The following is a 115,343-nucleotide window of genomic DNA, read 5'->3' as shown; positions in this document are numbered from 1 at the left end:
GCAGTTACAACAACGCCCGCCGTCACTGATGTGCCTGCCGAAAAGATCGCTGCAGGCACGCGTTTGGTACAGCTTGGTGCCTTTGACAGTGCCGACGTTGCGCGCGCGGAGTGGGATAAACTCTCCGTCCGGTTCGAAGAGTATCTTGGTGACAAGTCTCGCGTTATTCAAAAGGCGCAGTCCAGCGGCAAGACGTTTTACCGCCTGCGTGCGATGGGATTTGCCGATCTTGCGGACGCGCGACGTTTCTGTTCGGTCCTGATGGCGGCGAAAGCGGCCTGTATTCCTGTTGTGACCCGCTAGCGATGTCGGGGCAGGGCGCTTATATCTTCGGATGCGCGGGGCCCGGGCTTCTTCCGGCAGAACGGGATTTCTTTGAACGTGCGCAGCCGTGGGGCTTCATTTTGTTTGCGCGCAATGTCGAAGACCCGGATCAACTTCGTGCCCTGACGGCGCAGCTGCGCGGGTCTGTTGGGCGCGACGTGCCAATTTTCATTGATCAGGAAGGTGGCCGCGTTGCGCGCATGACTGCCCCGCATTGGCGCGAATGGCTGCCTGCGTTGGATCAGGTTGCCCAGAACAAACGCCATGCTTTGCGGGCGTTATATCTGCGCTACCGCCTTATTGCTGACGAGTTGCTCGCGGTGGGTATCGACGGCAACTGTGCACCATTGGCTGATATTGCCAATGTAGACACCCATGCAATTTTGCGAAATCGCTGTCTGGGCGAGGACGTGGTGCTTGTGGCCGAACGTGCGGGCACAGTGGCGCAAGCCCTCTTGGAGGGCGGCGTTTTGCCGGTGGTCAAGCATATCCCGGGACAGGGGCGCGCCAATCTGGACAGCCATAAGGAATTGCCCCGGGTTTCGGCGAAGGCGAAAGAGCTTTCGCGTACAGATTTCATGGCCTTCGAACCTCTGGCGGGCCTGCCATTGGCGATGACAGCCCATATCGTTTACGAGGAGTTGGACCCAGACCACCCCGCAACGCAAAGTCAGATCATGGTCAATCTAATCCGAGAAAAGATCGGTTTTGGTGGCCTTTTGATGACCGATGATCTTTCGATGGAGGCGCTTGACGGCCCATTGTCGCTGCGCGCGCGCCGTTCATTGCAGGCCGGCTGCGACATGATCCTGCATTGCAACGGAGTGTTGGAGCAGATGGAGGAGGTCGCGGATGCCTCGGGCGAGCTTGAAGGCCTAGCACTTCAGCGCGCAGATGCGGCCCTGACATGGCGGCGCAGCCCCGATCCTGTTGACATTTCCGCGCTTGACGCCGAGTTTCAAAGCTTGATGACAGGCCAAGGATCTGAACAGGCGTTGGATGAGCGAGACTGAGGAATTTGAAAGCGACGCGGTGTCTGTCACGGAACGCTTGGCGGCCGAGGCGCTTATCGTGGATGTCGAGGGGTTCGAGGGCCCGCTTGACCTGCTGTTGACGCTAAGCCGCACTCAAAAAGTCGACCTTCGCAAAATCTCGGTACTGGAACTGGCAGAGCAATATCTGGGCTTTGTCGAAAAGGCGCGCCATTTGCGGATCGAGCTGGCGGCTGACTATCTGGTTATGGCGGCGTGGCTTGCCTTTCTGAAGTCACGCCTGTTGTTGCCACCAGATCCCAGCGAAGAAGGCCCCTCGGGCGAAGAGCTTGCCGCGCATCTGGCGTTTCAGTTGGAGCGATTGCAGGGCATGCGCGATGTGGCCGCGAAGCTTATGGCACGCGATCAGCTAGGGCGCGATTTCTTTGCGCGCGGTATCCCAGAAGACGTCACCCGTGTGCGCCGCGTCACCTATACCGCGACCCTTTTGGACCTGATGCAGGGCTATGCACGCATTCGCACCAAAGACGAGTTTCGTCCGCTCGTGATGAACCGCGATGCGGTGATGACGATGGAACAGGCGCTGGACCGTATGCGCGGATTGATCGGATATGCGGGCGACTGGACGGATTTGACATCCTACCTGCCCGAAGGCTGGGAAGCTGATCCGGCCCGCCGCCGCTCTGCCACTGCCGCCAATTTCGCCGCCACGCTGGAACTTGCCAAACGCGGCGCAGTTGAACTTAGACAGGGGGATGTTTTCTCTCCCATTCAAATCCGCAGGATCGATAATGACGGATGATGTAACCCGTGACGAAGTAACACCCGAGGGCGACACCAAAGCGCCCAATGACAGCCTGTTCGAGGCCCCTCCGATGGGTGAACAGGAACGCATGGTCGAGGCTGTCCTGTTTGCCTCAGCAGAGCCGGTGACGGTGAAGGACCTTGAGGGTCGCATGCCGCATGGATGCGACGCAGCTGAGGCCATCGTACACTTGCGCAAGCGTTATGAAGGGCGCGGCGTTGCTGTGGTGAAGGTCGGCGACGCATGGGCGATCCGGACTGCACCCGACCTTGGATATCTCATGCAAAAGGAAACGGTCGAGACGCGCAAGCTAAGCCGAGCCGCCATCGAGACCTTGGCCATTATCGCCTATCACCAGCCCGTCACCCGCGCCGAGATCGAGGAAATCCGCGGTGTATCGGTCAGCCGGGGGACAATCGATCAACTGATCGAAATGGAGTGGATCAGGTTTGGCCGCCGGCGTATGACACCAGGGCGACCGGTGACTTTCGTAGTGACATCAGAGTTCCTTGACCACTTCGGTCTGGAAAGCGCACGCGACCTGCCGGGCCTCAAGGAACTACGCTCGGCCGGGCTTTTGGAAAGCCGTCCACCGCCCGGTGCCATACCCGGTCCGGAAAGCGACGAAGAGGACGAAAGCCCAGAGGGCCAATCCGAACTTTTCGAGGATTAAGCGCGGCACATCCTGTGTCCACAAATCGCCCGATTTCATGCGTAGGATAGGGGCGCAGGCAAAGGAAACGAATATGAACGCCAACCAGATCATCAATATGATTGTCCGACGTGTTATGCATGTCTTGGTCAATAAGGGTGTGAATGCTGGGATCGACCTTGCCTCACGCCGTGGAAAATCACGTGACGAGATGACGGATGACGAACGCGCGCAAGCCGATACGCAGGCGCGCCAGGGAAAAGACATGGCGAAACGGGCGCGGCAAGCACGGCGGATTACGCGGCGGTTTTTTTAACTGTCCAAGGGTCCTGGCGATGGTTTAGATTTCTTATGCGAATGTCGGGGATGAGCCCAACTGCCGGATGCTGCGTCCGGTAGGAATGTCTGTTTTCGGTTGTTCGCGTTGATGTTGGTCCGAAATGCCTGAGATTAACTATCTTAGATGTACTGTTGAAACTCGCGTGTGCTTTGGCACATATAAACTCTATCGATAGGTATGCCGATCTTTGGGTAATCTGTTGAGAACTCCAAGGAGGCAACCATGTTGCGCAAATTGCTTATTTCGATCGCCGCCGGGCTTGGATCCGGCGCGCTGTTCCTGATCATGTCATCGATCATGGGCAGCAGCATACAAAGCTCGACAAGTGCCGCGACCACGTTGGCCGCGGTTGTTGCGGCCACCACGTTTGCTTTGATCACGTTTCGCGGAACCCGGTAGGACATGCGCCATTACCGCCACCAGCCTCGGAGAAGACCGTGAAGCCTAAGAAACTTGCGCCCGCCTTTTTGCTGCTTATTCTTGCGCCGTTGATTGCTGAATTCCTACTGGGGGACTTTAACGTACGGCAACTTAGCTATCTGGGTATCTTCATACCCCTTTATGGTGCGTTGGCGCTGTTCGTTCGTGAGTTGGTCCGACAGGCCGGGCTGGGTTGGAGCAGCATGCTGCTCATGGCATTGGCCTGCGGGCTGATTTACGAGGGCATTGTAAATCAAACGTTGTTCAACCCTCACTTTGCCGGGGCTGACTTGCTGAAATACGGCTATGTTGAATCCCTCGGTACCTCGTTCAACTACGCTGCCTTCATCCTTACGCTGCACACGGTCTGGAGCATAAGCACTCCGATTGCACTGGCCGAAGGTTTTGCGGGCGAACGCGCAAAAGAACCTTGGCTGAATCGCCCCCTGCTGATTGGTGCCGGACTACTTGCATTACTAGGGCTGGCAGGGACGACGGCTTCAACTATTCAACGCTTCAAGTTCGTCTCTTCTCCGTTGCAGTATGGGACAGTGGTGGTACTGATCCTAGTTTTGGCATTTCTGGCATTTCGTGTTCTGAGCAAACCTACTCAGAAAGCTATCGACACCGACGAGCGTCACGGGCCCTCAATCTGGCTCGTTACCGCCTTCGCTCTCGTTCTCTCGTCCGCCTTCATGCTCTGGTTCCACTATGCACCCGGACAAAAAATCAACCCTCACTTAGGGCTGGCGATTTTCCTGATAATTGACTTAATCGCCATCATCGTCTTCGCGCTTTGGTCCCGGTCCACAGGCTGGGGGCCAGTGCATATTGTTGCGGCCGCAACAGGTACAGTTCTGACATATGGCTGGTTTGGCCTGTGGCGACTTGTCGTGAATGGCAAAACTGCCCTGGGTGTTAAGACCGAACCCGCCGATATTGTGGGGCAGGTTTGTCTCTTGCTCGCGATTCTTGGGGTATGCTGGCTAGCGCATAAGAAGCAAGTTAGATTAAGAAATGGCTAGCCCAAAATGACCAACGACCCGAGCCCATTGGAAAACGGTATGGATATTCATAAAACTTCAGGACTGATCGTGCGAGGGCTCGCTTTGGTCCCTATATTGGCGATGTTCTGTACTTCTGCGGCACTAATGTTTTTTGCTGCGTTCAAGACGTTTGAACTTGTTTCAGGCTTCGCACAAGATGTGGGAAAACCGCATGATGCCTACCTGTTCAATGCGATTGAGATCGTCGATATCTTCCTGTTGGCCGTCGTTATTCAAGTGGTCTCGGTTGGCTTGTTTCAACTCTACATCAAAGAAGACACCAGCTTGCCACGTTTTCTGATTGTGGAGACGCTGGACGATCTGAAGTCAAAACTGGTGAGTGTGATCATCACTATGCTCGCCGTGACCTTCCTTCGTCATATATTGTCTTGGGAAGGTGGCTCAGACATCTTCTACTTCGGCGCTGCAATTGCCTTGGTGATCTATGCGCTAACGCAGTTCTTCAAGCAGCTTCAGTAATAGAATGGCGGCGAGAAGAACCAGCTTGCTGAAATTGGCAAAGCGGACGTTGGCTGTCTAATTGCGAAAGGCCGCATTGTCCCACGAAGCCCCCCAATCTCACCGAAAATGCTTCGACAGCTTCAGCCCTTGCCCCTGGTAGTTCGACTTGATGTCGGCCCCGTAAAGCGCTTGGGGGACTTCGCTCATCTTTTCATAGACCAGCCTGCCGACGACCTGTCCGTGCTCCAACACGAAAGGGGCTTCGTGGCAGCGGACTTCTAACACGCCGCGTGATCCGGTGCCGCCCGCTGCATCGTAGCCGAAGCCCGGGTCAAAGAACCCTGCATAGTGGACGCGGAACTCGCCCACCATCGCCAGATAGGGGGCCATTTCGGCCGCGCAATCTGGTGGGATGGCGATCGCTTCGCGGCTGACAAGAATATAGAAGGCACCGGGATCAAGGATGATGCGGCCTTCCGTCGTGCGCACCTCTTCCCAGTACTCGGCCGGGTCGTAGTGGGCGAGTTTCGATAGGTCCACGACGCCTGTGTGCCGTTTTGCGCGGTATCCGACGAGGTCGCCAGATGTTGGCTTCAGGTCGACAGAAAATCCCAGCCCGTCCGAAATCACCGGGTCTCCGGACACGATGGGGGTGCGTTTGTGAACCTCAAGCAGTTCATCATCGGACAGAATCGTTTTGCCGTGCCGAAAAATCACCTGATTAAGCAGCTGGCCGGGTTGCGCCACGACAGAAAAGCTTTGCGGGCACAATTCAGCGTATAGCGGGCCATCATACCCTTCGGGAACACGGTCAAACTCGATCCCTTGGTCAGTGATCACGCGTGTCATCAGGTCGACGCGGCCGATAGAGCTTTTGGCGCTGGCGGCAGCGGTCATGCCTTGGGGCAGGTGCAACCGCTCCATCAAGGGCACGACATAGACGCAACCTTTTTCAAGCACCGCACCGCCGGTCAGCGAGACCTCGTGCATGGTCAGCTCGTCCAATCGTTCGGATACTGTCGATGTCTTGCCCGGCAAGAAAGACGCGCGGACCCGGTAGGCGATGTCGCCCAGGCGAAGGTCCAGCGACGCCGGCTGAATTTGCTCGTTCAGGATCGGCGAGGACGCCGAGATACCACCTTCGGCAATCATCTGTCTGATTTGCCGATCTGCCAATACGCCGGTTTTCATCTGCGACCTCCCACGTCACCGCGATGCGGATACAAAAACACCCGCCCGAAAGACGGGCGGGCGGTTTTGAATTTGGTCGGGCTAGCAGGACTCGAACCTGCGACCTTCCGTCCCCCAGACGGACGCGCTACCAGGCTGCGCCATAGCCCGACTGGAGACCTTACATAGTGATTTTCACGAGCAGGGCAAGCAGGAAACGGCAGGAATTTCATCATTCCGTGTTCTGACGAGGCTTGGCTGCTCATGCGCCGTCCTAGGGTGTGTTTCCGGGCGTGTCGCCCATCTGTGCACCAAGGGATTCCAACCGATCGGCCAAGGCCTGCAAGGCGGCAATATGCGCATCTGTGCCGGACTGGCGTGCGGACCTAATGGCTGTCGCGATCAGACCGCCAGCCAAAACAGGAGCGTCGTCCGCCGGGTCTGCGGAGATATGCGATATGTCGATGTTCGATGCGGGCGATGAAGTTGGCTCCGGCTCAATTTGCTCATCCGCCGCATGAGCCAAATCACCGGCTGGATTTTCAATGTCGTCTGGCGTTTCAGCGGTCGTTCGGCCTGATCCAAAGAGCGGTGGCTGTTCGGATGTCGCGCTTTCCCCAGAATCCGCGTCCAGAGTGGTGACAGCCTGCGTGTCCGACATGTCATCGCCGCCGCTGATCTCTGGCGACATATCCGGTTCAGAGACGTGCGGTGTTTCCGAAGCATCGACTGTTGTGCTTTCGGCCGGGGTTTGCTCATCGGGCTGCATATGATCGGCTGGCGTTGCAGCGTCAGCCTCAATCCCCGTTTTATCGGAGGCTTCCTGCTCAGATGGGGGCGCATGCGCGGTTGGTTCTTCGTCAGAAGCGGATGTGACGCGTGCGATAATCTCTTCTACGGGCGTCTCAGCGTCTTGAGATGGCGCATCATCCTCGACTGCGGCAACCGGCGGCTCGGGTTCAACGGCTTTTGGGTCGATCGAAACAACATTGGAAGGTGTGACATCCCGCATTTCGTCGCTGTCCAAGGGCGGAGACATTGCCGCAACATGTTTGACCCCTTCTTCGCGCAACAGTTTCTGCACCCCGCGAATGGTCATTCCGTCGTCGTGCAACAATTTGCGAATTCCCCCCAGCAACTCCATGTCAGTGGGACGATAGTAGCGACGACCGCCTGCGCGTTTTACAGGTTTAACTTGGCTAAACCGGCTTTCCCAAAACCGCAGAACATGGGTTGGCACACCCAGCCAATCGGCGACCTCGCTTATGGTACGGAAGGCGTCGGGGGACTTTTTATCCATGTCCAGACCTGTCTGTTCTGCTCTATATCATTGGTGTGGGCACAGGGCCCAACTGGGTAGCATTATGGCAACGGACGGTTAGCAGTGCCTTAACGCTTGTTACCTTCGTCAACCCGGTCCTTCATCAAGTGAGAGGGGCGGAAGGTTAGGACGCGGCGGGGTGGGATCGGCGCTTCTTCGCCGGTTTTGGGATTTCTGCCGACACGAGCGGCTTTGTCACGGACTGAAAACGTCCCGAACGACGAAATTTTTACGCTTTGACCGGACACCAACGCGTCCGAGATATGGCCCAGCACATTTTCAACCAATTGCGCGCTTTCATTGCGTGATAGACCTACTTCGCGGAATACCGCTTCGCTTAGATCCATCCGGGTCAATGTCTTTTCACTCATGTCGTCCCCCTGAACTATTTTCAGGAAGCATGGGTGGTTTAAATTTCCGAGTCAATATCAACGGCTTGCGAAATGCCCTTCGCGCGGGCCTTAGGGCAGGATTCGGCGGTTTACCAGCGCAATACCACCGCCCCCCAAGCCAAACCGCCGCCAATGGCCTCGGTCACAAGCAGGTCGCCGGTCTTGATCTTGCCCTCAGCACGGCCAACGGACAGGGCCAGCGGGATAGACGCGGCCGAGGTGTTGCCATGGTCCTGAACCGTGACAACAACCCGATCCATCGACACGCCCATCTTTTTGGCAGTGCCCTGAATGATGCGGATATTGGCTTGGTGAGGCACGATCCAATCAATGTCATCATCGGTCAGGCCAACTTTGGCCAAGGCGGTTTCGGCAGTTTTGGTCAGTTTGCCGACCGCTTGCTTGAACAAGGGATTACCTTGCATCCGCAAATGGCCAGACGTCTGCGTGGTCGAGACACCGCCGTCAACATAAAGCATATCGCGCATACGTCCGTCAGAATTGAGGTCTGCGGCCAATATTCCCCGGTCTTCATTCTCCCCGGTCCCGTCTTCGGCCTCTAGCACCAACGCACCGGCACCATCGCCAAACAGCACACACGTCGCCCGATCGGTCATGTCCAGAATGCGCGAGAACGTTTCGGCACCGATGACCAAAACGCGGTCGGCTTGGCCAGACAGGATCAGCGCATTTGCGTTTGTCAGGGCAAACACAAAGCCTGCACAGACGGCCTGCACGTCGAACCCAAAGCCCCGGCTCATGCCCAGCTCGCTTTGCACCATGGTAGCGACAGACGGGAAGGTAAGGTCAGGGGTCGAGGTGGCGACGACGATGGCGTCCATGTCATCGACCTCAAGCCCGGCATCTTTTAATGCAGAGCGGGCGGCGTGGGCGGCCATTTGTGAGGTCGTTTCACCATCTGCCGCGAAATGGCGACGTTCGATCCCAGAACGGGTGCGAATCCACTCGTCCGAGGTATCCACAATGTCTTCAAAATAGGAGTTCGGGACCACGCGTTCGGGCAAATAATGCCCGACGCCTTTGACCACGGCGCGTCTTATCATTCTTGCTGCTCACCTTGCCGGCTTTCCGTTGCGACATCTTGGCGTGATGCGTCACCGGATGCAACCCGAGCGGCGAGCTTTTGATTGAAACCGCTTTTGGCGAGTTCGAATGCAAGCTTGACGGCGGCCGAGATACCTGTGGCATCCGCCGATCCGTGGCTTTTGACGACCGTGCCGTTCAGCCCAAGAAACACGCCGCCATTGTTGCGGCGCGGGTCCATGCGTTTGCTCAGGCGACGCAGGGATGTCATGGCCAGAAGGGCAGCAATCTTTGACAGGGGCGTTGCGTTAAACGCCTGACGTAGCTGGCCTGAAACCAAGTTTGCGGTCCCTTCGCCGGTCTTCAGGGCCACGTTGCCAGTAAACCCGTCCGTAACGATCACATCGACGCGGTCTGACGGGATGTCTCCACCTTCGATGAACCCAACAAAGTCAATATCTGCGCCATCAGCGACGCTGGTGATCAGCTCATGGGCGTTTTTAAGCTCAGTCCGGCCCTTGTGTTCCTCGGTGCCGACATTCAGCAGGCCGATCCGAGGGCGTTTGATCCCCAGACCATTGCGCGCATAAGAGGCACCCATCAAAGCATATTGCAGCAGGTCCTTGTCGTCGGCGCGAATATCTGCGCCGACATCCAACATCACGTTGAACCCCCCGGGATTGTCAGAAGGCCACAGGCAGGCGATGGCAGGGCGATTCACGCCAGGCAACTTACGCAGGCGGACCATGGACAGGACCATCAACGCACCCGTGTTGCCGCAGCTGACGGCCACGTCGGCTTCGTGATTGCGCACCGCATCTATGGCCGACCACATTGAGGTCTTTTGACCGTTGCGCATCACCTGACTGGGTTTGTCATCCATCGTGACAACTTCGTCCGCGTGACGAATTTCGCAAACGTCCGACAGGTTTCGCTTACGCGCGACCAGTTTTTCTAGCTTGGGCTTGTCGCCATGCAGGATGAACCCGATGTCGGGATTCTTGTCCGCAGACAGCGCAAGACCGGCAACGACGGCTGCCGGTCCCAGATCTCCGCCCATGGCGTCGACCGATACGATTGTGCGTTTGGCGGCGTCCATTGTCATCTTTTATCCCTTGTTCGGGGATTTTCTGACACGACCGCCCGCCACGGGCAAGGGGCTTACGCCGCGTCCTCGTCGTCGAAGTCAACTTCGTCGGCGATTGCGACGACTTCGCGGTCGTCATAATGGCCGCAAGACGGGCAAACGTGGTGAGGGCGCTTCAGCTCGCCGCAGTTCGAACATTCGTTCGGGTTTGCAGCAACCAGGGCGTCATGTGCGCGGCGGTTGTTGCGGCGCGACTTGGATACTTTATTCTGTTGGACAGCCATGGTCTCAACCTTCGATTTCGGGGGCGCAGATGCCCGGTTATTTCTGGGGCAAGATCGCCCGGTGTTCTCAAATCATTCCTGAGTCTCGGCGCCTCATACGCGGTTTGCGGTGCGCTGTCCAACCCATCTTGTGGAAGAAGCCGGGAAAATACTGTGATTCTTATTTCGTGCAAGGGGGGAAATGCGCTGATTTCGGGTAATTCGGTCAGTATTCACCGGATATTCACCAGTTTTCCCCGACCACCCAGCCAGATCGGCATCACTCGCCCCTATCTGACAACTTATCTCGCAGCGCTGATAGGCCCGCAAACGGCTTTGCATCATCATCGCTCATGGGTTTTGATCCGGGTTCTGTGAACACCTGATTTGCCACCTCAGCGCCTTCTGCTCTGGGGTAAAGGGGCAGGGCGATGGCGAGGGCTTCGATCATTACCTGTCCAAGGTCAATCATGTCGGTGAGGGGATCAGAGTTGTCATCTTCGGACATCTCGATCTCTTGATCAGCTTCGTCTGCGGATTCAAACTCGCTGAGATGTTTTAGCCAGCGCCGTTCCACCTTGTCGTCGATCCGGGTTGTCACAGGTTCAAGCGTTACAACGCAGTTCTGGACGACGGTTGCGCCAAGCTCAGCGTTCATTTGCCAATCCTGTTTTCCCAGAGGTTTCAGAGAACCGGTGAATCGCAGTTTCCTCAGAGCGGGGATGCTCAAGTCTTTTGCGATGGCATCACAGGCCGCCTGATCGGGTAGCAGCTCGAATGGCGTCGCGCGCCCCGTTGCCAAATCCGCCACGCGGACCAGGTGGGAAAAAGGCGGGTTAGCCGATGGGGATGTGTCGTTCATGTCGCATCTTTACTGGTTGCAGGCCTGTGAAGGACCGGGCTTCGAACAGGATTATAATGGCTCTGCACCAACATAGCGGGTGATCGTTTCTTGAACCATGCGCAATCCTACGCTAAGCCGATACCCAAGACAGAGTGGCGAACGCAAGGGGGGCGGTATGTCTTATCTGCGCCAAACGAGCAGAAATATTGGCAAGATCATTGGTGCAGTGCTGGTTGTGGCCCTGGTCGCCAGCTGTTCCGCAACTTATCGGAATCACGGCTATATGCCGCCGAAAGAAGATGTAGATCTGATCACGGTTGGTCAGGACACGCGCAACAGTGTGGCGACTTCGATCGGACAACCGGGCACATCAGGGCTTTTGGCGGATAGCGGTTATTACTATGTTCGCTCGCGGTTCAAATCCTATCTCTATAACGCCCCGGTCGAAATTGACCGCGAAGTTCTGGCGATCACCTTTGACGATAAAGGTGTGGTCCGTAACGTCGAGCGGTTCGGGCTGGAGAACGGTCGCGTCATTGCGCTGGAACGCCGCGTGACGGATAGCAACATTCAGGGGGTGAGCTTCCTGAAACAGCTGTTTGGTTCATTTGGCCGCATCGATATTGCTGAGCAATTTGGTGGCTAGGTCCTAACCCAAAGCGACAAGAGGGCGCGGGGCTGCAAAGCCGCCGCGCTTTTTTATACGCGACCATAAGATCGTCGCGATCCGTCACATCTTGTTGATCTTCCCCGGCGTATACATATGTCAAAGATACGCCGCGCAGTATTTGAGACGCATCCGGGTCGGAGGTCCGCCATGCCACAGCTCATACAGGGTCGCTTTGGTGCCAGACTGGGCACTGGTGAAGCAGATCTGACCGCCGCCCAAACACTACGACACAAGTGTTTTCGTGGATCTGAAGGTGTCGACGCAGATACCTATGACCAAAAATGTCAGCATGTCTTGATCGAAGATCGCACAACTGGCGCTTTGGTTGGTTGCTTCCGGCTCATGCCGCTAGAGAATGGCAGCCGCATTTCGGATTGTTATTCCGCGCAGTATTACGAACTCTCTGCACTCAAATCATATGACGCTCCCATGGTCGAGATGGGGCGCTTTTGTCTGGATCCTGATGCGCAAGACAGTCATGCGGACATTCTGCGGATCGCGTGGGGGGCGATGACCAAATATGTGGATGATAACGGGGTCGGGATGCTGTTTGGATGTTCCTCATTCAAAGGTACGGATGCGCAGGTCTATCTGGACAGCTTCGCGATGTTGCGTGATCGCCATCTTGCCCCGAAACGCTGGTTGCCTCGGGTCAAGGCACCGAAGGTGTTCCAGTTTGCTGAACGCCTGAGGCGTAAGCCTGATGCAAAACAGGCCATGCGCACGATGCCACCGCTGTTGCGCACATATCTTCTGATGGGCGGCTGGGTGTCTGATCATGCGGTTGTTGACCACGATTTGGGCACTCTGCACGTCTTTACCGGGCTGGAAATCAGCGCGGTCCCCCCAGCCCGGGCGCGGCTTCTTCGGGCCATTGCCGGCTAGGGTTGGTTGACCTACCCGGCGCGATTGCCTAACCCGGCCCCATGGCACGTATACCTCTTTTACAAATGTCCGATATCTCGCTGACCTTTGGCGGTGATCCGGTCTTCGATAACCTTGACCTGGTTATTCAGCCCTCTGACCGCGTGGCCCTTGTGGGACGTAATGGATCCGGCAAGTCCACTCTGATGAAGGTTATGGCGGGGCTGGTCGAGGCAGATCGCGGCACGCGGGTTTTGTCGCCCGGCGTTTCGGTCGGGTATATGGAGCAACACCCTGATTTATCTGCATATAAGACGCTGGGGGACTTCGCCGTATCGGGGCTGGAACCGGGCCAGGACTACCTTGTCGAACGGGTGGCCGAGGGCTTGAAGTTGAAGCTTGATGCGCCGGTCGGCACGGCCTCTGGCGGCGAGCGACGGCGTGCGGCACTCGCCAAGTTGTTGGCCGAGGCCCCAGACCTGATGCTGCTCGACGAGCCCACCAACCACTTGGATATTCAGGCCATCGAGTGGCTCGAGGCTGAATTGAAACAAACCCGTGCAGGGTTTGTCCTAATCAGTCACGACCGCGCCTTCCTGCGCGCTTTGACCCGCGCAACGCTTTGGGTGGACAGGGGGCAGGTGCGCCGACAGGAACGGGGTTTCGAGAATTTTGAAGCGTGGCGCGACAAGGTCTGGGAAGAAGAAGATCAGAACCGCCACAAGCTCAATCGCAAGATCAAGGCTGAAGCCCGCTGGGCCGTTGAGGGTATCAGTGCGCGCCGCAAGCGTAACCAAGGTCGCCTGCGTGCTCTAGGGGACTTGAAAGACGAACGCGCAGCCCAGATCAAACGGCAAGGTGCCGCCGAAATGGCCTTGGATGCAGGGCCTAAATCTGGTCGCAAGGTGATCGAGGCCAAAGGCATCTCAAAATCCTATGATGATCGGGTGATCCTGCGTGATTTTGATCTGCGGGTGATGCGGGGCGAAACACTGGCCCTGGTTGGTCCCAATGGTACAGGAAAAACCACGCTGTTGAACATGCTCGTGGGCAAGGAAACCCCCGATACCGGCAGCGTTAGCTTTGGGACGGGGCTTGAAATGGCTGTGTTTGACCAAAACCGAACAGGGTTGGTCGAAGATGACAGCTTGTGGGAAAACCTGACCGGTGATCCCGAAATGCGGGTGTCGGGTAAGGCTGATCAGATCATGGTTCGCGGCCACCCAAAACATGTCGTGGGCTATCTGAAGGAATTCCTGTTCTCAGACGCCCAGGCCCGTGCACCTGTGCGCTCGCTCTCGGGCGGTGAGAAGGCGCGGCTGATCCTCGCCAAGATCATGGCGCGCCAATCGAACCTGCTGGTGATGGACGAACCCACCAATGATCTCGATGTAGAAACACTCGATCTGCTGCAAGAGCTGATATCGGCCTATGATGGCACAGTTTTGGTCGTCAGCCATGATCGTGATTTTCTTGACCGTGTTGCCGAACGCACCATCGCGATGGAAGGCAACGGACATGCCACGATCTATCCCGGCGGTTGGTCTGACTATCAGGCGCAACGTGAAGATCATTCTCCAAAGGATTTGAAGAAAAAAGAGAAATCTAGACCGGCGACATCCAACACCAAGCAGAAGACATCCGACAACGCAGCAGGTTTGTCCTTTACGGAGCGCCACCGACTAGAGGCGTTACCCTCTGAGATTGATCGCCTGGCCGCCGAGATCTCCAAGCTTGAAGATTTTCTGATGAACCCGGATTTGTTCCACAAAGAGCCGGTGAAGTTCAAAAAAGCATCTGAGGGGTTGGCTGAACGCCAAAAGAGCCTCGCCGCAGCGGAAGAGGAGTGGCTGTTGTTGGAAGAGAAAGCTGAGACTGGGAACGGGTGACGCGGAGCCAATAGCTCCGCGCAGTTTTGATCAAGCTGGAAGGTGAATGTTGAAAGCCTGACGAATGGCTGCATCCAAGGCTGGATCAAGCCGTGCGCTTGCACGCTGTGCTAAGATTTCTTCCTTGCGCGCCGTGGCGGCGTCAAGCAGTTCGGGTTTGCCAACTTCTGCCCATTCTTTAGGCGAAATACGATCTCCAAGTGTGGGGTAGACATATTCCGACTGCATCAAGGTTAAAGTGTCGTCTTCACCAAGATAATGTCCCGGACCATCAAGGCAGACCGAACGCATCATCTCAATGCTAACGGCATCTTCCGTGACTTCAATTCCACGTACGCATCGCAAAGCTTGGCCGATGATATCATCGCCAAGGATCAGGCTTTCATGGCAGAATCCAAGAAGCGAGGCATGCATGCCCGCTGCCTCGTAAACCATGTTTAATCCCGACAAACCCGCCATGACGTTTGAACACATCTGTTCCCATCCGGCTTGCATATTTGGCAGTTTGGAATCGGAAATTCCAGCAGCTGCCCCTCCGGGAAGGCCATAGAAATGGTGCATCTGCGCACAGCCCGCTGTCAGCAATGCCTGTTCACCCGATCCGCCCGACATCGCTCCCGAGCGCAGATCGACGACGAAGGGCCAAGTGCCAAATATGGCTGGATGGCCGGGCGCAATCGAGTTGACATAGACAACACCAGCCAAGCATTCCGCCACGGCTTGCACCAATGTGCCTGCCAAAGTAGGAGGCGCGGTGGCAGTTGCCATGCCTGCCGAGAGCAATAGCACCGGCATTCCTGCGGCGATCACCTTTTCCATCGCTTCGCAGCTTTCGGTGGCAAACTTCATCGGCGGGACGACGAAACAGTTGGTGTTCGACACAAAGGGACGGGCCCGCCATGCCTCTTCTCCGCCCGCGATCATGTGTAAAAGCCTGATCCCATCCTCTACGAAATCCGGTTCGGAAAAGGACACGCCGATATGCTTGGTCGTTCCCGCCACGCAGGCATAGATCGAATTCATGTCCATCTCGCGATTGTCGAGGATGTCACGGCACACCATTGGGCGCTGCAAAAAGTGGATGTTGTCGAGCTGATCCACGATCCGCGCGGCATCATGCAGGTCCTGAACCGTAGAATCGCGGTATTCCTTGCCGTGGATATCGACCATATGCACGGCTGCCCCGGCAGTTCCGTAGTGAACTCGATTGCCGCTGAGGTTCAGATCATGCTGCGGGTCACGTCCGTAAAGAGTGATCGCTTTCGCCGCTCTTGCCAACATGTCTTCGACCAATGCACGGGGAAACCGCAAACGCCCATCACCGCCAAGAACGGCACCTGCTCGGGTCATGTACTCAACACCCGATGGCGGCGCGTCGGCCAAACCAATTTGCTCAAGCGCATCAAGGGCAGCTTGGTGGATGCGTTCCATCCCTTCTGGAGTCAATGGTTTATACGTTCCGCCTTCCAATCCCGCACGAACGGGGCGATCTTCTTTGGCAATTGGGGCGGCTCTCAGGGCTTTGCGGGCCGTACGTCCGCCCGCGCGGCGCGATGTTTTGGTTGTCATTTAGGGGACCTGTTGCTGAGCGATTTTTCTGTGTGATTGTTGTTCGTTACCTATGATCAAACAATCAGTACGGCCGTCCACGGGCCGCACGCCCACGCTCCGCACCAATGGTGCGAACTACAATTGAGACAAGCCAATCAAGCCGATCCATACGCGTCCTCCTGTTACAAGCCTAGGAGGGCGGAATACGACAGGTCTAGTCCATTCGCGTCATCGCACGCAGGATATTTGGCCTTAAGTGCCTGCAACCATCACAACAGCGGCATAATGTGCAGCCGCGCCAAGCAGCACATGAATGTGCCAGATCGCTCGGTTGAAGGGCAGATGTTCGCCAAGATGGAAAAATATACCCAGTGTGAACATCACCCCGCCACCAACCAAAAGCACCAGCACAATAGGGCTGAACGATGCGATCAGTGGTCCGATCATCAGCACAGCCATCCAACCTTGCATAAGTGTCAGCATGAAGCTGAGGCGCTGAAACCTTCGGAAGTAAAATATCTTCAGCGCGACACCGATAATGGCCAGAGTCCAAGCCGCCGCAACCAGCGCCATTCCCGTGGTACCGCCAATTCCGATCAGGGCTATCGGTGTGTAAGTACCTGCGATCATGATGTAAATTGCAGCATGATCAAATCGGCGCAATACGCGTCTTGCCGATCGGTGAAGTGTCATGTTGTACGCCGCGGACAGTGTGAAACTGGCAATCAATCCAGCCCCATAAATCACCATTGGGGGTAAGTGCCCCATCGGTGCGTCACCCATGGCCCAGTAAATTAGCGAGGCCGCGCCAAGCAGAGCGGCGAACACTCCAAAGCCGTGAACGACGCCATCGGCGACGTACTCGCGATATGTAAAGTCCTTCCCGAACTCCATTTGATTTCCCCTTTCGCCTATCTAATAGATAAAGACCAAAACGGGCGCCGGCATGCCGAAATGCGGTAAATAAAATGTCAGCCGCAAGTGACATGACCCGCTACCAGTTTATACGCTGGCACAGAAATGTAAAGATTTCCTGATCTTAGAGGTCTTGCGATAGCTCGCGGAGCACTTTGGGGATCATCATCACATCGTCTCGCGTGCTGGTGAATTGTCCTACGGCGACACGAATGACGTAAGCTCCGTCGTGATTGGTTTGTGTCAGATAGATACGGCCATCTCGGTTCACACGCTCAAGTAATTTCGCCGTTTTCGCATCGTCCTGATAGCGAAACGAAAAGAGCGAGAGGATAGGGGGTGTGGTGATCTCAAACCCCGGTAAGGCCGCGATTTCATCCGCAACTTCTGCTGTCCAGTTTACATGGTTTCGAATGCGATCACGCAGGCCTGAAAGACCTTCAGAGCGCAACAGGAACCACAATTTCAGCGCGCGGAAACGACGGCCAAGGGGCAGGGTCCATTCGTTGTAATTGACGATCTCGTCATCGCCTTGGGTCTTCAAATACTCAGGCCGCAGTCCCATCGCACCGATCTGAGGCGCGGGATCGCGCAGGAATTGCACAGCACAATCAAACTGCGCCCCCAGCCACTTGTGCGGATTGAAAATGACGCTATCGGCATTCTCGACCCCGGCCCAAAGCGTGCGGTACTCCTCGCATATCATCGCTGATCCGGCCCATGCTGCGTCGACATGGACGGTCAGGCCATGCCCGTGTGCCACGTCGATGCAAGCCGCGATGTCGTCGCACGCCCCGATGGAGGTGCCGCCGACACACAAGACAACGCCCGCAGGCTTCAGTCCTGCCGCCAGATCGGTCTTGATCAATGCGTCCAGCGCGTTTGGGTCCATTGACCATGTCGGGTGGCCGCGGATTATCGGTACTTTGACCAGATTATTTTGCCCGATGCCCGACAGGCGCACCGCTTTGTCGACGCTTGAATGGGTCTGTGCGCTGGCGTAGATGCGCAATGTGGGCGCGCCAGCCAAGCCCTTGGTGATACCTTCGTGCCCCAAGGCCAGCTCGCGCATCGTGGTGACGGCCGAGAATGTCGCAGTGGTCGCGCTGTCGTGAATTGTTCCGGTGAAATCATCGGGCAAGCCCATCCCATCGCGCAGCCAACGGATGACAAGTTCTTCCATTTCGTTGGCGGCAGGGGCGGTTTGCCACAGCATGGCTTGTGCGGAGATCGCGTTGGCCAATTGCTCTGCCAACATCGATGCCGGGGCGGCGTTGGCCGGGAAATACGCAAAGAACCTTGGATGCTGCCAGTGTGTCATGGCATCCGGCACCAGCCGCGTGAAATCATCAAAGATCGCCTCGATCGGCTCCGGCGTTTCGGGCACAGGGGCTTCGATCTTGGCCAGAAACTCTCCTGGCGCAATGTTTGGGCGCACTGGCCGATCCCGCAATCCAGCGTGATAGTCCCGTGCCCAATCGGCCGCACGGTTTTGCCAGTCTGCCAACTCTGAGAAATCCATCCTGCGCTCCTCCTTAATATAGTTGACTTGTTAACTACTATTGGGCGCAGGTCAAGCCACTCTCAGGCGTTCTCAAGTGCAGTGATGATCGGGGAAAAGTCCGAGGCCTTCAGGCTCGCACCGCCCACCAACGCGCCGTCGACGTTGGACACAGCAAAAATCTCTGCTGCATTGGACGGTTTTACGGACCCGCCATAGAGAATGCGGATCGAACGGCCCACGCCTTCGCCAAATCGGCGCTCTAATCGGGTGCGGACAAAATCGTGTACGTCTCCGATCTGATCCAGCGTCGGCACTTTGCCAGTGCCAATCGCCCAAATCGGCTCATAGGCAACCACAAGGTTTTCGCCTGTCACAACATCGGGAATAGATCCTGCCATCTGGCCGCCGATGATATCGAGTGTGTTGTTCGCCTCACGCTCGGCCAGGCTTTCGCCCACACAGACCACAACTTTAAGACCTGCTGCCAATGCACTAACCACTTTGTCACGCACGTCACGGTCGGACTCATCGTGATCTTCACGGCGTTCTGAATGCCCCAAGATGACATGGCTGGCACCGGCATCGACCAGCATGCCAGCAGAAATGTCGCCCGTATGCGCGCCAGACGTCGCGGCGTGGCAATCCTGACCACCGATAGAGATCTGTTGTGACGCCGCCTTGACCGCACGCGACACAAGGGTCGATGGCGGGCAGATCAGTATTTCGCATCCGGGGGCGGGATGCGCGTTTGCCAGCGCCTCCAACTCGGCAAGGCTTGCACCGGTTCCGTTCATCTTCCAATTGCCTGCTGCCAGTTTGCGCCGCATGTCTGATCACTCCTTATGGGTTGCTTTGTTTGTCTGACGCATGGCTTGGGCCGTCAAGCCCCATGCAAGTGGTCAATTGTCCTTGCGCGCTTGTCGTCTGTTGCTAAAACGCGTGTGACACCTTGTGTAGAAAAGGCCGATGTGATGATCCCCAGACTGGATGCAGCCAAGATAGCTGCACGTGATCCCGAAACGATGTCGGCTTTGCGCCACGGTGTCGAGGAAGTCGGCTTTCTGACAATCCACAACACTGCGATCAACCCTGATCAGATTTCCAGTGTGATTGACGCCTATCGCCGTTTCTTCGACCAGCCTGATCAGGAAAAATCCGCCGTTGATATGGCAAAAACCGGTGCCAATCGGGGCTGGGGGGCTGCTGGGGGCGAACAAGTCGATCCCGATGCCAATCCTGACTACAAACAGGTTTTTGATTGTGGGTTTCAGTTGGATGCCGACGATCCGCTGCGCGCGCAGAACCTGTCGGTCTACGGTGACAACCAGTGGCCCGCTCTGCCTGGATTTCACGAGGCTGTTCGCGGCTATTACCTACAGGCCTTGGACGTAGCTATGGACCTTTTGCGCGGTATTGCAGCCGCGATCGGCGAGGATGAGAGCCATTTTGATGCGGCCTTCACCCGGCCCATGGCGCTTTTGCGTGGCAACTACTATCCGCCGCGCCCGGATTGGGCAGGGAAGAAGGATTTCGGGATTGCCGCCCATACGGATTATGGGTGCTTGACGCTTTTGGCATCAGACGGTGTTGCCGGGTTGGAGGTGATGGGGGCTGATGGAAGCTGGATCAAAGTCAACGCACCGGTGGGCGAGTTCGTGATCAATTTCGGCGAGATGTTAGAAATGTGGACCGGTGGCCGGGTTAAAGCGACGCTACATCGCGTTGTCGGTACGGGAAAGGAGCGGATTTCGGTGCCAATGTTCTTTAACCCGAACCACGATACAAACGTCGCTCCGGTTGGGGCTGACCATGTGATCTTGGCCGGGGATCATATGAAGAAACGGTTTGATGAAACCTATCTGCACCTGATGCAGAAACGAAAAGCCGACGCACTTTAGGCGAGTGCTGCCAAGGCGCGACGGGCCCACTCGCAGGCCAGGTCGGGGTCGTCCAACGCGGCCTCTGGCATGGTCCAATACCCCATGGTTTTGCCATCCATGCCAAAGATGCGGCTGCCTTCTGCCTCCATGGCTTCGGCGAATGCGCCCTTGGCTTTCAAGAAAATCTCGCCGTCGCTGGACAGGATCGCGAAGACCTGCCCCTCGCTATAAAACGTGGCCCCGCCCATCATATTGCGATGGGTCAGCGGGCCAAGCCCTTCCAGCAGCTCTTTGACAAAGGCGATATCGCTGTCGGTGACCGACATCAGGGCCTTGCTGTATCAGCGGTCAGATCGTCGTCGAATTTAATGGATTCTCCGCAGCCGCAGGCTTCGCTGACATTCGGGTTCTTGAACTTGAAGCCCGCCTCAAGCAGCGAGACTTCGTAATCAATCTCGGTTCCGAACAGAAACATTTGGGCCATAGGGGCGATCAGGATGCGCGCGTCACCTTGTTCGACAACCTCATCATGGGCTTCGACATCATCAACATAGTCCATGGTATATTCCATGCCCGCGCAGCCGCCTTTCTTGACGCCAATGCGCAATCCCTGATGCCCACCCGAGGTCATCAGCTTCGCGATTTGCGCCTCAGCGGCGGCCGTCATGGTGATCGGCGATTTGCCGGGTATGCCAAACATCGAATTCTCCTTCATCCTTAAGCTAAGCGCTCAAAGGCGCGTGCTCAAGGTCTGCCCGGGGCAGGGTGTGCGTTCGGACTACATGAATCCCAGTTCAAGCCGGGCTTCATCGGACATCATTTCCATGCCCCAGGGCGGATCCCAAGTCATGTCAACATTTACCTGTTTTACACCTGCGACGGGCTCGATCGCTTCGATCAGCCAACCGGGCATCTCACCGGCGACCGGGCAACCCGGAGCCGTCAGGGTCATGATCAGATCAACTTCGTTTTCCGCGTTGATTTCGATCGTGTAAACAAGACCGAGATCATAGATATTCACCGGAATTTCAGGGTCATAGACCGTCCGGCATGCCTCGACCACACTATCGTAGAGCGGATGCTCCACCGACGAGGGTTTGATCAGCGGTTCGCCTTCGATCTTGTCATGGGTGTTCATGGTCATCGTGCTATTGTCCTAATCCTGAGTTTTCATATAGGGATTACGATTGCCAAGGTCCATAGGTCCTGTGCACGGAACGCAAGCGGTGTTGGCAACGCGCGACGCAGCACGATGTAGTGAATTGGTCGCCATCACACGATGAATGAGCCGCAATGTCTCGTTTTTCGCGCCTCTAGTTTGGGCGCTAACAGAGATAGGAAATTGCGCCCCAAGCTGTGTTCTTGATCACAACCCTTTGATGCGTAATCGCCTATAATTCGCCACAAAATGGACGTGTTCGCCAAAGAGTTTTTACCAATGATTACGCCGCAGGTTACGCCAAGTGGCGCTCGCATATTCTCAGCCAGGAGCCTGACAAGTGATATCGACGGAAGATAGGAACAATGAAGCGCAAACCTGTGCAGGCCAATTGGATCAGGCGGCGCGCATGGTGCAGGATGTTGCCTATGCGTTGGCCAGTCGTGTGGACAATACCACATTAACGGAATTGATGCTGGTCAGCCGCAAACTGGAAAGGCTAACCGAGCGGTTGAACACCGACGGACTTGGGGACACAAAACTGGGCGGTGGCGACCCCGTTTGATCTGAAATTGGTGTAAACCTGTTAAAAACACAGCGTGCAAGGGTGAAATTGCTTGGCAATCGCGTCCCTATGGGCCAAATGCACCGTCATGCAAAACCAAAACCCAACCCGCTTCAAGTTTTCCCTGAATGCCACAGACGGCAAAGCCCGCACCGGGGTGATCGACACCCCGCGCGGCCAAATTCGTACGCCGGCGTTTATGCCGGTTGGAACGGCCGCAACTGTGAAGGCCATGATGCCGGAAAGTGTCGCGGCGACGGGTGCGGATATTCTGCTGGGCAACACCTATCACCTGATGCTGCGCCCCACTGCCGAGCGCGTTGATCGGCTGGGCGGCCTACATAAGTTCATGAACTGGGACAAACCCATTCTGACCGACTCGGGTGGGTTTCAGGTGATGAGCCTTGCGGGGTTGCGCAAGTTGACTGAAAAGGGTGTGACATTCAAATCCCACATCGACGGGTCAAAACACGAATTGACGCCTGAGCGCTCGATGGAGATCCAGAAGCTGCTGGGTTCCGACATCGTGATGTGTTTTGACGAGTGCCCTGCGCTGCCCGCTGACCGGGATCGGATCGCTGAAAGCATGCGTCTGTCGATGCGCTGGGCAGAGCGGTCGCGTGATGCGTTCGGGGACCGTCCGGGGCATGCGCTTTTCGGCATTATGCAGGGCGGGCTGGAGCGTGATTTTCGCGAGGAAAGCGCCGAGGCGCTAAAGGACATCGGGTTCGAAGGCTATGCGGTCGGCGGATTGGCAGTAGGCGAGGGGCAGGAGGCGATGTTTGATTGCCTCGACTTCGCACCCGATATGCTGCCGACGGACAAACCGCGTTATCTTATGGGGGTTGGCAAGCCCGACGACATTGTGGGCGCTGTGAAACGCGGCATCGACATGATGGATTGCGTGCTGCCGTCACGGTCTGGGCGCACCGGGCAGGTTTTCACCCGTCACGGTGTTCTGAACATCAAAAACGCGCGTCACCAAGACGATCCACGGCCCTTGGATGAAAACTGCGCCTGTCCGGCGTGCCAGAGCTATTCCCGTGCCTATTTACACCATGTGTTCCGCTCGCAAGAGATGATCTCGGGCATGCTGCTGACATGGCACAATCTGCACTACTTCCAAGATATCATGCAGGGAATGCGTGACGCGATCACGGCCGGTACGTTCGCCCAATGGGAAGCCGATTTCCACGCGGGCCGCGCTGCCGGCGATATCGAGCCGATTTAAAGCTTTCTCAACCTGATCATGCTTAATTCAGGCGCGCTTTCCCCTTGTCGTCGCCCCGCGGCAGGGGCAAAGTGTGCGGGCATGACGGGTTGACGTTGGGCGGCACGGCCCCCATCTGAATACTCCGAAAGAGGAGGCGCCCCAGCTGCCTGATGTTAGGGGCAGGGCGCTTTGCCAAGAATAAGGAAAACCTATGAGTGAGCAACTGAGCCAATCCTTCCCAGTCCTGCCCCTGCGCGACATCGTGGTCTTTCCCCACATGATCGTGCCGCTTTTCGTTGGACGCGAAAAATCCGTGCGGGCGCTGGAAGAGGTGATGGCAGACGACAAGCAAATCCTTCTGTCCAGCCAGATTGACCCGTCGATTGATGAACCCGACGTCGAAGGCATCTATGACGTAGGTGTGTTGGCCAATGTGCTGCAATTGCTGAAACTGCCCGACGGCACTGTAAAAGTGCTGGTCGAAGGTCAGTCGCGCGTGCGCATCACAGATTACGTCGACAATGCAGATTACTTTGAAGCGTTTGCTGAGATCATCGAAGAACGTCCTGGCGACCCGAACGAGGTCGAAGCGCTTTTGCGTTCGGTCGGCGATGAGTTTGAGCGTTACGCCAAAATCAAAAAGAACATCCCCGAAGAGGCGCTGGCTGCCGTGTCTGAGACGCGCGCACCTGACAAACTTGCCGACCTCGTGGCCGGTCATCTGGGCGTCGAAGTCGATCAGAAACAAGAGCTTCTGGAAACCTTCACCGTCTCGGAACGGCTTGAGAAGGTCTATGGCCTGATGCAGGGCGAAATGTCCGTTCTGAAGGTCGAGAAAAAGATCAAAACCCGCGTCAAAAGCCAGATGGAGCGCACCCAGCGCGAATATTATCTGAATGAGCAGATGAAGGCCATTCAGCAAGAGCTTGGCGATGGCGAAGAAGGCCAGAACGAGCTGACCGAGCTGGAAGAAAAGATCGAAGAAACCAAGCTGTCGGATGAAGCGCGCGAAAAGGCGGATGCCGAGCTGAAAAAGCTCAAAAACATGTCGCCCATGTCAGCGGAAGCCACCGTTGTGCGCAACTATCTGGATTGGATGCTCGGTCTGCCATGGGGCAAGAAAAGCCGCGTGAAGAAAGACCTGAACAACGCGCAAAAAGTGCTCGATGCCGATCACTACGGGCTTGAGAAGGTCAAGGAACGCATTGTCGAATATCTGGCTGTGCAGCAACGCTCGAAAAAGCTCAAGGGTCCGATCATGTGCCTTGTGGGCCCTCCCGGTGTGGGTAAAACCTCGCTCGGGAAATCGGTTGCCAAGGCGACGGGGCGCGAGTTCATTCGCATCTCGTTGGGTGGTGTGCGTGATGAAAGTGAAATCCGTGGCCACCGCCGGACCTATATCGGCTCCATGCCCGGTAAGATCATTCAGGCGCTGAAAAAAGCCAAAACCACGAACCCGCTGATCTTGCTCGATGAGATTGACAAGATGGGGCAGGATTTCCGTGGCGATCCCGCATCTGCAATGCTGGAAGTGCTTGATCCGGAACAGAACTCGACCTTCGTCGACCACTATCTTGAGGTCGAATATGACCTGTCGAACGTGATGTTCCTGACCACAGCGAACTCCTATAACATGCCGGGCCCGCTTCTGGACCGGATGGAGATCATCACGCTGGCCGGCTACACCGAAGACGAAAAGCGCGAGATCGCCTCGCGTCACCTTCTGCCTGATACGATTAAGGATCACGGTCTGAAAAAGGGCGAGTTCTCGGTCAGTGAAGGCGCGCTGACAGATATGATCCGTTACTACACCCGCGAAGCGGGCGTGCGGAACCTGAAGCGCGAGCTTGCCAAGCTGGCCCGTAAGGCCGTGACCAAGCTGGTGAAGAAAGAGGTCGAAGCGGTCGAAGTGACGCCCGAGCTTCTCGACGACTATCTGGGCGTGCGCAAGCATCGTTTTGGACTGGCAGAGCAGGAAGATCAGGTGGGCGTTGTCACAGGTCTGGCATGGACCAGCGTTGGCGGTGACCTTCTATCGATTGAAGCCCTGCGCCTTCCGGGTAAGGGTCGGATGAAGACCACCGGGAAACTTGGCGACGTCATGAAGGAATCAATTGATGCGGCCAGCTCCTATGTCCGCTCGATTGCACCACAAATCGGCGTGAAACCTCCGATGTTCGAAAAATGGGACATCCACGTGCACGTTCCAGAAGGGGCGACGCCCAAGGACGGCCCGTCGGCTGGTCTGGCGATGGTGACATCTATCGTGTCCGTCCTGACCGGCATTCCAGTGAAGAAAGACATCGCTATGACTGGCGAGGTTACGCTTCGCGGCAACGCGCTGGCAATCGGCGGCTTGAAAGAGAAGCTGCTGGCGGCATTGCGCGGTGGCGTCAAAACAGTGCTTATCCCGCAGGAAAACGAAAAAGACCTGCGCGAGATCCCGGACAACGTGAAAGAGGGGCTGACCATTATTCCCGTGAGCCACGTGTCCGAGGTTTTGGAGCACGCTTTGGTGCGTAAACCGGAAGCTGTCGATTGGGACGAAGCGGCCGAAGAGGCTGCAGCAAAGGCGCTGGCAACTCAGCATGCAGGCGCGGCACCTGTCGCGCACTGACGTTGGTTTTGTATGACATGAAAGGTGCGGGTTAATCCCCGCACCTTTTTGTTTGTCGCAATGTCAGGCGTGCCACGGTTGGAGTGTGCCACTTCAGCCTATCAGTGGTCACTGAAATGTCTGATAATCGCCTTCGCGCCTCACCAAAGTCGAGACAGCGAGTTTGCGACGAGCCGTAAGTGCCGGTGCTAGGTAAGACTGTTAACCTTGCCCAGTTGAGAACTTATGGGGCGACATGCCAAAGGCTTCACGAAAGCACTTTGAGAAATAGGCGCCAGAATCAAATCCGCAGGCTGTCGCCACATCAACCACCGCCATATCCGTTTCCGCCAACAAGATTCGCGCGCGTTGTAAGCGCATGTTTTGCAGATACTTCTTCGGCGTTGTGCTGAGATATTGACGAAACAGGCGCTCCATTTGGCGGCGCGACATACCAAGCTTTTCGGTGATCTCATCTAGGTTGATCGAATCTTCGAGATGCGCCTCGAAATGGGCGATGATCCGCACCAGTTTGTCATTGCGCACCCCGAGAGAGGCCGACGTCGAGCTTTGTTGCCGGTCGGTTTCGGATCGCTGCACGGTGTGAAGGCACATGTTCAACACCGCTTGCGCCAGAACCGGGCCATGAGTGTCATAGATCAGCTTGAAAAACAGGTCGGTTGCCGCTGATCCACCCCCGCAGGTGAGTATTCGTTTGTCCATTGTGTAGAGCTGTTCAACCGGCGTCAGGTCCGGGTAATGCTCGCGGAACGGGGCAATATTCTCCCAGTGCAGGGTGAATTTATGACCCTCCAGTATCCCAGCCCGCACGAGCGTATAAGCGCCCGTGCAAAGTGCGCCTACGGTACGCCCCAGACGCCACTGCTTGCGGGTCCAATCTGCGATCTTGGTGCTGACAGGCAATTCGGGCTGCACACCTGAACAGATAAAAATGCGGCAATTGGCAGGCGTGTCGTCCAGCGGGCAGTCGATCCCAATCTCGATACCGTTCGAACACCTCACATTGTCGCCATCTTCCGACATGGTCATCCAACGATACAGGCTTTGCCCCGTCAGTTGGTTTGCAATGCGCAATGGCTCGATGGCGGATGTGAAGGCCAACATTGACAGGTTGGGAACCAGCACAAAAACGATGGGCTCCGGCGCGTCGGGTGCGTCGATATCTACATGGGCGACGCCCTTGGGTACAACAGAAGCCGACATGATTGGGGTCCCGGGATATGAGCGTTTCCGCCATACCATACGCCTGGGCGGTTAAACTTCAACACCAACCGTTTGCTGTCTGCCCGGTGTGGGCCTCCTATCCGGCTTTGAAACAGGTCGATGAAGATCCTGCGAAAAAATTTTTCAATCTTTGGCAAAACCCCTCTTGCAATCCCCGGATTGGGAAGGCTATTAGCTGCCCATCGGGTCGTTAGCTCAGTTGGTAGAGCGCTTCGTTTACACCGAAGATGTCGGGAGTTCGAGCCTCTCACGACCCACCATCCCTCTTTCGCATTCTTTGATTGTCTGGCGCGGGATTTGCGTTAGCTTGGCGTTCTTACACTTGAGGGCGCACGATGACCAATTCCTATCCAGAGCTTTTCGTCATTCGACATGGTCAGACCGAATGGAATGTCGCCCGCCGCCATCAAGGGCGGTTGGATTCGCCTCTCACTGAAAAAGGGGTGCAGCAGGCCCATGATATGGGGCAAATGCTGGTGCGGACGTTCGGGCCGCGCACCGATTTGGTGGCGTATAGTTCGCCGCAAGGGCGGGCATTGCGTACGGCGAACCTGGCGCTGGAGCCCCTAGGCTGGTCCGTAACCCAGGATGCCCGGCTTCGCGAGATATCGTTTGGCGCGTGGGAGGGGCTTACACAAGCCGAGGTCGACGCCGGTTGGCCGGATCAAGCGACCTATGCCGAGCAAAACCCGATCGAATGGCATTTTTCGTCGCCCGGCGGTGAGGGGCTGCATGACCTGCAGGCCCGTGCTGACAGTTTTTTGCAGGACCTAACCGGGCCGACTGTTGTCTTCACGCACGGCATCCTGTCGCGTGTGCTACGGGCACGGTGGATGGGGCTGAACGAGCATGAAATGTTGGATCTTCCGGGCGGGCAGGGGATCATCTTTCACCTGTCCCCGACGCAGGGACATCAAACGATCGAAAAATAATCTACAAAATCTGCAATGGCCGCTTGACGGCCCCGGACGTGCAGCCTAGAACGCCCGAACAAGCCGAAAGGCTGGCAGTGAGCGGTTGTAGCTCAGTTGGTTAGAGTACCGGCCTGTCACGCCGGGGGTCGCGGGTTCGAGCCCCGTCAACCGCGCCACCACTGCCCGAAAGAAGCCCCGCCTTTGGCGGGGTTTTTTCGTTACTGGCGGGCTTTGGGTCTGGTGTTGAGCCTGCAAAAATCCCATCGATCAGAAGTGTCATCTTATGCATCCCAAATTCCGATGGCGGCTGTGTTTTTCCATTGACGCCCCCCAGAGCGCCCGCTATTCACGCCGCCACGCGCGGTTGTAGCTCAGTTGGTTAGAGTACCGGCCTGTCACGCCGGGGGTCGCGGGTTCGAGCCCCGTCAACCGCGCCATTTCTTCCCTGATCAATCCCAGCAATGTGCAACGATCGATCTGTGCTGTGAAACGGTTCAAATTTGCGCCGTTCCTCTATTCGTGCGCCTGCCAGTCTGAGGCGAAATTCATCACCACGACGGCGCGATGGGTGGCTTCGGTCGGGTTATCGTTGCTATCTTATCCTTGTTTTCGTTTTATTGATTTTCAAAGCGGAAATGGAACTTCGCTGAGTTGTGTAAAAAGGATCAGGGACATGGCGTTTGAAGTTTTTGCGATCACAACCGCCTTTGTGTTGGGTCTTTTGGCGCGCCAGATTGCGCTGCCTCCACTGGTTGGATTCCTTGTCGCTGGCTTTACCATCAATGCCATCGGGCCAAGCTTTGGGCTTCCGCTTGAAACCGGCCCCATTCTTGAACATCTTGCCCATCTTGGTGTGCTTCTATTGCTGTTTACTGTCGGCCTGAAGCTCAAGCTCAAACAGATCGGAGAGCTGCATGTCCTTGGTGGATCGTTGCTCCATTTTCTTGGCTCAATAATCGTCTTCACCCCGATCATGCGCTTTTTATTCACCGACACTTGGATGACAGCGCTTGTTTTGGCGATCGCGCTTGGGTTTTCCTCGACGGTTTTGGCGGCGAAGATTCTTGAATCAAAGCGAGAGATGGGAAATTTCCACGGGCGCGCCGCGATCGGTATTCTGATTATTCAGGACATCATCGCGCTTGTTGTGCTGGCGATATTCTCGGGCAAAGTGCCGGGGCCGTGGGCGCTTTTGATTTTTGCAACGCCATTGCTGCGGCCATTGCTTTACAAGGTTCTTGATCTCGCTGGGCATGACGAGGTTCTGGTGCTTTGCGGAATGCTCTTAAGCCTTGTGGTCGGCGGCGTCGGGTTCGAACTGATCGGATTGAAAGGCGAGATTGGCGCCCTTGTGATGGGTCTGCTGTTGTCCGGTCATACAAAGGCGAGCGAGCTGTCTAAATCCCTTTGGGCACTGAAAGAAGTATTCTTGGTCGGCTTTTTCCTGTCGATTGGCATGTCGGGTATGCCCGATTGGGGGGCTGTTTGGTTCGCGGTCATGCTGGGCCTGCTGTTGCCGCTGAAAGGCATTATGTTCTTCTTTCTGCTTCTCGCCTTCAAACTGCGCGCGCGCACATCGTTCCTAACTGCCTTGTCGTTGACCGCCTATAGCGAGTTTGGCCTTATTGTAGCTGCGGGCATTCCTGCGGCGGAATCGTTCCTTGTGCCCTTGGCAATCGCCGTATCGGTGTCATTTGTTGTCGCGGCCCCTTTGAACAGAATGGCGCATCCGCTTTTTGAAAGATTTGAGACCCAATTGACGCGCTTTGAGCGGAAGACGCGCCATCCGGACGAACAGCCGAAGAATCTTGGGGACGCGGATGTCATCATCTTTGGGATGGGGCGTACGGGTACGGCGGCATATCTTGAAGTGGAACAAAACGGCTATAAGCCCGTGGGGCTGGATGCGGACGCCTATGCAATGGAACGACACATAGAGGTTGGTCGCAATGTCATCTTCGCCGATGCCGAGGACAGCAGCTTTTGGTCAGCGGTATCACTGGACCAGGTTAAGGCGGCCATTCTTGCGATGGATGACCTAGAGGCCAAGGTGATCGCTGCGAGGATGTTACGAAAGAAAGGTTTCAATGGCCCGATTGTGAGCCACACTCTTTATGTTGAACAAGCAGAAGCGATTGCAGAAGCAGGGGCCGACCAGACATTGCTTACTATGCAAGAGGCGGGTCGAAGCCTTGCAGGCCATGCAATCGGTGTGATCTCTGAAGAACAGGAAACAGCCTAGACCCAGTCGCCACCTAGCCAAACAAACGCCACGTCGTTCATAAACTGGATCGATCAACTCAATGCTTCTGGGGCGAGTACACTTAAGTAGCCGCCCCAGTTTCTTATGACAGTTCAGCCAAAATACGCGCCCAGCTGCGGATGCCTTTATGAAAGCTCTCAAGATCGTATTTCTCGTTCGGGCTGTGGATATTGTCGTCATCCTTGCCGAACCCGATTAGCATCGCGTCAACGCCAAGGATGTCTTTGAAATAGCCCGCGATTGGGATTGAACCGCCGCATCCGGCGAAGGCTGCCGGGATGCCCCATTCGTCGCCAAGCGCTTTGCGGGCCTGTTCGAACAAAGGGTTGTCGGTCGAGACTTGCGCCGCTGGCGAGCCTTTCTCGGTCCGGTATTCGACGGTGAAGCCTTCCGGCAGGTTGTCTTCCAGATAGGTGCGGAAGCTTCTGCGGACCGCCTCGGGGTCTTGTTTGCTGACCAGCCGGAAGCTGATCTTGGCCGAGGCTTGGCTGGGAAGCACGGTTTTGAAACCATCGCCTGTGTAGCCGCCCCAGATGCCGTTCACGTCGCAGGTTGGGCGCGACCAGATCATCTCGATCGGCATGCGATCCTGCTCGCCCGCCGGGTGTTTCAGGCCGACGTCACCCAGGAAGGTTGCGTGATCGAAGCCAAGCCCTTGCCACTGCGCGCGCATCTCATCCGACAGCTCTTCCACGCCGTCATAGAAGCCGGGCAGGGTGATGCGGCCCGTGTCGTCGTGCAGATCGGCCAAAATGCGCGTCAGCACCCGGATTGGGTTCATCGCGACGCCGCCATACATGCCGGAATGCAGGTCACGGTCAGGGCCGGTGATGGTGAAATCCTCGCACGACATGCCGCGCAGTTGCGTGATGATGGCGGGGGTCTTTGATTCGAATAGTCCGGTGTCGCAAATGAGGGCGACGTCCGTGGTCAGCTCGTCTTTGTTCGCTTCCATGAATGGGATCAGGGACGGGGAGCCTGATTCCTCCTCACCTTCAAAGAAGAGAGAAATGCGGGCAGGCAGGCTGCCGTGAACGGCGATCCAAGCCCGGCAAGCCTCGACAAATGTCATCAGCTGCCCTTTGTCGTCCGATGACCCACGCCCGCGGATCACTTTGCCCGCTGGGGTGTTCTCTAATGCCGGTTCAAACGGCGGCGTGTCCCAAAGATCAAGCGGGTCGACGGGTTGCACGTCGTAGTGCCCGTAAAACATAAGATGCGGCGTATCAGCGGGCCCGTCGGCGTGGGCTACAACCATCGGGTGGCCTGGGGTCGGGCGTTTATCCGCTTGAAATCCAATCGTTTTCAGGTCTTCAACCAGCCAATCGGCAGCGGCTTGACAGTCGTCGGCATAAGCTGGGTCGGTTGACACAGAAGGGATGCGCAACAGCTCCAACAGGCGATCAATCGCGTCCGGCAGGTCCGCGTCGATACGGTCCAATACAGGGGTGAGCGACATGGGTAGGCTCCTCATTCGGGGAAATTTTGCCTGACCCTATCAGCCCCTACGGCACTGTCCAGCCCGAGGTCGGCCAACCACCGTTTGGGCGTAGTGTCGCGGATGAAGCAAAAAAGGTTTCGTTTGAGATGGATCAATGTCAAACCCTGCCCGAAACCGTTAACACGTCAATAAGCGACGCACAGGGCAATATATTCCTTTTTGAATATGTTGAAATGGTGATACCCTGTACATCGTGGGAACGAACAGGATCAGACCGCCGTCGGAGGTTACATTGGACTACAGCAACCAACTCGATGCAGCGCTTGAGCGCTTGCACGATGAAGGCCGCTATCGCACGTTTATCGAGATTGAGCGTCGTCAGGGCCAATTCCCACATGCCACCTGGAACAAACCAGATGGAACCGAAATGCCCGTCACTGTTTGGTGCGGCAACGATTATCTTGGCATGGGCCAGCACTCTGCTGTGCGTGACGCCATGCACGAGGCAATCGAGGCAACAGGCGCCGGGTCGGGGGGCACACGCAACATTTCGGGTACGACCGTGTACCACAAACGGTTAGAGGCCGAGATCGCGGATCTTCACCAGAAAGAAGACGCGCTGATCTTTACATCTGCCTACATCGCCAATGATGCGACCCTGTCGACATTGCCAAAGCTTTTTCCGGGACTGATCATCTATTCAGATGCGCTGAACCATGCGTCGATGATTGAAGGTGTACGCCGCAACGGTGGGGCCAAACGGATTTTCCGGCACAATGATCTGGATCACCTTCGTGAACTGCTAGAAGCCGACGACCCGGCCGCGCCCAAACTCATCGCATTCGAAAGCGTCTATTCGATGGACGGAGATTTCGGACCCATTGAAGCGATTTGCGACCTTGCCGATGAGTTCGGTGCGCTGACGTATATCGACGAAGTACATGCGGTCGGCATGTATGGCCCGCGTGGGGCAGGGGTGTCAGAACGTGACGGCCTTGCGCATCGTATCGACATTATTAATGGCACCTTAGCCAAGGCTTATGGCGTCATGGGTGGCTATATCGCGGCGTCAGCCAAAATGTGCGACGCGATCCGGTCATATGCGCCGGGCTTTATCTTCACCACCTCTCTGCCGCCCGCTGTGGCGGCCGGAGCAGCAGCGTCGGTCAAGCATTTGAAGACGGATCAAGGGTTGCGCGACGCCCATCAGACGCAGGCGAGCATCCTAAAGACCCGCCTGAAGGCTTTGGGATTGCCGATCATCGACCACGGGTCGCATATTGTTCCAGTGATTGTTGGTGATCCGGTTCATACCAAGCAGCTTTCCGATATGTTATTGGAAACATTCGGTATTTATGTCCAGCCAATCAACTTCCCGACTGTCCCGCGCGGCACTGAACGGCTGCGGTTCACGCCGTCTCCGGTACATGGCCCCAAGGAAATGGATGCGCTTGTCAGCGCGCTTGACAAACTTTGGTCCCATTGTGAGCTAAATCGCGCCGAGCTTTCTGCCTAACATAAATCGCGGACTGCACATTTCACAGGAATGTGTTAGGTTCCGTGTAGGGAAGGCAATGACGACGAATCGTTGGCTTCATTCGGGACATGTGAGGCACTAGGAGCAGTAGTATGATCGGGCGTTGGACCACGTCTCGGGTCGAGGAAGACGAGAAGCCATCCGGCTTTGACTCGTATGATCTTCGACTGGGGGACGTTATGCGCGGGGAACGCGCGACGCTCGGCAAATCGCTTCTTGATGTCCAACGCGAACTCAAGATCAAAGCCCCTTATATCGCAGCCATTGAAAATGCGGATGCCGATGCGTTTGATACGCAGGGGTTCATTGCTGGCTATGTCCGCTCTTACGCACGTTATCTTGGTATGGATCCCGAGTGGGCCTACGGACAGTTCTGTGCCGAAAGCGGCTTTACAACGGCGCATGGTTTGGCACCCGGCGCATCAAGCCTGTCGGAAAAACCGGCTAAGGTGACAAGGCGTGCTGATCACAGCGGGGACCCTCTGGCCAATCCCAACGCCAATTGGGTACCGCAAACCGAAAGCGTATTCGCCGGGATCGAGCCAGGGGCAATCGGATCAATCGCGGTTCTGACAGCGTTGATCGGTGCACTGGGTTTTGGCGGTTGGTCTGTCCTGCAAGAAATTCAACGGGTTGATTTCGCTCCGGTGGAACAAACCCCCGGTGTCTTGGCGGAACTGCCAGACATTGGAACGGGTCCATCCGGACTTGAAGGCGTTGGCGGGACCGATATTGTTGCGCAAGCAGGCGCTGGTTTGCAACGCCCGCCCTCAGCCGAGGCACTGGATCGTCTCTATCGTCCGCAAGCGCTGGATGTGCCGGTATTGACCCACCGGGATGCGCCGATTTCGACCCTTGATCCTTCAAGCGTTGGGATTCTGGCGCAAGCAGCGTCGCCCGTTCCTGGTGTTGCACCTGGTTCCCTTGCGACACCCGGCGCAATCAATACCGAGGCTCTTCAACTTGCGGCAGCGGGACGTGGCGCCTCGACGACCGAGGGAACAGCGCCCGACGCGATCCCCGGTGCGGTTCAGGTGCTTGGGGCCGAAGCTGCCGAAGTTGCTGTTTTTGCGGTTCGGCCTTCATGGATTCGGATCAAATCAGCCGATGGTACTGTGATTTTTGAAAAGATCCTCGATTCCGGTGAGCATTATGTCTTGCCGAAGACCGAGCAGGCGCCCGTCATGCGGACCGGCAATGCTGGATCGGTTTACTTTGCCGTCAACGGCACCGCTTATGGCCCCACTGGCGAAGGGGCATCAGTCGTTAAAAACGTGACCTTGTCGCCGGATGCCTTGACCGAAAGCTTCGCTTTGGCCGATCTGGAAAGTGATGCTGACCTCGCCACCTACGTGGCCGAGCTGAATGTGGCCCAGTAACGCCTCCTCCTTTGCATTAGGAACACGACATTCGCTTGTCGCCATCTCTTGGGCAGGCTATCTCTTGCCTTGAAAACTCCGGCAAGAGGCTGACCCATGTCCCACAATCCGATCCGTCCTTGGCGAGACATTGAGCGCCGCAAATCCCGCCAGATCATGGTGGGCAATGTACCTGTGGGTGGGGATGCTCCGATCGCAGTCCAAACGATGACCAACACCGACAGCTCGGACGTCAAGGCAACGCTGGCGCAGGTGATGGCAGCGGCCGAGGCGGGGGCAGATATTGTTCGCATCTCTTGCCCGGATGTTGGGTCCACCGCCGCGTTGAAAGAGATCACCGCCGAAAGCCCGGTGCCCATCGTTGCAGACATCCACTTTCACTATAAACGCGCGATCGAGGCCGCCGAAGCGGGGGCAGCCTGCCTACGTATCAATCCGGGCAATATCGGTGATGAGAGCCGCGTACGCGAGGTTATCAACGCAGCCAAGGATCACGGCTGCTCAATCCGTATCGGTGTGAACGCCGGATCACTTGAACGCCATCTGCTTGAAAAATATGGGGAACCTTGCCCCGAAGCGATGGTGGAAAGTGGGTTGGAGCATATCCGTATCCTCGAAGACAATGATTTTCAGAACTACAAGATCAGTGTGAAAGCCTCTGACGTGTTTCTATCGGCTGCCGCGTATCACGGGATTGCGGACGCCACTGACGCCCCAATACATCTTGGTATCACCGAAGCAGGCGGATTTGTGTCGGGCACCATCAAAAGCGCCGTTGGGCTGGGCAATCTGCTGTGGGCCGGGATCGGCGATACGATCCGCGTCAGCCTGTCGGCGGACCCAGTTGAAGAAGTCAAAGTGGGTTTTGAAATCCTGAAGTCACTTGGCTTGCGCCACCGGGGGGTCAACATCATTTCCTGCCCGTCCTGCGCACGACAAGGTTTCGACGTGATCAAGACCGTGGCCACGCTGGAAGAGCGTCTGGCACATATCCACACACCCATGAGCCTTTCCATCATCGGCTGCGTTGTGAACGGCCCAGGTGAGGCTTTGATGACAGATGTGGGGTTCACTGGTGGCGGTGCTGGCTCTGGGATGGTCTATGTGGCTGGTAAGCAGGATCACAAGCTCGACAACGAGAAGATGGTCGACCATATCGTCGAGCTTGTCGAGAAACGCGCGACCGAGATCGAGACGCAAGCGGCGAATGACCAATAGGGGGCGTTGCCCCCGAGAGCCTGCGGCTCTCACCCCCAGGATACTTTAGGAAAGAAAATGAGGCGGCCTTTCGCCCCCCTCATCATGAGATGTGGAACGTCGCGCACCTTTGACTCGATCCATCCGTTATTCTGAATCCTATCAACGAGCCACGTCATCCAATATTAGCCCAAACGTCAAGCATTTCTGACTCAAACCTTCCGTTAGCTGCGCTGTGTACGAACTGGTAAGATGCGGGACAAACCCGCCTTTTGTTCGCGCCGCTATCGCTGATGCAGAAAACGCTCGCGCCTGCAGCATGTCACTTGTTGCACCACGTCTGATGTCCCGCAAAGCCGTCGTTGAGACTTCGAATCCAGCAATCCAACCTCCTTGTGATAATACCTCGTTCATATCTGCGATTAACGTTCTCGAAAAATTTGGCGCCGTCGTAATCACTCAGAGAGTTCCCCACCCTAGAGAACTTCATTGCCGTTATATTGGCTTAGTCTTCCAACATGACCGCTACACCGGTGCCAGTCCGGACACCCCAACTGAGGGCACCAATCTGAACCTCGCTGACTTTTGCATTGATGACGGCGTTTGCACCGATTGCTGCTGCTTCTTCCTTGAGTTTCGCAATGACCGCCTCTGGTGTCGGGTTCGGGTGGAAGGCAGTTGTTTTGTTAACGGTGACCTTCAAATCGCTTAATTTCTGGTAAGAGCGGCCAGCTAGATCGCCAGATGTAACTTGAACTTGGTCCGCTGAGATGGGAGCGGATCGAGTTTGTGGCGGATCTTGACGGACATTTGATGTTGTCCAGGTATTGCACCCCGCAAGGCTGAGCGCGGCGCAGGTCAGGAGGATCGTATGTTTCAACATTGGTTTTCGTTTCTTTGATTGAAGTGGAAATACTCGATGCGCCCCAAAGTAACCGTTTGATCGGCCCCATCATGTATTCCGCAGGGGCCGATCGTCAGGTGTCACACTGGGAGCGCGTTGATTAGTGCAGTGTTCTTCGCTGCGCTTTGCCCTTTTTACGCTGCATGGACTGCATGGCCTTTCTTTGCTGACGGTTCAAAGCCGGCTTCTGGTCTGTTGCAATCACACTTGATGGCGCGTCGCCTTGCATTGCCATCGGTTCATTGCGTGGCATTGCCTCGAACCTGTCGCCCGAAAACGGTTGAACCGGTCCGCCATCCACCACCAAAGGTGCCGGCATGGCAGGGCGCTGACTTTCCCATTCACCTGCACGATATATGTCCTCAAGCGTTGTTTGTGAGCGCGCCAGAACGAAGTCTTCAGGGTTGGGAAGCTTATCTGACAGAACCCAGGCGAACAGCGTGATAAGATCGTGCTTCTTCAGGTGGACATAGCCCGCTTTGGGACCATCTTTGACCAACTCGCACCCGATGCTGTCCATGTATTCACGCATGGAGAAGTGCTGGCCATTGGGCAGCATCCACCGCGTGCCAAGGCGGAGTTTTTTCTTGTCCCGAACGCGTTCCTTACCGTCGACCTCTTCAATCAGGAAGGCCCAGAATTCTTCGTCATCTGCCGAGCCGACTTCACAACCTGTCGTGGCGCGGATCTGTGTGCCGTTCTGGTGCTGGATGATGCCGTCATCGCGCAGAATGTCGATCAGAGGCTCAAACTTGGTCGCACGCTTGCTGTCGGGGCGGTAATACACGTGGCCGGGAGTTACAAATGTTCCGTGGAAATCCAGGATGATCTTGGCTTCGTTCTTGAACGTGCGTTTGACCCGACCGGGGACCAAATCGCCGGTCGTTTCATCAAGCGACAGCACCCAATCATCGGCTCTGATCTGCTCGATGGGCTTTTGGGAACCGTCGGCCATTGTGATTAGGGTGCCCGCGAGGAAGCATTGGTCGAATCCAGAGCGTTCTAAAAATGTTTCCAAAGCGCTGGCGCGTAGCAGGGCATTAGAGTCTTCTGGGTAAAGAGCATTGAAAACTTCAACGGCTGCCGATACGGATAAATCTGAAAGGCTATTGATGACTTCGGTGGCACTCCAGGTTGAAACCCCCTCCACACTTCCCAATATGAGGCCTTGAGAAAAACTAACTCTTGCACCTAGGAATGATGAAACCTCTCCATTCGACGCAGATTCAAAGAAAATCCCAGCTTGAATGGAACCCACCTGCCCAATGGTTATTCCTAATAGTTCGCCTTGCTTTCCCAAAATGGCATTAGCACCTGCAAACCCTTCAAACTCGCTTACGTGAATGTACCCCGTGTCTGGATTGTAAGTGCCTTTGGCGGAGATTTCACCGCCTAAAAAGCTATAAGCTACGTTTAAGTTTATGGAAAGCTCATCTGATCCGGGAGCATATGTCGCCGCTCCTTCAATTCCTATTGGACCACTACCATATGCAAATCCACCGCCGAGGCTGCTATGCAACTCCGACATGGTCAGACCATTTATCGCGAGTTCGTTTATGACAGCAGGCAAACCTATGTTCACATTAATATCTGAGGTAAGACTTCCCTGATCATCGAGTGTGAAGGTTTCAGACTGCCCTCCGGATACTAAAACACCCATTAGACAAACTCCCTATATTTTGTTGAGGCGTGCCATGCTGACTTTACCAATCAGAAAAGCAGCAAACGACCAAATTAGGTAAAAAACTAAGGTGACCAAGCCGGAATTCAATCTACTTGCTACAGCCATCCCGATTAAGAAAACTAAGAGCATAGTTGTCACGCAGAGAAATACTCTAATAAACGTCATGTGCTTACTCAATTCTTCCGATCTGAAGATAATACGGTCAACGGTCTTTTCGATATCAATCATGATCATCATCTATTACTTGTCTCTCTTCTTATTCGCAGACGCTCAACTTTGGGTTCTTCGCCAATAGGGACACAGAAAGGCGCTCCGAGCCAGACTTGGAACGACAATAGGGCAGGCCTTACCATTCGTTATAATACTTCGATCACAAAGTGTCACAGTTCGTATTCCTCACCCGCTCACTCCCTTCAAAAAGCTTTCATTTTCTTCGCTCATATCGATCCCCTTGACTTTCGCTCCAAAGAACTTGCGAATGCGCTTTGATCCATCTTTCGCTTCCAGATCTGGCGCGAACCCGACTTGGTTGGGGAACACATTCTTTTTTAGATCTTCAGCGATTTTCAGGGCATGGCCATATGGCGCAATGAAGTCGATGAACCAAAGATGTTCGCCGCTATTCCAGGTCGATATCTTGAAGTCAAAATCCCCGGCCATATAGCCGCGTGCATCCTCGTCTGACATATAGGCCCAACTGACCCAGCCGATGGGGCGCTGCTCGGTCCTATAGATGCGAAACTGGTTGAAGTGGACGGGCGGTAGAACGGTTGCGACAAGTTCACCGATCGTCGCTTCTCGATACCTGTCAGAGACCAGAAACAGGTCCAAAACCTCGCCCTTCAGCTGCGCGAGTTTTTCGGGCGGCATTTTGTGCAGTAAGCCATCATGGCTCAGGAGTGTTTGCAATTTACTGGTCATCAATCTTCCTTAAACGCGCGGTCAACGGCATCAAATATTGGCGACAGAAGATAGTCTGCCATGGTCCGTTCCCCGGCAATTAAAAACACATCAGCAGGCATACCTGGAGAAAGCGTGACATCTGCTGGAAGTGTCGCCAAGGCCTCTTCTTTCACGCGCAGTCGGGCAAGGAAATATCGCTCTCCTGACGCTTCATCGGTGATGATATCTCCCGAGATGGTTTCTACAATCGCATCCAGCTTGTCGACCTTTTTTGCTTTGAATGCGGACAGCTGCACCTGCGCTGACATGCCTGCGGACACCAGATCAACATCCGTTGGCTTCACCCGTGTCTGGACGATCAAATCATCTTCGTCCTGAACAATGTCCATGAGCGGCACACCAGGGGACACGACGGCCCCAATTGTATGGACCTGCATGCCCAGCACAACGCCAGAGACGGGTGCACGAATGACAGCCCTATTCTGGCGGTCTTGCAGGGTGCGCAATTCTTGCCGGATATTTTCCGCCGCGACCTGTGCTTCCTGCAACTCACCCAACATCACGGATGCACGTTCGTTTTGCATACGAAGAATTTCGACATCCTGATCAAGGATCGATTGCTCTGATTTCGCAATGGACGCGATCAGCGCCCCAATTTCACCTTCCAGGGCAATCTCGTTGCGAGCCAGAGCATTCATTTCAGCCTCGGTCACAAGGCCCTGTTCTAGCAGTTTTCTCTTGGCGTCCAGCTCATGCGAGACCAGTTCCACCTCGCGCCTCTTGGCGGAAAGCTGTGCATTCAGACCCTCGATCTCGCGCCGAATTTGAACCTTGCGAGAGCTGGCCAGGTCGCGCGCGGATGAGGCCGAACCCGTCAAATTACGGAAAACGCCGAGATGGGTTGATTTGAAACGCTCAACTGTTTCCGGATTTGCATCCAGCCCACGTGTCACATCCGAGAAGTTTGGCTCGGCAAGAACGTCACGTTCAGCGATCAACCGTGCAATCTGCGCGTTTGTGTTGACCAACTGGACAGTGAATGCCTCTTTCTGAGATTGTTCAATCAAGTCCTGCACAATAAGCAGGGGGTCATTGCTGGTAACCGCATCCCCCTCTTGGACAAAGATTCCAGACACCAACCCTCCCTCAAGGTGCTGAATGGTTTTCCGATCCGAACTCAATACGATTTCACCGGGCGCGATGGCAGCCGAGTTGAGCGGTGCTATTGCGGCCCAAGTACCGAATCCAAGCAGCAACGGGATCAATATGGTCAATCCCACAAACATAGGCCCGCGGCCTGCATGAGCACGGTCATACGCAAACACGCGCCAGCGTGACTGTGGTGTATTCGGTGCCGCCAAGCTCATCAACCTGCCCTATCGATTTTCAAAGGCTGAACAGATTGATTGTTCCCGGCCAGTTTTTCCAACACCCCTTTTGCCGGACCTTCCAGCGCAACTTCGCCCGCTTTTAGCACAACGATTCTGTCTACGTGGTGCAGAAGTGCAGGTCTGTGCGCCACGATGACGGTTGTGATGCCACGCGACTTTGCATTCATTAAAGACTGCACAAGTGCTTGCTCACCCTCTGTGTCGAGGTTGGAGTTGGGCTCATCCAAGACAAGAACTTTCGGGTTGCCGTAAAAACAACGTGCCAGCGCGATCCGTTGCCGTTGCCCTCCGGACAGCGCAGCCCCATTCGCACCAATATCAGTTTGATAACCGTCAGGTAGCCCCAAGATGAACTCATGGACTTCTGCCGATTTTGCAGCATCAACTATAGCTGCATCTTCAGCCTCTACATCCATGCGCGCTATATTCTCAGCCACGGTGCCTGAGAAGAGTTCGATATCTTGCGGAAGATATCCAATCGCTGTTGCCAATTGATCGGGACGCCATTGATCCAGTGAAGCTCCATCCAGTGCTGCCGTACCAGAAGTCGGCCGCCTCACGCCCACCAGAAGTCGAGCAAGTGTCGTCTTGCCACTACCGCTAGGGCCAATAACCCCAACCAAACTGCCGGCTGGAAACTCAAGAGAAATCCCCCTGAGCAACCATCGTTTTGATCCCATGTCCTGATAGGCTGCATTCCTTAGTGATATCGCCCCTTTGGGTTCGGGAAGTTCCAGTCTGGGTCCCGATTGATCTTCGAATTCAAACACAGCAGACAGGCGCTTGTGCGCCTTCTTGATGTTTGTCCAGCCCTGATAAATGGAAACCGAAGCATCAAAGGGCGCAAGCGCCTTGCCGGTCAGCATATTGACGGCAATGATAGCTCCCATCGACATCTTGCCGTTGATGACCAACCAGGCACCAAGCCCCGTGATCAGGATTTGCAGACCCATTCGGAACGTTTTGGTCGAGTTTGTAATGATCGTCCCGATATTGCCTGCACGGTATCCAGCGTCCAGTGTTCCATCATTCTGCTCTCGCCAAACCCTGGTAGCTGAGGCCGTCATACCCATTGCTCGGACCACCTCGGCGTTTCGAACGACGGATTCAAGAGCCTGCATGGACTTAACCTGTGCATCCCCAGAGGATGCCAGAAGTCTTGATGGTGCGCGTTGCGCCAAGATCGCCAGGCCAAGAAGAACGATTGCCGAGATCGTCACGACAACGCCAATGGTCGTGTTGATCAAATATAGAACTACAAAGAATATTATCGCCCAAGGAGCATCCAACATACTGCCCATAGTTGGCGAAGCGATGAAATTGCGCACGGTACCCAGATCACGCATGGGCTGGGTACCGATATTCGGTCGGCGCAGTGACAAGGCAATCATCTTGTGAACGATTTCGGTCGAAAGCTTGTCATCCAACCACCGAGAGATTTGGGTGAACACAACTGAGCGCAATCCAGTGATCAGACCAGAGAACACCACTGATGCGACCACAATGATCGTCAACATTATCAGCGTGTTTTTTGATCCGCTAGACAGGACACGATCCAACACCTGCATCGAGTAAATCGGCACAGCCAGGCTCAGGAGGTTGATCACAAGACTGAATACCAATGCACCAATGAAGAGCGGGCGACACTCCTTGAGTGCCGCCTTCACAGGATCATTTTGTTCAAACGCCATTCCTAATACTCACTAGAGCTGGAATTGGGTGGCAGTTAGGTCGTGATCGTCGCCCAAGATACGGAGCTTAAACTCTGTCCCTTCGACCGAGACTTCGGTCTCTCCATTAACAACAGCGATTTCCAGATCATCAAACACGATGTCGAAATCTGACAGATCAATGTTGTCTTCATTCCTGTCAAAATCTGCGATGACGTCGATCGATGAAGCAGTGCTTTCGGAAACGGCATCATAGTTGAACGTGTCCGCACCTGTGCCGCCATAAAGAAGGTCAGCACCTTCGCCGCCAACAACGATATCATCACCCGCACCACCAAACAGTCGGTCCGCATTGGCACCTCCGGAAAGTGTGTCACGACCTTCGCCACCTTCCAGCACATCGTTCTGATCGCCACCGGAAAGCAAATCATCGCCATCCCCACCTTTCAGAAGGTCTTTGCCGGTGCCGCCATAGAGCTGATCGTTCTCGGTGCCGCCTTCAATCAGGTCGTCACCCGCTCCGCCATAAAGCTCATCTTCACCCTGACCTCCAAGCAGATGATCATGACCATCGCCACCATCAATGATGTCGCCATTGGTTCCACCATCAATATAGTCGCTGCCAGCAAAACCGCCGATCAGATCGCTGCCTGAACCGCCGTAGATCAGATCGTTGTCGCCACCTCCGACCACAACATCAGCCCCAGCTCCACCATGGATAAAGTTGCGACCTGTCCCGCCGACGATCACGTCGTCACCAGCGCCACCATCAAGATAGTCATCGCCCGCTCCGCCATGCAGGAAATCGGACCCGTTTTCACCTTGGATAACGTCGCTGCCGTCGCCACCGAGGAGATGATCAGCGCCCTCGCCGCCATTAATTTGGTCGTTGCCTTGATCGCCAGAAATCCGATCGTTACCAACGCCGCCAGAGGCAATATCGTTTCCGTCGCCGCCAAGGAGCGTATCCGCGCCGGAATCACCGCTTAGGATGTCGTCCCCGACGCCGCCGAACAACAGGTCATTCCCATCACCGCCAAGCACCCGGTCATTCCCCTCATCCCCAGAAACCGTGTCATTGCCGGATTCTCCTCTAAGAAAGTCCATTCCTTCACCGCCATAGAGGACGTCATCGTCTGTTCCACCTCTGATGTTGTCGTCACCCGCCTCTCCATGAACAAAATCCATGCCGCTACCCGCAAACAAATAGTCATCGCCAGCGCCGCCTCTTAGATCATCTCTCCCTTCATTCCCATACACGTCATCGTTGCCGGTCCCACCATGCAGGGTATCATTACCGGTTGAGCCAATTAAAAGATCTTTTCCATCTCCCCCGACAATAAAGTCATCGCCGTTTCCACCGTTGAGATGGTCATCACCACTTTCTCCCCAAAGCAGGTCGTAGCCATCGTTACCCGCTAGAGTATCATTGCCTGTACCACCGTAGAGAGTGTCATTACCGGTTCCCCCGCTGAGCAGGTCTGCGCCACCACCTCCATACAAGTAATCCCTACCGGACTGCCCATACAGCTTGTCGTTGCCATCGCCGCCCCACAATCGGTCATTGTGGTCTCCGCCGCGCAGATCGTCGCTGCCGGTGCCGCCCCAAAGCTTATCATTACCGGTTTCGCCATAGAGCGTGTCATTCCCATTTTGTCCATGTAGAGCGTCATCGCCGCTTCCACCAAATAACCTATCGTTGCCATCGCCGCCCGTGACGTGATCATTGCCGGTGCCCGCATAAACAGTATCGTGTCCGCCGAGAGCATAAATGGCGTCGTCCCCACCAAACGATTTAATGGTCTCCCCCCAATATGCTCCATACATTTTGTCGTCGCCGGCACCTTGGTAAAACTCCGTAACCCAATTTGTCTCACCATCCTTACGGCCATCAGCGTAACGTCTTGAATACGTTGCAGAGAACTCAGCGGGTTTTTGGAGATCCCCTTTGATCAGACCAAAGAAGTTGGTCTTGTAGTAGGCGTTGTTTTCAAACGTTTTGTGGAAGCCAGGATGTAAACCAGCGTTGCTGGCAATGGTACCGGCACCAATCTGATCTGTTCCATAAGTGACATCGGCATTCCCAGCACCAGCGGACCCAACCCCTTCAACGATTTGGCTTTCAAGATCATCTGCCGTTTCACCTGCGTCAGATCCCAAAACCACTGAGTCTTCCTCGATCACGGTACCCCCTGCGAAGTCATGCAGGACTTCTCCACCAAACCGATCCACATTCGTTTGATCCTCAAACAGATCAAACTTGAAGTTATCCAGTGTTAGATCAGCCTTCTGAACATTCTCAAGAATTAGATGTTGATCACCGCCAAATGAGATCGTGACGTCGGTGCCGCGCTGCACGACTTCAAATTGGTGAACCGAAACATTGTCAGCAAACCCAGAAAGGTCAACAACGTCCTGGGCGACATCAAAATCAGTGATTTGGTTGATGTCGCCAGAAAACTGATCAATCACGAATGTATCAGCACCACCGCCGCCGGTCAGGATGTCAAAACCACCCCCACCATCGATGATGTCTGCTTCTCCGCCACCAGTTATGATTTCGTTCAACTCAGTACCGGTTAAGTCTGATATTTCACGCAGATCAAAACCGAAGTCGCTTTCAGAAAGCGAGGTGTAATTGACGTCCTCAATACTAACGGATTGACCGTTGGCAAAGGTCAGTGTCGAGTCCGTACCATCAAATACCAAATCGGCACCAAAATACTGTATTTGCTTGAGGCTGACGAAATGATCTCCAAAGGTTTTCAAATCGATAGTGTCATACCCTAGCTCGAAATCGGCGACAGTATCGTGATCACCGGCATTTTGCGTCAAAGCAAATGTATCATTTCCGTGCCCACCGATGAGCATGTCATTGCCAATGCCATCGTCGATGAGATCGTCGCCAGCCCCGCCATTCAACAAGTCATCTTCAGAAGACCCGTGGATCAGGTCTGCACCTTCGTTGCCAAACAGAACGTCTTTGCCCGGTCCCCCATCAAGAAAATCGTCGCCTTCGGCGCCGATCACGACGTCGTCGCCGGCCATGGCTAGAACGATATCGTTGTTCTCGGTACCCGTAATTGAATCATCGCCATCTGTACCGATCACAACATTGGTCAGATCAAGTGTGAACTCATGCGAGGCGAAAGATACGGCCTCGATTCTGGGTGACCCTGCAAACTGGTCGACAACCCGAATATGGTCTTCCGGGTTTGCGCGCGAGCGTAGCAAAAGGTCATCGCCATCTTTCTCTAGCAGAATATCCTTCGGCTCGAATTCGCTGCTTAGTTCGATCTTATCTAGGCCGCTTGTGTCATCAAGTGTGCCGCGTAGACCAGCCAAATCAACTTTGTACAGATCGTTACCGATACCACCATTCAGGATTTGAGTGCCGCGCCCAGAGACCAACGTATCATCGTCTGCTCCACCGTCGAGAACATCATCGCCATTGCCCGCGATCAACACATCCTGTCCAGCCCCCCCTTGCAGGTCATCATTGCCTTCGCCACCTTCCAAACGATCATTCCCGGCCTCACCATTCAGCGTGTCGTCACCATCACCGCCTTCGACGGTATCGTCTCCAGCGCCCGCGTGGACCGTATCGTTACCAACCCCTGCATTAATCAGGTCGTCCCCGTTACCAGAGCCGTCTTTCTCGTCGCCATAGATGAGGTCATCACCGTCATCGCCATTCAGTGTATCGGACCCGGAACCACCCTCAAGCGTGTCGTCGCCCAAGCCACCTGAGGCTTGGTCATCACCTGAACCACCGTGAAGGGTATCTGCGCCTTCGCCACCTGCTAGGTCATCGTTGTCAGAACCCCCAGACAGAACATCATCACCAGCGCCACCAGTCAAAGTGTCGTTGCCAATCTCGCCTAGGATCGTATCGTTCCCGGCACCACCATCGACGCTGTCATTTCCCAGCCCTGCTTGTACGAGATCATCACCGATACCGCCGTCAATGTCATCGTTACCCGCACCGCCGTTCAGAACGTCGTTGCCGTCTTCACCGTATAGAATATCGTTACCGTCGCCACCGTTTAGGACGTCGTCGCCAACACCGGCGTGCAATTCGTCGTCACCCTCATCTCCGGCAAGTGTATCGTCACCATCACCACCGTGAAGGGCATCATTACCTTCGCCACCGCTCAGGTAATCCGAACCGCCCTCGCCATAGACGATGTCGTCCCCGGCTCCAGCGTTTACAATGTCTTGCACCCCAAAATCAGTCGCCAGTTCATCGCCTTCCGGCACACCAGAATCGCCCGCATAGATAACATCGTTACCGCCACCGGAAGATATGATGTCTGCACCGGCACCGCCCTTGATATTGTCAACTCCATTACCGGCGAAAATGCGGTCATCGCCATCGCCGCCTTCAACGATATTGTCGCCGTTGCCCGCTGTGATCTGATCATTGCCATCACCACCAAAGAGCTTGTCATCTCCAGCGCCGACATTCTCAATGATCGGTTTACCTTCGTCGTCCACACCAGATGCCAGACCATCGCCATAGAGAACATCGTCACCGTCACCGCCATGCAGCGTATCGTTGCCAAATCCCCCATAGGCGAGATCATCTCCCGAACCGCTATTGATGACGTCATCTCCACCAGTCAATGTGTACAAGAGTTGCCCAGGAGCGGCTTCGGCTTCATTCTCTTCGGTGTTCGGATCATCAACGGGCACGACATAATCGGACGAAAGATAGTCGAAATTCCCGCCTTCAATCTCCAGCTTCAATGCCGGATCGGCTGTCGCGAGCCAGTCCATGAACGCATCAAAAACAAAGCCCGTATCGCCGTCCAAGCCGCTAATGAGGGAATTCTCAACGGTAGACACCTTGGTCAAAAGTACATCGCCAAGGGTAAATGCGCCTGTAAAAGGCGCGGCGGTCAAACTGGCAATACCCCGATAGACGCTGGAAATGCCCAACGTGTCTCTCAGATCAACGTTGCGCGTTTCGGTCGTCGTAACGGTCGTTGTGAATGCGCTGCTCAGCGTGTCCAGAGGGCCAACTCGACCTGGGTCGAACGAACCGTTGGCCAAATGCGAGCCTAACAACGAGACTTCCTCGTCGACACTGAACTCATAGCTGTGATTGGGAGAGATCTGTCCCGTTCCCAGTTTTTCAAGCCATTCTCGGATGGCAGCTGTAACCACCGTATCCTTCAGTACAACCATTTTGTCGCCGTGGATTACATCGTTCCCGGCGCCACCAAGGATCTTGTCCGAACCCGCTTCTCCATCAACGACGTCATCTCCGACGCCACCGTCGATATAGTCGTTATGCTCGCCTCCCATGACGACATCATCACCAGCCTGGCCCATAAGAATGTCATCGCCAAAGCTTCCGCTCACATAGTCATCGCCTCTACCCGCAAAGGCTTTGTCGTTTCCAGCGCCTGCCAGCAAGACATCATTGTTTGTCGCGTCAGGGTCAGAGGGTGAATTGTCCTCGACTTCGCTGTCGGAGCCTTCGTCGCCAACTCCGTCGTCACTGGTGTCGCCAATTTCGCCCAACTTCGAGACCGTCCCTCGCTGGGTATGATCTGCATCTGCCTGATCAGCAATGCTGTCGCCAAAGAGGACGTCATCGCCATCTCCTCCAATCACAACATCATTGCCAGCGCCGCCATCGACAATATCGGTGCCTTGGCCGCCAATGACCTGATCGTTCCCTGATCCGCCATAAAGTGCGTCCTGCCCCTTACCGCCGGTCAACAGATCGTCGCCTGCGCGACCTTCCAAGCGATCGTCACCTTTCTGTCCGTGAAGCTCATTGTCACCGGAAGAACCGATAAGTGCATCGTGGCCGCTCGAGCCAATCAGAGTGTCATCTTGGCCTGCGCGAGCTGTGTAGGTGTAGCCGCCAGAAAACTCAGTGATGTAGACCGTTTCTGTTCCATCCTCATTCTCTTCAACTTTAAACAGCGGGGGAGGTGGTGCAAAGAGCTTGCCAAACAGCGTTGTTAGCACGGCAGCGACAATCGCAACTGGATTTATGGCAATACCCAACACCGAGAATCCGCTGACATTTCCAACGAGAGCTGTGGCCAACGAATTTGCAATGTACTGCGTTGCAGCCGCTACGGCCGCACCCTCCAGCGCTTCGCCAATATCCTCTCCACTGAGTAGAGACGTTATGAAGTCGATTGCGAATGTCGCAGCGGCCTGCCCAAATTCCGAGAGCTCCGCCCCTCCGACAGCACCACCCTCATCAAACCAATCCAGAAACTCTTCCGTCACGCCATTTCCAACGGCCCAAGACTGAGTTTCCAAAAACTGGTTAACAACAAACCTAACCGAGTGGTTCTGCGCCAGTTGCTCGAAATCCTCGCTGGAAAAGTCGCCCGTGAGAATTTGAATGGTCGCTGCCTGTATCAGCGCTCCCTTGAGCGCAGCTCCGATTTCAGATGTAAAGAACCCTTCTGGCGGTAGTGGCTTCCCGGCCCGGTCGGTCGGGAAGTTCTCCAGTCCAAATATCCTTGCAATGGTATCTACACCCATATGCGCTAGGATTGCCGCGCCTGCCGCTTCTGCCGCATCATCGAGGCTCTGCCCAGCAACAAGACTGCTCAGCAAGCCAGGTAGCGCGTCGCCAATATACTGACCCGTATCGGAAACAACGCTTTCAACGGCATGCCCGACATGATTAATGTAGTCGCCTACAACTTCGATGACATGGGATATAGGGACATCTGGGCCGAACTTGTCTGGATCGGCGATTGTTCCATCAGGATACACAAGTACATATTTTCCGTCCGACGTTCGAACGGCGGTCAGACCATAATCATCGATGATACCAGCCTCTACCAGTGCGTCATAATGGCGTTCTGATACCGTTTCCTGCTGGCATCTGTTATGGACGCATACCCCCTCGGCGATGTAGGTGTGCGTGCCTTCGACTTCAAAGTTGTAGGTGGTCCATGCATTGGTTGGTGCAAAGGCCATAACCGCACCGCTTAACGCGGTTTGCGTCCCGACCCGCCCATAATTCCCGGCCGTTTCGGGGGAAAAATCAACAGAATGTGCTTGAGCAGTAACTTGAACACCGTTTTCCAACACCAAGTCGGCGTGACCGGAAGCGTCAATCAAATCCGCAATAGGTGCGAAGCCACCATCCGACTTGAGGAAGGGATGACCGGGTGTGGTCGTCAATGATTTTGACACGCCATTGACTTCATAGTTCAACTCAACCCAGTCGGTTGTTTCACCTCGAAACAGCTGGGTAACGCGTTGAGGAGTTTTGCTGAGAGTCTTTGGCTCAAATGACAGAACTAAATCTTCTGGTTCGATAAACTCGATCGCTTTCGATGAGCCGTCTGCCATCGCAATCATTGTACCGGAGGGAAAGCACTGGCTGGATTCCCACATTCGTGGAGCAGTACCTAGCTGCATCTTCAAAGCATATTCCGACGGCACTTCCACACGCTGTATCTCTGTCGTCCCATCTGGGATAATCGTGGTGACCAACGCCGTCACACCAACAAATTCACCGCTATTATTGTGTACAAACTTAGTCTCAGTAATAGTCCCATCTTCTGCAATTGAAACAGTGTTGTAAGTATACAGACTTGAGCCAGATTCTCTGTCGTCGACCGCAAGGTAAACATTCAATCCCAACAGTGCATTATCGACCCCCAAAGATCCAATAAGCTTATGTGTGCCATCTGGACCTCGAACCAGAGCAACCGAAGCAAGCCCAGCTGAAGCGCCTGCACCAATTGCCACTCCATCATCTGTTGCAGAAACAATGAGCGGCCCAGCGGAACCACCTAGCGAATTTGTGGAACTCCACTCACCCGTATCATAGTCATATTCGGCGCCAAACTGGATATATGCGACCCGTGCCTCAACACCAAACTGCGCGCCCACCACATAATTCTTGTAGTATCTGACGCCGTCAACTTCAGCGAGCAGTGGGCCGTATTCTTTGTGATTTTCGTTGGTCATAGTTCTACCTTGCGGTCGGTAATTAGGGACATGATTAACAGTTGCGGGGAGATTCAATCCGCCAGCTTTGCTGAAAGCGGATTACACAAATCTTGTTGAGTAGGAGGGTCTTTGCGCGACCATAAAAATAAGCAAGTTTCCTGATCACCATCAGGAGTACACCTAAACACCGAGCGCACTGTCCCTGGAATTCCACCGGTCAAAATAGTGGAAGATCCGGGCGAACCTTGACTGATTTCAATTGCGGAAAGCAGAGTGTTGAGATCATCTGACCGCATCGCAAACTGCGTGGTTTCCTCCGACAGAGGATAACCAAACATATATACAATCAAATCCGTTTGAAGCAGATCAGTCGGGTCTGTTTGGAATGCTTGGAGAAATTCAGCAGTGGTCTGTGTGTTTATCCTGGAAACGTAAGGTCTTCGAGATAGGCATTCACAAATGGTGCTTTCAGGTTTCGCGGTTTCTTCAACCTCACCAACCAACAGTACACTGTCGACCTCGCTACCCAGCGCAAGCGTCACACCAAAACAGCTCAAAATCAGTGCTGCAAATAAGGCCTTCGAGAAATCAATAGTTCTCCCGTTCATCGAATCCGTGATATCGTGACCATCTATTGTGCGCACTGGCCGACCTCTATCTGAATTTGGTAGGCCGCTTTGTTTCTCGTCAACCATCAAAACTTCTCAGAACTTACCTAATACCCGCTCAAATCAAGGCAAAGTTGAAACAATACTTCTTTAGATGTTGTATTTCGACACCCAAAGGTTGAGTCAACACCAGAAAGTAGTATTTCCCTGACGTAAGGCTTTAGTTCATTGTGACTAATTTGGGGAATGTTGACCACATTGATATAAAGGCAGTTTTGTCGCTCTTTTGTTCACCAACCCCACACAAAACCCGACCAAACCACACAGCGCCCAAACTCCCCCATAACAACGCAACATTGGGCTCCGGCGGCCGCCACGGTGCAGCGAACACCAGACAGGTCTCAAATAGCTGATAGTGCGCCCAACGATCAGGTTCTCAACCTCCCTCTACAAGAGATTTAGGCAGTTCTGACCGGGTGACTGTCCGTCGGCAGAGTATTTTTCACTAAGGGCGGCCCTGCACAAACAGCGCTAAGGTTACGGCTGCGGCAACAACCCACTTGGTCCGTAGTCTGAAAAATCGCGCACTGATCCTTATTGTAGCTGGGATGAATGGCCGATCTTACCACCGCGTAGCGGCGCGGAATTGCTCGCTCATGCGGCATTTCTTACGCTCCGAGCGCGCGCAGCGAGAAAATGGAGCTTACAGGTCGGGCTCGAACCGGGCATTCGTTGCATTCTGCATGAACGCCCGGTTCTTGCGGAAAAGGTCAACTACTAACGCGATGGACAAATTCGTCTGAAGTTCGACTTGAGACGAACTCATTTCCTTTCACGGCCATCGGCGTCCCCGCCTGTACCGCAGGCTCAATATGTGCGCTCACGGTTAACAAAACCTTATTTTCTTTCCAGAAATATCCTGGGGTGAGCACTGAAAGTGCGAGGGGCAAAGCCCCTTGAAAACCCTTGCGTATGACCTGTTCAGTTGGCTTGGACAGATCGTATCGGAAACCTCTGGCCCTCTTCGGTGATAACGGTCAGTTTTTCGTTACTGACCACGTAGAGATCACAGCGGGACACACCTGTTACGAAGGTAACGCAGGCCGTACTGTCATCACCAATGACATAATGCCCAAACCATGTGCCACCGTTGCCATAGGTGTACGAATACTTCCCATCGGTTTGAAATGCCGACGTGCCTCCATCGTAGTAGGTCAATGTCTGCCCGGACAACGCTTGTGTCAGCTGGTCCGCGGTCATCATGGTGTCCGTGGGGCGGGTTTTCCAGTCTGCGGACAGGGCTGGTGCAGCGGATGCGATGGCACAACAGGCGATGGCGATCTTGATGAGCTTGGGCATGGTGTCTCCTTTGCCTCAGCCTAGCTGTGGCCTAAGCAAAGTCACGTCACGTTGCGGTGAGCCTGATCACTCCTCTGCGAGGCGGGACTTTCGGCCGCCGCGTCTTTGGGTCAGCAGCCCCTTGCGCGCAGGGAGGTCGTTCATGATAGTTTGCCGTGCTTCGGGCGACAGCGATGACCAGATGCCGATCTCCTCGATCGAGCGAAAGCAGCCTGTACAAATGCGGGCCTTCGGATGGACCACGCAGATGTTGATACAAGGGCTCTCGATCTCGTCGCGTTTCCAGATATCTTTGCTCATCCCAGATGCCTCATGCGGTCCAGTACCCCTTGCAGGATATAACCGGCGGCGACGTGGTCGATCACCTCTGCGCGACGCTTTCGGGACGTATCCGCCTCTAAAAGCGCCCGTTCGGCGGCGACGGTCGACAGGCGTTCATCCCAGAACGTGATAGGAAGGTCGGTCAGGCGCGCAAGGTTGCGGGCGAATGCGCGCGTGGATTGGCATCGTGGCCCCTCGCTCCCGTCCATGTTACGGGGCAGGCCCAGCACCAGCCCGCCCAGTTGGCGGTCAGTGGCGATTTCAAGCAAGCGGTCTGCGTCGGCCGTGAATTTCTTGCGCTTGATTGTTTCCAGCGGTGTCGAGACCTGCCGAAAGCCGTCTGAGACAGCAACGCCGATCGTCTTTGTGCCAAGATCCAGCCCAGCCAGCGCCGTCATCGGGGCCAGCTCGGCGGCAAAATCCTCGACCGTTTCGAAAATCATTGGGCGAGCCCGGCCTGTTCGGCAGCGGCCTTGACAGTGGCCAGTGCCGCTGGATGGTCTTTGAAGCGGGTTTGCGCCTCGGTCCAGATGGCCGTTGCTCGTTCTGTGTTGCCCACGACGCCCAATACGCTGATCAAACGGGCCCATTCTTCGGGTGTGCCACCCTCGGTCGCAAGCCGTTCGGACAGTTGGTCAATCATGCCTTGTATCATGGCACGGCGATCTTCTTGGCTCATGCCTTCTGCGGCTGCAATGTCGTCAGCCGTGGGTCCCGCCAGACCCGGTTGCGCTGGCGCTTCTGTGGGCGTTTCTGGTGGGGTGTATTCCACACCAGCATGGGCCGCGAGGCTATCAATCTGCGATCTGACTGACGTCCACCAAATCGCTGTTGCCGGACCTTCTTCAAGCAGGCCACGCCAAAGGCGGAAGGCCATATCCGGGCGGCCATTTTGGGCAAACATAAGTCCCGTGTAGTAGCGTGCCAGTTGGTGGCCGGGGTCCAGTTGCAGCGCGTTCTTCAGCATGTTTTCTGCTTCGGGCGAGATGAAGCCGCCGGCCGCACCGGCCATCAGGTCGGCCTGCCGGACATAGTCATCGGCAGTGGCGGCGTCCCCTTTAACTTCAATGAGATGTCCCATGGCCTTGCGTGCGGCGACCATGTTTCCAATTGCCGCTTCATGTTGAGCCAGCAGGTCAAGCCCTCGCGGATCGTCTGGGTGTTTTACCAGCGCGTCGCGCAGGCCTTGAATAAGCTCCAGATAGTCGGCAGGTGCTTCAACGGGTGGGCCGGGCCACACGGGCATCTTTGCTTCGGCTTCGACCTGAGAGGGGCGGCTGTCCCGCATCTCCTGACTCATCTCGATCCGTTTTTCGCGCCCTAGATCGGGCAGGTTCGGTGACCCCATCAGCCAATAAAGCCCGAAGGCCCCACACGCCAGTCCCACGGCCGTCAGGGCAAGGGTTAGACGGCTTAGTTTTTCTGGTGCATCGCTTGCGACAATGCGGGCTTGCAGGGCTTTGTCAGCCTCCAGCAGGCGACGTGAAATTTCGATGCGGGCGCGGTCGGCGTCTTGCGGGGACATCGTGCCGCGCTCGACGTCGCGTTCAAGCTCTTTCAGCTGATCGCGATAGACCTTCATATCCGAGCTTAGCTGCGTGCCGCTTTCTGATGATGCCGCGTCCGTTAGCGCCCGCGCCGTCATCATCCGCCGCGCCAGTATCAGTATGGTGATAAGCGTTATTGCCCCGATGATCAGCCAGAATACCATGCGTCCCCCGCGTGTTTGCGTTATCCCCATGTAATGCGCATTGGGCGTAGGCAAAACCCTTATTGGTCAAGTGCGACAATTACGAAGTTGTGAAAGCCGGTGTTTTTCACCCTATGTCGCCTTTTTCTTTCCAAATGACGCTGGATCGCATTGGCAAAACGTCGCTTGCGCGTAAAACCGACATGAACCGAAGGCCCAACAGGGGAATCGCATGCGACGTTATTCTGCATTTGCCATTGCGCGCGAGGCTGCGCGCTATCACCAAGGGTGGGAGCGCGCATGGGCGTCGCCCAAGCCAAAGAAGAAATACGATGTTGTCATCGTGGGGGCAGGTGGTCACGGGCTGGCCACGGCGTTTTATCTGGGCAAGAACTTCGGGATCACCAATGTGGCGATCATCGAAAAGGGCTGGCTGGGCGGCGGCAACACGGGTCGTAACACCACGATCATCCGCTCGAACTACCTGCAAGACCCCTCGGCGGCGATCTACGAGAAGGCGCGTTCTCTGTACGAGACGATGAGCCAGGACCTGAACTATAACGTCATGTTCAGCCCCCGTGGCGTGATGATGCTGGCCCAGACCGAGCATGAAGTGCGCGGTTACGAGCGCACGGCGCACGCAAACGCGCTTCAGGGCGTAACAACCGAGTTCATCTCGCCCCAGCGCGTGAAAGAACTTGTGCCGATTATGAACATCAACGGCCCGCGCTATCCCGTTCTGGGCGCGCTGTGGCAGGCGCGTGGCGGCACGGCCCGTCACGATGCGGTCGCGTGGGGTTATGCGCGTGCGTGTTCCGATATGGGTATGGACATCATCCAGAAATGCGAAGTGACCGGCGTGCGCCAGTCAGGCGGCAACGTCACCGGCATTGATACCACCCACGGACAGATTGATTGCGACAAGCTGGCGATGGTTGTTGCGGGCAACGCAGGCCATCTGGCCGATATGGCGGGCTTCCGTCTGCCAATGGAAAGCGTCGCCCTGCAAGCGCTGGTGTCTGAACCGATCAAACCCTGCATCGACGTGGTTGTTATGGCCAATACCGTGCACGGCTATATGTCTCAGTCCGATAAGGGCGAGCTTGTGATTGGCGGCGGCACCGACGGGTTCAACAACTACACCCAGCGCGGATCGTTTCACCACGTGGAGGAAACCGTGCGCGCATTGGTCGAGACCTTCCCGATCATTTCGCGCCTGAAAATGCTGCGCCAATGGGGCGGCATTGTGGATGTGACCGGTGACCGCTCACCGATCATCGGTAAGACGCCCTTGGGCAACTGTTTCATCAACTGCGGTTGGGGCACCGGCGGCTTCAAATCGATCCCCGGATCAGGCTGGGCCATGGCCGAGACCGTCGCCAAAGGCGAACCCGGCGCGCTGGCTGGCGCGTTCGGCCTGAACCGCTTCACTGAAGGGCGCTTTATTGATGAGAGCGTGGCTGCGGGGGTGGCTCACTGATGAGACGCTTAGCTCTTTTGTGTACATGCGGTGGCGTCTCTTTGATAGCGATGGCTGCATGCACGAAACCAGAAACGAGTAATGATCCGTTCCCAGATAAGCTGGAGTGCCCATATCCCGGTGGTATCGAAGGAAGCTACTCTATAAATTTCAAGGACATTGATGTCGTGGTTGGTGGCGGATACCGAGCTTTGTCGCTGACAAAAAGTCGGGGTTGGAAAGTTAGTCTAGGTTTGCTTGATCGATCAGCAGGGGTTGCACGGTTTGACGTGAACCCTCGTGGTCGCCTCGAGAAAGATGAAGTCGCCCCTGAAAGTTTCACCGTTCGGATGGATAGTGACGGGAGGTTTTCTGTAACCGAAGATTACAAAAACAACGATCCAGCTTTCTCCGAAGTTGAGGTCCCATGCTACGTTTATTCGGAGTCTGACAATGCTAATTCTTGAATGCCCCTATTGCGGCGTGATGGCCGATGAAACGGACCTGCATGGCGGCGGCGAGGCGCATCTGAAGCGTTTTGGCCCCGGCTCGTCCGATGATGATTTCGAAACCTATTTGTTCCACCGTGCGAACCCCAAAGGCGTTCACTTTGAACGCTGGCGGCATGTCTCGGGCTGCGGCAAGTGGTTCCACGCGGCGCGCAACACCATGACGCTTGAGGTTTACGGCACCTATTCCGCCCAGACCTATGAGCCGCCCAAGGCGATCATCAACGCGGTAAAAAAGAAACATCCCGAATGGGAGGGCTATAAATGAGCACCCGTCTGGCAAATGGCGGTCGTCTGATCGACCGTTCAAAACCGAAAAACTTCACCTTCAACGGCAAACGTATGAAGGGGTACGAGGGCGACACGCTGGCCGCAGCCCTTCTGGGCGAAGACCAGATGCTGATGGGGCGGTCGTTCAAATACCACCGTCCGCGTGGGGTTGTGGCCTCGGGCGCGGAAGAACCCAACGCTCTGGTCAATTTGGGGCAGGGTGGGCGTTTTGAACCCAACCAGCGCGTCACCACGACCGAGCTGTTTGATGGGCTGACCTGTACCTCGCAAAACCACTGGCCGAGCCTTGAGTTCGACGTGGGCGTTGTGAACAACTACGCCGCGCGCTTCTTGCCGGCGGGCTTCTATTACAAGACGTTCATGGCCCCCGCGGCCGCGTGGAAGCACCTGTTCGAACCGATCATCCGCAAATCCGCTGGTCTGGGCCAAGTGCCGACCGAGGCGGACGTGGATCGCTACGAGCATTTCTATCACCACACAGATGTTCTGGTCGTTGGCGGCGGTGTTGCTGGTCTGGCCGCTGCTCTGGCCGCTGGTCGTTCCGGTGCGAAAACGCTGGTGATGGAGCAAACCCACCATTGGGGCGGACGTGCGCCTGTGGACGGCGGCGAAATTGACGGGCAGAGCGTTGACGATTGGATCGCGACCACTCTGGCCGAACTGGAAGCCATGGACAACGTCACCTTGCGCACCCGCATGATGGGGTCGGGCGTTTATGACCACGGCTATGCGCTGGGCTATGAACGTGTGGCCGATCACACGCCAGGCGACGACCGTCCGCGTCACCGCTTGTGGCGTATCCGTGCCAAGCAAATCGTGACCGCGACGGGGGCCATTGAGCGCCCGCTGTCCTTTGCTGGCAACGACATTCCCGGCGTCATGCTGGCCTCGGCCGTGCGTGATTACGCGGTGAACTGGGGCGTGTCCATTGGCGATCGCACTGTGGTTGTCACCAACAATGACGACGCCTATCGCACCGCGCTGGCCTTGAAAGAGGCGGGGCTTGAAGTTCCGGTTATCCTTGACGCGCGCCCAGAAGTGACGGGCGCGTTGGCCGAGGCTGCTCGTGCCGCAGGTATCCGGGTTGAGCCGGGTCGTGCCATTGCCAAAGTGAACGGTGGCAAGCGCGTCACCGGCGTCTCGATCTGCCTGCAAGCGGGCGAGGGAGCTGCGCTTGAGGAAATCGAGTGCGATGCAGTTGCCATGTCGGGCGGTTGGTCCCCCGTTGTGCACCTTTGGTCGCATTGCGGTGGCAAGCTGACATGGGACGAGGCGCAAGCGCATTTCCGTCCCGATCCTGATCGTGCGCCGACGGGGCATGACGGCGAGGCTTTCGTGGTTACCGCGGGCTCGGCCTCGGGTCCGATGGACTTGGCAGGCGTACTGGCCAATGCCTATGACGCGGGCAAGCAGGCGGCGAAAGCAGCGGGCGGCAAGGCCGTGCGCAAGGCTGGTCCCAAGGCGGATGCGGAAACCTCGCAACCCATGGCGCCTGTCTGGATCATGCCGCAGGGTGCGGGACACCAGAAACGCATGAAGATGTGGCTGGATTATCAGAATGATGTGAAGGTCTCGGACGTGCAGCTGGCGGCGCGCGAAGGGTATGAGAGCGTTGAGCACACCAAGCGCTACACCACATTGGGCATGGCGACCGATCAAGGTAAGCTGTCGAACATCAATGGCTTGGCGGTGCTTTCTGATGCGTTGGGTCAAGAGATTCCGATGACTGGCACCACCACGTTCCGCCCGCCATACACGCCGATCAGCTTCGGTGCGATTGCGGGGGAAGCACGCCACGAAATCTTCCAGCCAATTCGTCGCACACCGATGCACGATTGGCACGAAGAGGCTGGCGCGTATATGGAACCGGTCGGTCACTGGCGTCGTGCATATTGCTATGCCAAGCCGAATGAGCCCAACGAACAGGCGGTCCATCGCGAGGTTCTGAACACCCGCGAAAACCTTGGTCTGTTGGATGCGTCCACACTAGGTAAGCTGATCGTGAAAGGTCCCGACGCGGGCAAGTTCATGGACATGATGTACACCAACATGATGTCGAACTTGGCTGTCGGAAAATGCCGCTATGGTCTGATGTGCTCGGAAAACGGGTTCTTGTCGGATGACGGCGTTGTGGCGCGTATCGACGCGGACACTTGGCTGTGTCACACCACATCCGGTGGCGCTGATCGCATCCACGCGTGGATGGAGGAATGGCTGCAAACCGAATGGTGGGACTGGAAAGTCTATGTCGCCAATGTGACCGAGCAACTGGCTCAGGTTGCTGTGGTTGGCCCGAACGCCCGCAAAGTGCTTGAGAAACTGGGCGGAATGGACGTTTCCAAGGAAACGCTGCCCTTCATGCAGTGGAAAGACGGCACTTTGGGCGGTTTTGACGCTCGTGTGTATCGGATTTCTTTCTCGGGCGAGCTGTCTTACGAGATCGCCGTGCCCGCCAGCCAAGGCCGCGCCTTCTGGGATACGCTAATGGAAGCAGGCGAGGAATTCGGTGTCATGCCTTACGGCACCGAATGCCTGCACATCATGCGGGCCGAGAAGGGCTTTATCATGATCGGCGACGAAACGGACGGCACCGTGATCCCGCAGGATCTGGGACTGAACTGGGCGATCTCGAAAAAGAAAGAGGACTTCCTTGGCAAACGTGCGCAGCAGCGGTCACATATGACTGATCCTGAGCGTTGGAAGCTGGTTGGTCTGGAGACCATTGACGGCTCGGTTCTGCCAGATGGTGCCTACGCGGTTGGAGAAGGCGACAATATTCACGGCCAACGCAACATGATTGGCCGCGTGACCTCGACCTATTATTCACCGACGCTGAAAAAGGGCATCGCGATGGGGCTTGTGTTGTACGGGCCCGACCGGATGGGCGAGGTGGTAGATTTCCCAACCGTGGACGGTTCAGGAAAAGTAATACAGGCTCGGATTTGCGATCCAGTCTTCTATGACAAGGACGGGGAGAAGCAAAATGTCTAATGCTGTTTCCGCACTCCAAGGTGCAAGCTTTGATGGCTACTGCAAGGTCGAAGAGGCCGGTCTGATTGGCATGATCACCTTGCGTGGCGACCTGTCGTCGGCGGGTGTCGCCAAAGCGGTGAAAACCGCGACGGGTGCTGCGATGCCGGGGCAGGGCGAAATCGCCGAAGGCAAGAAAGGTCGTGCGGGCTGGATGTCGCCGGACGAGTTGTTGTTGATCGTCGATCACGCAGACGCCCCGAAAGTGGTTGAAGCCGCCACTAAGACACTGGCCAAGGAACATGCGCTGGTCGTGAACGTCTCGGATGCGCGGGCAGTCTATCGTGTTACAGGGACCGCCTGTCGGGAGGTGGTCGCCAAGCTTGCACCCGCTGATATGTCAATCATGCAACCCGGCATGCTGCGCCGTTCGCGCATCGCCCAAATTCCGGCGGCCTTCTTTCTGGAAAATGGTGAGACCGTGGTTCTGGTTTGCTTCCGATCCGTCGCACAATACGCGTTCGATTTGTTGAAAGATGCGGCAAAGCTGGGTGGCGAGGTGCGCATCTAACGCCGCAGGACGTTCGCTGGCGAACATTTGAGCACGGCCTGCATTTCGTAGGCCGTGTTTTTTTATCCTGACTTTCCCTACAGTCACTGGTTGATCTCGCAATGGTTGCGTGCGATAGACTCGATTGAGTCTGATATATGTTACGGTGTTGATTACATGAAAAATCTACTTCCCCTGATTGCTGGCGCTACAATTCTTGCAACGACACTGCCGGCGCTCGCGACGACATATGAATGCAAGCTGAAGATGAGCAAATCTGGTGGAAACTGGATGGGTCCGACGATGCGCGTTGAGTATGACGAGAAGAACGGAACGGCGACAATCATTGATGAGGTGATTGACTACTACGTCGGAAAGCCGATCGAGGTGAGCAAGATCACTGACAACAACAAGCGTGTAACTTTCGGCTACAATACGCGCAAGTTTGAGGGAACGTCGACGGGGAGCAATGGAAAGACCTTTGCAAACCGGGTCTATCGGTTGACGATTCTGAAGCCTTCGATGAAGGCGAAAATCCACATGAAGCCGGTCGGATATCGCAACACCTGGCGCGATAGCGGTTGGTGCGTCGTCAAGTAACCAGTAACGTCCAAAGCTGATCGCGTGATACGTACAGCTCATCTTGTCAAAAAACTGCCCCCATATCGACGAAAGGTATCCTATGAAATATCGAGTATTTGGCGCAATTGCCATGGCAACAGTGATGTTCGCGAGCGCCGCCTCGGCAACTGTTTATGAATGCAATATCAAGGCTGGCCCCTACATTCCTCCAGTGATGATTATCACTGATGAAGATGGAAAGATCGGAGTCTTCGACGGTTTGATCAGAGACGTCTATGGCGCTCCGATCAAGGGTAAGCTTGCGGTCGACAATGCCAAGCGCGCGACTTATTCTTGGAAAGTCAAAGGCTTCAAAGCGACCGAGACCAATAGTGGTCGTACGGTTATCCCCAAACTGAGCTTCCGCCTGACGCGTCAGAAATCAAGTAACGCGGCGAAGGTCCAGGTAAAGGCCGTTGGCTACAAAAACACCTTCCGCTCGTCCGGTAAGTGCAAAATCGCAAAGTAATCTGACCCTCATGCGTGTTCTTCCCTCTTGACCTCCTAGGGGCTCAAGCCCCATCTAGAGGTCAACGGAAACACGCATGAACAGGGGGCCCCAATGGCTTTTGAACTTCCCGATCTTCCCTACGCCCATGATGCTTTGGCAGCGCATGGCATGTCCGCAGAGACACTGGAATACCACCATGACCTTCACCACAACGCGTATGTGACAAACGGCAACGCTGCCATCGCCGGGACCGAGTGGGAGGGCAAGACCCTCGAAGAGATCATTGTCGGCACCTACAACGACACGTCGGTTGCCCAGAACGGTATCTTCAACAACATCTCTCAGCTTTGGAACCACAATCAGTTTTGGGAGATGATGGGGCCGAACAATTCAGCAATGCCGGGCGAGCTTGAGAAAGCGATTGCCGAAAGCTTTGGCTCGGTCGACGAGTTCAAGTCACAATTCTCGGCCGCAGGTGCTGGTCAGTTCGGCTCAGGCTGGGCGTGGCTTGTGAAAAACGCGGATGGCTCGCTGGCTGTCACTAAGACCGAAAACGGTGTGAACCCACTTTGCTTCGGTCAAACCGCGCTTCTGGGTTGCGACGTGTGGGAGCATTCCTACTACATCGATTTCCGCAACAAACGCCCAGCGTACCTGTCGAACTTCCTCGACAATCTGGTGAACTGGGAAAACGTGGCCTCGCGCCTGTAATCACTGCAAAAAAGAACATGTTTGGCCTTCCCGAAAGGGAGGGCCATTGCTATTTGAAGGTCGCTACGGAAATGCTGTACGAAGCGCCGTTACCGCGTGATCCACGTCCCCAGACACGGTAATGAAATCGCGCAAGCTCTCTTCTGCGAAGCCTTGACCGATCACATGGTCGATCAAGCCAATCAGCGGATCCCAGAACCCGTTAATGTTCAAAAGCAAGATCGGCTTTTTGTGCAGGCCAAGCTGTCGCCAAGTCAGCACCTCGAAGAACTCATCCAAAGAACCAGCACCACCGGGCAGGACGACCACTGCGTCCGAATTCATGAACATTACTTTCTTTCGCTCGTGCATGTTTTCGGTGACGATGAACGACGTAAGGTCGCGCTTACCGACCTCCCAATTCAGCAGATGTTCGGGAATGACGCCGAATGTCTCGGCCCCTGCAGCTTGCGCTGCGTCCGCGACGGCCCCCATCAGGCCCACGTCACCGGCGCCGTAGACCAGCCGCCAGTTGTTTTCGGCCAATACGCGTCCCAATGATGATGCGGCCTCCGTAAATGCGGGATCGTCGCCAAATCTTGATCCGCAATACACGCAGACAGATGCTATAAAACTAGTCATGAGAACCTCGCCAGATGAATTCCGAATGATCTTTTGACCGGTGTTAGCGAGATTGCTACTGTCCAACAAGAAGGCGCGACGAAAAGATCGGCCAACAGGGGACGCAAATGACGGCTGAGACGGGCAGCACCTTTGGTGCACAAGGGCTGATGATTGCGGCAGGCGCAGCGCTTGCTGTCGGGGTAGGTGTGGCTTGGCTGGTGTGGCCAGATACGCAGATGGATGCGCAAGATCCGGTGGGCACATCAACCGCGTCCGCCCCGTCAAATCCAGAACCTGCGGTCGTTGATCCTGAGAACGACGCAGAACAAGCGCTAAATGTGGATGCCCCGGATGCGCCCGATGCGGTATCTGATACCGCAGCGTCCGGCTTTGACGTGGTTCGCGTCGATCCTGATGGCAGTGCCGTGATCGCGGGGCACGCTGAACCGGGCAGCACAGTGCAGCTTACGCTGGATGGCGCACCGCTTGAAAATGTGGACGTCGGCACTGACGGCAATTTTGTCGCGCTATTGGATATTCCTCTCGACGCGCCGGGCGCACTTGGCATCGCCACACTTGACGAAAGTGGCGCGGTGGTCGAGGACAGCGAAAGCGCCCAGACCGTGCTGATTGCGCCAGTGGAACCGGCTTCCGTGCATGAAACGCCGGCCGAGGCAGAGGTCGCAACGACCACGCCCGACAATCCGCAACCTACAACATCCGACCCCGCCGCACAGGCCGCTCCTCAGGTGCTCTTAGCAGATGATCAGGGTATCGCGGTGCTTCAGGATGGCACCGGACGCCCCGGCGTCGATGCCGTCACCATCGATGCTATCACCTATGACGATGCAGGCGACGTGGCCCTGTCTGGCCGCGCCCAAAGCGGCGCCAATCTGCGTGTCTATCTGGACAATAACCCGATCGAGATCGGCGAGGTCTCGGAATCAGGTCAATGGCGCGTGCCTCTGTCTGAGGTCGAAAGCGGTGTCTACACTTTGCGTGTCGATGAACTGGCCGAAGATGGCACCGTCACATCGCGAACAGAAACGCCGTTCAAACGTGAAGAAACCTCTCAACTTGCAGCCGTCGCCGGTGTCATACCCGGCGCAACCGCAACACGCGTAGCTGCGGTGACCGTGCAGCCCGGTTCAACCCTTTGGGCCATTGCGCGCGAACATTTGGGCGAAGGCCCGCTCTATGTTCGCGTTTTTGCTGCAAACAGCGAGCAGATCAAAGATCCGGACCTGATCTATCCGGGTCAGGTCTTCGCCATCCCCAAAAAGCAATAAGGCGCCTCTTTTTCTTGTCAGAAATATCCTGGGGTGAGCCCCAGCGGGGCGAGGGGCAACGCCCCTTCACTCATTGATCCACCAATGATGCACCATCCGCACAAGCGCAAATATCGGGATCTCGCGCACAGCAATCGTTCAGCAAATAGGCGATGACACCGCCCAATGCTGTCCGGTTTGCCGAATAAATCACATGCCGCGATGCTTTGCGAGAGGTGAGCAAACCCGCCGTTTCCAACTGCGACAGGTGAAACGACAGCCCCGAGGCCGAGACGCCAAGCGCTTCAGCAATCGCGCCCGCAGCCAGACCATCTTCGCCACGCGGCACCAGCAGACGCACGATCTCCAACCGTGTGTCATGGGCCATCGCGGCCAGCGATTTCAGGACTCGACTCTGCTCCATATTTCAAATATCGGTGAAATATTGAAATAACGCAAGCGCGGATGTCACTTTCCTGATGGACACCACGCCAGCCAGCACAAGGTTTCATATGGCACCGTCCCGTATCACCACGACCGAGATCCCGCAAAACTCATGGAACACCATCCGCCGGGTGGTGCCTTACCTTTGGCCCGATGACCATCCCTGGGTCAAAAAGCGAGTGGTTATCGCATTGGTCATGCTGCTTGTGTCCAAGGTCATCACGGTGACCGCGCCGTTCCTTTATAAAGGGGCGGTCGACGTTCTCAGCGGCGAAGCCTCGGGCGAGGCATGGGCGCTGGCTGTTGGTGCCGTCGGGTTAACGGTGGCATACGGCATGGCGCGGGTCATGACGAACGGGTTTCAACAGCTTCGCGACGCGATCTTCGCCCCCGTTGGCCAACGCGCCCTGCGGCAGATGGCGCTTGAGACCTTCACCCATATTCACCGCCTTTCGATGCGCTATCACCTGACCCGTAAGACGGGCAGCCTGTCGCGGATCATCGAACGCGGTGTGAAGGGTGTCGATTTCCTTCTGCGCTTCCTGCTGTTTTCCATGGGACCGTTGGTGCTGGAACTGCTGCTGATTTCAGTCATCCTCTTCTTCGTGTTCGACGTTTGGTATCTGGCCGTGGTCGCGGGCACGATTGCCGCCTATGTCTGGTTCACCTTTGCGGTGACCGAATGGCGGGTTCGGTTCCGCAAAGAGATGAACGACCAAGACAATGACGCGAACCAGAAAGCCATCGATAGCCTGCTGAATTTCGAAACCGTCAAGTATTTCGGGGCCGAACGACGTGAGGCCGCACGCTATGACGTCGCCATGGAAGGGTACGAGAAAGCCGCACTTAAGACCTCTTATTCGCTGGCTTTCCTGAATTTCGGACAGTCGCTTTTGATCACGATCGGGTTGATCGCGGTCATGGTCATGGCAGCCTATGGGGTGCAGAAGGGTGATCTGACGGTCGGTGATTTCGTGATGGTCAACGCCTACATGATCCAGATCACCATGCCGCTGAACTTCCTAGGCACGGTCTATCGCGAAATTCGTCAAGCGCTTGTGGATATGGGCGAGATGTTTGACCTGCTCGGCCAACCGGCCGAGGTTCAGGACAAACCAGGCGCACCGGATATCAAGGTCACGGGCGGTGCGCTGAAGTTTGACGATCTGCAATTCGGTTATGATCCTGCGCGCCCGATCCTGAAAGGTGTCTCGATCAATGTCGACGCTGGCAAGACCGTCGCGATTGTTGGTCCCTCAGGTTCGGGCAAATCCACCATTGGGCGGCTGTTGTTTCGGTTCTATGACGTCAGCGGCGGTGGACTGTCCATTGATGGGCAAGATGTACGTGATGTGACGCAAGACAGCCTGCACGACGTCATCGGCGTGGTGCCGCAGGATACAGTGCTGTTCAATGACAGCATCTACTACAACATCGCCTACGGCCGACCGGATGCCAGCCGGGATGAAGTTGAACAGGCCGCCAAAGCTGCGAAAATCCACGATTTCGTTCTCAGCTTGCCTGAAGGCTATGACACGCCGGTAGGCGAACGCGGATTGAAGCTGTCCGGCGGAGAGAAACAGCGAGTCGGCATCGCCCGGACCCTTCTGAAGAACCCTCCCATCCTGCTGTTGGACGAGGCGACCTCGGCACTTGACAGTCAGACGGAACGCGACATCCAAGAAAGCCTGCGCGAGATGGGGCAGGGGCGGACGGTCATCACCATCGCGCACCGCCTGTCCACTGTGGTGGACGCGGACGAGATTGTGGTGCTGGAAGCGGGCGAAGTGGTCGAACGTGGAAGCCATGATACATTGCTGGAACACGAGGGGCGCTATGCCGCCATGTGGGCCCGGCAGGCCAGCGAGGAAGAAACGACCGACATCGCGGCGGCGTAATCTGCCGCAGCGATGCCGCGCGTTATTCCGCGGCTTTCAACGGGTTGTCGCCGCCAGGTTCTGGCATGTCCGGTTCAACGACGGGCATGGACGTCGTATCCGTGTCCTGAGGGTCCTCTTGCATCTCAGGGGAAGAAGCATCGGACTGATCGTTTGCACCGCTTGCGTCCAACTCTTCATCCGTGACCCACAAAAGCTCGTGCAGCGGTTGCTTTTTCGCGGCTTTCTCAAGCGCCATATCACGCGCATTTTGACCTGTCCGGCGGGCCAGAGCGCTTAGTGTCGTAACTGACCGATAGGCGCCCGCCGAGAGCCAGATCCTAAGGGCAAGCATGGACGGTGTGAAAACGAGCGTGAGCACTGTCGCGATACCAAGGCCAAAGACCACCGCGGTCGCCAGTTGCTTCCACCACAGCGCGGTTGGCGCGTCGATGGAGTAGCCGCCGTTGAAGAAATCCAGCGACAGGCCGAACATCATTGGGGCAAGGCCAGCCATCGTGGTGATCGTGGTCAGCAGCACGGGACGGATGCGGGCTTCGGCCGTCCGTGTGATCGCCTCAATCCGGGGCATATAGCGCGAATAATCCTGATAGGTGTCGATCAGAACAATGTTGTTGTTCACCACAATTCCCGCCAAAGCCACGATCCCGGTTCCGGTCATGATGATCGAGAAGGGCTGCCCCATCACCATCATCCCCACCAGCACGCCTGTGGTCGACAGAACCACAGCAAGCAGCACCAAAACCGAATTGTAAAAGCTGTTGAACTGCGCCAGCAAGATGATGAACATCAGCCCCAGTGCTCCGGCAAAGGCCTGTCCAAGAAAGGCTTGGCTTTCGGCCTGATCTTCCTGATCGCCCGTCCATTCATAGCTGACACCAGCTGGCAGCCCAGTCGTCTCAATCCAGGCGGTCAGCGCCTCGATCCGGTCGGCTGGGGTGACGGGGGTGCGGGTCAATCCTTCACCTTCATCGCTGGCCATGATCTTGTCAGCCTCGGTGGTGCTGACATATTGTTCGGCCCCATCGGGATCGGTCAGGCGCACGAGGTCGTCCTCGACCCCGGCTTTCACATCATAATATCGGCTTTGGTCGACGCGGTCGATTTGCGACAGGCTGGGGACCGGCGTGCGTGTGACAAAATTTGAAAGTGGGACAAGCCCCGTCGGCGTGCGCAGGCGCAAGTTGTCCAGTGTCGACAACACACGGTCGTCTTCGGGCAGGCGCACGCGGATCTCGATCTCTTCATCCGAACTGTCGACCCGCATCGTGTCCAAAAGGATGCCGTTGGTGACAAGCTGCACCATCCCGCCCACGGTGGCCACATTGGTCCCATAGCGTCCGGCCTCTTCGACATCCACTTTTAGTTCCCAATCAATGCCGGGCAGTGGCAGCGTGTCTTCGATGGCGGTCAGACCGGGCGTCGTGTCAAATTGGGCAACCGCAGCAGAGGCTGCGGCCTCGAGCGTTTCCCAATCGTCACCCTTCAGGCGTAAATGCACAGGCTTTGCTGAAGCCGGACCACGGTTGAGGTTCAGGACTTCGGTCTTGATACCGGGAATAGTGGCGAGCTTGTCTTCCAGCCGCGCCATCACCGCGTCCCCGTCGAACTCGGGATCAATCTCTGTGGTGGTGAAGGGGATGATGCCGAACAGGGGCGCTTCTTTCTCAATCGAGGGGCGGTCGTTCCACGCCACAAGCTCGATCTGCAACTGTCCGATTGCGTCGCGCGGGCCCGTAGCGCCGCCGGTGTTTTGGTTCAACCCGCCCTCACCGGCGAAGGCAAACACGCTTTCAATCCCTTTGGTCGACAACGCGATCTCTTCGGCCTTTTGGACCAGAACGTCCTTTTCAGTCAGGCTTAAGTTACCGCGCGCGCGGACATAGACGATGGCCTGTTCTGGTTCGCTGTCGGCGAAGAATTCGACACCCAGATTGTTGCGGCCGTACAGGGTGAAGATCGACATGACGAAACCGATCACCAGCGCGATGGCGACAAGCGGCATGATCGGATTGCCCGAGATGAAGTGGATCAGATGCCCAAACCAGCTGCGGCGATATCCTGCTCTGACGGTCTTTTCTTTTCTTTGCCAGCTTACCGCACCAAGCGTAACCGACGTGGCGGAGGCGCCGATAAGAAACAGCAAGGCACCAGGCAAGATCGACATTGCCCCCTCCATTGGGGGTACGCCTCCGAACAAATAGCCGGGGTTTAGAAGTTGAAATGCGGACAGGACCAATACGTAGAGCGAAGGCGGCACCAACGCGAGACGAAGCCAGATCGGAAAGCGGCGCAGCCCGTCCGACATGACAGCGAAAATGCGACTGATCCGCCCTGACACGCCGCCCACTACGGGCAGGTAAACAAGCGCGACCAGCAGTGACGCTGACAATACGAAAATAAGCGTTTTTGGAAGCCAGCCCATAAACTGGCCGGGGATACCGGGCCAGAAAAGCATGGGAAGGAAGGCACAAAGCGTTGTGGCGGTGGAACTGACGATGGGCCAGAACATCCGTTTGGCCGCCGCTGTGTAAGCTGCCATCGGCCCAACACCGTCGCGGATTTTCTTGTCGGCATATTCAACGACCACAATCGCCCCATCCACCAGCATTCCGACCGCAAGGATCAGTCCAAACATCACAATGTTCGAGATTGTGACGCCAAGCGCGCCAAATAGCGCGAAGGTCAAAAGGAACGAAGTCGGGATCGCGAAGCCGACCAACAGCGCGGGCCGCGTTCCAAGCGCGCCCAAAACGACGATCATCACAAGCGCGATGGCCGTGATCACTGAGCCCTCGAGCTGCCGGACCATGCTGTCGACCACATAGCTTTGGTCATTTGACGTGCCGACATTCACGGCCTGACGCAATTCTGGGGGCCAGCTTTCGCGCGTCTCGTCCACGACGGCGCGCACTTCCGCGGCCGTATCGATCAGGTTGAAGCCTTTGCGTTTCACCACCTGAAGCGCGACGGTTGTGTCGCCATTAAAACGGGCGGACCCCTCGCGATCCTCAAAAGTCAGGCGAATGGTGGCAAGGTCGCCCAGCGTGACGACGCTATCGTTGTTCACTTTCACCGGCAGGTCATAAATATCCTGCTCTTCGTCAAACGAGGAGGGGATTTTGATCGCAGTGGACCCAGTCGGTGTCTTGATGTCACCCGCAGCAATCAGTTGGTTGTTGTTTTGCACAACCTGGATCAATTCGCCCGCTGTGACGTTGTAGGCCTCAAGTTTCAAGGGATCGATTTCGACCTCAAGCATCTCATCGCGATAGCCGGCAAGCGAGGCTTCCAGCACCGCGTCCATACCCTCTAGCCGGTCCTGCAAATCGCGCGCCAGTCTGACCAGTGTGCGCTCGGGCACATTGCCGGTCAGGTTTACGATGATGATCGGAAATTCTGAGAAGTTGATCTCGTTCACCGAATAACTTTCGAACCCGGCTGGGAAGTTCCCCTCGGCCGAGTTCATTGCATCGCGCACGTCGGCCATAACCTTGGTCTTGTCCCAGCCGAACTCGAACTCAAGCGCAACCCCCGCGTAGTTTTCCGACGCTGTACCGGACATGGTTTTCAGACCATCAATGTCGGCAAGCTCGGTCTCCATCGGGCGGACCAGAAGCTGCTCGGCGTCGGCGGCGGAAATGCCGGGGAAGGGGACCGAGACGAAAAGGGCCGGAATCTCGATATCCGGTTCGCCCTCTTTCGGCAGGCTGACATAGGCGATCGCGCCGGACAGTACCGACAAGATCACGAAGGCTATGACCATCCGAGCCCGTTCAGCGGCCCAGTCGACAATGCCGATCATCAGTTTGGCTCCTGATAGGTGACAGCAACGGCGACCCCGTCATTCACGTAGTGATGGCCGATGGTGATCACGTCCGAGGTTTCGGGCAGACCGGTGATCCAGACCCCATCGACGCTGTCGCGGACCATCTGAACCGGGGCGAACCCGGCGGTGTTGTCAGCGTTCACGATGCGGACGCCAAGCTCTCCGTTATCGTCCAGCGTCAGGGCGCTTTGCGGCACCAGATGGGCCGGCAATCCGTTCCCGGTGATCACAACCTCGGCGGTTTGACCTGCGCGTATGACGGGTGCGTCGGCGGCTCGAAGGACTTCGACATCGATGCGGAAGGTGCGCGTCGCAGGATCGGCGGTGTCCGCAACATAGGCAACCTTCCCTGAAAGTTCCTGACCCGAGGCCAATCGTACCGACGCGGGTAATCCATTTCTGAGCTGATCAACCAGCAGTTCCGACACGAAGCCCACGACCCGCACCGGGTCATATTGAACCAGAGTGGCACATACCGCACCGGGTTGCAGCAGAGAGCCGATGTCGGCGCTGTCGGTTTCCAGCGTGCCGGGGAATGGCGCGCGGATGTCCAGCCGCTCAATCTCGCGCTCGGCTGCGGCAACGGCCGCTTCGGCGGATTGGATTACAGCGGCAGAGCTGGCAGCGCCGGATTGCGCCGAGATGAACCCGGCCCGCGCCGTTTCGACGGTCGCCTTCGAGTTTGCGACACGAGTGTCCGACGCAAAGCCGCCTTCGGACAGTTTGTTTGATGCGGTCAGGTTAATGGTCGCTTCATCCAAGCGTGCTTGGGCTTCGATTACGCGGGCTTCGGCTTCCGGCGCGCGCGCCTTAGCCTCGGCCAGTCGGGCACGGGCTTCGGCCAAGCTTGCCTCACGCGTGCCGCTATCCAGACGGCACAGGATGTCGCCCTCCTGAACCGTGCTGCCCTTCGCAATCTTGGACGAGATAACCTGTCCCGTTGTCTCGGCCCGAAGGTCGACACGGCGGTTGGCTTCTGTTCGTCCACGCAATAGCACCGGCATCTCGATTTCGCGGGCCGTGCTTTTCAGAACCACCACAGAGACACCATGTTGTGCTTCAGGATCAGCTTTCACGTCCTGCGGAGGGGCTTCAACTGCTGCTTCCGTGGATGTGGGTGCCTCTCCAGACGCGACCGCCCCTGAAAAGGAAAGCAGCGCATCACGTTGAAAAACAAGCATAAATAAACCCGCAACAACGATAAGTGCAGTCAGAATCGGAAAAAGGCGCATGTGACGTCCTGATCATCAGTAATATTGAAGCGGAGGATACGCAGAGTTCTGCTGGTGAACAAGCGCTGTGACATTGGCGTAGACAACTTAAGGCGCAATCGTGCGGGCATCCTTCGCCTGTCGTGACGCCTTTTCATTGGGCGACCCGGCCCGACACGCACCCCCTTGGCAATTGATCATCAGTCAGGCAAAAGGTAGTCAGTTTATGACCCGGAGGCCCAACGTGAGCGACACCGATACTTTCATTGATGAAGTGAGCGAAGAGGTTCGCCGCGATAAGCTGTACGCGATGATGCGCAAATACGGTTGGATTGCTGTGTTGTTGGTCGTGCTGCTTGTTGGCGGAGCGGCCTACAATGAATGGCGTAAGGCGAGCGAGCGCAATCAGGCGCAAGCGCTTGGCGACGCCATTTTATCCGCCGAAGATCAAGACGATGCCGCCGCGCGCGTGGCAGCCTTGTCGGATGTGGCGGCAAAAGGCGACGCGACCGCTGTCGTCAAGCTGCTTTCTGCGGCAACAGGTGACGGAGCGGCAACGACGTTGCAGGCGGTTGTAGACAATGCGGGTGTGGACCAGCTTTACCGAGACTTGGCGCAACTGAAGCTCGTATCGCTTCCCGGATCCGGTTTGGATCTGGAGGCGCGTCGCACGCGGCTAGCGCCGTTGGCTGTCGCAGGTGCACCGTTCCGGGTGTTGGCAGAAGAGCAACTTGCGCTGGTTGAAGTGGAGGCCGGCGAGACCGACGCCGCAATCACCCGCTTGCAGGCACTTTTGGTCGATGATGAGACCACAGGGGCCTTGCGTAGACGCGCATCTCAGTTGATTGTGGCGCTGGGTGGGTCGTTAGAGACATCCTGACCACCATGACCGGACAGGCCGTTCGGTTCGATAAGTTATTTTAGGTTCCTCGGGGGGCATATCGTGAAGCTGAAACATAGCGCCGGAATTTTGGTCTCGCTCAGCCTGTTGGGAGCATGCTCGCAACAGGAATACATCCTGCCTGGTGACCGTGAAGGGCTGCGTAGCCTGAACCCTCAAACCTTAAGTGCCGCCGAGATTGCAGCCGCTGAAGCGTCAGTCGAGGGCGGTGGGCGCGTCGATGCAGCACGTTCTATTTCCCTGCCTGCGGCTGTGAATCATGCAAGCTGGCCGCAATTAGGGGGCAGCGCGACCCATCGCATCCAACATCCGGCCTTGTCCGGTTCGCCAAAACTGCGCTTTGCGGTCTCTATCGGCAAGGGCAATGATCGCAAACATCGTATCACTGCCGACCCAGTCGTAGCAGATGGACGTGTGTTTACCTTAGACAGCCGTGCACAGGTTGTGGCCACGTCGACATCGGGTCAAACGCTTTGGTCGCGTGACCTGACCCCGGCTTCGGACAATTCTGATGACGCGTCTGGTGGCGGTTTGGCCTATGCGAACGGTACCGTATTTGTGACTTCGGGCTTTGGCTATGTCAGCGCTTTGGATGCCGCGACCGGCAAGATCAAATGGCAGCAAAAGATGGATGCTTCTGGATCTGGCGCTCCCTCGGTGTCGGGTGGTCTTGTCTATGTGGTAAGCCGCGACAACAGCGCCTGGACGATTGATGCCAACACGGGCCGCGTCAAATGGCGCTTGTCAGGTATCCCAAGCCAGGATGGCGTTGTGGGTGTCTCGTCCCCGGCGGTGACCAACCGTTTGGCGATACTGCCCTTCGCCTCGGGCGAGATCATTGCAGCCTTGAAAAAGGGCGGCGCGCGGGTCTGGTCAAGCTCGATCTCGGGTGAACGCGCGGGGCGCGGTTACTCTCTTGTCACAGACATCACTGGCGAGCCGGTCGTGAAAGACGGCGTGATCTATACTGGCAACCCAGTGGGGCGCACGGTCGCGATCAATATGTCCGGCGAACGCCTTTGGACCGCAAAAGAAGGCGCGGTCAGTACAGTGTGGGTGACCGGCGGATCAGTCTTCCTTGTCTCGGATCAGAACGAGCTTGTTCGATTGGATGCCAAAACCGGTGAACGTATCTGGGGCAAGAAGCTTCCATTCTACACCCAATCCAAGTCACGCAAACGCAAGGCAGTTTACACCAATTTTGGCCCCGTCTTGGCGGGCGGCAAGCTGTGGGTTGCGTCGTCTGACGGTGTGATGCGCGGGTTCAGCCCTGCGGATGGCGCATTGGTCGGACAGGTGGCAATCCCCGGCGGGGCGGCGACCCGGCCAGTGGTTGTGAACGGCACGGCCTATCTGGTGTCGCGCGACGGTAAACTTCTGGCTTTGCGCTGACGGATAAACCGTGTATGCGAGGCGCTTGACGTAACGCATGACTGTAAATCGGGGCGCGATATGAGCTTCACCCTTGCCATTGTGGGCCGCCCAAATGTGGGCAAATCCACCCTGTTCAACCGCTTGGTCGGTAAACGCCTGGCGCTGGTCGACGACCAGCCGGGTGTGACGCGCGATCTGCGCGAAGGCGAGGCGCGTCTGGGTGATCTGCGGTTCACTGTGATCGACAGCGCCGGTTTGGAAGAAGCGACCGACCAGAGCCTTCAGGGGCGCATGCGCCGCCTGACCGAACGCGCGGTCGAGATGGCTGATGCTTGTCTATTTCTTGTCGATGCACGGGCCGGCATTCTGCCATCAGACGAGGTTTTCGCCGACATTCTGCGCCGCAAGAACGCCCACGTTATCCTTGCCGCCAACAAGTCCGAAGGCAAAGCCGGAGAGGCGGGTTACCTTGAAGCTTTCTCGCTTGGTTTGGGCGAGCCGATCCGCCTGTCCGGCGAACACGGCGAAGGTATGGGGGAGTTGATGGATATCCTGCGCCCAATCTCGGAAGAGTTCGAGGAACGCGCAGCAGCAACTGCCCCCGAGACGAACGTTGATTATGACGAGGACGCCGACGAAGGCCCTCGCGTTCCGACGGTAGATCGGCCTTTGCAGGTGGCAGTTATTGGTCGCCCAAACGCTGGAAAATCGACTTTAATCAACAAGTTGCTGGGTGAAGAGCGCTTGTTGACAGGGCCAGAAGCGGGGATCACCCGCGACGCGATTTCGGTCCAGTTTGAATGGGGCGATGTACCGACCCGGATTTTTGATACAGCAGGTATGCGAAAGCGCGCCAAGGTGCAGGAAAAGCTTGAGAAGCTCTCGGTCTCTGACGGGGTGCGTGCGGTCAAGTTCGCCGAAGTTGTCGTGGTCCTTTTGGATGCGGCGATCCCGTTTGAACAGCAGGACCTTCGCATCGCCGATCTGGCCGAGCGCGAAGGTCGCGCGGTCGTGGTGGCGGTGAACAAGTGGGACGCAGAACCCGAAAAACAAGCGAAGATGAAAGAGTTAAAAGAGGCGTTTGAGCGCCTTCTCCCCCAACTTCGCGGAGCCCCATTGATCACCATCTCTGCCAAGACGGGCAAAGGAATGGAACGCCTGCAAGAGGCTGTTATGCGGGCCCATGAAATATGGAACCGTCGCGTGAAAACCGCTCAACTGAACGGTTGGCTGGCTGAGATGGTGTCGGCGCACCCGCCACCCGCTCCGGGCGGACGACGCATCAAGCTGCGTTACATGACGCAGGTGAAAACGCGCCCGCCGGGTTTTGTCGTGATGTGCTCGCACCCCGACAAGCTGCCTGAAAGCTACAGCCGCTATTTGGTCAATGGGCTGCGCGAAGATTTTGACATGCCGGGCACGCCGATTCGTCTGACCATGCGCGGGCAGGGGGATCAGAACCCCTATAAGAATCGCAAGAAGTCGACGCCATCGCGTTTGCGCAAACATTTGGGCAAGGGGCGCGCGGACGAATAGCGCGCCACTGGCAACCTCAACAGTTTGAAATCATTACACCTGTTGCACGCTTCGGTGGGCAGCAGCTGATCCCATGCGCGGAAGGATTGCATTCCGGGTCGCGAAACTGTCATGATGCTTGTCTAATCTAACAACGATAACAATTCCGAATGGAGGTCCTCATGTCCCTTAAACTTTCCCGTCGTGGATTTTTGGCAAGCACCGCCGGGCTTATCGCCCTGCATCCGTACTCGCTCTTGGCGTCCCCAAATCAGGCACATTTGCGGGTAATGGAGACAACGGACCTTCACGTTCACGTCTATCCCTATGATTATTATGCAGACCGCGAGAACGATCGCGTAGGACTTGCGCGTACGGCGTCTTTGATCAAAGGTATCCGCGCCGAGGCCACGAACTCGCTTCTGCTCGACAATGGTGATTTCCTTCAGGGCAATCCAATGGGTGATTACATCGCCTATGAGCGAGGTATGAAGGATGGCGATATGCATCCGGTTATCGAAGCGATGAACACTGTTGGGTATGACGCGTCAACTTTGGGCAACCATGAATTCAACTATGGCCTTGATTTCTTGATGAAATCATTGGCCGGAGCTGGGTTTCCGGTGGTCAGCGCCAATGTTGTGAAAAAGATGGGGGCCACCCCTTTAGAGGACGAAACCCTTCTACCGCCTTACGTGATCGTTGATCGCGAAATCACAACCGGCGGCGGCACCAAGCAACCCATCCGCATCGGGTTCATCGGTTTTGTACCGCCACAAATCATGAACTGGGATCGCCGCCATCTGGAAGGCAACGTACAGGCGCGTGACATTATCGAGGCAGCGCGGGCCTATGTCCCGCAAATGTGCGAAGAGGGCGCGGATCTTATTATCGCCCTGTCACACTCTGGGATTGGTGCTGCGGACGCGACTGATGGGATGGAGAATGCCTCGGTTCCGCTGGCGGCAGTCGAAGGGATTGATGCGGTTCTGACCGGTCACTCTCACCTTGTCTTCCCGTCGTCGACCTATGCGGATTTCGCCGGTGTGGATGTTGAGAAGGGCACCTTAATGGGTACGCCTGCCACGATGGGTGGATTCTGGGGCTCGCATATGGGCCTGATCGACCTGATGCTGGAACATGATGGCGGCGCGTGGCGTGTGGTTTCTCATACCTCTGAGGCACGGCCGATCTATAAGCGCAACGAAGATCGTTCGATCACCCCAACGGTCGAAAGCGATCAGGCGGTGCTGAAGTCGGTCGAAAAGGCGCATGACGAAACTCTGGCCTATGTGCGCCGGGCTGTCGGTAAGACCGAGGCCGCGTTGCATTCCTATTTCGCGCTGGTTGCGGATGATCCATCGGTACAGATCGTGTCGAACGCGCAGCGTTGGTATATCGAACAGATGATGAATGGGACTGAACATCAGCAGCTGCCGATTTTGTCAGCGGCGGCGCCGTTCAAGGCGGGTGGCCGTGGTGGACCGGACTACTACACCGATGTGGCACCCGGAGATGTAGCGATCAAGAACGTCGCGGATCTTTACCTCTATCCCAACACAGTACGTGCTGTGAAAGTGAATGGAGAGCAGGTGCGCGAATGGCTTGAACGCTCAGCCGCGATCTTTAATCAGATCGAGCCTGGGTCGAAGGACGCCGTTCTGTTGAACCCTGAAATGCCGTCGTACAATTTTGACGTCATTGACGGTGTCAGCTATCAAATCGACCTGAGCCAAGCGGCGCGTTACAACAAAGAAGGCGAGGTTGTTGCCCCGGATGCACACCGGATTGTTAACCTGACCTACGAAGGGAAACCCATTGATACGGAACAGGTTTTCATCATTGCGACCAACAATTATCGCGCTGGCGGGGGCGGTAACTTCCCGGGCGCTAAGGGTGATACAACTGTGTTTGAGGGCCCCGATACGAACCGCGACGTGATCGTGCGCTACATCGTGGAAAAAGGGACGATCAGCCCTGAAGCCGATGGGAATTGGAGCTTCGTTGCTATGCCAGATACCACTGTCATCTTCGAAACCGGACCGGCTGCGGCCAAGTATGCCGACACCATTGTTGGGGTGAAACTGGAAGAAGCTGGCCTGTCTGACGAAGGCTTTGCGAAGTATCGTATGACGCTTTGATCCTGACAGCGTGAATTAAAAAGGGGCGGTCCTGAACCGCCCCTTTTTTGATATACATCTGAACACCGATTAGTTCAGGTAAGGCATTGGATCGACAGGCTCCGTACCCTTGAAAACAAGGAACTGGATCGCGTTGTACTGGTTCTTGGATGCGGTCGCGATTTGCTGCCCGCGTTTCACCTTCTGGCCTTTCTTGACCTTGATACCTTCAATGAAGCTATAGGCACTTTGGGTGCCGTTGCCGTGGTCAATGACCACGATCTCTTCGCCTTCAACATCTTTGGACACCAAACGCACTGTGCCGCTTGCAGAGGCTTTTACGGGCGCGCCGGGTTTGGCTGAGACAAGGATGTACCCGGCCTTCTCTGCATCAAACAGGCTTGTGACCTTACCTGCGACGGGCAGGGCCATCCGCGACTTGCTGGCGGCGGTGCGGGTGTCTTCAAGCTTGGGTGAGGCCGGAGTTGCCGCCTTCGCCGGTGTTGCTTCGTTTTTCGGAAGCGGTTTGGCCGATGACGGGGGTGTTGGTGTTGCCGTCCCTTGGCCGGGCTCGCTGACGCGTGTCGGTGTTGCTTTGGTCTCGACGATGACCGGGATCAGCAGGAACTGCCCCTCGCGCACGGCTAGGTCTGACCCCAACCCGTTCCAATCTGCAAGCGAGCGGACCGAAACACCATAGGTGCGCGCGATTGAATAAGCGGTTTCACCACGTTTCACGCGGTGCTGGGTCGGCTGTTCACCTGAAGTAACCTGTGCTGCACCGGGTTTGGTCGTGCCATCGGCGCGGTCGATCGCGTCACCGGCCAACGTGGTGATGTCGATGCTGTCGTTTGGCTGGATCACGCCTGTCGCGGGTTCAGCCACCCGGCGGGGCAGGGCCAAAACCTCTCCATCCCTGAGCCGGTCGTCCACAGCCAGCCCGTTATACCGGGCCAGCTCTGCCGGGGCCATGCCGATGCGTCCCGCGACCTGTGCGACTGTATCGCCGGTTTGGGCCACCGCCACCTGATAGCTGGGATACGAGATCACACCGCGCGCATCCGCGCTGGGGCGGGCCGCCGTCGCGACGCTTTGAGCGGCCTGCGTGGTCGAGAACCCACCATCCGCAAAGCGGCGCATATCCAGATCGAAACCACCCGCGCAGGCGGACAGGCCCATCACCATACCCACCAATGTGGCGGAACGCATATGGCGCCGACGCGTCTGGCGCGGCGCACGCAATTGGGTCGTGCTTGAAGCTGACATTGCTCTTTCTTCCTCAATCCATTGGCCTGTTTTTAGGCTCTGGTTGCGACCCTTTCTGGGCCTTGTCACTGCTGCGTGGGATGATCCCACATATCCGGCGAACCGGTAAATTCTTCCGCGTCAGTCCTTCCCCAGCCCTTCAAGAAGGGGGACGAAACGCACCGGCAAAAGCTCGTCATAGTCAAAACCATCTTCGCCCCGCGTTACCTTGATCAGGCTTTGCACGGCATCAGATTGGCCCACCGGTACAATCATAATACCGCCAATGGCAAGCTGCGCCAAGAGGGGACCGGGCGGGTCCTCGGCGGCGGCGGTGACGATGATGCGGTCAAAGGGTGCTTGATCGGGCAACCCTCGCGACCCATCACCGGTGATTGGGGTGATATTTGGCAGGTCGAGCGCCTCGAACAACTCCCGCGCCTCGCGGACCAGTTTTTGGTGGCGGTCGACCGTATAGACCCGGCGCGCAAGCTTGGACAGGATGGCGGCCTGATAACCAGAGCCGGTGCCAACCTCGAGCACCTTGTCGCGTGGATTTATCTGCGCGGCTTGGGTCATCAGACCAACGACCGAAGGCTGAGAGATCGTTTGGCCGCAAGATATCGGCAAAGGCATATCCTCATACGCGCGTTCGGCAAAAAGCCCGCGTACAAAGGGGCCACGATCAATCTGTTCCATCGCGGACAAGACACGGGGGTTGGTCACGCCCTTGGATCTAAGGGCAAACAGGAACTGCATCTTGCGTTCGGCAATTTTCTCGTCGGCTTCGGTCATTCGAACAAAGCCCCTAGCTTGTCCAGATGATCGTGCGCCGTTAGGTCGGCGCGCATCGGTGTGACCGAGACATAGCCTTGAAGGTTCAGGGTCAGGTCCATGCCCGGTGACGACGGATTGGCCTGCGGGCCGCCCTTGATCCAAAGGAATTTGCGCCCCGAAGGGCTTTGCTGAGCTTCGATGCCGAAGAACGCGTCGTGGCGCCACCCTTGTGGCGCGGCCTTGGTGCCCTTTACCAACTCCGCGGCGCAAGGTGGGAAATTCACGTTGTAAAACAAGCGGTAATCGGCGCTGTGGTCCCAAGGGGCGTCGGTCAGGAGGCGGCGTACGATATCGGGGCCGAACGTCCGGGATGCCTCGAACACACTGTCCAATCCCATCGTGCCTTTGCCCATGTACTGTGACAGGGCGATGGCGGGCAGGCCCTGCAATGCGGCTTCCATTGCAGCACCCAATGTGCCGGAATAAAGCGCGTTCTCGGCCGAGTTGTTGCCCCGGTTCACGCCTGAAATCACCAGATCCGGTCGCTCCGGCATCACATCGTATAGGGCTGCGATGACGCAGTCCGCCGGGCTACCCTCAGCCGCAAAACGGCGCGGGCCATGTTCGGCAATCATAAAGGGATGGGTGTAGGAAATGCAGTGACCTACGCCAGATTGTTCGAATGCTGGAGCGACGGTCCAAATCTCGGCCTGTTCGCCCGCCAGTTCCAATGCAACCTCTTGCGCGATGGCCTCGGCGACTTTCAGGCCCGGCGCGTTGATCCCGTCGTCATTGGTGATGAGAATGCGCATCGATTGCCCGCTTTCCTGAAGTCTTTTTCTTTCAATAGGCCAGGCAAAGCCTTGCAGCAATGGGTTTCTGGTATCTCACAAGTCAAGCTGGTGGGCGTGTTCAAGAGGCGACATAACCCATGGACGTGCGTGATGGTGGCCCTTTTTGAAATGGAACGCGGGTGATCTGGGAAAACCCTGCACCATGCAACAGGTCTTCGACCTCTCTTGGTCGATAAGCCTTGTGGCCCCATTTCCACCGAAGGATCGCCGTACACCAATGCGGTTTGCTGACAGAAAGTGCCAATTTACCTTGTGATGTCAGGCGACTGCGCAGCCACGTTAAGGCGCTTGCAGGATCGTCCAAATGCTCGATCACATGGGCGCAGAGCACGGTATCTACACCGCCATTCGCAATATTCTGCGAACCGATCCCATCCTGGTGACATGTCACTGGGACGTCATATGGATGCAGAAGCGTTTCGGCCCGGCGCAACATTTCCTGTGACGGGTCCAGAAGGTGCATGTGTTGCGTTGATCGAGATCGTGCCTTCAAAAATGCCTCGGCGAACGCACCAGACCCGCAGCCAACGTCCAACACCTGTAAGGCTGAACTGGGCTGCGGCAACGCGTCCACGAGCCGTGCATATGCGTCGCCGTAACCAAGCTTCATGATCGAAGCATGCCATTTCGGTGCGGCATCATCATAGCTGCGGTTCAGGTCGTCTGACGTGATCGGAGTATAGGCCATGAACCTATCATCCGCAGTTTGACCGTCGGATCAAGCCCGGCCCCCGGGCTTTGCCTACAACAGACCTGCTTCTGACAGAATGCGGTGCGCTTCGTCTGCGACAGGGGCAAGGGTGCTGCGATCCTCGCCCGGGAAAAAGCGCGTGCGCATGGCGGTGGCCAGCGGTTTGGGCTCTGCAACGATGACGCGCGGTCCCAGTCGGGCATTCTCGGCGGCCCAACTGCGGATCAATGCCATCTGCGCGGCCTTGGTCGCACCGTAACCCGCGAAAAACTTTTCACCTGCGTGATCGTCGGCAAAGAAAAGGGCGGTGCTGTCATCTGTCATCAGCGCGTTCACGAACTGGATCAGATAACGCGTGGCTTCGACATTCGTGTTCAGCGCCTGTGTCCAGCCTTTGTCATCCAGACCGGGTGTGGGCATCAGGGCAGGGCCATAGATCGCCGTATGCGCCCAGACATCCACGCCCCCCCACCGGTTATGGATCGAGCGGCAAAGATGCGCCATTGCGTCCTTGTTGGTGATGTCCATCGGGGCCAGCGTGGCCGATCCACCCTGCGCTTTGACCTTGTCGTCCAACTCTTCCAACGCGCCAGTGGTGCGGGCCACGGCGACAACGTGGTGGGTCTTGGAAAGCTCAAGCGCGAGAGCAGCACCAAGGCCGCGCGACGCCCCGGTAATAAGGGCGATTTTTTGGGTATCTGTCATGAGGACCTCATGTCATCTAACGGTGAGGCAGGCAATCCCCAAGCGAACCGGGCGCTTGCGTCACTCTGCCGCCTGCATCTTGAACCCCTGCTCGATCTTGTCCGCTGGCGTCACAGGATACTCGCCGGAAAAACAGGCGTCGCAATACTGCGGACAACCCTTGTCGCGGCCTTTGGCTTCGCCAACCGCGCGATATAGGCCGTCGAGCGAGATGAATTTCAGGCTGTTGACCTTCAGGTGTTCACACATCTCGTCTTCGGTCATGTTCGCGGCAAGCAGCTTGTCGCGTTCAGGCGTGTCGACGCCATAGAAACAGGGCCACGCGGTGGGTGGCGAGGCGATGCGGAAATGCACTTCGGCCGCACCTGCATCGATGAACATGTCTTTGATTTTCTGCGTCGTGGTCCCGCGCACGACGCTGTCATCGACCAGTATGACCCGTTTGCCTTTGATCAGCGCGCGGTTCACGTTCAGCTTCAGACGCACGCCCATGTTGCGAATTTGCTCGGTCGGCTCGATGAAGGTCCGGCCCATATACTGGTTGCGGATGATGCCCATGGCGTAGGGAATGCCGCTTTCTTGGCTATAGCCAATGGCCGCAGGTGTTCCGCTGTCGGGAACCGGGCAGACCAGATCGGCATCGACCGGGTTTTCGCGCGCCAGCTCCACCCCGATTTGACGACGGGTTTCATAGACGGACGCGCCGCCAATGATGCTGTCGGGCCGCGAGAAATAGACATGTTCGAAGATGCAGAACTTTGACGGTTGCGGGCGGAACGGGAAGGTGCTGTCGACTTTGCCGTTCGAGATAACGACCATCTCGCCGGGTTCAATCTCGCGCACAAGTTCGGCGCCGATGATGTCGAGCGCACAGCTTTCTGAACTGAGCACCCAACCTTCGCCCAAGCGGCCCAGCACCAGAGGACGAACGCCATGCGGGTCGCGCACACCCATCAGTTTGGTGCGCGTCATTGCCACGATTGAGAATGCGCCTTCAACGCGGCGCAGCGCGTCTTCCATCCGTTCGGGGATGTTACGTTGCAGGGACCGAGCCATCAGATGAATAATGCATTCGCTGTCTGACGAGCTTTGGAAAATCGAGCCACGTTCGATCAGTTCTTTGCGTAGGGCAACGGCGTTGGTGATGTTGCCGTTATGGGCAATCGCCGCGCCGCCCATCGAGAACTCGCCAAAAAACGGCTGCACGTCGCGAATGACAGCGCCTTTCGATCCGGCGGTGGAGTAACGCACGTGGCCGATAGCAAGCGGACCGGGCAGGGTCTCCATCACGCTGGCTTTGGTGAAGTTGTCACGCACATAGCCAAAGCGGCGGGCAGAGTTGAAGCCCTGTTCGGGATCGTGGCAGACGATGCCGCCAGCCTCTTGTCCGCGGTGTTGTAGGGCATGAAGACCGAGGGCGACGAAGTTGGAAGCGTCTTTCAGCCCGATCACGCCAAAGACCCCGCATTCCTCTTTTAGTTTGTCGTCATCAAATGGATGCGCGGGAGGCATGGATGGGGTAGCAGCAGACGAGGTGTCGGACATAGCAGCGAGCTCCGATTCCGTGGCGTTGGCCCTCTCTTACTGGACGCGCTTCGTCATGTCATCAAACTATCACAATACACGCGGTGTTTTCTGAGCTGCGGGTGTCCAAACGCAAAACGCGCCCGGGAAGGGCGCGCTTTGAACATCACTTTGGATAGTTTATTGTGCCGGGGCCGTGCAGGAATTCACCAGCTCTTCGTATTTTCCGACGATCCAGCCCGGAGCGTCCTCGGGGATCTGTTCGTTGATCCGATCCTGCGTGCGGGCGAAAATCTTGGCTGTGCGGCTGTCGTCGACCATGGCAATGGTGTCTGTTGTCACGATGCGGTCATAGACGACCAGCGCAATGGCAACCAACACCAGCCCACGCAGCACGCCAAAGACAAATCCCAGGGCCTGGTCCAAGCCACCCAGGGCCGAGCGTTGCACGGCCGAGGAAAACAGGGGTGTAAAGATTGATACAACCACCAGGGCCACGGCAAAGACACCTGCGAAGGACGCAATCATGGACAATTCGCAGCTGTCAGCGATGAAATCCTTCAGAACCGGGATCTCTTGCACCAAGGGCAGCGCGCGGGGCGCGAAAATATAGGCCAATACGGCCGCTGCGATCCATCCGAGGATGGACATGCCTTCGCGCACAAAGCCGCGCGAATAGGCCAGAATGGCCGAAATCAGGATGACCGCCGCAACGATCCCGTCAATCAAGGTAAAGCCTTCCATGTCGTCTCACTTCGGTTCGGATCATTGCCCGCAACCGTCCCTATTCGTGGAGCTTATCCGGCCCCGAAAATCTCTCCGACAAACCCTGTCAGGTCTGCCATCTGCTGTATCTTTAACCCAGCACCCGTGCCGGTCTTGCTGCGCGTGGGCGCAATTGCGGCGGTGAAACCAAGTTTTTGCGCTTCTTTCAACCGGTTTTCGGTCTGGCCGACGGGGCGCAGGGCACCTGATAGACTGATTTCGCCAAAAACCACAGTCTCTTTTGGGATTGCCGCGTCCTCGCGCGCAGAAAGTAGCGCCGCCGCCACAGCAAGGTCGGCGGCAGGTTCGGTTATTTTCATGCCACCAGCGACGTTTAGATAGACGTCGAGACCTGCAAAGGGGATGCCGCACCGGGCTTCCAGTACCGCTAGAATCATTGCCAAGCGTCCCCCGTCCCACCCCAGAACTGAACGGCGGGGTTGGGAATGAGGTGAGGGGGCGACTAGGGCCTGAAACTCGACCAGAACGGGCCGTGTGCCTTCAATCCCTGCAAAAACGACCGAACCGGGGGCTGGGTCTTCGCGGTCAGACAGGAACAGGGCCGAGGGGTTCAGGACTTCGGACAGGCCCTTGCCTGTCATCTCGAACACGCCGATCTCGTCCGCAGGGCCAAACCGGTTCTTAACGGCGCGCAGGATGCGGAATTGGTGGCCGCGTTCTCCTTCGAAATAAAGCACCGTGTCGACCATATGTTCGACCACGCGCGGGCCAGCGATTTGGCCTTCTTTGGTAACATGGCCCACGAGCACGACGGATATCCCGCGTTTTTTGGCAAACGTCGTCAGCTCATGCGCAGCGGCGCGGACCTGACTGACCGACCCGGGGGCGCTGTCCACATTGTCGGCCCACATGGTTTGGATCGAATCAATGATCGCAAGCGCCGGACGCTCGGTGTCAAGCGTCGTCATGATGTCGCGCAGGTTGGTCTCGGCGGCCAGTTTAACCGGCGCATCGGCCAACCCCAACCGCTGGGCGCGCATCCGCACTTGGGCCGAGGCTTCCTCGCCCGAGACATAGATCGTGGGCAGGCCTGCTTGTGTAAACCGTGCTGCGGCTTGCAGCAGCAAGGTGGACTTGCCGATGCCGGGATCGCCACCGACCAGAATGGCCGATCCGGGAACAAGCCCACCGCCAAGAACGCGGTCCAGCTCGCCCATGCCGCATTCGGTGCGGGGTGGCGGCGCCTCTTCGGTGGACAAATCGGTCAGGACGATCGACGACCCGCGCTTGCCACCCAAGGATTTCGAGGCAGGACCAGCGCTTAGCGGTGCTTCTTCAACAATCGAATTCCACTCGCCACAGGCCTCGCACCGGCCAGACCATTTGGTCGAGGACGCGCCGCAAGCGTTACAGGTGTAAGATTTCTGAGCTTTTGCCATGGGCCGTTTGTGCATGGTTGGCCGGACGGGTGCAAGACCTCCGTCGCGCGAGGGTTTTTGGTATCAATGCACGCGCATCTCGGCCACCATAGGATACGCTTTGCGGAAAAGGTTTTTGACACGAAGGATATGACTTGCCCAAGCTTGACCGCCTAACACTGCGCACGGCCGACCCCGCGCGGCTGACCGAATTTTATCGCGACATTTTGGGGATGCGCGAACTTGGCCCATCTCACTTTACCTATTCGGATGCCGAGATGTCTGTGTTCTTTGAACAGGCGCAAACGGGTGATTATACCCCGGCTGCGGATGACCTTTACTGGAAAATCGCGATTTCCGTACCTGATCTTGATCTGGCCTATGATCAATTACGCGCAAAGGGTGTGGACGTTCCGCCCCCAAGACAGTTTCGTGATGTGGGCTACCTAACAAACTTCACGGACCCGGACGGGTTTGGTATCGAACTGATACAGCACGGGTTTCAGGGAGAAACCAGCCCCGTGCCCACCGATCCGTCCTTGTTGGGGGGCGGGCCGTGTTTGAACCTGCTCACATTGCGGCATCATGACATCGCGTCCGTGGAACGGCTCTGCGCTGATCAGCTTGGAATGCGCCCGCTTTCGGTGCAGCCGGTCGAACCTTATGGGTTTACGCTTTACTTCTATGCCTTCACCGACGAGGTCCCGCCAGATCATGATCTTACAGCAATCGCCAACCGGGGCTGGACCTATCGCAGACCCTATACCGTGTTGGAGGTGCAGCATGTTCATGCAGGCCATGCCATCCAACACGCGGACCCATCCAAGCCCGGATATTTTGGCGCCAATGTGAAGGGCGTTGCCATTCCTTCGGGCAATCCGCTTGGGCTCTTTGGTGGGGAGTAGATCGTTAGGGGGTCGTGTCTTTCGGATTCAGGCGCGTTGGCGCTTTGCCGTGGCGAATGACAACCCGATGGAGGCCAGAACGCAGGCGGTGAACAGATAAAGGCCCCACCCAGTCTCGATCTTCGCCAGTCCGATACCCTTAACCAGCACGATATAAAGCGCGATCAGGAAGATGTCGGCCATCGCCAGCTTGCCCAGAATGTTGAAGATTGGCAGCATCTTGCGGCGCATCATGCCAAACTGGATCAACGCCAAGCCCAGGACCTTCATGATCGGGGCAAAGACGGCGAAGAAGGTGACCAGAAGGGCAAGGATCACATCCGTGTCCCACAGCGCTTGCAGGCCCGAAATCACACTGACTTCTTTCAGGCCAAAGAGCGGCAGGTTGATGCCTGCCCGCATGAGCGGGGCGAACCATGCGATAGGGAAGGCGATGAGGAGGGCGAGGTTGAGGTATTTCAGCATGAGGAAGAAGTTAGAACCTAATCATTTGGATTCAATGCTTGAAAAAGAACGGGGAGGGCAGGGTCTGACCGCGGGCGGAAGCGAAGCGCCCGCCCTTTGGGGGCGGTCGGGCGCTGCCCGGCGGTGCCGCCGGGTAAATGAGCTACCTACCGCACCGCCTCAATCGGCCCCTCAGCGCTGCCCGAGATGAACTGCGCCACATAGGGATCACCAGACGCGTCCATCTCGCCCACAGGCCCAGTCCACTGGATTTTCCCGTCATGCAGCATTGCGACCTTGTCGGAGATCACCCGTACGGACGTCATGTCGTGGGTGATGGTCATGGCGGTGGCGCCCATTTCGACGACGATCTCGCGGATCAGGTCGTTGATGACGCCGGACATGATGGGATCAAGGCCGGTGGTGGGTTCGTCAAAGAAGATGATCTCGGGCTCGGCGGCGATGGCGCGGGCAAGGCCGACGCGTTTTTGCATGCCACCTGATAGCTCGGCAGGAAACAGGTCGGCCACGTCCGGTGTCAGGCCCACACGGCGCAGTTTCTCAATCGCGATCTCACGCGCCTCGGCTTTTGGTCGGGCCAGTGATCCGCGCAGCAGGCGGAAGGCGACGTTTTGCCAGACCGGCAGGCTGTCGAAAAGTGCAGCCCCCTGAAAGAGCATCCCGAAGCGTGCCAGAAAGGCGTCACGCTCGACGGTCGAAGTGTCCTGACCATCCAGTGTGATAATGCCCTGATCTTGCGTCATCAGGCCAAGGATGCACTTCAGCAGGACGGATTTGCCGGTGCCGGAGCCTCCGATGATCACCATGCTCTCACCACGATTGATCGTCAGGTCGACGCCATCCAAAACACGTTTGGAACCAAAGGCTTTATGGACGTTGTTCAATTCAATCATGTGGCAAAGAAGAAGCTGGTGAGAAGGAAGTTGGCGGCGAGTATCATGACGGCTGCGGCCTCGACTGATGTTTTGGTGGCACGGCCCACACCTTGTGCGCCGCGGCCGGAATTCATGCCGTGATAGCAGCCCATGACGGCGGCGATGAAGCCGAAGACAGCGCCTTTGACAAGCGAGGACACGATATCGGCGGTTTCAAGGAAGTTCCATGTGTTGGTCAGGTAAGCGCCGGGGGCGAAGCCCAATTGCTTGGTGCCGACGATATAGCCGCCCATGATGCCGATGATGTCGCCGATCCCAACAAGCGCGGGCACGACAAGGATCGCGGCCAGCACGCGCGGCGCGGTTAGATATTTCATCGGATGGGTCGACAGGGTGACGAGCGCGTCGATCTGTTCCGTCACTTTCATCGTCGCAACCTCGGCCGCGATGGAGGACGTGACACGCGCGGCAATCATAAGACCCACAAGCACCGGGCCAAGTTCGCGCACCATGCCGATGGCGACGATTTGCGGCACCACGGCCTCGGCCGAGAACCGCTGCCCGCCAGAATAGATCTGCAAAGCCAAAGCCGCACCGGTGAAAATCGCGGTCAGGCCGACCACCGGCAGGCTGAAATAGCCGACGTTCAAAAGCGCGTTCAGAAACTCGCGTGGATAAAAGGGCGGGCGCACGATGTGACTAAGCGACTGGCCAGCAAAGATTGCAACCCGGCCGACCATGGCCAGAAAGCCAAGCGTGGCGCGGCCCAGAGCCGCCAATGGGTAGGTGAGCGCGTTCATCCGCGACCTCTCGCATAGTAGCGAGCATAACGCGCGCCAAGCTGTGTCAGGACTTCATAGCCGATTGTGCCGGCGACGTCAGCCAAATCATCAGCGTTTTGTTGCGTCCCCAGAAGGGTGAGCGATTTGGGGATCTCGCGCAGGTGCGTCACATCTACGGTGATCAGGTCCATAGAGACGCGTCCAAGGATCGGGCAGGGCGTGTCTTCGTGAAACATGACCGCTTTGTTTGATATCTTACGCGATATGCCGTCCGCATAGCCGCCGCAGACAGTCGCCACGCGGGTTTGATATTCAGCGACCCAAGTGTTTGAGTATCCTACGCTTTCACCGGGGGCCACATCACGTATCTGCACAACAGGCAGGTCCAAGGACACCACAGGTGCCGCCGCATCAAAGGGCAGCCCCCCATAAAGACCGATCCCGGGGCGTGTCAGGTCGAAGTGATAGTCCGACCCCATCAGGATGCCACCTGTGGCGGCAAGGCTGCGTGGAACGTCCAACCCCTCGGTCATTTCGTGGAAGGTTTCCAACTGTTGCCGGTTCATCAGATGTGTCGGTTCGTCCGCACAGGCCAGATGGCTCATGATCAGGCGCGGGTTCTGGGCGACGATAAGCTCGCGAAGCGGCCCCCATTCAGCGGCCTCCATCCCAAGACGGTTCATCCCCGTATCAAGCTGGATGCCGAACGGGTGACCAGGCAGGGCTTCGAAATGGCGGGTCAGTTGATCGACCGAGTTCAGCATGGGCACGAGGCCCAGATCATGGATCATATCGGTGTCGCCGGGCATGTGGCCTGCGAATACGCTGATCTCGGGTCCGGGACCGAGTGCTTCACGAAGCGCGGCGCCTTCCTCGGGAACGGCCACAAAGAACCGGCGCGCACCAGCGGCGGCCAACGCGCGCCCAACTTTGCCAACGCCGAGCCCATAAGCATCGGCCTTGACCACGGCTGACGTCTGCACGCCCTGGTCGCTTTTTGCATCCAGCGCCCGCCAGTTGGCGGCCACTGCATCCAGATCAATGGTAAGTCTGCCTGTACTCATAAAAGGGGTTTTTGACGCGCGGGTGGCTCAGGTCAAGGCAAAAAGCCGATCCGAGGGCCACCCACGCAATTTTCGCCGTCCGAATGTGGCTTTAACGCGGTCCAAAGGTTGGGCCTAATCGGCCAGCACTGTCTCGATCTCGCTTGAGGCCTCCAAGGTGCGGTGAACCGGACATTTGTCTGCAATTTCAAGCAAGCGGGCACGTTGATCACCGTCTAAAGCGCCCGTCAGGTGGATTTCACGCCGGAAGCGGTCGATCCGATCGCGGGTGCCAGTTTCCGCGTCTTGAGCGTGAACTTTGTCGTGGCTTACGTCGACCCAAATATGATCAAGCGGCCAACCTTTTCTGCGGGCATACATGCGGATTGTCATCGAGGTGCAGGCACCCAGCCCGCTGGCCAGGAACCCGTAGGGCGACATGCCTTTATTGGTGCCCCCATAGGCAAGCGGTTCGTCCGCGAATGTGTGATGGTTGGGCCCGGATTGGATGTCCTGCAAGAACCCGCGGGGATCAGCCTCGGTCGAACGCACAATGCCTTCGGGTGCACCGGGTGGGGGCGCGGGCGGAGAGAGTTGCACATATTTTGCGACCCATGCGGCGATGACGTCCGCCACATATTCCGCGTCCTCTGGGCGCGAAATCAGGTGATCAGCATCATCCAGCGTAACAAAACTCTTTGGATGTTTTGCCCCGATAAAGATGGTAGCGGCGTTGTCGATCGACACAATCTGATCACGCGGCGCGTGCAGCACTAGAAGGGCTGCGTTAAGAGACGGTAGCGCATCGTTCAGATCGCTTGCCTCGACATCTTTGATGAATTCCTCACGCACACGGAACGGGCGGCCGCCCAGATTAACTTCGCTGACGCCTTCTGCACGAATGCGCGGAACGGCATCGGCAAAATTGTCGACCACGTGGGCAGGGTCGGCAGGGGCACCAATGGTGACGACGGCCTTGGTGTCTGGCAAGCGACTTGCCGCCTTGATCACTGCGGCTCCACCCAGTGAGTGGCCGATCAGGAGGCTAGGGGACATACCACGATCCGACAACGCCGTGGCGGCGCGTTCGATATCTTCGACATTGGACGAGAAGTTCGTGTTCTCAAACTCGCCCGACGAATGGCCAAGTCCGGTGAAGTCGAACCGAAGCACCGCAATGCCTAGCCCTGCCAGACGCGCCGCAACACGTCGCGCAGCCGCGATGTCTTTGCCGCAGGTAAAGCAATGCGCAAATAGCGCTGTGGCTAAATGCGGACCATCTGGCATATCAAGCCGCGCGGCCAGCGGGTTTCCGTCAAAGCCGGTGAAGCTGAATTTTTCGGTTTTCATCGCGATCCCCCTTCGGTGCGTCCTTGCACATTGGGCATCATCGGCGTAGCTCACAAGATCGGCGGAGCATTGCTCACGCAAGGGTGATTGAATGTTCCTTTTTTCCGAGAAGGGGGTAACAAGGGCGCATGATGAAACGCGGTCTTAAAAACCTTTTGATACTGGCACTTATCGTCTTGGGCGCGGGGTATTTGGGCAATCAGCACCCCGCTGGCGATAGTCTGGCTGTATTTCGGCCTCAGATCGCGGTGGCGGTGATCTTTCTTGCCGGGCTTTTATGGTTGGCGCTGGCACGTCGCTGGGCGTTGGTGGGGTTTGTTGCAGCCGGTGCTGCCCTTGGGCCGATTGTCTGGCTGTACAGCACTGGCAATGCCGAAGGGCGCACTGAATTAAGTCTGTATCAGAAAAACATGCGTTTCCTCGTGGAGGATCCGGGGTTGCTGGCCCACGACGTGTTGGCGCGTGCGCCTGATTTCCTGACATTACAAGAGGTAAGTGGTGTAAACATGGCGGTCTTTGACCCGCTGGAAAAGACTTATAAGAGCCGCCAGTTTTGCCCCTTCGCCACGGTGGGCGGCGTCGCCGTCGCCTCGCGTTGGCCAATGGTCGCAGGATCGTCCTTTTGCGCTGAAGCTGATGGGCTGGCCGCGATGCGTGTTGTAACGCCACAAGGCCCGGTTTGGGTCGTATCGATCCATCTGCATTGGCCGTGGCCCTATAGCCAGCCCGCCCATATCGCCCGGTTGCTGCCGATTTTGCAGGGGCTTGAAGGTCCCATGGTGATTGGTGGGGACTTCAATATGGTACCTTGGAGCACGTCGTTTGAAATGATCGAGGCGGTGTCGGGCACGGAACGGATCGGGCCCCCACATGTCTCGTTGACCAAGGCAAATGGTTGGATGCGGGTCCCCATCGACCATGTTTTGGTGACAGGCGGGCAAGGCCGGGTGCAACGGCTTCCCCGGCTTGGCTCGGACCATTATGGCCTGCTTGCCCGGTTCGCCATCTAAGGGGCTTTGGGCCGCAATCGCGGTCTTGCCAAACGGGTGGTAACCACTGAAGCTCTCGGCCAAGTCATATCTGTGAGGGTTTCGTGGAAATCTGTCAAAAACATCTCCCGATCGGACCTTGGGCGGATTTGCAGCATCGTAAACTGCCGGGACTTTCGCCAATCACCGAAGGCGAGTGGTTGCTTGTTGACGATGCCTACACCGCACAGATGGCCTATCGGGTGCGTCTGATGCAAGACGAGTTGGATCAGGTTCACCGGCTGAGTGACGAGGCGCGTCCCGCTGCGGATGAGCTTTTGGAAACGATTTTGGCGGAGTTGGAGACGCGTCCAGATTTCGACGTAGCCCCCGCGTTCGTCCGTTGCCCCGACGGGCGTGAGGTTTCTGTCGACCGATCCCAACCGCTATTGACCTGCGGTGCATTGGTCCAAGAGGATTTTGTCCTTATGCAGAAGCGTGGTGGGGAGGATGAGCATGTCCTGACCGGTGCGATCCTGTGCTTTCCGGCAAGCTGGTCGCTTGGGCAGAAATTTCTGAAACCCATGACGCGCATCCACAAGCCGGTAGCAGAGTATACGACGGATATCGCACGTCGTGTTCAGCGCCTATTTGATGGGGTTCAGGTTGGGCGGCCAATGTGGCGCGCAAACTGTCTGATCTATGCGGATCCTGACCTGTTTCAGCCACGGACCGAGGAAGACCGACGCGTGGCCACGACCGAAGGAGCGGGCTGGGTCAGAGTGGAAAGACAGGGGATGCGGCGATTGCCCCAAACTGGGGCTGTGGTGTTTTCGATCCACACCTTTGTTGTGCGAAAGTCCGACGAACTTGGCGAATCAATTGAGTAGTTCCCGGTCGAACGCTTAATATCCATGGTCAGATTGTGTCCCTTCGCGGGCATCAATGTGGGTTTGATTTGACGCCAATCTCGGATTGGTTGACCGCGCCATTCTTTCGCCCGCATTCAGAGAATAATCGCCGAAACTGCAGAGTTTTTTAACAAAACCCTTTGAAAATACAGCACAGCCGACTATCGCTTTACCGAGATGACGTTGCTGGGGAAGAACGTGTCGGGCGTCGTCGATTGTAGAGTGATCCAAGTGTGAAAGGTTGAGAATATGCTGCGAGTGGGAATGATTGTATTGGCGTCTGTTGTGGCCGTGTCAGGTTGCGGGCGATCAAGCTATGAAAGTACGCCGGTTGTTGTGAAGACACCGAAGGGCGAAGTTACGTGTCAGCTTTACACCGTCGAGCGTGTACAGTGGGACCAAGCGATCGCGAAACCTGCGAACATGTCGAAACGCGAAGCTGACAATGTGTGTATCGCCAAAGGTGCAAAGCAGTTGGAGGCTTACCGCGCGGCTGGAGGCGTTTGATCGCCGGCGCGTAGTTTTGGTTATCTGACACTGTGAATAAGTAAAGGGCGCCGCAATCGGCGCCCTTTCTTTTTTGTTCTGTAGTCGCCCGACTGGACTTAGCAGCTGTAGTAAAGCTGATATTCTACTGGGTGAGGCGTGTGCTCGTAGGCATAGACCTCTTCCCATTTCAGATCCAGGTAACCTTCGATCTGGTCTTTGGTGAATACGTCACCGGCCAGAAGGAAGTCATGATCTTCTTTCAAGCTATCGAGAGCTTCGCGCAGAGATGCACACACCGTGTCGATGCCTTCCAGCTCTTCCGCTGGCAGATCATAGAGGTTTTTATCTTGCGCGGGGCCCGGGTCGATCTTGTTCTTGATGCCGTCAAGGCCAGCCATCAGAAGGGCTGCGAAGCACAGGTAAGGGTTCGCGGCTGGATCAGGGAAACGAGCTTCGACGCGTTTTGCTTTCGGGCTTTCTGTCCACGGAATACGAACACAACCCGACCGGTTGCGAGCCGAGTAGGCGCGCAGAACAGGGGCCTCAAAACCGGGGATCAGACGCTTGTAGCTGTTGGTCGCCGGGTTGGTGAAAGCGTTCAAGGTTTTGGCATGTTTCAGGATGCCCCCGATGAACCAAATCGCTTCTTGGCTGAGGTCGGCATATTTGTCGCCCGCGAAAAGCGGCTTGCCGTCTTTCCAGATCGACATGTTCACATGCATGCCGGTGCCGTTGTCGCCCGCGATGGGCTTGGGCATGAAGGTGGCCGATTTGCCATAAGCATGTGCCACGTTGTGGATGATGTATTTGTATTTCTGCAGCTCGTCGGCCTGTTTGGTCAGGCTGTCAAAGATCAAGCCAAGCTCGTGCTGGCACGATGCCACCTCGTGGTGGTGCTTGTCGGTTTTCATACCGATTTGCTTCATGGTCGACAGCATTTCCGAGCGCAAGTCTTGTGCGTCGTCAATCGGGTTCACGGGGAAGTAGCCGCCCTTGACGCCGGGACGGTGGCCAGTGTTGCCCATCTCGTATTCGGCGTCAGTGTTCCAAGACGCGTCAACCGCATCCACTTCGAACGACACTTTGTTCATGGTGTTTGAGAAGCGCACATCATCAAACAAGAAGAACTCGGCTTCTGGACCCATATAGGCCACGTCACCAATGCCGGATGCTTTCAGATAAGCCTCGGCTTTTTCGGCTGTGCCGCGCGGGTCGCGACCATAGCTTTCGCCGGTGTCAGGCTCGACAATCGAGCAATGCAGACACAGGGTTTTTTCGGCGTAGAACGGATCGACATAAGCGCTGTTGGTGTCGGGCATCAATTTCATGTCCGAGTTTTCAATCGACTTCCAGCCTGCGATTGACGAGCCGTCGAACATGAAGCCTTCTTCAAGGAAGTCTTCGTCGACAAGGTCGCAATCAACAGTCACGTGCTGCAGCTTGCCGCGCACGTCAGTAAAACGGATGTCGACATAGGCGATGTCGTCGTCCTTGATTGTTGAGAGTACGTCTTTAACGCTCATTTCACTTATCCTTTGGTTCGTATCTTATCTGTCTCAGACCGCATCGTGGCCGGTTTCACCGGTACGGATGCGGATCGCTTGTTCTACGGGGGTGACGAAGATTTTGCCGTCACCGATTTTGTCGGTCTTTGCGGCTTCAACGATGGCCTCGATGGCTTCGTCCACCTGGTCGGCGGGCAGCACGACCTCGATCTTCACTTTGGGCAGGAAGTCGACGACATACTCAGCGCCGCGGTAAAGTTCCGTGTGGCCCTTCTGTCGGCCAAAGCCCTTCACTTCGATCACCGAAAGGCCTTGCACCCCGATGTCCTGTAAGGCTTCTTTGACTTCATCCAGCTTGAACGGCTTGATGATGGCTTCGATCTTTTTCATCTGCATCCCCCATGTGGTTGCTCGCGTTGCGACCCAAAGACCACTTTCCTATGGGCGCGACAATTGGATAGGCTGACGCAGGATAGGGCGAGTAGGCTGATTTCCGGGCGATTGCACAAAAATTAGGCAGTTGGTTTAAGAATTGAGCATGTGACGAAAGGTGACCCATGACTGAATTGCTGAAAGCGGCCCAAATGAAGGCCATCGAGCAAGCGGCCATCGACTCAGGTGAGGTCACCGGGCTTGAACTGATGGAGCGCGCGGGCAGGGGGGTGGTCGAGGCCATCTTTGAAGAATGGCCGGAGCTTTCCAAGACCTCGCATAAGGCTGTGGTGCTGTGTGGGCCGGGGAACAACGGTGGTGACGGGTTCGTCGTGGCGCGGCTGCTGAAAGAGTCGGGCTGGGAGGTGGAAGTGTTCCTGTATGGGGATGCTGATAAGCTGCCCCCGGATGCGCGGGTGAATTATGAGCGTTGGGGGGAGATGGGGGTTGTTCACGACTTTCTGATGCCTTTGCAGGATTTTCCAGACCACCTGAAAACCATGACTGAAGGTGAAGAGGGCATCGTTCTGGATGCGTTGTTCGGTACAGGGCTTACGCGCGCCCTAGATTCTGATGCGCGTCGTCGTTTGTCCGAATTGCATTCGCTTGTACCAATTTGCTTTCTGAAAAGCGTTTCCGTCGATGCACCGAGCGGATTATGCTGTGACAGTGGTAAATGGCTTCTGGATGAAGAGGGCTATTCAGCAGAATTCTGGACAGATCTGTGCGTTAGTTTTCATAGCTACAAGCTTGGGCATCTGCTCGAGAATTGTTTTGTGAAAAGCTTCCGTGTGAAATCCATCGGTCTGAGTGAGGTTATGTCGCATGTGAGCTTGGCTACGACTCAAAAGATGTTTCAAGGGCTCGGAAACGTATTGGCGGAAAGCGCTGGGCCCGACGCTTTGAAGTCTTTGTTACGTCAGGAGTTCGAAGCAGAAATTGAGGTATTGCCGGAGTTGCCACCGGTTTCACTCGTTCAAAGAATGAGCGAGGAAACAGAGAAGCATGGAGACCACAAATATTCTCACGGCCACGCCCTCATCCTTTCTGGCCCCTCCGGCAAAGGCGGTGCAGCCCGTCTAGCGGCACGCGGTGCGCTCCGCATCGGCGCAGGGCTGGTCACCGTCGCCCCAACACCCGGCGCACTCCAAGAAAACGCAGCGCGGTTGGATGCCATTATGTTGTCGCCGGTCGGGGATGCCCCGACACTTGAAGCCACATTGGTGGATGAACGGCTCAACGCGCTGTGCCTAGGCCCCGGATTGGGGCAGCGGCGAGCCCGTGATCTCGTTCCTGTGGCGTTGGCAGCCAAACGAGCGACAGTGCTCGATGCGGATGCGTTAACGACTTATGCGGAAAACCCCGCCGAACTCTTTGACATGTTGTATGAAAACTGCGTGTTGACGCCGCATGCAGGTGAGTTCGGCCGCCTGTTCCCGGACATCGCAGAGAAACTCAACGCCCCCGCCACCAAAGGCCCCGCCTATTCCAAGGTGGATGCCACACGCGAAGCCGCCGCGCGGGCAGGGTGTGTCGTGCTGTTCAAGGGGCCGGACACGGTGATTGCCGCGCCGGAGGGGACGTGTTCGATCAACTCGGCCGCCTATGAACGCCAAGCGCCATGGCTCGCGACCGCCGGGTCGGGCGACGTGCTGGCCGGCTTCATCACCGGGTTGCTCGCGCGCGGGTTCTCTCCCATGCAGGCCGCGGAAACTGCGGCGTGGCTGCATGTGGAATGCGCGCTGGAGTTCGGTCCCGGTCTGATCGCCGAGGACTTGCCCGAGATGCTGCCCAAAGTGTTCCGGAAGCTGTCGGCTTAGCGGATGTAGTGGTGGGCCGGGGTGGCAAGAAACTCCAATCCACCCACGCAAAACAAATCCGGTTCATCAAAATGCAGGTGAAACAGCGGCAGGTCGGCGTCCAATCCCATGGGGCGGATCAGCTCTCCGTCGGCAAGCGCATGAACGGGGACAAGCGCCTGGTCGCGCCGGTACATCGCCTGCGCCATCCATCCGGACACAAGCACATGTTGCTGGCCGGACAGAATGATGGGCCCCGACTTCTCTCTATGACGGCCTTGCGCCAGTGCTTTCGGAGATATTCGATACAGCGCGCGGGCAGGGGCAGCGGTACACGTGACCAACGACAACCGCACGCGGCGGCGATCCTTGGTTAGAACCTGATCTCCGGGTGCTAAAGTTTCTATGGCGCGCGTACCGTGCAGAGTTTGCACAAGCGCGCCGGGACCGATGCCGGATACCAGCGCGCCATCGCGCACGTATCCTGCCACCGCGTCCCCGGAATGGGACATGGGTGTCATGAACTGTTCTGCCTCTTTCGTCGGCCCAGTTTCGGGCTCTTCTGTTTGTCTGCACGCTACCAACTCCAAACGCAAAATCACCTGTTATTTGCCGACCGAGTCGTTTTGTCGTCGCTTCGAGATACTGACTGTGGCTATTTCGTCGCGAAATGCAGCCGATCCTATACGTATTGGGGTGTTTTTCCTCTCGCATCCCGAACTGAATGTTGCTAGAAGGGCGCGAATTTGGGCGGCCTCGGCGAAACGACGCGGGCTGCCCACGGTTTTTGCGGGTGTGGCGGAATTGGTAGACGCACCAGATTTAGGTTCTGGCGCCGCGAGGCGTGGGGGTTCGAGTCCCTTCACCCGCACCATAGTTGAAAGAGGACGACGACATGCAGGTCACCGAGACCCTGAATGAAGGCCTGAAGCGCGGCTATAAGATTGTGGTTCCGGCCGCTGATCTGGACGCGAAGGTCAACGAAAAGCTGGTTGAAGCCCAACCTGAAGTCGAAATGAAGGGCTTCCGCAAAGGCAAAGTGCCTATGGCTCTGTTGAAAAAGCAGTTCGGTCAGCGCCTGATGGGCGAGGCCATGCAAGAAGCCGTCGACGGTGCGATGAACAAGCATTTCGAAGACAGTGGCGATCGTCCCGCCCTGCAACCCGACGTCAAGATGACCAATGAAGATTGGAAAGAAGGCGACGACGTTGAGATCGAGATGAGCTACGAAGCTCTGCCCGAAATTCCAGAAGTCGACCTGAAGAAAGTTAAGCTTGAGAAGCTGGTTGTGAAAGCGGGCGAAGCGGATATCGAAGAAGCGCTGGGCAGCCTTGCTGAAACCGCGCAAGACTTCAAAGACCGCAAGAAAGGCTCGAAAGCCAAAGACGGCGATCAAGTTGTGATCGACTTCCTTGGTAAAGTTGACGGCGAAGCGTTTGATGGCGGCGCGGCTGAAGACTACCCACTGGCGCTGGGCTCCGGTTCATTCATTCCGGGCTTCGAAGAGCAACTTGTTGGCGCGAAAGCTGGCGAAGAGCTTGAAGTCAAAGTGACCTTCCCTGCGGAATACGGTGCAGAAAACCTTGCCGGCAAAGACGCTGTCTTTGAATGCAAGGTAAAAGAAGTCAAAGAGCCTGTTGCTGCCGAAGTAAACGACGAGCTGGCCAAGAAATTTGGCGCAGAAGATCTGGATGGCCTGAAAGGTCAAATCAGCGAACGTCTGGAAGCCGAGTTTTCGGGCGCCGCCCGTGCGGTTATGAAGCGTGGCCTGCTCGACGAGCTGGACAAGATGGTTGATTTCGATCTGCCACCGTCGCTGCTCGACGCAGAGGCCAAGCAAATCGCACATCAGCTGTGGCACGAAGAGAACCCCGAAGTGGAAGGTCACGACCACCCCGAGGTTGAGCCAACTGACGAGCACACCAAATTGGCAGGCCGCCGCGTGCGCCTTGGCCTGTTGCTGGCTGAGCTGGGCCAGAAAGCCGAGATCGAAGTATCAGACGCTGAAATGACCCAAGCGGTTATGAACCAAGCGCGTCAATATCCGGGCCAAGAGAAGCAATTCTTTGAATTCGTTCAGCAAAACCCGCAGATGCGCCAACAAATTCAGGCGCCTTTGTTTGAAGACAAAGTCATCGACTATGTGTTTGAACTGGCGAAGGTTTCTGAAAAAGAAGTCTCTAAGGACGATCTTCAAAAAGCTGTTGAGGCTCTTGAAGAAGAATAAGATTGGCAACACTGCCAACATGAAGGCCGTCCTCCGGGGCGGCCTTTTTGTGTCTGAAGCCGCGAAAGCGAAGCTCAGATCGCGCCCCATTTTCTTTCTCAAAATATCCTGGGGTGAATGCGCAAGGCGCAGAGGGGCAACGCCCCTTCAGGCTCATCCTACTGGATGAGCCACCATCGCGGCGATCAGCCTGGCCGCAACCCGGTTTCTACTAATAAGCCCAGCCGCTTGGCTTCATAATAATACCCGCGCGCGTACCATTTCATCGCGTTGCCGATATCTCCATCCGCCACAATGTAGGCCCCACGTAGATACTTGCCCGCATATTTCAGGTTCACGTCCGGATCGAGCAACTCGCTGGCCGGTCCCCGATGCCCCATCGTGCGCGCGGTTTGAGGCAGGATTTGCAACAGCCCCCAATACGGACCATTGCGTGCCCACGGGCGGTGGGTGCTTTCACGAACGGCTTGTCGATGCACCAACTCTCGGGGGATCTGATAATGGTCAGCCCATTTGTTGATCAACGCCCGAAGTTCAGGCGTTTCATTGGGATATAGCGGCGGGTTGAACCCCGACTGGTCGCTTTTCGATCGTTCGGGTTTGTCGCGGCCACCACATCCAACCAACGCGATTGCGGGCAGGGTGAAAAGCAACGTACGTCGTTGGAAGTGTTTCATGTTCTCAGCTTAAGCCCGAGATGTCGGGTCCGAAAGGGCGGAGTAGGATGTAAGCGGGCCTCTGCCGCCAAAAGTGGCGCACTGGACGAGGTGACCATCCGTTTCCGGCAGTTTTGTCGCATTTCGTGCGCTTTCTGTCCGAAACCGTTCATGCGGCGATGCGCGATTGCTTCTCAATTGGAAGGGACAGTTGCGGAGGCTTCATGAGATATTCAGGCTTTGGATTAATCAAAGAGGCGTTGACCGGCCATAAGGGCTGGCGACCGCAATGGCGCGATCCTGCCCCTCAGGACCACTATGATTATGTGATTGTCGGCGGTGGCGGACATGGGTTGGCCACAGCTTACTACCTTGCCAAAGAGTTCGGCGGTGCACGCATTGCGGTGCTTGAGAAAGGCTGGATCGGTGGCGGCAATGTTGGGCGCAACACGACCATCATCCGATCAAACTATCTGCTCGATGGGAACGAACCGTTTTACGAGTTCTCGTTGAAGCTTTGGGAAAACCTTGAGCAAGATCTGAACTACAACGCGATGGTCAGTCAGCGGGGCATTCTGAACCTCGTGCATTCAGACGCGCAACGCGACGCGGCGCGCAGGCGCGGCAATGCGATGATCTTGAACGGATCGGACGCCGAGCTGTTGGACGTCGAAGGCGTGCGCGCCATGTATCCGTTTCTGAACTTCGACAATGCGCGTTTTCCGATCCAAGGCGGTCTACTGCATCGGCGCGGTGGCACGGTGCGTCACGATGCGGTGGCGTGGGGCTATGCGCGCGGGGCGGACCAACGCGGTGTTGACATCATCCAGAATTGCGAAGTCACCGGGATGCGGATCGAAGACGGGCGCATTCTGGGGCTTGAAACCTCCCGCGGCTTCATAGGTGCGGGGAAGGTCGGTGTCTCGGTTGCTGGGTCTTCCAGCCGCGTGATGGCGATGGCGGGTATGCGCCTTCCGATCGAAAGCCATGTCTTGCAAGCCTTTGTTTCTGAAGGACTTAAGCCGATCATTCCCGGTGTGATCACCTATGGCGCGGGCCATTTTTATTGCAGCCAATCGGACAAGGGCGGGCTTGTGTTCGGGGGCGATATAGATGGCTACAACTCCTACGCCCAACGCGGGAACTTGCCGGTCGTCGAGGATGTAATTGAAGGCGGAATATCCCTGATCCCAGCTCTTGGACGTGCGCGGCTGTTGCGCAGTTGGGGTGGCATTATGGACATGTCGATGGATGGCTCTCCGTTCATCGACAAGACGCAAATCGACGGTCTCTATTTCAATGGGGGCTGGTGCTACGGGGGCTTTAAGGCGACGCCTGCCTCTGGTTACTGCTTTGCGCATCTCTTGAAGACAGATCGACCACATGAAACCGCTTCGGCCTATCGGTTGGATCGATTCATGTCGGGTCACATGATTGACGAAAAGGGCCAAGGTGCCCAACCGAACCTGCATTAGAGGAACGAAACAGATGATCATCAACCATCCGCTATTAGGTCCCCGCGACGCGCAGGAATTTACCTATCTGGGCGATGCCTCGCTGATGAACCGACCGTATTGGTTGTCAGAGAATGCTCTGCGCGAGTTTCACGACTACCTCTACCTGCGCGACAATACGGCAGGTGAGCATCGTGAATTATGGTTCCACGAACAAGGGGATCGGTCGTGGCTAGTGGTGACCCGCAGTACGGTGACCCATGAGATCAACAAGGTCGAGCTTGCCCGCGATGTGGCCGGGGCGCGTCACAAAGCGGAAACGCTCCAATGAGCCAGATAAACCGCCTTGCCGGAGGAACGATCAACCGAGACAACACGCTGTCGTTCAGCTTTGACGGTAAATCCTATCAGGGGTTTGAAGGCGATACGCTGGCGTCGGCTTTGTTAGCAAATGGCGTTCGTCTTATGGGGCGATCATTCAAGTACCACCGCCCGAGGGGGGTGCTGAGCGCGGGAAGTGAAGAACCAAACGCGCTGGTCGAGCTGCGCTCTGGCGGTCGGCAAGAACCCAACACACGCGCCACAGTGGCCGAGATTTATGATGGGCTAGAGGCCACGTCGCAAAACCGCTGGCCGTCGCTTGAACGCGATGTGATGGCGATCAACGACAGGTTCTCAAACTTCCTGACGGCTGGGTTCTATTACAAAACATTCATGTGGCCGAAAGCGTTTTGGGAAAAGGTCTATGAGCCGATTATCCGCAAGGCGGCGGGGCTTGGCAGCCTGACGGGCGAAGATGATCCGGACCTTTACGACAAAGGTTTCCTGCATTGTGATCTGCTGATTGTTGGGGCGGGACCAGCAGGTCTGGCTGCCGCGCTGACGGCTGGGCGGGCCGGGGCGCAGGTCGTTTTGGCGGATGAGGATTATCAACTGGGCGGGCGGTTGATCACTGAAGCAGCTTTGCTTTCCGACATCTCGGGCGATGCTTGGGTGGCGCAAACTTTGGCAGAGCTGGACACAATGCCCAACCTTCGGATCATGCCGCGCACAACTGTGTACGGGGCCTATGACCATGGAGTCTACGGCGCGGTTGAGCGCAATGCGGACCACATGTCGGTGCCACAAGACGGCAAGCCGCGTCAGACGGTTTGGCGGATTTATTCAAAGCGCGCCGTGATCGCGACAGGGGCCATCGAACGCCCAATTGCGTTTGAAAACAACGACCGCCCGGGCATCATGCTGGCGGGGGCAGTTCGCAGCTATGCCAACCGTTGGGCAGTGACACCTGCGAAATCAGTTGTGGTTTTTTCCAACAACGACGACGCGCATCAAACGGCGCGCGACCTGATTGCGAAAGGTGTAAAGGTGCCTGCCGTGGTGGATGTGCGCCCGGATGCACCCGACATTGATGGGATTGAAGTCCTTAAGGGCGCGCAGATTGCCGACACAAAGGGGCGTCTTGGGGTGCAAGAGGTCTCGGTTCGTCTGGCGAACGGGCAGGCGCAAAATATCCCCTGTGAGGCGGTGGCCATGTCGGGCGGATGGAACCCGAACTTGGGTTTGACCTGCCACCAGCGCGGGCGCCCGGTTTGGCACGAAGACATCCAAGCTTTTGTCCCGGGTGAGGACCAGCCAGCGGGGCAGGCTGTGGCTGGGGCGGCGAACGGCGATCTGACAACGTCTGGTGCGCTGTCCGGCGGGGCCGCTGCTGCGGTTGCCGCGCTAAAGGAGCTTGGAATAAAGGCGAAATCAGCTGGTCTGCCAGAGGCGCAGGACACCCCAGTTTCGATCACACCGTTCTGGCATGTGACCGGAGCCAAGCGCGCTTGGCTGGATTTCCAAAACGATGTGACGGTAAAGGATGTGAAACTGGCACATCAAGAGAACTTCACGTCGGTGGAACATCTGAAGCGCTATACCACATTGGGGATGGCGACGGATCAAGGGAAGACGTCGAACCTTGGCGCGCTGGCGGTGATGGCTGAGCTGACTGGCAAGACCATTCCACAGACGGGCACAACGATCTTCCGTCCGCCCTATACACCCGTCTCGATGGGGGCACTGGCAGGGCGTGCCGTGGGCAAAGAGTTTCACCCCACGCGGCTGACTCCAAGCCACCATTGGGCCGAAGAACAAGGCGCGGTGTTTGTCGAAGTAGGCAACTGGCTGCGTGCGCAATGGTTCCCGAAACCCGGTGAAACGCATTGGCGGCAATCGGTGGACCGTGAGGTCTTGCAGACGCGTAACTCGGTGGGTGTTTGTGATGTCAGCACATTGGGCAAAATTGACGTTCAGGGCCGGGACGCAGCCGAGTTTCTGAACAAGATTTATGCCAACGCTTTTGCCAAACTGCCTGTGGGCAAGGTGCGGTACGGTGTGATGCTGCGCGAGGATGGGATTGCCTATGATGACGGTACCGCGGCGCGATTTGCGGACGATCACTATGTGATAACGACGACGACGGCCAATGCGGTGCTGGTCTATCGCAACATGGAGTTTGCGCGCCAATGCTTATGGCCTGACCTGGATGTTCAGCTGATCTCGACCACTGAAGCATGGGCGCAGTATGCAGTGGCTGGGCCGAACAGCCGCAAGCTTTTGCAGAAAGTTGTGGATGAAGAGTTCGACATCTCAAACGATGCGTTTCCGTTCATGGCATGCGGTGACATCACGGTCGCTGGCGGGTGCCGGGCGCGCCTTTTCCGCATCTCGTTCTCTGGGGAAATGGCCTATGAAATTGCCGTGCCAACCCGCTATGGCGATGCCCTTATGCGCGCGCTGATGGAGGCCGGAGAGGAATTCGGTGTGGTGCCTTATGGGACCGAAGCCTTGGGCGTGATGCGGATCGAAAAAGGCCACGCGGCGGGCAACGAGCTGAACGGGACGACGACGGCGCTGAACCTTGGGTTGGGACGCATGGTGTCGAAAAAGAAAGACTGCATCGGCAATGTGATGAGCGAACGGACAGGTTTGAACGAACCTGACGCGCTAAATTTGGTCGGGATCAAGCCTGTTGATGCCTCGGTCCCGGTTCCGGCTGGCAGTCACTTGATGAATACCGACGGTCCCATAGATGCGGCGCATGATCAGGGATACGTCACCTCGGCGGCCTATTCACCGATCTTGGAGACCTCGATCGGGCTGGCCTTTGTGAAGGGCGGTTTCGAACGTATGGGGCAGCGTCTTCGGTTGGTGAACCCGCTGGAAGGGTTTGAGACAACTGTAGAAATCGTCAGTCCGCATTTCGTTGATCCAGAGGGAGGAAAGTTGCGTGCATAACCTGAAACCCTTCACGCCGCTTGGAGCGGACGTGCCGCATGTGGACGAAATCGGAACGGTCACACTTCGCGAACGGGTGGAATTTGCCCTGGCGTCCGTGGCAGCACGTTTGTCCACATCAGGCGACACCCACAAGGCCGTGAAGACCAAGTTGGGGGTGAGCTTGCCAGACGTCGGGATGGCCAGCCATGGCGACCAAATGTCGGCGTTCTGGATGGGGCCAGATCAGTGGATGATCGTGGCATCCTATGATGCGAAAACCGATCTTGCATCCGACGTAAAGGCCGCAGTAAGCGATGCGGCTTCGGTCGTGGAGCAAACGGATGGCTGGTGTCGGTTCGACATTCAGGGCGCGCAGGTTTGCGATGTTCTGGAGCGCTTATGTAATGCCCCTGTGCGCAGCATGGCGATGGACGCAGTTGTGCGCAGCTCGTTGGAACATACCGGGGCGTTTGTCTGGCGGACCACCGATGATGAGTTTGCAGTGATTGGGCCGCGATCTTCAGCAGGATCACTGCATCACGCTTTGATCGCGGCGGCTCGTTCGGTCAGCTAGACGGCAGGCAATCCCCATCTCGTACACGTAACGAGTTTTTGGCCCTGCGATCCGCAATCGGCGTTATTCCGAAGCTTTCGCGGTAATGGCGCAGAAACGCGCCGGGGGTTGCATAGCCGACCATATAGCCGACCTCGGTGATTGGATCATTTGTATAAAGCACCAATTGCCGCGCCTGCTTCATCCGCATAGCGCGATAATATTTCAGGGGACTTTGGCCGGTGGCCTCTTTGAAACTGCGTTCCAAACTGCGGGTGGAAACGCCGACCTGTTCGGCCACCTCGCTGATTTGCAACGGGTTTTCGATATGATCAGCAAACAGGCTGATTGCACGCGTAACCTGCTTTGGTAGCAGGTCTTCGCTGATGCCCGTCGACAGGGCGGGTGTTGTTTGCGATTGGGCTGCGGAGCGAATGAATGGGTGTTGGAACCAACAGGCAACCTCGGCCATGATCTCGTCCCCGAGCTTGTCTTCAATCAAGCCAAGCATATGGTCGAACACCGCCGACGCGCCGGAAACCGTTTCAAATGAACCATGATCGCTGATTACCGTGTTTTCGATTGGGATATCGGGGAATTCGGCGGCGAAGGCGGCCTCGTAACACCAATGGACAGAGAGGGGTGCATCTTGGGTTAAGCCAGAGCGCGCAAGAGGGAACACGCCCCCGCTGAAGGCCCCCAATGCGCCTCCAGCACGCAGGTGTCGTTGCAACGCAGCCCCGGCGCGCGCGGGTTGTTCAAATCGTCCGTCGGGGCTGGATGCGAAGAACAAGTAGTCAAGATCTGCAACTTCGGCCAAGGTTGTATCAGGCGCGAAAGCAACGCCGGCTGAAGAAGCGACGGGCAAGGCCGCCTCGGCCACGACCGTCCAATGAAAGATGTTCTGACCTGAGATCTCATTGGCAGCACGAAGGGGTTCGATGCAAGACGTCAGGCACGCCATTGGAAAGCCCGGGAAAATCAAAATTCCAAGCTGCACCGGCTTTGTTGGGTTTCCAGTCAATTGCGTGACCCTTTGTCCAATATTTCGGCCGTCTGCATTAAGCGTTCTTCCACCAATCTTGCCGCTGGCGATTGTGCCGTTTCTGCCTTGCGGAGCAAGTGTACTTCGCGCTTGATTGACCGATCCGCAAGCGGGCGAAACACCAAGTTGCTTGCCTGCACCGCCTTCGAGGCCATTTCGGGTAAGATCGTGACACCAATATTTGCCCGCACCAACGACAGGCTAGAGGTCAGGTTGTGCGCTGAGAGCAACGCACCCTCGTGGAGCTTTCGTGATTGCGGGGTTGAAATCCCTGCTGACAGGTTGTTTGCGATCAAGCGCGCATCACTAAGCGCGTCCCAACTGACCGGGCCTGTTTGCTGGGCAATGGGGTGGTCTGGCGATGCGATCACGCCGAAACGGTCCGTCAAAAGCAGGCGGCTTTCAAAGCCATGCCTGTCATCGCGCAAAGTGGCCACGCCAATGTCGATCCTACCGCGCGACAGCTCGTGCAAGATAGAGGCTGAATCCATGTCTCTCAGCTCGATCTCGAGGTCGCTGAATTCGTCAATAAAGTGAGAGAACAGCGAGGGCATAATCGTACCCGCGACAGAAGGAACGGTGGCGATACGCACATGCCCTCGTCGGGCATTTGCGAAGCCTTCGATGACCTTCACCGTATTGTCGAACTGCTGCAACTCGCGCTCTGCCTGATCCAGGACGAATGCCCCCAACGCAGTCAGTTTGTTCTTTCGATCTGTCTCGAACAACGGTTCGCCCAAATGGGTTTCCAGCTGTTTTAGCATCATGGACACCGCCGATGGGGTGCGCCCCAGCCGACCTGCGGCATCGCTCAGGTTTCCACTATGGGCGACCTCGGCGAAGCCGCGTAGGAGTTCGATCTTGATGGTCACTTCAAAAATCCTGAAAGATTATTCAATTATTTGAGTTTGATTGAAGTGGGGGAAATTGTCCATACTGATCTGGAACCAGACTTTCGTGTGAGGCACCACAATTATGACCGACATCCAGAAAAACCTGATCGCAGGCGAATGGCAAACCGGAGAGGGCGAAGTCGAAAACCGCAGCCCTTCGGATCTAAGCGATCTGGTGGGCGTTTATGCCCAAGCCAGCAGCGACCAGTTGGAAGCGACGCTTGATCAGGCGCGTGTTGCCCAGCGAGAGTGGGCGGCCTATGGCATGGAGCGCAAGCAGGCGGTCCTGATGGCGATCGGCAACGAGCTGATGGCACGTGCTGAGGAATTGGGTGAGCTTCTGTCGCGCGAAGAAGGCAAGCCGAAAGCAGAAGGCAAGGGCGAGGTCTATCGCGCCGGTCAGTTCTTCACTTACTACGCAGCAGAATGCCTGCGTCAGTTGGGTGAGAACGCAGATTCCGTGCGTGAGGGCGTCGAGATTGACGTGCGCCGCGAACCTATTGGCACTGTGGCGATCATCAGCCCGTGGAACTTCCCAACTGCAACGGCGTCGTGGAAGATCGCGCCAGCGCTTTGCTATGGCAACGCGGTTGTGTGGAAGCCTGCGAACATTACACCTGCGTCGGCCGTAGCGCTGACCGAGATCATCAACCGTCAGGACATTCCCAAAGGCTTGTTCTCGCTGGTCATGGGCGCTGGTCGCTCGGTTGGGCAGCGCTTGGTGGAAAGCCCGAAGGTGAATGCAATTTCATTCACAGGCTCTGTTCCGGTGGGCAAGGGCATTGCGTCTGCGGCGATCCAGAACCTGACCAAAGTTCAGATGGAGATGGGATCGAAAAACGCTTTGGCTGTGATGGACGACGCCGATCTTGATCTGGCGGTCACGCTGGCCCTTGGTGGGGCATTTGGTGGGACTGGGCAGAAATGCACAGCTTCGTCACGGTTGATCGTACATGCGGCGGTTCACGATGCTTTTGTTGAAAAGCTGGTCGCCGGCACTCAGGCCATGAAAGTGGGCCATGCGCTGGAAGAGGGCACGCAGTTGGGTCCGGTTGTCAGTGAACAACAGCTGAAAGAAAACTTGGCCTATGCCGATTTGGGGAAATCCGAAGGCGCAGAACTGGCCTGCGGTGGTGTACGCTTGGATATGCCGCACGAGGGTTTTTACATGTCGCCCGGCGTTTTTGTGAATACGACCAATGACATGCGCATCAATCGCGAAGAGATGTTTGCGCCGCTGACCTCCGTAATCAAGGTTGGCAGCTATGACGAAGCTTTGGCAACTGTGAACGACACGAACTTCGGCCTGACATCGGGCATCGTGACGAAATCGCTGGCCCGCGCCACGCATTTCCGTCGCAACGCGCAAACGGGTGTAGTGACCATCAACCTGCCAACCGCGGGCACCGATTATCACGTTCCATTCGGTGGTCGTGGCGACAGCTCTTACGGACCACGCGAGCAAGGAAAGGCGGCGGCCGAGTTCTATACCACGGTCAAAACCGCCTATATCAGCGCGGGTCCCGTTTAATGGTGTCCGGTATGCTTATTGATGGGCTGCAATACGCCAATTGGTCTGAGAAGATCTTTCGGCAGATGCGCGACGGTGGGGTGGACGCGGTTCACGTCACCATCGCCTATCATGAGACATTCCGGGAAACCGTTCTGAACTTTGAAAAATGGAACCGCTGGTTCGAGCAATATCCAGATCTGATCATGAAAGGTCAGTGGGCAAGCGACATTGATAAAGCGCGGGAAACCGGGCGGACGGCGATCTTCTTTGGGTTCCAAAATCCCAGCCCGATGGAAGATGACATCGACCTGATCGAGATCTTGCACACATTAGGTGCGCGCTTTATGCAGTTGACTTATAACAATCAATCGCTTCTGGCGACCGGGTGTTATGAGGCTGAGGACACCGGTATCACACGGATGGGCAAACAAGTCATCCGCGAGATGAACCGTGTGGGCTTGGTGGTGGATATGAGCCATTCCGCCGACCGATCCACCATTGAAGCCGCTGAAATGTCCGAGCGGCCGATTGCCATCACACATGCCAATCCGCATGATTGGTCGCCTGCCTTGCGCAACAAGAAAGATAACGTCATTCGGGCTGTGACCGAGAATGGTGGGATGCTCGGTTTCTCGGTCTATCCGCACCATCTGAAGGACAAATCCGACTGCACGATTACCAGCTTCTGCGAGATGATCGCCCGCACGGCGGAAACCTATGGGGCGGAGCATTTGGGGATCGGAACCGATCTGTGTCAGGACCATCCCGATAGCGTGGTGGAATGGATGCGGGTTGGTCGGTGGAGTAAGGACATCGACTATGGCGAGGGGTCGGCGTCGAACGCTGGTTTCCCCCCAATGCCCACTTGGTTCAACGACAACAGAGACTTCGGCAACATCGAAGCTGGCCTGCGCGCGACCGGGCTGAGCGATAACGAAGTTGCCGGAATAATGGGGCAGAACTGGTATAGGTTCTTCCGCGACAACTTCACGCCCAAAGGATGAAATGATGGAACCGGTCGCCCAAACAGAGATTGAATGCAGGTCACCTGAAAAGGTTATGCGACTGTCTCGGCTTGGGTCGCTTCATCAATGTCGTCTAAGTTTCATGCGCGTTTTGATGCGACGCATGGCGTGCGAGGCATGGAAATTTACCAGACCGGTATTCAAGATCGATGAGAGAGGTGTGGGTCACGCTGTCTACACCGCTCAAGGACCCGAGCGCGCCTATTCGCTGGTCGCCTTTGCTCATGATTTGCCGCCCGAGATGCGGTCTGATCGCGTGATCGCGACGGCTTGGGATTGCACGTTCACGCTCTATGACGGTGTGCCGGACGTGGCGGATATTGAGCGTTTGTCGAAGAACGTTCCGCTGCAAGAGGCCGGACGGGTCAGCGAGCGAGAGATCTCGGTGTCGCGGGCAAACCGGTCCGTGCGTCTGTGGGCGCATTTCGTGGATGCTTTGGCCGCGGGCGAGCAACCTGATCAAGAAAAGGTCGATGCGGTCGGGTACTTGATGCGCACCACCGCCGTCTACGGGTCGGGTAAACTTGGAGCTGCGGATCGCGAGGTTATCGCGGATCGGCCAGAAATGCAGGTGCCGTTCCAGGCCGAGATGCTTTCGGTCTACCTGACACGGACTTTTGTACGCGATCTTGTTCAGCACATGGCGGATGCCAAAGGGGGCAATAAGACTGCGCGCCTTGATCCTGCGATTGCGCGCCAGCTTGGGATCGGCAATTCAACCGGATTGGGCATGGCGCCATTCATTGTCAATCATCCACTTTTGTTCAACAACTGGATTATGGCGCGGGAAGAGGCCATCGCGCGTGTCCGTTCAGTTGCGACAGCAACTCAGCATGACGTTGATAGTTTTCTGGCGCTATTCGAGCGTAGCGTGTCGTCCGTTGATCGTTGGAAATCGCAACACCCCATTCAGATCGAAAAGCTCAAACTGCTTCGTTCCGATTTGCGGGCGTTGCGGGCTTACCTTGCCGGGGACGCCCTACACAAAGACGATCCTTGGGATCAGCTGATGGTTTGGTGTGACGCGCACCTAAACGAGGATGCACAGGAACTGGTGGCATCACTGATGCTGGAACCCTATGGCGAACTTGTCGACGGTCTGGCGTCTTGCATGGCGGACGGCAACTCTGAGGCGTTTACAATAGATGGGCAGATGTCCGTCGGTGACGTGAAATCCCTGATCGAAAACAATTTTGGCTGGGCATTTGATCACAACTGGTCAGACCCCGAGCATTGCGCCCGTGCATGGTATGTGTCGGAAGAGAAGCTAGAGCCAAGATTGGGCGAGCGCTTTGAAGAACCAATTGAGGATTATGAACAACCGCTTGCACCCGCGCGCGACAGCGTTGCCGCGCATAAGGCAATGGAAATCTTCGCATCTGACATGCCAATCGCCGCGTTCCTTCTGCAACACCCCGAACATCGCCATACCGTGCGCCGCGCGCAGATGAGCCGCGTTGCGCCCTACGGCGAAATTCGTGACAATACGATCAGTTCGGCGGTGCTGCCAATCGATATGTTGCGCGCTAAACTCTCGTTCTTTGGTGCGACACATTTTGACCCTCGATCAGACCGTTGGGTGCGCATTTGCATGTATTCCGGTGCTCCGTATCCTGAAGAGCTGGGCAAACAAAACGCGGATCTTTGGGTTTACCCGGAGGCGTCGGCATGAGTTTTTCATTAAATGAAGTCGAAGCTACGGCCAAACGCGCGACCCGCGGTGCAGGATATAGCTGGGGAACTGCCGAAGAAGCTGCCAAAGCCACGCGTTGGCTATGCGCCCATGGGCAAGATGGTGCGGTCGCACTGGCTGAGCTTCTTAATGCGGGATATGGGAGCGCTGCAACGGATCATGCTCCGCAGAACCTCGATGAGATCTGGCAGTGCTCGGGCAACTTGTGCGCGTTGGTGACAGGCGCATGCCTGTCTGATTGTGCCCAGCTTTTGAGCGACAGGCCGGTACAAATGCGCGGTGTTTCTGTACCGATGATGATCCTACCCTTTGCGGCCAGTGCGGCCCGAACCCTGAAAGCCAGTGTCAGCGTGGAATGCGGTGATGTGGTGGCGGTGACGGACGGATCGCAGCTGTCAATTACAGGGCCATTCCCGAATGAGGCTCGAGAGCTTCGTATCAGTCGGGGTGGCGTGATTGCCGACACACAACCGATCATGACACGTGCCCGGCCGAATGCCGATGCGTGGCGTGCGCTTAACACGTTTGCCCACCGGACTTATGCACCCGCGACGGAAGAAAGCCGCTTGCTTGGCGCCGGTGCGGGCCTCTCTGACAATGACTAAAAAGGCGATGATATGACCAACACCCGTAGATTAACCCTTGCCGAGATCGAAGATCTTTCGTTTCGCGCGCTGGTCGACGCCGGCACGTCGGAAGAGAACGCTCGTCCATTGGCCGTTGCGACAGCCGCAACCGAGGCAGATGGTGTTGCAAGCCACGGGTTGGCCTATATCCCGATCTATTGTGAGCATGTTCAGTGCGGCAAGGTGGATGGGCAAGCCAAACCGGACCTGTCCCGCCCACGTCCCGGTGTCGTGAAGGTCGATGCGGCGACAGGTTTCGCTCATGCGGCGCTTGATCTTGGGTTTGAGGCTTTGATACCCGCCGCGCGTGAGCAGGGCGTTGCCGTTCTTGCAGTCCATAACAGCTACAATTGTGGTGTTTTGGGTTATCATACCTATCGTTTGGCGCAGGCCGGGCTGGTGGGGCTGGGCTTCACCAACGCGCCCGCGTCGATCGCTCCGTCGGGAGGGGCAAAGCCCGTGGTTGGTACGAACCCCTTTTCCATCGCGGCACCCGGAGAGGACGGACAGCCCGCGCTATTGATTGACCAAAGCGCAAGTACAATCGCCAAAAGCGAGGTGATGAAGCACGCGCGCGAGGGTAAACCCATCCCAGTCGGTTGGGCGCTCGATGCCGATGGCAATCCAACCACCGACCCTAATGTTGGGCTGAAAGGCTCGATGGCGCCGTCTGGCGGATATAAAGGTGTTGGCGTCGCCATTTTAACCGAGGTCATGGCCGCAGCCTTGACCGGCGCGACGCTTGGAATACACGCCTCACCGTTCTCTGGTACGGTGGGCGGTCCACCCAAAACCGGGCAGTTCTTCATTGCAATTGATCCAAAAGCGACATCAGATGTCGGTTATGGGCTCAACATAGCCGCTTTGGTTGGCTCGATCCGCGATCAAGACGGCGCACATTTGCCCGGAGACGGCCGCCGCGCGAAAAGGCTGCGTGCCAGAGAGGACGGCGTCGACGTCAATGTGGCGACACTAGAGAAAATTGAGGCTATTCTGACTTAGAACCGGACGGCAACCGAACCGGGAGAAGCCGCCGGAAACAGAACACCCCGGAAATCAGACACGTGCGAACAGGGAGGAAACACATGTCAATCAAACAACCATTTACCGATCTAGAGGTCCAACGGGCCGATGGCGGTTTTTATGAAGGGCATAGCATTCCAATTGCCCTGATCAGTAAGGCGATCATCGTCGGGCTGGTCATCTGGGCATTGGTTTGGCCAGGAAACGCAAATGGCGTGTTGGGCAGCTTGAACTGGCGACTGCTAGAGGACTTCAACGTCTTCTATATCATCATCGTTGGTTTCTTTTCGTTCTTCTTGTTGGTCGTGGCCATTATTCCGTCAACCGGTAGGCGTGTCATGGGGGCAGAAGGCGTCGCGCCTGAGTTCTCGAACTTCTCGTGGTTTTCGATGATGTTCGGCGCCGGTCTGGGTGTTGGCCTTATGGTCTTCGCGACCGCTGAGCCACTAGGACTGTGGGGATCAAATCCTGAGGTTCTGGCTGGTGCAGTTGTGGGTAATAGCGAAGAGGCCATTCAATCGGGTTTCCGCTACACGTTCTTGCATTATGGCTTCCATGCCTGGGCGATCTATGTCGTCACCGGCCTGTCGCTGGCTTACTATGCCTATACACGCAACATGCCACTGACCATCCGCACGGCTTTGACACCGTTGTTCGGTAAATACCTGAACGGTTTCTTTGGTCATGTTGTGGATGTTCTGGGCGTTGTTGCGACCATTTTGGGTGTCTCTGTGACCATTGGTTTCGGCGTGTCTCAGTTCATTGATGGTCTTTATGCAATCACCGGCGCTGGCTGGATGATGGATTTGACCGGTGAAGTTCCTGTGCCCGGCACTGTGGGCCTGATCACTGGTCTGGTGGTCATCATGATGCTGTCGATCGTATCGGCTGTGTCAGGTGTTGGACGCGGCGTTAAGTACCTGTCGAACCTTAATCTGGTGCTGTCGCTGATCCTGCTCATGACTTTCGTCATCTTTGGCTCGTTCTTCTTCGCAATGACCACATATGCAACCGCGTTTGTTGATTACCTGTTGCATTACGTTTCGCTGAGCTTTGGAGCGTTTGGACCACAATCCGCAACGGACTTCTCTGCAGCTCTGCCTGCTGATGCTGCTCCGTATGCAGATGCTTTGCGCGGTGGTGCCACCAACGCGTGGGGATCGTTTGATGGGTTCAAATCAGGGCTGGAAGGCGGAGCCGCTGCCCTTCCTGATGATGTACTGACCGCTGCTTACGCAGCCGGTGAGCCTGGACGTCAGTTTGGCTGGCAAGCGGGTTGGACAACATTCTACTGGGCTTGGTGGATCGCATTCTCACCCTTCGTAGGATTGTTCCTTGCACGCATCTCGCGTGGCCGTTCGGTTCGCGAATTCATCATCGGCTGCGTTTTCGCACCTGCGATGGTTTGCTTTGCCTGGATGACCATTTTGGGTGGCACAGCCATCGACATGGAAGTCAGCGGTGTTGCTGAGGGTGCCATCATCGGTGCATCCAACACGGCGAAACTGTTTGTGACGCTTGAGCAGATCATCTCGGGTGGGTTGCTGTCGGGTATCACCATCATGTGTGTTGTGCTGATCCTGACCTTCTTGGTCACGTCGGCTGACTCAGGCATTCTGGTTATGAACACCATTATGTCTGGCGGCGACGAGAACATCGGCAACAAGCACAAGATCGTGTGGGGCGTCATCCTGACACTGGTGATCGGTACTTTGCTTATCGCCGGTAAGACGAACGGAGGGGCTGATCCGATGGAGGCGCTAAAAAGTGCCATGATCATCGGGGCGCTGCCGTTTACCTTTGTGATGGGGCTGATGTGTATCGCTCTTGCCAAAGCGCTTTATCGTGATGGTTTGCGCGAGAAAGTCGGTGAGACCGCACCAGCGGAGTGACCCGAAATCTCCGGGGGTGCTTAACGGCAACCCCGGACACCGGGGACAACCTGACTCGTAAGAGTAAGACACAAAAAAAGGCCGCTCTGATTGAGCGGCCTTTATTCTTTTCAGTGAAGGAGAGCTTACTCTTCTTCGGATGCCTCTTCCGCAGGGGCGTCTTCAACGGCCTCTGCCAGATCGTCGTCTTCGGATGCCGCAGCACCGATATCGTCGAACAGTTCAGCAATTTCGAACTCTGCTTCAGCTTCAGCTTCAGCAGCCAGTTCTTGGATCGACTTGCCTGACGCTTGCAGCTCGGCTTCTTCTTGCGAGCGGGCGACGTTCAGGTCGATCTCAACATCGACTTCAGGGTGCAGGATGACGTGCACGCTGTGCAGACCCAGATACTTGATCGGGGCTTTCAGAGCGACCTGTTTTTTGTCGACGGTGAAACCGGCTTCGGTTGCCACGTCTGCGGCGTCACGTGGCGTGACAGAGCCGTACAGAGCGCCGGCGTCCGATGCTGAGCGAATCACGATGAACTGTTGTCCAGCGAGCTTCTCGGCCAGAGCCTCGGCTTCTTTCTTGGTTTCCAGGTTGCGTGCTTCCAGCTGCGCTTTCTGGTTTTCGAAAGAGGCGATGTTGGCTTGCGAAGCGCTGAGCGCTTTGCCTTGAGGCAGAAGGAAGTTGCGGGCAAAGCCCGGCTTGACGTCTACGACGTCGCCCATCTGACCCAGTTTGGCCACACGTTCCAAAAGGATAACTTGCATTGTCAGATCTCCTTACTTCACGGCGTAGGGAAGCAGGGCGAGGAAACGAGCGCGTTTGATAGCGCGCGACAGTTCGCGTTGCTTCTTGGCCGACACAGCGGTGATCCGCGAGGGGACAAT

General features: G+C 56.6%; 101 protein-coding genes, 5 tRNA genes and 1 pseudogene (2 of these 107 cut by a window edge). 54 read left to right on the top strand and 53 right to left on the bottom strand.

The window, feature by feature from the left end; all coding sequences use genetic code 11:
- The 8 genes from V6N04_RS08960 to V6N04_RS08925 form a co-directional block, all read left to right on the top strand.
- A protein-coding gene (locus V6N04_RS08960; protein ID WP_371169803.1) for an SPOR domain-containing protein crosses the window boundary here: on the top strand, positions 1-303 show its final stretch. It extends 882 nt beyond the left edge of the window; the window shows 303 of its 1,185 coding nt (coding positions 883-1,185); its start codon lies off the left edge, out of view; the stop codon is at positions 301-303.
- Positions 304-305: 2 nt separating this feature from the next.
- Positions 306-1,337 carry a glycoside hydrolase family 3 N-terminal domain-containing protein gene (locus tag V6N04_RS08955; RefSeq protein WP_371169802.1) on the top strand — a complete coding sequence of 344 codons (1,032 nt, stop codon included), beginning with the start codon at positions 306-308 and terminating at the stop codon, positions 1,335-1,337.
- Positions 1,324-2,118 (top strand): segregation and condensation protein A, encoded by a 795-nt coding sequence (locus V6N04_RS08950; protein WP_371169801.1) that lies wholly within the window; start codon positions 1,324-1,326, stop codon positions 2,116-2,118. The genes V6N04_RS08955 and V6N04_RS08950 overlap by 14 nt, the downstream gene beginning before the upstream one ends.
- Positions 2,108-2,794 carry an SMC-Scp complex subunit ScpB gene (gene scpB, locus V6N04_RS08945; protein WP_371169800.1) on the top strand — a complete coding sequence of 229 codons (687 nt, stop codon included), beginning with the start codon at positions 2,108-2,110 and terminating at the stop codon, positions 2,792-2,794. The genes V6N04_RS08950 and scpB overlap by 11 nt, the downstream gene beginning before the upstream one ends.
- Before the next feature lie 73 nt (positions 2,795-2,867).
- The gene (locus V6N04_RS08940; protein WP_371169799.1) at positions 2,868-3,089 is read left to right on the top strand and encodes a hypothetical protein; all 222 of its coding nucleotides are present in this window, start codon (positions 2,868-2,870) and stop codon (positions 3,087-3,089) included.
- A 246-nt stretch (positions 3,090-3,335) separates the two neighbouring features.
- On the top strand, positions 3,336-3,512 hold the full coding sequence (locus V6N04_RS08935; RefSeq protein ID WP_371169798.1) for a hypothetical protein: 177 nt from the start codon (positions 3,336-3,338) through the stop codon (positions 3,510-3,512).
- Between the two features lie 38 nt (positions 3,513-3,550).
- A complete protein-coding gene (locus V6N04_RS08930) occupies positions 3,551-4,558 on the top strand; it encodes a hypothetical protein (RefSeq protein WP_371169797.1) in 1,008 nt (335 codons plus the stop codon).
- A 6-nt stretch (positions 4,559-4,564) separates the two neighbouring features.
- A complete protein-coding gene (locus V6N04_RS08925) occupies positions 4,565-5,059 on the top strand; it encodes a YqhA family protein (protein WP_371169796.1) in 495 nt (164 codons plus the stop codon).
- A 99-nt stretch (positions 5,060-5,158) separates the two neighbouring features.
- Here the strand turns inward: V6N04_RS08925 and V6N04_RS08920 are convergent, their stop codons facing one another.
- The 8 genes from V6N04_RS08920 to V6N04_RS08885 form a co-directional block, all read right to left on the bottom strand.
- A complete protein-coding gene (locus V6N04_RS08920; protein WP_371169795.1) occupies positions 5,159-6,232 on the bottom strand; it encodes a 2'-deoxycytidine 5'-triphosphate deaminase in 1,074 nt (357 codons plus the stop codon).
- Positions 6,233-6,305: 73 nt separating this feature from the next.
- A tRNA-Pro gene (locus V6N04_RS08915) sits at positions 6,306-6,382 on the bottom strand.
- Positions 6,383-6,485: 103 nt separating this feature from the next.
- Positions 6,486-7,511 (bottom strand): MerR family transcriptional regulator, encoded by a 1,026-nt coding sequence (locus V6N04_RS08910; protein WP_371169794.1) that lies wholly within the window; start codon positions 7,509-7,511, stop codon positions 6,486-6,488.
- 89 nt (positions 7,512-7,600) lie between these two features.
- Positions 7,601-7,903, bottom strand: a complete 303-nt coding sequence (gene ihfA, locus V6N04_RS08905) for an integration host factor subunit alpha (protein WP_371169793.1) — start codon at positions 7,901-7,903, stop codon at positions 7,601-7,603.
- A gap of 110 nt (positions 7,904-8,013) precedes the next feature.
- Complete coding sequence (locus V6N04_RS08900) at positions 8,014-8,988, bottom strand: beta-ketoacyl-ACP synthase III (protein ID WP_371169792.1); 975 nt, start codon at positions 8,986-8,988, stop codon at positions 8,014-8,016.
- Positions 8,985-10,073 carry a phosphate acyltransferase PlsX gene (gene plsX / locus V6N04_RS08895; RefSeq protein ID WP_371169791.1) on the bottom strand — a complete coding sequence of 363 codons (1,089 nt, stop codon included), beginning with the start codon at positions 10,071-10,073 and terminating at the stop codon, positions 8,985-8,987. Before plsX ends, V6N04_RS08900 begins: the two co-directional genes overlap by 4 nt.
- Before the next feature lie 56 nt (positions 10,074-10,129).
- Complete coding sequence (rpmF, locus tag V6N04_RS08890) at positions 10,130-10,339, bottom strand: 50S ribosomal protein L32 (protein WP_191284736.1); 210 nt, start codon at positions 10,337-10,339, stop codon at positions 10,130-10,132.
- 259 nt (positions 10,340-10,598) lie between these two features.
- Positions 10,599-11,180, bottom strand: coding sequence for a YceD family protein (locus tag V6N04_RS08885; protein WP_371169790.1), 582 nt, complete (start codon positions 11,178-11,180; stop codon positions 10,599-10,601).
- 157 nt (positions 11,181-11,337) lie between these two features.
- Here V6N04_RS08885 and V6N04_RS08880 point away from each other — a divergent pair, with 157 nt between their 5' ends.
- The 3 genes from V6N04_RS08880 (at position 11,338) to V6N04_RS08870 (ending at position 14,585) form a co-directional block, all read left to right on the top strand.
- Positions 11,338-11,808, top strand: a complete 471-nt coding sequence (locus tag V6N04_RS08880; protein ID WP_371169789.1) for an outer membrane protein assembly factor BamE — start codon at positions 11,338-11,340, stop codon at positions 11,806-11,808.
- Positions 11,809-11,979: 171 nt separating this feature from the next.
- On the top strand, positions 11,980-12,717 hold the full coding sequence (locus V6N04_RS08875; protein WP_371169788.1) for a GNAT family N-acetyltransferase: 738 nt from the start codon (positions 11,980-11,982) through the stop codon (positions 12,715-12,717).
- Between the two features lie 41 nt (positions 12,718-12,758).
- A complete protein-coding gene (locus V6N04_RS08870; RefSeq protein ID WP_371169787.1) occupies positions 12,759-14,585 on the top strand; it encodes an ABC-F family ATP-binding cassette domain-containing protein in 1,827 nt (608 codons plus the stop codon).
- A 30-nt stretch (positions 14,586-14,615) separates the two neighbouring features.
- On the opposite strand, the gene V6N04_RS08865 is transcribed toward V6N04_RS08870, so the two are convergent.
- The 4 genes from V6N04_RS08865 to tpiA all read right to left on the bottom strand — a co-directional run bounded on the left by V6N04_RS08865 (position 14,616) and on the right by tpiA (position 19,382).
- Positions 14,616-16,154, bottom strand: a complete 1,539-nt coding sequence (locus V6N04_RS08865; RefSeq protein ID WP_371169786.1) for a trimethylamine methyltransferase family protein — start codon at positions 16,152-16,154, stop codon at positions 14,616-14,618.
- Positions 16,155-16,388: 234 nt separating this feature from the next.
- On the bottom strand, positions 16,389-17,030 hold the full coding sequence (gene trhA, locus V6N04_RS08860; protein ID WP_371169785.1) for a PAQR family membrane homeostasis protein TrhA: 642 nt from the start codon (positions 17,028-17,030) through the stop codon (positions 16,389-16,391).
- A 145-nt stretch (positions 17,031-17,175) separates the two neighbouring features.
- Positions 17,176-18,573: a pyridoxal phosphate-dependent decarboxylase family protein gene (locus V6N04_RS08855; protein ID WP_371169784.1), complete on the bottom strand. Its 1,398-nt coding sequence runs from the start codon at positions 18,571-18,573 to the stop codon at positions 17,176-17,178.
- Positions 18,574-18,635: 62 nt separating this feature from the next.
- Positions 18,636-19,382, bottom strand: coding sequence for a triose-phosphate isomerase (gene tpiA / locus V6N04_RS08850; RefSeq protein ID WP_371169783.1), 747 nt, complete (start codon positions 19,380-19,382; stop codon positions 18,636-18,638).
- Between the two features lie 144 nt (positions 19,383-19,526).
- Here tpiA and V6N04_RS08845 point away from each other — a divergent pair, with 144 nt between their 5' ends.
- Positions 19,527-20,453, top strand: a complete 927-nt coding sequence (locus tag V6N04_RS08845; RefSeq protein WP_371169782.1) for an isopenicillin N synthase family dioxygenase — start codon at positions 19,527-19,529, stop codon at positions 20,451-20,453.
- Here V6N04_RS08845 and V6N04_RS08840 read toward each other — a convergent pair.
- From V6N04_RS08840 to V6N04_RS08830, 3 genes are all read right to left on the bottom strand, one after another.
- Complete coding sequence (locus tag V6N04_RS08840; protein WP_371169781.1) at positions 20,450-20,761, bottom strand: TfoX/Sxy family protein; 312 nt, start codon at positions 20,759-20,761, stop codon at positions 20,450-20,452. The two genes, V6N04_RS08845 and V6N04_RS08840, sit on opposite strands and share 4 nt — an antisense overlap.
- Complete coding sequence (locus V6N04_RS08835) at positions 20,761-21,135, bottom strand: HesB/IscA family protein (protein WP_371169780.1); 375 nt, start codon at positions 21,133-21,135, stop codon at positions 20,761-20,763. Before V6N04_RS08835 ends, V6N04_RS08840 begins: the two co-directional genes overlap by 1 nt.
- Positions 21,136-21,213: 78 nt before the next feature.
- A complete protein-coding gene (locus tag V6N04_RS08830) occupies positions 21,214-21,579 on the bottom strand; it encodes an SUF system Fe-S cluster assembly protein (protein ID WP_371169779.1) in 366 nt (121 codons plus the stop codon).
- Positions 21,580-21,934: 355 nt separating this feature from the next.
- Here V6N04_RS08830 and V6N04_RS08825 point away from each other — a divergent pair, with 355 nt between their 5' ends.
- The 3 genes from V6N04_RS08825 to lon all read left to right on the top strand — a co-directional run bounded on the left by V6N04_RS08825 (position 21,935) and on the right by lon (position 25,989).
- Positions 21,935-22,159: a hypothetical protein gene (locus V6N04_RS08825; RefSeq protein WP_371169778.1), complete on the top strand. Its 225-nt coding sequence runs from the start codon at positions 21,935-21,937 to the stop codon at positions 22,157-22,159.
- Between the two features lie 88 nt (positions 22,160-22,247).
- Entirely contained in the window at positions 22,248-23,390 is a 1,143-nt protein-coding gene (tgt, locus tag V6N04_RS08820; RefSeq protein WP_371169995.1) for a tRNA guanosine(34) transglycosylase Tgt, read from the top strand.
- A 193-nt stretch (positions 23,391-23,583) separates the two neighbouring features.
- Positions 23,584-25,989, top strand: a complete 2,406-nt coding sequence (gene lon, locus V6N04_RS08815) for an endopeptidase La (protein WP_371169777.1) — start codon at positions 23,584-23,586, stop codon at positions 25,987-25,989.
- Positions 25,990-26,190: 201 nt separating this feature from the next.
- Here the strand turns inward: lon and V6N04_RS08810 are convergent, their stop codons facing one another.
- Complete coding sequence (locus V6N04_RS08810; protein WP_371169776.1) at positions 26,191-27,192, bottom strand: GlxA family transcriptional regulator; 1,002 nt, start codon at positions 27,190-27,192, stop codon at positions 26,191-26,193.
- Between the two features lie 205 nt (positions 27,193-27,397).
- Between V6N04_RS08810 and V6N04_RS08805 the strand changes: the two genes are divergently transcribed.
- The 5 genes from V6N04_RS08805 (at position 27,398) to V6N04_RS08785 (ending at position 30,369) form a co-directional block, all read left to right on the top strand.
- Positions 27,398-27,473 (top strand) — tRNA-Val (locus V6N04_RS08805).
- A gap of 75 nt (positions 27,474-27,548) precedes the next feature.
- Positions 27,549-28,145 carry a histidine phosphatase family protein gene (locus V6N04_RS08800; protein WP_371169775.1) on the top strand — a complete coding sequence of 199 codons (597 nt, stop codon included), beginning with the start codon at positions 27,549-27,551 and terminating at the stop codon, positions 28,143-28,145.
- An 81-nt stretch (positions 28,146-28,226) separates the two neighbouring features.
- Positions 28,227-28,303, top strand: a tRNA-Asp gene (locus V6N04_RS08795).
- Between the two features lie 184 nt (positions 28,304-28,487).
- Positions 28,488-28,564: transfer RNA gene (locus V6N04_RS08790), tRNA-Asp, on the top strand.
- 236 nt (positions 28,565-28,800) lie between these two features.
- On the top strand, positions 28,801-30,369 hold the full coding sequence (locus V6N04_RS08785; RefSeq protein ID WP_371169774.1) for a cation:proton antiporter domain-containing protein: 1,569 nt from the start codon (positions 28,801-28,803) through the stop codon (positions 30,367-30,369).
- A gap of 103 nt (positions 30,370-30,472) precedes the next feature.
- Here the strand turns inward: V6N04_RS08785 and V6N04_RS08780 are convergent, their stop codons facing one another.
- Positions 30,473-31,849, bottom strand: a complete 1,377-nt coding sequence (locus V6N04_RS08780; protein ID WP_371169773.1) for a M20/M25/M40 family metallo-hydrolase — start codon at positions 31,847-31,849, stop codon at positions 30,473-30,475.
- Positions 31,850-32,123: 274 nt separating this feature from the next.
- Here V6N04_RS08780 and hemA point away from each other — a divergent pair, with 274 nt between their 5' ends.
- The 4 genes and pseudogenes from hemA to ispG all read left to right on the top strand — a co-directional run bounded on the left by hemA (position 32,124) and on the right by ispG (position 35,965).
- Positions 32,124-33,347, top strand: coding sequence for a 5-aminolevulinate synthase (hemA, locus tag V6N04_RS08775; RefSeq protein WP_371169772.1), 1,224 nt, complete (start codon positions 32,124-32,126; stop codon positions 33,345-33,347).
- A gap of 113 nt (positions 33,348-33,460) precedes the next feature.
- Positions 33,461-33,712, top strand: a pseudogene (locus tag V6N04_RS08770) (helix-turn-helix domain-containing protein); the annotation flags it as partial.
- Positions 33,713-34,747 (top strand): DUF4115 domain-containing protein, encoded by a 1,035-nt coding sequence (locus V6N04_RS08765; protein WP_371169994.1) that lies wholly within the window; start codon positions 33,713-33,715, stop codon positions 34,745-34,747.
- Between the two features lie 96 nt (positions 34,748-34,843).
- Positions 34,844-35,965, top strand: a complete 1,122-nt coding sequence (gene ispG / locus V6N04_RS08760; protein WP_371169771.1) for a flavodoxin-dependent (E)-4-hydroxy-3-methylbut-2-enyl-diphosphate synthase — start codon at positions 34,844-34,846, stop codon at positions 35,963-35,965.
- Positions 35,966-36,449: 484 nt separating this feature from the next.
- Here ispG and V6N04_RS08755 read toward each other — a convergent pair whose 3' ends face one another.
- From V6N04_RS08755 to ccmI, 11 genes are all read right to left on the bottom strand, one after another.
- Positions 36,450-36,827, bottom strand: coding sequence for a hypothetical protein (locus V6N04_RS08755; RefSeq protein WP_371169770.1), 378 nt, complete (start codon positions 36,825-36,827; stop codon positions 36,450-36,452).
- Between the two features lie 121 nt (positions 36,828-36,948).
- A complete protein-coding gene (locus V6N04_RS08750; RefSeq protein ID WP_371169769.1) occupies positions 36,949-38,508 on the bottom strand; it encodes a Hint domain-containing protein in 1,560 nt (519 codons plus the stop codon).
- Positions 38,509-38,928: 420 nt separating this feature from the next.
- A complete protein-coding gene (locus V6N04_RS08745) occupies positions 38,929-39,453 on the bottom strand; it encodes a toxin-activating lysine-acyltransferase (RefSeq protein WP_371169768.1) in 525 nt (174 codons plus the stop codon).
- Complete coding sequence (locus V6N04_RS08740; RefSeq protein WP_371169767.1) at positions 39,453-40,802, bottom strand: HlyD family type I secretion periplasmic adaptor subunit; 1,350 nt, start codon at positions 40,800-40,802, stop codon at positions 39,453-39,455. The genes V6N04_RS08745 and V6N04_RS08740 overlap by 1 nt, the downstream gene beginning before the upstream one ends.
- Complete coding sequence (locus V6N04_RS08735; protein ID WP_371169766.1) at positions 40,802-42,517, bottom strand: type I secretion system permease/ATPase; 1,716 nt, start codon at positions 42,515-42,517, stop codon at positions 40,802-40,804. Before V6N04_RS08735 ends, V6N04_RS08740 begins: the two co-directional genes overlap by 1 nt.
- 12 nt (positions 42,518-42,529) lie before the next feature.
- Positions 42,530-50,458, bottom strand: coding sequence for a M10 family metallopeptidase C-terminal domain-containing protein (locus V6N04_RS08730; RefSeq protein ID WP_371169765.1), 7,929 nt, complete (start codon positions 50,456-50,458; stop codon positions 42,530-42,532).
- 53 nt (positions 50,459-50,511) lie between these two features.
- A complete protein-coding gene (locus V6N04_RS08725; protein ID WP_371169764.1) occupies positions 50,512-51,135 on the bottom strand; it encodes a hypothetical protein in 624 nt (207 codons plus the stop codon).
- 894 nt (positions 51,136-52,029) lie between these two features.
- The gene (locus V6N04_RS08720; RefSeq protein WP_371169763.1) at positions 52,030-52,407 is read right to left on the bottom strand and encodes a hypothetical protein; all 378 of its coding nucleotides are present in this window, start codon (positions 52,405-52,407) and stop codon (positions 52,030-52,032) included.
- Positions 52,408-52,473: 66 nt separating this feature from the next.
- Positions 52,474-52,707 carry a DUF1289 domain-containing protein gene (locus V6N04_RS08715; protein WP_371169762.1) on the bottom strand — a complete coding sequence of 78 codons (234 nt, stop codon included), beginning with the start codon at positions 52,705-52,707 and terminating at the stop codon, positions 52,474-52,476.
- Positions 52,704-53,171, bottom strand: coding sequence for a Holliday junction resolvase RuvX (gene ruvX, locus V6N04_RS08710; protein WP_371169761.1), 468 nt, complete (start codon positions 53,169-53,171; stop codon positions 52,704-52,706). The genes V6N04_RS08715 and ruvX overlap by 4 nt, the downstream gene beginning before the upstream one ends.
- Positions 53,168-54,439 carry a c-type cytochrome biogenesis protein CcmI gene (ccmI, locus tag V6N04_RS08705; protein WP_371169760.1) on the bottom strand — a complete coding sequence of 424 codons (1,272 nt, stop codon included), beginning with the start codon at positions 54,437-54,439 and terminating at the stop codon, positions 53,168-53,170. The genes ruvX and ccmI overlap by 4 nt, the downstream gene beginning before the upstream one ends.
- A 211-nt stretch (positions 54,440-54,650) precedes the next feature.
- Here ccmI and V6N04_RS08700 point away from each other — a divergent pair, with 211 nt between their 5' ends.
- The 7 genes from V6N04_RS08700 to V6N04_RS08670 all read left to right on the top strand — a co-directional run bounded on the left by V6N04_RS08700 (position 54,651) and on the right by V6N04_RS08670 (position 61,980).
- Positions 54,651-55,898, top strand: coding sequence for a sarcosine oxidase subunit beta family protein (locus V6N04_RS08700; RefSeq protein ID WP_371169759.1), 1,248 nt, complete (start codon positions 54,651-54,653; stop codon positions 55,896-55,898).
- 432 nt (positions 55,899-56,330) lie between these two features.
- Positions 56,331-56,654 (top strand): sarcosine oxidase subunit delta, encoded by a 324-nt coding sequence (locus V6N04_RS08695; protein ID WP_371169758.1) that lies wholly within the window; start codon positions 56,331-56,333, stop codon positions 56,652-56,654.
- On the top strand, positions 56,651-59,668 hold the full coding sequence (locus tag V6N04_RS08690) for a sarcosine oxidase subunit alpha family protein (RefSeq protein WP_371169757.1): 3,018 nt from the start codon (positions 56,651-56,653) through the stop codon (positions 59,666-59,668). The genes V6N04_RS08695 and V6N04_RS08690 overlap by 4 nt, the downstream gene beginning before the upstream one ends.
- A complete protein-coding gene (locus V6N04_RS08685) occupies positions 59,661-60,218 on the top strand; it encodes a sarcosine oxidase subunit gamma (RefSeq protein WP_371169756.1) in 558 nt (185 codons plus the stop codon). The genes V6N04_RS08690 and V6N04_RS08685 overlap by 8 nt, the downstream gene beginning before the upstream one ends.
- Before the next feature lie 156 nt (positions 60,219-60,374).
- On the top strand, positions 60,375-60,797 hold the full coding sequence (locus V6N04_RS08680) for a hypothetical protein (RefSeq protein WP_371169755.1): 423 nt from the start codon (positions 60,375-60,377) through the stop codon (positions 60,795-60,797).
- 82 nt (positions 60,798-60,879) lie between these two features.
- Positions 60,880-61,287: a hypothetical protein gene (locus tag V6N04_RS08675; RefSeq protein ID WP_371169754.1), complete on the top strand. Its 408-nt coding sequence runs from the start codon at positions 60,880-60,882 to the stop codon at positions 61,285-61,287.
- Positions 61,288-61,380: 93 nt separating this feature from the next.
- Positions 61,381-61,980, top strand: a complete 600-nt coding sequence (locus V6N04_RS08670; RefSeq protein ID WP_371169753.1) for a superoxide dismutase — start codon at positions 61,381-61,383, stop codon at positions 61,978-61,980.
- A 63-nt stretch (positions 61,981-62,043) separates the two neighbouring features.
- Here V6N04_RS08670 and V6N04_RS08665 read toward each other — a convergent pair whose 3' ends face one another.
- Positions 62,044-62,601 carry an LOG family protein gene (locus tag V6N04_RS08665; protein ID WP_371169752.1) on the bottom strand — a complete coding sequence of 186 codons (558 nt, stop codon included), beginning with the start codon at positions 62,599-62,601 and terminating at the stop codon, positions 62,044-62,046.
- 107 nt (positions 62,602-62,708) lie between these two features.
- On the opposite strand from V6N04_RS08665, the gene V6N04_RS08660 reads away from it, so the two are divergent.
- Entirely contained in the window at positions 62,709-63,872 is a 1,164-nt protein-coding gene (locus tag V6N04_RS08660; RefSeq protein ID WP_371169751.1) for a LysM peptidoglycan-binding domain-containing protein, read from the top strand.
- Between the two features lie 70 nt (positions 63,873-63,942).
- On the opposite strand, the gene V6N04_RS08655 is transcribed toward V6N04_RS08660, so the two are convergent.
- Positions 63,943-64,275 (bottom strand): ArsR/SmtB family transcription factor, encoded by a 333-nt coding sequence (locus tag V6N04_RS08655; RefSeq protein ID WP_371169750.1) that lies wholly within the window; start codon positions 64,273-64,275, stop codon positions 63,943-63,945.
- A gap of 88 nt (positions 64,276-64,363) precedes the next feature.
- Here V6N04_RS08655 and V6N04_RS08650 point away from each other — a divergent pair, with 88 nt between their 5' ends.
- Entirely contained in the window at positions 64,364-66,193 is a 1,830-nt protein-coding gene (locus V6N04_RS08650; protein ID WP_371169749.1) for an ABCB family ABC transporter ATP-binding protein/permease, read from the top strand.
- A 22-nt stretch (positions 66,194-66,215) separates the two neighbouring features.
- Here V6N04_RS08650 and V6N04_RS08645 read toward each other — a convergent pair whose 3' ends face one another.
- Positions 66,216-69,998 (bottom strand): efflux RND transporter permease subunit, encoded by a 3,783-nt coding sequence (locus tag V6N04_RS08645; protein WP_371169748.1) that lies wholly within the window; start codon positions 69,996-69,998, stop codon positions 66,216-66,218.
- Complete coding sequence (locus tag V6N04_RS08640) at positions 69,998-71,254, bottom strand: efflux RND transporter periplasmic adaptor subunit (protein WP_371169747.1); 1,257 nt, start codon at positions 71,252-71,254, stop codon at positions 69,998-70,000. The genes V6N04_RS08645 and V6N04_RS08640 overlap by 1 nt, the downstream gene beginning before the upstream one ends.
- Before the next feature lie 223 nt (positions 71,255-71,477).
- Here V6N04_RS08640 and V6N04_RS08635 point away from each other — a divergent pair, with 223 nt between their 5' ends.
- From V6N04_RS08635 to V6N04_RS08620, 4 genes are all read left to right on the top strand, one after another.
- The gene (locus tag V6N04_RS08635; protein WP_371169746.1) at positions 71,478-72,113 is read left to right on the top strand and encodes a hypothetical protein; all 636 of its coding nucleotides are present in this window, start codon (positions 71,478-71,480) and stop codon (positions 72,111-72,113) included.
- A gap of 63 nt (positions 72,114-72,176) precedes the next feature.
- A complete protein-coding gene (locus V6N04_RS08630) occupies positions 72,177-73,526 on the top strand; it encodes a PQQ-like beta-propeller repeat protein (protein WP_371169745.1) in 1,350 nt (449 codons plus the stop codon).
- 60 nt (positions 73,527-73,586) lie between these two features.
- The gene (gene der / locus V6N04_RS08625) at positions 73,587-75,044 is read left to right on the top strand and encodes a ribosome biogenesis GTPase Der (protein WP_371169744.1); all 1,458 of its coding nucleotides are present in this window, start codon (positions 73,587-73,589) and stop codon (positions 75,042-75,044) included.
- A gap of 161 nt (positions 75,045-75,205) precedes the next feature.
- Positions 75,206-77,164, top strand: a complete 1,959-nt coding sequence (locus V6N04_RS08620) for a bifunctional 2',3'-cyclic-nucleotide 2'-phosphodiesterase/3'-nucleotidase (protein ID WP_371169743.1) — start codon at positions 75,206-75,208, stop codon at positions 77,162-77,164.
- Between the two features lie 69 nt (positions 77,165-77,233).
- Here V6N04_RS08620 and V6N04_RS08615 read toward each other — a convergent pair whose 3' ends face one another.
- From V6N04_RS08615 to radA, 8 genes are all read right to left on the bottom strand, one after another.
- Positions 77,234-78,409 (bottom strand): LysM peptidoglycan-binding domain-containing protein, encoded by a 1,176-nt coding sequence (locus tag V6N04_RS08615; RefSeq protein WP_371169742.1) that lies wholly within the window; start codon positions 78,407-78,409, stop codon positions 77,234-77,236.
- Between the two features lie 120 nt (positions 78,410-78,529).
- On the bottom strand, positions 78,530-79,183 hold the full coding sequence (locus V6N04_RS08610; protein WP_371169741.1) for a protein-L-isoaspartate(D-aspartate) O-methyltransferase: 654 nt from the start codon (positions 79,181-79,183) through the stop codon (positions 78,530-78,532).
- Positions 79,180-79,977, bottom strand: coding sequence for a 5'/3'-nucleotidase SurE (gene surE / locus V6N04_RS08605; protein WP_371169740.1), 798 nt, complete (start codon positions 79,975-79,977; stop codon positions 79,180-79,182). Before surE ends, V6N04_RS08610 begins: the two co-directional genes overlap by 4 nt.
- Positions 79,978-80,077: 100 nt before the next feature.
- A complete protein-coding gene (locus V6N04_RS08600) occupies positions 80,078-80,707 on the bottom strand; it encodes a class I SAM-dependent DNA methyltransferase (RefSeq protein WP_371169738.1) in 630 nt (209 codons plus the stop codon).
- Between the two features lie 54 nt (positions 80,708-80,761).
- Positions 80,762-81,415 (bottom strand): SDR family NAD(P)-dependent oxidoreductase, encoded by a 654-nt coding sequence (locus tag V6N04_RS08595; protein ID WP_371169737.1) that lies wholly within the window; start codon positions 81,413-81,415, stop codon positions 80,762-80,764.
- Between the two features lie 60 nt (positions 81,416-81,475).
- Complete coding sequence (gene purF / locus V6N04_RS08590) at positions 81,476-82,960, bottom strand: amidophosphoribosyltransferase (protein ID WP_371169736.1); 1,485 nt, start codon at positions 82,958-82,960, stop codon at positions 81,476-81,478.
- 159 nt (positions 82,961-83,119) lie between these two features.
- The gene (locus V6N04_RS08585) at positions 83,120-83,683 is read right to left on the bottom strand and encodes a CvpA family protein (RefSeq protein WP_371169735.1); all 564 of its coding nucleotides are present in this window, start codon (positions 83,681-83,683) and stop codon (positions 83,120-83,122) included.
- 53 nt (positions 83,684-83,736) lie between these two features.
- Entirely contained in the window at positions 83,737-85,104 is a 1,368-nt protein-coding gene (gene radA, locus V6N04_RS08580; protein WP_371169734.1) for a DNA repair protein RadA, read from the bottom strand.
- Between the two features lie 134 nt (positions 85,105-85,238).
- On the opposite strand from radA, the gene V6N04_RS08575 reads away from it, so the two are divergent.
- Entirely contained in the window at positions 85,239-85,988 is a 750-nt protein-coding gene (locus V6N04_RS08575; RefSeq protein WP_371169733.1) for a VOC family protein, read from the top strand.
- A gap of 27 nt (positions 85,989-86,015) precedes the next feature.
- On the opposite strand, the gene V6N04_RS08570 is transcribed toward V6N04_RS08575, so the two are convergent.
- From V6N04_RS08570 to V6N04_RS08550, 5 genes are all read right to left on the bottom strand, one after another.
- A complete protein-coding gene (locus V6N04_RS08570; protein WP_371169732.1) occupies positions 86,016-86,453 on the bottom strand; it encodes a paraquat-inducible protein A in 438 nt (145 codons plus the stop codon).
- A gap of 146 nt (positions 86,454-86,599) precedes the next feature.
- The gene (locus tag V6N04_RS08565; RefSeq protein ID WP_371169731.1) at positions 86,600-87,346 is read right to left on the bottom strand and encodes an ABC transporter ATP-binding protein; all 747 of its coding nucleotides are present in this window, start codon (positions 87,344-87,346) and stop codon (positions 86,600-86,602) included.
- The gene (locus V6N04_RS08560; RefSeq protein ID WP_371169730.1) at positions 87,343-88,128 is read right to left on the bottom strand and encodes an MlaE family ABC transporter permease; all 786 of its coding nucleotides are present in this window, start codon (positions 88,126-88,128) and stop codon (positions 87,343-87,345) included. Before V6N04_RS08560 ends, V6N04_RS08565 begins: the two co-directional genes overlap by 4 nt.
- Complete coding sequence (gene alr, locus V6N04_RS08555) at positions 88,125-89,174, bottom strand: alanine racemase (RefSeq protein ID WP_371169729.1); 1,050 nt, start codon at positions 89,172-89,174, stop codon at positions 88,125-88,127. The genes V6N04_RS08560 and alr overlap by 4 nt, the downstream gene beginning before the upstream one ends.
- Positions 89,175-89,288: 114 nt before the next feature.
- Positions 89,289-90,503 carry a bifunctional alpha/beta hydrolase/OsmC family protein gene (locus V6N04_RS08550; RefSeq protein WP_371169728.1) on the bottom strand — a complete coding sequence of 405 codons (1,215 nt, stop codon included), beginning with the start codon at positions 90,501-90,503 and terminating at the stop codon, positions 89,289-89,291.
- A 131-nt stretch (positions 90,504-90,634) separates the two neighbouring features.
- On the opposite strand from V6N04_RS08550, the gene V6N04_RS08545 reads away from it, so the two are divergent.
- From V6N04_RS08545 to V6N04_RS08535, 3 genes are all read left to right on the top strand, one after another.
- Entirely contained in the window at positions 90,635-91,513 is an 879-nt protein-coding gene (locus tag V6N04_RS08545) for an endonuclease/exonuclease/phosphatase family protein (RefSeq protein WP_371169727.1), read from the top strand.
- Between the two features lie 83 nt (positions 91,514-91,596).
- Positions 91,597-92,361 (top strand): heme-dependent oxidative N-demethylase family protein, encoded by a 765-nt coding sequence (locus V6N04_RS08540; protein ID WP_371169726.1) that lies wholly within the window; start codon positions 91,597-91,599, stop codon positions 92,359-92,361.
- Positions 92,362-92,631: 270 nt separating this feature from the next.
- On the top strand, positions 92,632-92,889 hold the full coding sequence (locus V6N04_RS08535; RefSeq protein WP_371169725.1) for a hypothetical protein: 258 nt from the start codon (positions 92,632-92,634) through the stop codon (positions 92,887-92,889).
- A 98-nt stretch (positions 92,890-92,987) separates the two neighbouring features.
- Here the strand turns inward: V6N04_RS08535 and glnA are convergent, their stop codons facing one another.
- Positions 92,988-94,394: a type I glutamate--ammonia ligase gene (gene glnA / locus V6N04_RS08530; protein WP_371169724.1), complete on the bottom strand. Its 1,407-nt coding sequence runs from the start codon at positions 94,392-94,394 to the stop codon at positions 92,988-92,990.
- A gap of 33 nt (positions 94,395-94,427) precedes the next feature.
- On the bottom strand, positions 94,428-94,766 hold the full coding sequence (locus V6N04_RS08525; RefSeq protein ID WP_371169723.1) for a P-II family nitrogen regulator: 339 nt from the start codon (positions 94,764-94,766) through the stop codon (positions 94,428-94,430).
- A gap of 167 nt (positions 94,767-94,933) precedes the next feature.
- Here V6N04_RS08525 and V6N04_RS08520 point away from each other — a divergent pair, with 167 nt between their 5' ends.
- On the top strand, positions 94,934-96,628 hold the full coding sequence (locus V6N04_RS08520; protein ID WP_371169722.1) for an NAD(P)H-hydrate dehydratase: 1,695 nt from the start codon (positions 94,934-94,936) through the stop codon (positions 96,626-96,628).
- Here the strand turns inward: V6N04_RS08520 and V6N04_RS08515 are convergent.
- On the bottom strand, positions 96,625-97,128 hold the full coding sequence (locus V6N04_RS08515) for a Hint domain-containing protein (protein ID WP_371169721.1): 504 nt from the start codon (positions 97,126-97,128) through the stop codon (positions 96,625-96,627). The genes V6N04_RS08520 and V6N04_RS08515 overlap by 4 nt on opposite strands.
- 268 nt (positions 97,129-97,396) lie before the next feature.
- On the opposite strand from V6N04_RS08515, the gene V6N04_RS08510 reads away from it, so the two are divergent.
- Together V6N04_RS08510 and tig are read left to right on the top strand one after the other, a co-directional pair.
- Positions 97,397-97,481, top strand: a tRNA-Leu gene (locus tag V6N04_RS08510).
- A gap of 21 nt (positions 97,482-97,502) precedes the next feature.
- Positions 97,503-98,834, top strand: coding sequence for a trigger factor (tig, locus tag V6N04_RS08505; protein WP_371169720.1), 1,332 nt, complete (start codon positions 97,503-97,505; stop codon positions 98,832-98,834).
- Positions 98,835-99,019: 185 nt separating this feature from the next.
- On the opposite strand, the gene V6N04_RS08500 is transcribed toward tig, so the two are convergent.
- On the bottom strand, positions 99,020-99,511 hold the full coding sequence (locus V6N04_RS08500; protein WP_371169719.1) for a transglycosylase SLT domain-containing protein: 492 nt from the start codon (positions 99,509-99,511) through the stop codon (positions 99,020-99,022).
- 203 nt (positions 99,512-99,714) lie between these two features.
- Here V6N04_RS08500 and V6N04_RS08495 point away from each other — a divergent pair, with 203 nt between their 5' ends.
- From V6N04_RS08495 to V6N04_RS08480, 4 genes are read left to right on the top strand one after another with little or no spacing between them, the layout of a single operon-like run.
- A complete protein-coding gene (locus V6N04_RS08495) occupies positions 99,715-100,965 on the top strand; it encodes a sarcosine oxidase subunit beta family protein (RefSeq protein WP_371169718.1) in 1,251 nt (416 codons plus the stop codon).
- A 13-nt stretch (positions 100,966-100,978) separates the two neighbouring features.
- The gene (locus tag V6N04_RS08490; protein ID WP_371169717.1) at positions 100,979-101,275 is read left to right on the top strand and encodes a sarcosine oxidase subunit delta; all 297 of its coding nucleotides are present in this window, start codon (positions 100,979-100,981) and stop codon (positions 101,273-101,275) included.
- Entirely contained in the window at positions 101,272-104,226 is a 2,955-nt protein-coding gene (locus V6N04_RS08485; RefSeq protein WP_371169716.1) for a sarcosine oxidase subunit alpha family protein, read from the top strand. The genes V6N04_RS08490 and V6N04_RS08485 overlap by 4 nt, the downstream gene beginning before the upstream one ends.
- Entirely contained in the window at positions 104,219-104,782 is a 564-nt protein-coding gene (locus V6N04_RS08480) for a sarcosine oxidase subunit gamma (RefSeq protein WP_371169714.1), read from the top strand. Before V6N04_RS08485 ends, V6N04_RS08480 begins: the two co-directional genes overlap by 8 nt.
- On the opposite strand, the gene V6N04_RS08475 is transcribed toward V6N04_RS08480, so the two are convergent.
- Positions 104,775-105,725 carry a GlxA family transcriptional regulator gene (locus tag V6N04_RS08475; RefSeq protein ID WP_371169992.1) on the bottom strand — a complete coding sequence of 317 codons (951 nt, stop codon included), beginning with the start codon at positions 105,723-105,725 and terminating at the stop codon, positions 104,775-104,777. The genes V6N04_RS08480 and V6N04_RS08475 overlap by 8 nt on opposite strands.
- A 56-nt stretch (positions 105,726-105,781) precedes the next feature.
- A complete protein-coding gene (locus V6N04_RS08470; RefSeq protein ID WP_371169713.1) occupies positions 105,782-106,678 on the bottom strand; it encodes a LysR family transcriptional regulator in 897 nt (298 codons plus the stop codon).
- A gap of 103 nt (positions 106,679-106,781) precedes the next feature.
- On the opposite strand from V6N04_RS08470, the gene V6N04_RS08465 reads away from it, so the two are divergent.
- The 6 genes from V6N04_RS08465 to V6N04_RS08440 all read left to right on the top strand — a co-directional run bounded on the left by V6N04_RS08465 (position 106,782) and on the right by V6N04_RS08440 (position 114,471).
- Positions 106,782-108,230, top strand: coding sequence for an aldehyde dehydrogenase family protein (locus V6N04_RS08465; RefSeq protein WP_371169712.1), 1,449 nt, complete (start codon positions 106,782-106,784; stop codon positions 108,228-108,230).
- An 11-nt stretch (positions 108,231-108,241) separates the two neighbouring features.
- Positions 108,242-109,216, top strand: a complete 975-nt coding sequence (locus tag V6N04_RS08460) for a membrane dipeptidase (RefSeq protein ID WP_371169711.1) — start codon at positions 108,242-108,244, stop codon at positions 109,214-109,216.
- Between the two features lie 4 nt (positions 109,217-109,220).
- Positions 109,221-110,909, top strand: a complete 1,689-nt coding sequence (locus tag V6N04_RS08455) for a hypothetical protein (protein ID WP_371169710.1) — start codon at positions 109,221-109,223, stop codon at positions 110,907-110,909.
- A complete protein-coding gene (locus V6N04_RS08450) occupies positions 110,906-111,535 on the top strand; it encodes a DUF3726 domain-containing protein (protein WP_371169709.1) in 630 nt (209 codons plus the stop codon). The genes V6N04_RS08455 and V6N04_RS08450 overlap by 4 nt, the downstream gene beginning before the upstream one ends.
- A gap of 12 nt (positions 111,536-111,547) precedes the next feature.
- Positions 111,548-112,558 carry an Ldh family oxidoreductase gene (locus tag V6N04_RS08445; RefSeq protein WP_371169708.1) on the top strand — a complete coding sequence of 337 codons (1,011 nt, stop codon included), beginning with the start codon at positions 111,548-111,550 and terminating at the stop codon, positions 112,556-112,558.
- Positions 112,559-112,641: 83 nt separating this feature from the next.
- Complete coding sequence (locus V6N04_RS08440; protein WP_371169707.1) at positions 112,642-114,471, top strand: BCCT family transporter; 1,830 nt, start codon at positions 112,642-112,644, stop codon at positions 114,469-114,471.
- A gap of 125 nt (positions 114,472-114,596) precedes the next feature.
- Here V6N04_RS08440 and rplI read toward each other — a convergent pair whose 3' ends face one another.
- Both rplI and rpsR read right to left on the bottom strand, forming a co-directional pair.
- Complete coding sequence (gene rplI / locus V6N04_RS08435) at positions 114,597-115,223, bottom strand: 50S ribosomal protein L9 (RefSeq protein WP_371169706.1); 627 nt, start codon at positions 115,221-115,223, stop codon at positions 114,597-114,599.
- Positions 115,224-115,235: 12 nt separating this feature from the next.
- Positions 115,236-115,343 carry the 3' portion of a 30S ribosomal protein S18 gene (gene rpsR / locus V6N04_RS08430; RefSeq protein ID WP_371169705.1) on the bottom strand. The gene runs 120 nt beyond the window's last position, so only the last 108 of its 228 coding nucleotides appear in the window; its start codon lies beyond the right edge, outside the window — the gene reads right to left on this strand; it ends in the stop codon at positions 115,236-115,238.

The organism is Aliiroseovarius conchicola (genome assembly GCF_041403445.1).
Taxonomy (GTDB): Bacteria; Pseudomonadota; Alphaproteobacteria; order Rhodobacterales; family Rhodobacteraceae; genus Aliiroseovarius; species Aliiroseovarius conchicola.
This window is presented reverse-complemented; position numbering and strand designations above follow the sequence as displayed.

Excerpts from the sequence above, each read along its gene's own strand:
- V6N04_RS08490 (WP_371169717.1), top strand. The coding sequence starts at position 100,979 with ATGATCATCAACCATCCGCTATTAGGTCCCCGCGACGCGCAGGAATTT.
- V6N04_RS08615 (WP_371169742.1), bottom strand. The coding sequence starts at position 78,409 with ATGTCAGCTTCAAGCACGACCCAATTGCGTGCGCCGCGCCAGACGCGT.
- V6N04_RS08585 (WP_371169735.1), bottom strand. The coding sequence starts at position 83,683 with ATGGAAGGCTTTACCTTGATTGACGGGATCGTTGCGGCGGTCATCCTG.
- V6N04_RS08755 (WP_371169770.1), bottom strand. The coding sequence starts at position 36,827 with ATGTTGAAACATACGATCCTCCTGACCTGCGCCGCGCTCAGCCTTGCG.
- rplI (WP_371169706.1), bottom strand. The coding sequence starts at position 115,223 with ATGCAAGTTATCCTTTTGGAACGTGTGGCCAAACTGGGTCAGATGGGC.
- V6N04_RS08495 (WP_371169718.1), top strand. The coding sequence starts at position 99,715 with ATGAGATATTCAGGCTTTGGATTAATCAAAGAGGCGTTGACCGGCCAT.
- V6N04_RS08800 (WP_371169775.1), top strand. The coding sequence starts at position 27,549 with ATGACCAATTCCTATCCAGAGCTTTTCGTCATTCGACATGGTCAGACC.
- surE (WP_371169740.1), bottom strand. The coding sequence starts at position 79,977 with ATGCGCATTCTCATCACCAATGACGACGGGATCAACGCGCCGGGCCTG.
- der (WP_371169744.1), top strand. The coding sequence starts at position 73,587 with ATGAGCTTCACCCTTGCCATTGTGGGCCGCCCAAATGTGGGCAAATCC.
- V6N04_RS08610 (WP_371169741.1), bottom strand. The coding sequence starts at position 79,183 with ATGACCGAAGCCGACGAGAAAATTGCCGAACGCAAGATGCAGTTCCTG.
- V6N04_RS08695 (WP_371169758.1), top strand. The coding sequence starts at position 56,331 with ATGCTAATTCTTGAATGCCCCTATTGCGGCGTGATGGCCGATGAAACG.
- V6N04_RS08900 (WP_371169792.1), bottom strand. The coding sequence starts at position 8,988 with ATGATAAGACGCGCCGTGGTCAAAGGCGTCGGGCATTATTTGCCCGAA.
- V6N04_RS08880 (WP_371169789.1), top strand. The coding sequence starts at position 11,338 with ATGTCTTATCTGCGCCAAACGAGCAGAAATATTGGCAAGATCATTGGT.
- V6N04_RS08785 (WP_371169774.1), top strand. The coding sequence starts at position 28,801 with ATGGCGTTTGAAGTTTTTGCGATCACAACCGCCTTTGTGTTGGGTCTT.
- V6N04_RS08655 (WP_371169750.1), bottom strand. The coding sequence starts at position 64,275 with ATGGAGCAGAGTCGAGTCCTGAAATCGCTGGCCGCGATGGCCCATGAC.
- V6N04_RS08955 (WP_371169802.1), top strand. The coding sequence starts at position 306 with ATGTCGGGGCAGGGCGCTTATATCTTCGGATGCGCGGGGCCCGGGCTT.
- glnA (WP_371169724.1), bottom strand. The coding sequence starts at position 94,394 with ATGAGCGTTAAAGACGTACTCTCAACAATCAAGGACGACGACATCGCC.
- V6N04_RS08560 (WP_371169730.1), bottom strand. The coding sequence starts at position 88,128 with ATGAACGCGCTCACCTACCCATTGGCGGCTCTGGGCCGCGCCACGCTT.
- V6N04_RS08570 (WP_371169732.1), bottom strand. The coding sequence starts at position 86,453 with ATGCTGAAATACCTCAACCTCGCCCTCCTCATCGCCTTCCCTATCGCA.
- V6N04_RS08940 (WP_371169799.1), top strand. The coding sequence starts at position 2,868 with ATGAACGCCAACCAGATCATCAATATGATTGTCCGACGTGTTATGCAT.
- V6N04_RS08885 (WP_371169790.1), bottom strand. The coding sequence starts at position 11,180 with ATGAACGACACATCCCCATCGGCTAACCCGCCTTTTTCCCACCTGGTC.
- V6N04_RS08595 (WP_371169737.1), bottom strand. The coding sequence starts at position 81,415 with ATGACAGATACCCAAAAAATCGCCCTTATTACCGGGGCGTCGCGCGGC.
- V6N04_RS08675 (WP_371169754.1), top strand. The coding sequence starts at position 60,880 with ATGAAATATCGAGTATTTGGCGCAATTGCCATGGCAACAGTGATGTTC.
- ispG (WP_371169771.1), top strand. The coding sequence starts at position 34,844 with ATGTCCCACAATCCGATCCGTCCTTGGCGAGACATTGAGCGCCGCAAA.
- V6N04_RS08645 (WP_371169748.1), bottom strand. The coding sequence starts at position 69,998 with ATGATCGGCATTGTCGACTGGGCCGCTGAACGGGCTCGGATGGTCATA.
- V6N04_RS08865 (WP_371169786.1), bottom strand. The coding sequence starts at position 16,154 with ATGACAACCAAAACATCGCGCCGCGCGGGCGGACGTACGGCCCGCAAA.
- V6N04_RS08670 (WP_371169753.1), top strand. The coding sequence starts at position 61,381 with ATGGCTTTTGAACTTCCCGATCTTCCCTACGCCCATGATGCTTTGGCA.
- V6N04_RS08685 (WP_371169756.1), top strand. The coding sequence starts at position 59,661 with ATGTCTAATGCTGTTTCCGCACTCCAAGGTGCAAGCTTTGATGGCTAC.
- V6N04_RS08620 (WP_371169743.1), top strand. The coding sequence starts at position 75,206 with ATGTCCCTTAAACTTTCCCGTCGTGGATTTTTGGCAAGCACCGCCGGG.
- V6N04_RS08650 (WP_371169749.1), top strand. The coding sequence starts at position 64,364 with ATGGCACCGTCCCGTATCACCACGACCGAGATCCCGCAAAACTCATGG.
- V6N04_RS08875 (WP_371169788.1), top strand. The coding sequence starts at position 11,980 with ATGCCACAGCTCATACAGGGTCGCTTTGGTGCCAGACTGGGCACTGGT.
- V6N04_RS08550 (WP_371169728.1), bottom strand. The coding sequence starts at position 90,503 with ATGAAAACCGAAAAATTCAGCTTCACCGGCTTTGACGGAAACCCGCTG.
- tig (WP_371169720.1), top strand. The coding sequence starts at position 97,503 with ATGCAGGTCACCGAGACCCTGAATGAAGGCCTGAAGCGCGGCTATAAG.
- V6N04_RS08810 (WP_371169776.1), bottom strand. The coding sequence starts at position 27,192 with ATGTCGGCTTCTGTTGTACCCAAGGGCGTCGCCCATGTAGATATCGAC.
- V6N04_RS08720 (WP_371169763.1), bottom strand. The coding sequence starts at position 52,407 with ATGCCCAAGCTCATCAAGATCGCCATCGCCTGTTGTGCCATCGCATCC.
- V6N04_RS08535 (WP_371169725.1), top strand. The coding sequence starts at position 92,632 with ATGCTGCGAGTGGGAATGATTGTATTGGCGTCTGTTGTGGCCGTGTCA.
- alr (WP_371169729.1), bottom strand. The coding sequence starts at position 89,174 with ATGAGTACAGGCAGACTTACCATTGATCTGGATGCAGTGGCCGCCAAC.
- plsX (WP_371169791.1), bottom strand. The coding sequence starts at position 10,073 with ATGACAATGGACGCCGCCAAACGCACAATCGTATCGGTCGACGCCATG.
- V6N04_RS08730 (WP_371169765.1), bottom strand. The coding sequence starts at position 50,458 with ATGACCAACGAAAATCACAAAGAATACGGCCCACTGCTCGCTGAAGTT.
- radA (WP_371169734.1), bottom strand. The coding sequence starts at position 85,104 with ATGGCAAAAGCTCAGAAATCTTACACCTGTAACGCTTGCGGCGCGTCC.
- V6N04_RS08445 (WP_371169708.1), top strand. The coding sequence starts at position 111,548 with ATGACCAACACCCGTAGATTAACCCTTGCCGAGATCGAAGATCTTTCG.
- V6N04_RS08855 (WP_371169784.1), bottom strand. The coding sequence starts at position 18,573 with ATGGATTTCTCAGAGTTGGCAGACTGGCAAAACCGTGCGGCCGATTGG.
- V6N04_RS08920 (WP_371169795.1), bottom strand. The coding sequence starts at position 6,232 with ATGAAAACCGGCGTATTGGCAGATCGGCAAATCAGACAGATGATTGCC.
- V6N04_RS08455 (WP_371169710.1), top strand. The coding sequence starts at position 109,221 with ATGGAACCGGTCGCCCAAACAGAGATTGAATGCAGGTCACCTGAAAAG.
- V6N04_RS08640 (WP_371169747.1), bottom strand. The coding sequence starts at position 71,254 with ATGCGCCTTTTTCCGATTCTGACTGCACTTATCGTTGTTGCGGGTTTA.
- V6N04_RS08525 (WP_371169723.1), bottom strand. The coding sequence starts at position 94,766 with ATGAAAAAGATCGAAGCCATCATCAAGCCGTTCAAGCTGGATGAAGTC.
- V6N04_RS08500 (WP_371169719.1), bottom strand. The coding sequence starts at position 99,511 with ATGAAACACTTCCAACGACGTACGTTGCTTTTCACCCTGCCCGCAATC.
- V6N04_RS08745 (WP_371169768.1), bottom strand. The coding sequence starts at position 39,453 with ATGACCAGTAAATTGCAAACACTCCTGAGCCATGATGGCTTACTGCAC.
- ihfA (WP_371169793.1), bottom strand. The coding sequence starts at position 7,903 with ATGAGTGAAAAGACATTGACCCGGATGGATCTAAGCGAAGCGGTATTC.
- V6N04_RS08935 (WP_371169798.1), top strand. The coding sequence starts at position 3,336 with ATGTTGCGCAAATTGCTTATTTCGATCGCCGCCGGGCTTGGATCCGGC.
- scpB (WP_371169800.1), top strand. The coding sequence starts at position 2,108 with ATGACGGATGATGTAACCCGTGACGAAGTAACACCCGAGGGCGACACC.
- V6N04_RS08700 (WP_371169759.1), top strand. The coding sequence starts at position 54,651 with ATGCGACGTTATTCTGCATTTGCCATTGCGCGCGAGGCTGCGCGCTAT.
- V6N04_RS08735 (WP_371169766.1), bottom strand. The coding sequence starts at position 42,517 with ATGGCGTTTGAACAAAATGATCCTGTGAAGGCGGCACTCAAGGAGTGT.
- V6N04_RS08475 (WP_371169992.1), bottom strand. The coding sequence starts at position 105,725 with ATGGCGTGCCTGACGTCTTGCATCGAACCCCTTCGTGCTGCCAATGAG.
- purF (WP_371169736.1), bottom strand. The coding sequence starts at position 82,960 with ATGTCCGACACCTCGTCTGCTGCTACCCCATCCATGCCTCCCGCGCAT.
- V6N04_RS08440 (WP_371169707.1), top strand. The coding sequence starts at position 112,642 with ATGTCAATCAAACAACCATTTACCGATCTAGAGGTCCAACGGGCCGAT.
- V6N04_RS08485 (WP_371169716.1), top strand. The coding sequence starts at position 101,272 with ATGAGCCAGATAAACCGCCTTGCCGGAGGAACGATCAACCGAGACAAC.
- V6N04_RS08830 (WP_371169779.1), bottom strand. The coding sequence starts at position 21,579 with ATGACCATGAACACCCATGACAAGATCGAAGGCGAACCGCTGATCAAA.
- V6N04_RS08665 (WP_371169752.1), bottom strand. The coding sequence starts at position 62,601 with ATGACTAGTTTTATAGCATCTGTCTGCGTGTATTGCGGATCAAGATTT.
- V6N04_RS08835 (WP_371169780.1), bottom strand. The coding sequence starts at position 21,135 with ATGTTTGGCATACCCGGCAAATCGCCGATCACCATGACGGCCGCCGCT.
- ccmI (WP_371169760.1), bottom strand. The coding sequence starts at position 54,439 with ATGGTATTCTGGCTGATCATCGGGGCAATAACGCTTATCACCATACTG.
- V6N04_RS08450 (WP_371169709.1), top strand. The coding sequence starts at position 110,906 with ATGAGTTTTTCATTAAATGAAGTCGAAGCTACGGCCAAACGCGCGACC.
- V6N04_RS08600 (WP_371169738.1), bottom strand. The coding sequence starts at position 80,707 with ATGGCCTATACTCCGATCACGTCAGACGACCTGAACCGCAGCTATGAT.
- V6N04_RS08660 (WP_371169751.1), top strand. The coding sequence starts at position 62,709 with ATGACGGCTGAGACGGGCAGCACCTTTGGTGCACAAGGGCTGATGATT.
- tgt (WP_371169995.1), top strand. The coding sequence starts at position 22,248 with ATGCAAAACCAAAACCCAACCCGCTTCAAGTTTTCCCTGAATGCCACA.
- lon (WP_371169777.1), top strand. The coding sequence starts at position 23,584 with ATGAGTGAGCAACTGAGCCAATCCTTCCCAGTCCTGCCCCTGCGCGAC.
- V6N04_RS08910 (WP_371169794.1), bottom strand. The coding sequence starts at position 7,511 with ATGGATAAAAAGTCCCCCGACGCCTTCCGTACCATAAGCGAGGTCGCC.
- V6N04_RS08520 (WP_371169722.1), top strand. The coding sequence starts at position 94,934 with ATGACTGAATTGCTGAAAGCGGCCCAAATGAAGGCCATCGAGCAAGCG.
- V6N04_RS08840 (WP_371169781.1), bottom strand. The coding sequence starts at position 20,761 with ATGTCGGTCACCGACAGCGATATCGCCTTTGTCAAAGAGCTGCTGGAA.
- V6N04_RS08845 (WP_371169782.1), top strand. The coding sequence starts at position 19,527 with ATGATCCCCAGACTGGATGCAGCCAAGATAGCTGCACGTGATCCCGAA.
- V6N04_RS08465 (WP_371169712.1), top strand. The coding sequence starts at position 106,782 with ATGACCGACATCCAGAAAAACCTGATCGCAGGCGAATGGCAAACCGGA.
- V6N04_RS08515 (WP_371169721.1), bottom strand. The coding sequence starts at position 97,128 with ATGACACCCATGTCCCATTCCGGGGACGCGGTGGCAGGATACGTGCGC.
- V6N04_RS08690 (WP_371169757.1), top strand. The coding sequence starts at position 56,651 with ATGAGCACCCGTCTGGCAAATGGCGGTCGTCTGATCGACCGTTCAAAA.
- rpmF (WP_191284736.1), bottom strand. The coding sequence starts at position 10,339 with ATGGCTGTCCAACAGAATAAAGTATCCAAGTCGCGCCGCAACAACCGC.
- V6N04_RS08765 (WP_371169994.1), top strand. The coding sequence starts at position 33,713 with ATGGATCCCGAGTGGGCCTACGGACAGTTCTGTGCCGAAAGCGGCTTT.
- V6N04_RS08545 (WP_371169727.1), top strand. The coding sequence starts at position 90,635 with ATGAAACGCGGTCTTAAAAACCTTTTGATACTGGCACTTATCGTCTTG.
- ruvX (WP_371169761.1), bottom strand. The coding sequence starts at position 53,171 with ATGATTTTCGAAACGGTCGAGGATTTTGCCGCCGAGCTGGCCCCGATG.
- V6N04_RS08780 (WP_371169773.1), bottom strand. The coding sequence starts at position 31,849 with ATGTCGCTCACCCCTGTATTGGACCGTATCGACGCGGACCTGCCGGAC.
- V6N04_RS08680 (WP_371169755.1), top strand. The coding sequence starts at position 60,375 with ATGAAAAATCTACTTCCCCTGATTGCTGGCGCTACAATTCTTGCAACG.
- V6N04_RS08725 (WP_371169764.1), bottom strand. The coding sequence starts at position 51,135 with ATGGTTGACGAGAAACAAAGCGGCCTACCAAATTCAGATAGAGGTCGG.
- V6N04_RS08750 (WP_371169769.1), bottom strand. The coding sequence starts at position 38,508 with ATGGGTGTTTTAGTATCCGGAGGGCAGTCTGAAACCTTCACACTCGAT.
- V6N04_RS08740 (WP_371169767.1), bottom strand. The coding sequence starts at position 40,802 with ATGAGCTTGGCGGCACCGAATACACCACAGTCACGCTGGCGCGTGTTT.
- trhA (WP_371169785.1), bottom strand. The coding sequence starts at position 17,030 with ATGGAGTTCGGGAAGGACTTTACATATCGCGAGTACGTCGCCGATGGC.
- V6N04_RS08950 (WP_371169801.1), top strand. The coding sequence starts at position 1,324 with ATGAGCGAGACTGAGGAATTTGAAAGCGACGCGGTGTCTGTCACGGAA.
- V6N04_RS08715 (WP_371169762.1), bottom strand. The coding sequence starts at position 52,707 with ATGAGCAAAGATATCTGGAAACGCGACGAGATCGAGAGCCCTTGTATC.
- tpiA (WP_371169783.1), bottom strand. The coding sequence starts at position 19,382 with ATGCGGCGCAAACTGGCAGCAGGCAATTGGAAGATGAACGGAACCGGT.
- V6N04_RS08565 (WP_371169731.1), bottom strand. The coding sequence starts at position 87,346 with ATGATTGAATTGAACAACGTCCATAAAGCCTTTGGTTCCAAACGTGTT.
- V6N04_RS08460 (WP_371169711.1), top strand. The coding sequence starts at position 108,242 with ATGCTTATTGATGGGCTGCAATACGCCAATTGGTCTGAGAAGATCTTT.
- V6N04_RS08870 (WP_371169787.1), top strand. The coding sequence starts at position 12,759 with ATGGCACGTATACCTCTTTTACAAATGTCCGATATCTCGCTGACCTTT.
- V6N04_RS08925 (WP_371169796.1), top strand. The coding sequence starts at position 4,565 with ATGACCAACGACCCGAGCCCATTGGAAAACGGTATGGATATTCATAAA.